The sequence below is a fragment of the Hungatella hathewayi WAL-18680 genome (genome assembly GCF_000235505.1).
Classification (GTDB): domain Bacteria; phylum Bacillota; class Clostridia; order Lachnospirales; family Lachnospiraceae; genus Hungatella_A; species Hungatella_A hathewayi_A.
The window spans coordinates 816,004-931,346 of the sequence record NZ_JH379027.1; the positions used below are offsets into that span (position 1 = coordinate 816,004).

Annotated in this window: 96 protein-coding genes and 1 pseudogene (1 of these 97 running past the window's edge); 84 read left to right on the top strand and 13 right to left on the bottom strand. The window is 47.0% G+C overall.

Annotated elements, in window-relative coordinates:
* From HMPREF9473_RS03745 to HMPREF9473_RS03770, 6 genes are all read right to left on the bottom strand, one after another.
* Positions 1 to 930 (bottom strand): WavE lipopolysaccharide synthesis family protein (locus tag HMPREF9473_RS03745; RefSeq protein WP_006778729.1); only part of this gene is annotated, 930 nt, incomplete at its 3' end.
* Positions 931 to 937: 7 nt separating this feature from the next.
* The gene (locus HMPREF9473_RS03750) at positions 938 to 1,954 is read right to left on the bottom strand and encodes a WavE lipopolysaccharide synthesis family protein (protein WP_006778730.1); all 1,017 of its coding nucleotides are present in this window, start codon (positions 1,952 to 1,954) and stop codon (positions 938 to 940) included.
* A gap of 1 nt (position 1,955) precedes the next feature.
* Positions 1,956 to 2,873, bottom strand: coding sequence for a WavE lipopolysaccharide synthesis family protein (locus tag HMPREF9473_RS03755; RefSeq protein WP_006778731.1), 918 nt, complete (start codon positions 2,871 to 2,873; stop codon positions 1,956 to 1,958).
* Entirely contained in the window at positions 2,857 to 4,134 is a 1,278-nt protein-coding gene (locus tag HMPREF9473_RS03760; protein WP_006778732.1) for an O-antigen ligase family protein, read from the bottom strand. Before HMPREF9473_RS03760 ends, HMPREF9473_RS03755 begins: the two co-directional genes overlap by 17 nt.
* 43 nt (positions 4,135 to 4,177) lie before the next feature.
* Positions 4,178 to 5,341, bottom strand: a complete 1,164-nt coding sequence (locus tag HMPREF9473_RS03765) for a glycosyltransferase family 4 protein (protein ID WP_006778733.1) — start codon at positions 5,339 to 5,341, stop codon at positions 4,178 to 4,180.
* Positions 5,342 to 5,373: 32 nt separating this feature from the next.
* The gene (locus tag HMPREF9473_RS03770) at positions 5,374 to 6,747 is read right to left on the bottom strand and encodes a sugar transferase (protein WP_006778734.1); all 1,374 of its coding nucleotides are present in this window, start codon (positions 6,745 to 6,747) and stop codon (positions 5,374 to 5,376) included.
* A 177-nt stretch (positions 6,748 to 6,924) separates the two neighbouring features.
* Here HMPREF9473_RS03770 and HMPREF9473_RS03775 point away from each other — a divergent pair, with 177 nt between their 5' ends.
* The 17 genes and pseudogenes from HMPREF9473_RS03775 (at position 6,925) to HMPREF9473_RS03850 (ending at position 28,554) form a co-directional block, all read left to right on the top strand.
* Entirely contained in the window at positions 6,925 to 8,313 is a 1,389-nt protein-coding gene (locus HMPREF9473_RS03775; RefSeq protein ID WP_006778735.1) for a hypothetical protein, read from the top strand.
* A gap of 127 nt (positions 8,314 to 8,440) precedes the next feature.
* Positions 8,441 to 9,383, top strand: a pseudogene (locus HMPREF9473_RS03780) (glycosyltransferase family 2 protein).
* A 2-nt stretch (positions 9,384 to 9,385) separates the two neighbouring features.
* Positions 9,386 to 10,657 carry a hypothetical protein gene (locus HMPREF9473_RS03785; RefSeq protein WP_006778737.1) on the top strand — a complete coding sequence of 424 codons (1,272 nt, stop codon included), beginning with the start codon at positions 9,386 to 9,388 and terminating at the stop codon, positions 10,655 to 10,657.
* Between the two features lie 26 nt (positions 10,658 to 10,683).
* Entirely contained in the window at positions 10,684 to 12,399 is a 1,716-nt protein-coding gene (locus HMPREF9473_RS03790; protein ID WP_006778738.1) for a phospho-sugar mutase, read from the top strand.
* A 382-nt stretch (positions 12,400 to 12,781) separates the two neighbouring features.
* Entirely contained in the window at positions 12,782 to 13,513 is a 732-nt protein-coding gene (locus HMPREF9473_RS03795) for a YARHG domain-containing protein (protein ID WP_006778739.1), read from the top strand.
* Positions 13,514 to 13,537: 24 nt separating this feature from the next.
* On the top strand, positions 13,538 to 14,734 hold the full coding sequence (locus HMPREF9473_RS25945; RefSeq protein WP_006778740.1) for an SPFH domain-containing protein: 1,197 nt from the start codon (positions 13,538 to 13,540) through the stop codon (positions 14,732 to 14,734).
* A gap of 27 nt (positions 14,735 to 14,761) precedes the next feature.
* A complete protein-coding gene (locus HMPREF9473_RS03805) occupies positions 14,762 to 15,457 on the top strand; it encodes a hypothetical protein (RefSeq protein ID WP_006778741.1) in 696 nt (231 codons plus the stop codon).
* A 13-nt stretch (positions 15,458 to 15,470) separates the two neighbouring features.
* Positions 15,471 to 17,474 (top strand): hypothetical protein, encoded by a 2,004-nt coding sequence (locus HMPREF9473_RS03810; RefSeq protein WP_006778742.1) that lies wholly within the window; start codon positions 15,471 to 15,473, stop codon positions 17,472 to 17,474.
* A gap of 13 nt (positions 17,475 to 17,487) precedes the next feature.
* Positions 17,488 to 20,193, top strand: a complete 2,706-nt coding sequence (locus HMPREF9473_RS03815; protein ID WP_006778743.1) for an ATP-binding protein — start codon at positions 17,488 to 17,490, stop codon at positions 20,191 to 20,193.
* A gap of 18 nt (positions 20,194 to 20,211) precedes the next feature.
* Positions 20,212 to 20,949: a hypothetical protein gene (locus HMPREF9473_RS03820; RefSeq protein ID WP_006778744.1), complete on the top strand. Its 738-nt coding sequence runs from the start codon at positions 20,212 to 20,214 to the stop codon at positions 20,947 to 20,949.
* Between the two features lie 2 nt (positions 20,950 to 20,951).
* A complete protein-coding gene (locus HMPREF9473_RS03825; protein WP_006778745.1) occupies positions 20,952 to 21,245 on the top strand; it encodes a hypothetical protein in 294 nt (97 codons plus the stop codon).
* A 15-nt stretch (positions 21,246 to 21,260) separates the two neighbouring features.
* Positions 21,261 to 23,015 carry a hypothetical protein gene (locus tag HMPREF9473_RS03830; protein WP_006778746.1) on the top strand — a complete coding sequence of 585 codons (1,755 nt, stop codon included), beginning with the start codon at positions 21,261 to 21,263 and terminating at the stop codon, positions 23,013 to 23,015.
* Positions 23,016 to 23,030: 15 nt separating this feature from the next.
* Complete coding sequence (locus HMPREF9473_RS03835) at positions 23,031 to 24,635, top strand: hypothetical protein (protein WP_006778747.1); 1,605 nt, start codon at positions 23,031 to 23,033, stop codon at positions 24,633 to 24,635.
* 21 nt (positions 24,636 to 24,656) lie between these two features.
* Positions 24,657 to 24,827 carry a hypothetical protein gene (locus HMPREF9473_RS27200; RefSeq protein ID WP_006778748.1) on the top strand — a complete coding sequence of 57 codons (171 nt, stop codon included), beginning with the start codon at positions 24,657 to 24,659 and terminating at the stop codon, positions 24,825 to 24,827.
* Between the two features lies 1 nt (position 24,828).
* The gene (locus HMPREF9473_RS03840) at positions 24,829 to 25,365 is read left to right on the top strand and encodes a hypothetical protein (protein ID WP_006778749.1); all 537 of its coding nucleotides are present in this window, start codon (positions 24,829 to 24,831) and stop codon (positions 25,363 to 25,365) included.
* Positions 25,358 to 26,833, top strand: a complete 1,476-nt coding sequence (locus HMPREF9473_RS03845) for an AAA family ATPase (RefSeq protein WP_207636780.1) — start codon at positions 25,358 to 25,360, stop codon at positions 26,831 to 26,833. Before HMPREF9473_RS03840 ends, HMPREF9473_RS03845 begins: the two co-directional genes overlap by 8 nt.
* Positions 26,830 to 28,554, top strand: coding sequence for a hypothetical protein (locus tag HMPREF9473_RS03850; RefSeq protein ID WP_138669869.1), 1,725 nt, complete (start codon positions 26,830 to 26,832; stop codon positions 28,552 to 28,554). The genes HMPREF9473_RS03845 and HMPREF9473_RS03850 overlap by 4 nt, the downstream gene beginning before the upstream one ends.
* A gap of 79 nt (positions 28,555 to 28,633) precedes the next feature.
* Here HMPREF9473_RS03850 and HMPREF9473_RS25950 read toward each other — a convergent pair whose 3' ends face one another.
* Positions 28,634 to 29,197 carry a hypothetical protein gene (locus tag HMPREF9473_RS25950; protein WP_006778752.1) on the bottom strand — a complete coding sequence of 188 codons (564 nt, stop codon included), beginning with the start codon at positions 29,195 to 29,197 and terminating at the stop codon, positions 28,634 to 28,636.
* Between the two features lie 307 nt (positions 29,198 to 29,504).
* On the opposite strand from HMPREF9473_RS25950, the gene HMPREF9473_RS03860 reads away from it, so the two are divergent.
* From HMPREF9473_RS03860 to HMPREF9473_RS03910, 11 genes are all read left to right on the top strand, one after another.
* Positions 29,505 to 30,359 carry a macro domain-containing protein gene (locus tag HMPREF9473_RS03860; protein ID WP_006778753.1) on the top strand — a complete coding sequence of 285 codons (855 nt, stop codon included), beginning with the start codon at positions 29,505 to 29,507 and terminating at the stop codon, positions 30,357 to 30,359.
* Positions 30,360 to 30,379: 20 nt separating this feature from the next.
* On the top strand, positions 30,380 to 31,312 hold the full coding sequence (locus HMPREF9473_RS03865) for a bacteriophage abortive infection AbiH family protein (RefSeq protein WP_006778754.1): 933 nt from the start codon (positions 30,380 to 30,382) through the stop codon (positions 31,310 to 31,312).
* Positions 31,313 to 31,347: 35 nt separating this feature from the next.
* The gene (locus tag HMPREF9473_RS03870) at positions 31,348 to 32,343 is read left to right on the top strand and encodes a toll/interleukin-1 receptor domain-containing protein (RefSeq protein ID WP_006778755.1); all 996 of its coding nucleotides are present in this window, start codon (positions 31,348 to 31,350) and stop codon (positions 32,341 to 32,343) included.
* Between the two features lie 143 nt (positions 32,344 to 32,486).
* Positions 32,487 to 33,353, top strand: coding sequence for a hypothetical protein (locus HMPREF9473_RS03875; protein ID WP_006778756.1), 867 nt, complete (start codon positions 32,487 to 32,489; stop codon positions 33,351 to 33,353).
* A gap of 99 nt (positions 33,354 to 33,452) precedes the next feature.
* A complete protein-coding gene (locus HMPREF9473_RS03880; protein ID WP_006778757.1) occupies positions 33,453 to 33,998 on the top strand; it encodes an STAS-like domain-containing protein in 546 nt (181 codons plus the stop codon).
* Positions 33,999 to 34,101: 103 nt separating this feature from the next.
* Entirely contained in the window at positions 34,102 to 35,136 is a 1,035-nt protein-coding gene (locus HMPREF9473_RS03885) for a hypothetical protein (RefSeq protein WP_006778758.1), read from the top strand.
* Between the two features lie 14 nt (positions 35,137 to 35,150).
* A complete protein-coding gene (locus HMPREF9473_RS03890) occupies positions 35,151 to 36,155 on the top strand; it encodes a hypothetical protein (protein WP_006778759.1) in 1,005 nt (334 codons plus the stop codon).
* Between the two features lie 253 nt (positions 36,156 to 36,408).
* Positions 36,409 to 36,966: an ImmA/IrrE family metallo-endopeptidase gene (locus tag HMPREF9473_RS03895; RefSeq protein WP_006778760.1), complete on the top strand. Its 558-nt coding sequence runs from the start codon at positions 36,409 to 36,411 to the stop codon at positions 36,964 to 36,966.
* Positions 36,956 to 38,734, top strand: coding sequence for an SIR2 family protein (locus HMPREF9473_RS03900; protein ID WP_006778761.1), 1,779 nt, complete (start codon positions 36,956 to 36,958; stop codon positions 38,732 to 38,734). The genes HMPREF9473_RS03895 and HMPREF9473_RS03900 overlap by 11 nt, the downstream gene beginning before the upstream one ends.
* Positions 38,735 to 38,744: 10 nt before the next feature.
* On the top strand, positions 38,745 to 39,587 hold the full coding sequence (locus HMPREF9473_RS03905) for a macro domain-containing protein (RefSeq protein WP_006778762.1): 843 nt from the start codon (positions 38,745 to 38,747) through the stop codon (positions 39,585 to 39,587).
* A 99-nt stretch (positions 39,588 to 39,686) separates the two neighbouring features.
* Positions 39,687 to 42,005 (top strand): radical SAM protein, encoded by a 2,319-nt coding sequence (locus HMPREF9473_RS03910; RefSeq protein WP_034857917.1) that lies wholly within the window; start codon positions 39,687 to 39,689, stop codon positions 42,003 to 42,005.
* A 13-nt stretch (positions 42,006 to 42,018) separates the two neighbouring features.
* Here the strand turns inward: HMPREF9473_RS03910 and HMPREF9473_RS03915 are convergent, their stop codons facing one another.
* Positions 42,019 to 43,614 (bottom strand): pentapeptide repeat-containing protein, encoded by a 1,596-nt coding sequence (locus HMPREF9473_RS03915; protein WP_006778764.1) that lies wholly within the window; start codon positions 43,612 to 43,614, stop codon positions 42,019 to 42,021.
* A gap of 288 nt (positions 43,615 to 43,902) precedes the next feature.
* Here HMPREF9473_RS03915 and HMPREF9473_RS28360 point away from each other — a divergent pair, with 288 nt between their 5' ends.
* The 33 genes from HMPREF9473_RS28360 (at position 43,903) to HMPREF9473_RS04075 (ending at position 81,729) form a co-directional block, all read left to right on the top strand.
* The gene (locus HMPREF9473_RS28360) at positions 43,903 to 44,028 is read left to right on the top strand and encodes a hypothetical protein (RefSeq protein WP_278245518.1); all 126 of its coding nucleotides are present in this window, start codon (positions 43,903 to 43,905) and stop codon (positions 44,026 to 44,028) included.
* Positions 44,029 to 44,058: 30 nt separating this feature from the next.
* The gene (locus HMPREF9473_RS03920; RefSeq protein ID WP_006778766.1) at positions 44,059 to 44,760 is read left to right on the top strand and encodes a response regulator transcription factor; all 702 of its coding nucleotides are present in this window, start codon (positions 44,059 to 44,061) and stop codon (positions 44,758 to 44,760) included.
* A gap of 124 nt (positions 44,761 to 44,884) precedes the next feature.
* Positions 44,885 to 46,675: a hypothetical protein gene (locus HMPREF9473_RS03925; RefSeq protein WP_006778767.1), complete on the top strand. Its 1,791-nt coding sequence runs from the start codon at positions 44,885 to 44,887 to the stop codon at positions 46,673 to 46,675.
* A gap of 99 nt (positions 46,676 to 46,774) precedes the next feature.
* On the top strand, positions 46,775 to 47,611 hold the full coding sequence (locus HMPREF9473_RS03930; RefSeq protein WP_006778768.1) for a hypothetical protein: 837 nt from the start codon (positions 46,775 to 46,777) through the stop codon (positions 47,609 to 47,611).
* Between the two features lie 13 nt (positions 47,612 to 47,624).
* Entirely contained in the window at positions 47,625 to 49,874 is a 2,250-nt protein-coding gene (locus HMPREF9473_RS03935) for a HAMP domain-containing protein (RefSeq protein WP_006778769.1), read from the top strand.
* Positions 49,837 to 51,075: a hypothetical protein gene (locus HMPREF9473_RS03940; protein WP_138669871.1), complete on the top strand. Its 1,239-nt coding sequence runs from the start codon at positions 49,837 to 49,839 to the stop codon at positions 51,073 to 51,075. The genes HMPREF9473_RS03935 and HMPREF9473_RS03940 overlap by 38 nt, the downstream gene beginning before the upstream one ends.
* Before the next feature lie 17 nt (positions 51,076 to 51,092).
* Positions 51,093 to 53,144: a TolC family protein gene (locus HMPREF9473_RS03945; protein ID WP_006778771.1), complete on the top strand. Its 2,052-nt coding sequence runs from the start codon at positions 51,093 to 51,095 to the stop codon at positions 53,142 to 53,144.
* Positions 53,145 to 53,157: 13 nt separating this feature from the next.
* Complete coding sequence (locus HMPREF9473_RS25955) at positions 53,158 to 56,265, top strand: stalk domain-containing protein (protein ID WP_006778772.1); 3,108 nt, start codon at positions 53,158 to 53,160, stop codon at positions 56,263 to 56,265.
* Between the two features lies 1 nt (position 56,266).
* Positions 56,267 to 56,863 carry a Pvc16 family protein gene (locus tag HMPREF9473_RS03960; RefSeq protein WP_006778773.1) on the top strand — a complete coding sequence of 199 codons (597 nt, stop codon included), beginning with the start codon at positions 56,267 to 56,269 and terminating at the stop codon, positions 56,861 to 56,863.
* Positions 56,863 to 57,621, top strand: coding sequence for a hypothetical protein (locus tag HMPREF9473_RS03965; RefSeq protein WP_006778774.1), 759 nt, complete (start codon positions 56,863 to 56,865; stop codon positions 57,619 to 57,621). The genes HMPREF9473_RS03960 and HMPREF9473_RS03965 overlap by 1 nt, the downstream gene beginning before the upstream one ends.
* Positions 57,622 to 57,649: 28 nt before the next feature.
* Positions 57,650 to 58,033: a DUF4280 domain-containing protein gene (locus HMPREF9473_RS03970; protein WP_006778775.1), complete on the top strand. Its 384-nt coding sequence runs from the start codon at positions 57,650 to 57,652 to the stop codon at positions 58,031 to 58,033.
* 25 nt (positions 58,034 to 58,058) lie between these two features.
* A complete protein-coding gene (locus HMPREF9473_RS03975; RefSeq protein ID WP_006778776.1) occupies positions 58,059 to 59,756 on the top strand; it encodes a phage tail sheath family protein in 1,698 nt (565 codons plus the stop codon).
* Positions 59,757 to 59,855: 99 nt separating this feature from the next.
* Positions 59,856 to 60,368: a phage tail protein gene (locus tag HMPREF9473_RS03980; protein ID WP_006778777.1), complete on the top strand. Its 513-nt coding sequence runs from the start codon at positions 59,856 to 59,858 to the stop codon at positions 60,366 to 60,368.
* An 87-nt stretch (positions 60,369 to 60,455) separates the two neighbouring features.
* Positions 60,456 to 60,818, top strand: a complete 363-nt coding sequence (locus HMPREF9473_RS03985; RefSeq protein ID WP_006778778.1) for a hypothetical protein — start codon at positions 60,456 to 60,458, stop codon at positions 60,816 to 60,818.
* A 32-nt stretch (positions 60,819 to 60,850) separates the two neighbouring features.
* Positions 60,851 to 61,021 carry a DUF6760 family protein gene (locus HMPREF9473_RS27210; RefSeq protein WP_006778779.1) on the top strand — a complete coding sequence of 57 codons (171 nt, stop codon included), beginning with the start codon at positions 60,851 to 60,853 and terminating at the stop codon, positions 61,019 to 61,021.
* Between the two features lie 3 nt (positions 61,022 to 61,024).
* Positions 61,025 to 61,564 (top strand): hypothetical protein, encoded by a 540-nt coding sequence (locus HMPREF9473_RS03990; RefSeq protein ID WP_006778780.1) that lies wholly within the window; start codon positions 61,025 to 61,027, stop codon positions 61,562 to 61,564.
* Positions 61,565 to 61,655: 91 nt separating this feature from the next.
* A complete protein-coding gene (locus HMPREF9473_RS03995; protein WP_006778781.1) occupies positions 61,656 to 65,036 on the top strand; it encodes a hypothetical protein in 3,381 nt (1,126 codons plus the stop codon).
* Positions 65,037 to 65,066: 30 nt separating this feature from the next.
* Positions 65,067 to 65,825 carry a hypothetical protein gene (locus HMPREF9473_RS04000; protein ID WP_006778782.1) on the top strand — a complete coding sequence of 253 codons (759 nt, stop codon included), beginning with the start codon at positions 65,067 to 65,069 and terminating at the stop codon, positions 65,823 to 65,825.
* A 79-nt stretch (positions 65,826 to 65,904) separates the two neighbouring features.
* A complete protein-coding gene (locus HMPREF9473_RS04005) occupies positions 65,905 to 66,612 on the top strand; it encodes a hypothetical protein (RefSeq protein WP_006778783.1) in 708 nt (235 codons plus the stop codon).
* A gap of 20 nt (positions 66,613 to 66,632) precedes the next feature.
* Entirely contained in the window at positions 66,633 to 67,778 is a 1,146-nt protein-coding gene (locus tag HMPREF9473_RS04010) for a phage late control D family protein (protein ID WP_006778784.1), read from the top strand.
* A complete protein-coding gene (locus tag HMPREF9473_RS04015) occupies positions 67,778 to 68,587 on the top strand; it encodes a phage baseplate assembly protein V (RefSeq protein WP_006778785.1) in 810 nt (269 codons plus the stop codon). Before HMPREF9473_RS04010 ends, HMPREF9473_RS04015 begins: the two co-directional genes overlap by 1 nt.
* Before the next feature lie 52 nt (positions 68,588 to 68,639).
* On the top strand, positions 68,640 to 69,068 hold the full coding sequence (locus tag HMPREF9473_RS04020; RefSeq protein ID WP_006778786.1) for a GPW/gp25 family protein: 429 nt from the start codon (positions 68,640 to 68,642) through the stop codon (positions 69,066 to 69,068).
* Positions 69,049 to 71,988: a hypothetical protein gene (locus HMPREF9473_RS04025; protein ID WP_006778787.1), complete on the top strand. Its 2,940-nt coding sequence runs from the start codon at positions 69,049 to 69,051 to the stop codon at positions 71,986 to 71,988. Before HMPREF9473_RS04020 ends, HMPREF9473_RS04025 begins: the two co-directional genes overlap by 20 nt.
* Positions 71,985 to 74,051 (top strand): baseplate J/gp47 family protein, encoded by a 2,067-nt coding sequence (locus HMPREF9473_RS04030; protein WP_006778788.1) that lies wholly within the window; start codon positions 71,985 to 71,987, stop codon positions 74,049 to 74,051. The genes HMPREF9473_RS04025 and HMPREF9473_RS04030 overlap by 4 nt, the downstream gene beginning before the upstream one ends.
* 61 nt (positions 74,052 to 74,112) lie before the next feature.
* Positions 74,113 to 75,165 carry a phage tail protein gene (locus HMPREF9473_RS04035; protein WP_006778789.1) on the top strand — a complete coding sequence of 351 codons (1,053 nt, stop codon included), beginning with the start codon at positions 74,113 to 74,115 and terminating at the stop codon, positions 75,163 to 75,165.
* A gap of 6 nt (positions 75,166 to 75,171) precedes the next feature.
* Positions 75,172 to 75,471, top strand: coding sequence for an STAS domain-containing protein (locus HMPREF9473_RS04040; RefSeq protein WP_006778790.1), 300 nt, complete (start codon positions 75,172 to 75,174; stop codon positions 75,469 to 75,471).
* A gap of 11 nt (positions 75,472 to 75,482) precedes the next feature.
* Positions 75,483 to 75,971: an ATP-binding protein gene (locus HMPREF9473_RS04045; RefSeq protein ID WP_006778791.1), complete on the top strand. Its 489-nt coding sequence runs from the start codon at positions 75,483 to 75,485 to the stop codon at positions 75,969 to 75,971.
* Positions 75,911 to 76,291, top strand: coding sequence for an eCIS core domain-containing protein (locus HMPREF9473_RS04050; RefSeq protein ID WP_138669878.1), 381 nt, complete (start codon positions 75,911 to 75,913; stop codon positions 76,289 to 76,291). The genes HMPREF9473_RS04045 and HMPREF9473_RS04050 overlap by 61 nt, the downstream gene beginning before the upstream one ends.
* Before the next feature lie 75 nt (positions 76,292 to 76,366).
* Positions 76,367 to 78,535, top strand: a complete 2,169-nt coding sequence (locus HMPREF9473_RS25960; protein WP_006778793.1) for a SpoIIE family protein phosphatase — start codon at positions 76,367 to 76,369, stop codon at positions 78,533 to 78,535.
* Positions 78,532 to 79,458, top strand: a complete 927-nt coding sequence (locus HMPREF9473_RS04060) for a DUF2156 domain-containing protein (RefSeq protein WP_006778794.1) — start codon at positions 78,532 to 78,534, stop codon at positions 79,456 to 79,458. Before HMPREF9473_RS25960 ends, HMPREF9473_RS04060 begins: the two co-directional genes overlap by 4 nt.
* The gene (locus tag HMPREF9473_RS04065; protein WP_006778795.1) at positions 79,451 to 80,371 is read left to right on the top strand and encodes a DMT family transporter; all 921 of its coding nucleotides are present in this window, start codon (positions 79,451 to 79,453) and stop codon (positions 80,369 to 80,371) included. Before HMPREF9473_RS04060 ends, HMPREF9473_RS04065 begins: the two co-directional genes overlap by 8 nt.
* On the top strand, positions 80,368 to 81,339 hold the full coding sequence (locus tag HMPREF9473_RS04070; RefSeq protein ID WP_006778796.1) for an ATP-binding protein: 972 nt from the start codon (positions 80,368 to 80,370) through the stop codon (positions 81,337 to 81,339). Before HMPREF9473_RS04065 ends, HMPREF9473_RS04070 begins: the two co-directional genes overlap by 4 nt.
* Before the next feature lie 72 nt (positions 81,340 to 81,411).
* Positions 81,412 to 81,729 (top strand): hypothetical protein, encoded by a 318-nt coding sequence (locus HMPREF9473_RS04075; protein WP_006778797.1) that lies wholly within the window; start codon positions 81,412 to 81,414, stop codon positions 81,727 to 81,729.
* Positions 81,730 to 81,841: 112 nt separating this feature from the next.
* On the opposite strand, the gene HMPREF9473_RS04080 is transcribed toward HMPREF9473_RS04075, so the two are convergent.
* The gene (locus tag HMPREF9473_RS04080) at positions 81,842 to 82,159 is read right to left on the bottom strand and encodes a hypothetical protein (RefSeq protein ID WP_006778798.1); all 318 of its coding nucleotides are present in this window, start codon (positions 82,157 to 82,159) and stop codon (positions 81,842 to 81,844) included.
* A gap of 376 nt (positions 82,160 to 82,535) precedes the next feature.
* Here HMPREF9473_RS04080 and HMPREF9473_RS27215 point away from each other — a divergent pair, with 376 nt between their 5' ends.
* Positions 82,536 to 82,691 (top strand): hypothetical protein, encoded by a 156-nt coding sequence (locus tag HMPREF9473_RS27215; RefSeq protein ID WP_006778799.1) that lies wholly within the window; start codon positions 82,536 to 82,538, stop codon positions 82,689 to 82,691.
* 75 nt (positions 82,692 to 82,766) lie between these two features.
* On the opposite strand, the gene HMPREF9473_RS04085 is transcribed toward HMPREF9473_RS27215, so the two are convergent.
* Entirely contained in the window at positions 82,767 to 83,168 is a 402-nt protein-coding gene (locus tag HMPREF9473_RS04085) for a hypothetical protein (RefSeq protein WP_006778800.1), read from the bottom strand.
* 149 nt (positions 83,169 to 83,317) lie between these two features.
* Entirely contained in the window at positions 83,318 to 84,658 is a 1,341-nt protein-coding gene (locus HMPREF9473_RS04090) for a hypothetical protein (RefSeq protein WP_006778801.1), read from the bottom strand.
* Between the two features lie 197 nt (positions 84,659 to 84,855).
* Here HMPREF9473_RS04090 and HMPREF9473_RS04095 point away from each other — a divergent pair, with 197 nt between their 5' ends.
* The 9 genes from HMPREF9473_RS04095 to clpX all read left to right on the top strand — a co-directional run bounded on the left by HMPREF9473_RS04095 (position 84,856) and on the right by clpX (position 98,900).
* Entirely contained in the window at positions 84,856 to 86,730 is a 1,875-nt protein-coding gene (locus tag HMPREF9473_RS04095) for a thiamine pyrophosphate-binding protein (protein ID WP_006778802.1), read from the top strand.
* Entirely contained in the window at positions 86,731 to 87,768 is a 1,038-nt protein-coding gene (locus tag HMPREF9473_RS04100; protein ID WP_006778803.1) for an NAD-dependent epimerase/dehydratase family protein, read from the top strand.
* Between the two features lie 39 nt (positions 87,769 to 87,807).
* Entirely contained in the window at positions 87,808 to 88,767 is a 960-nt protein-coding gene (locus HMPREF9473_RS04105) for a glycosyltransferase family 2 protein (protein ID WP_006778804.1), read from the top strand.
* Complete coding sequence (locus HMPREF9473_RS04110) at positions 88,757 to 90,988, top strand: glycosyltransferase family 2 protein (protein ID WP_006778805.1); 2,232 nt, start codon at positions 88,757 to 88,759, stop codon at positions 90,986 to 90,988. The genes HMPREF9473_RS04105 and HMPREF9473_RS04110 overlap by 11 nt, the downstream gene beginning before the upstream one ends.
* On the top strand, positions 90,963 to 91,994 hold the full coding sequence (locus tag HMPREF9473_RS04115; protein WP_138669880.1) for a glycosyltransferase family 2 protein: 1,032 nt from the start codon (positions 90,963 to 90,965) through the stop codon (positions 91,992 to 91,994). Before HMPREF9473_RS04110 ends, HMPREF9473_RS04115 begins: the two co-directional genes overlap by 26 nt.
* Positions 91,995 to 92,097: 103 nt before the next feature.
* The gene (locus tag HMPREF9473_RS04120; RefSeq protein ID WP_006778807.1) at positions 92,098 to 93,513 is read left to right on the top strand and encodes an undecaprenyl-phosphate glucose phosphotransferase; all 1,416 of its coding nucleotides are present in this window, start codon (positions 92,098 to 92,100) and stop codon (positions 93,511 to 93,513) included.
* Between the two features lie 15 nt (positions 93,514 to 93,528).
* Positions 93,529 to 95,340: an LCP family protein gene (locus HMPREF9473_RS04125; protein WP_006778808.1), complete on the top strand. Its 1,812-nt coding sequence runs from the start codon at positions 93,529 to 93,531 to the stop codon at positions 95,338 to 95,340.
* Between the two features lie 480 nt (positions 95,341 to 95,820).
* Positions 95,821 to 97,254 (top strand): S1C family serine protease, encoded by a 1,434-nt coding sequence (locus tag HMPREF9473_RS04130; RefSeq protein ID WP_434059288.1) that lies wholly within the window; start codon positions 95,821 to 95,823, stop codon positions 97,252 to 97,254.
* Between the two features lie 185 nt (positions 97,255 to 97,439).
* Positions 97,440 to 98,900, top strand: coding sequence for an ATP-dependent Clp protease ATP-binding subunit ClpX (clpX, locus tag HMPREF9473_RS04135; protein WP_006778810.1), 1,461 nt, complete (start codon positions 97,440 to 97,442; stop codon positions 98,898 to 98,900).
* A gap of 6 nt (positions 98,901 to 98,906) precedes the next feature.
* Here the strand turns inward: clpX and HMPREF9473_RS04140 are convergent, their stop codons facing one another.
* Complete coding sequence (locus tag HMPREF9473_RS04140) at positions 98,907 to 100,640, bottom strand: S8 family peptidase (protein ID WP_006778811.1); 1,734 nt, start codon at positions 100,638 to 100,640, stop codon at positions 98,907 to 98,909.
* A 143-nt stretch (positions 100,641 to 100,783) separates the two neighbouring features.
* Here HMPREF9473_RS04140 and lspA point away from each other — a divergent pair, with 143 nt between their 5' ends.
* The 7 genes from lspA (at position 100,784) to HMPREF9473_RS04175 (ending at position 108,871) form a co-directional block, all read left to right on the top strand.
* Positions 100,784 to 101,251, top strand: a complete 468-nt coding sequence (gene lspA / locus HMPREF9473_RS04145) for a signal peptidase II (protein ID WP_006778812.1) — start codon at positions 100,784 to 100,786, stop codon at positions 101,249 to 101,251.
* A 7-nt stretch (positions 101,252 to 101,258) separates the two neighbouring features.
* Positions 101,259 to 102,239 carry a LacI family DNA-binding transcriptional regulator gene (locus HMPREF9473_RS04150; RefSeq protein ID WP_006778813.1) on the top strand — a complete coding sequence of 327 codons (981 nt, stop codon included), beginning with the start codon at positions 101,259 to 101,261 and terminating at the stop codon, positions 102,237 to 102,239.
* Positions 102,240 to 102,487: 248 nt separating this feature from the next.
* Positions 102,488 to 103,960, top strand: a complete 1,473-nt coding sequence (locus HMPREF9473_RS04155) for an extracellular solute-binding protein (protein ID WP_006778814.1) — start codon at positions 102,488 to 102,490, stop codon at positions 103,958 to 103,960.
* 12 nt (positions 103,961 to 103,972) lie between these two features.
* Positions 103,973 to 104,869, top strand: a complete 897-nt coding sequence (locus HMPREF9473_RS04160; protein WP_006778815.1) for a carbohydrate ABC transporter permease — start codon at positions 103,973 to 103,975, stop codon at positions 104,867 to 104,869.
* Positions 104,870 to 105,706, top strand: coding sequence for a carbohydrate ABC transporter permease (locus HMPREF9473_RS04165; protein WP_006778816.1), 837 nt, complete (start codon positions 104,870 to 104,872; stop codon positions 105,704 to 105,706).
* Between the two features lie 12 nt (positions 105,707 to 105,718).
* The gene (locus tag HMPREF9473_RS04170) at positions 105,719 to 107,389 is read left to right on the top strand and encodes a glycoside hydrolase family 13 protein (RefSeq protein ID WP_006778817.1); all 1,671 of its coding nucleotides are present in this window, start codon (positions 105,719 to 105,721) and stop codon (positions 107,387 to 107,389) included.
* Between the two features lie 198 nt (positions 107,390 to 107,587).
* Positions 107,588 to 108,871, top strand: coding sequence for an HlyC/CorC family transporter (locus HMPREF9473_RS04175; RefSeq protein WP_006778818.1), 1,284 nt, complete (start codon positions 107,588 to 107,590; stop codon positions 108,869 to 108,871).
* 127 nt (positions 108,872 to 108,998) lie between these two features.
* On the opposite strand, the gene HMPREF9473_RS04180 is transcribed toward HMPREF9473_RS04175, so the two are convergent.
* Positions 108,999 to 109,358 carry a TIGR04086 family membrane protein gene (locus HMPREF9473_RS04180; RefSeq protein ID WP_006778819.1) on the bottom strand — a complete coding sequence of 120 codons (360 nt, stop codon included), beginning with the start codon at positions 109,356 to 109,358 and terminating at the stop codon, positions 108,999 to 109,001.
* A 169-nt stretch (positions 109,359 to 109,527) separates the two neighbouring features.
* On the opposite strand from HMPREF9473_RS04180, the gene scfA reads away from it, so the two are divergent.
* The 6 genes from scfA to HMPREF9473_RS04210 all read left to right on the top strand — a co-directional run.
* Positions 109,528 to 109,674 (top strand): six-cysteine ranthipeptide SCIFF, encoded by a 147-nt coding sequence (gene scfA / locus HMPREF9473_RS04185; RefSeq protein WP_006778820.1) that lies wholly within the window; start codon positions 109,528 to 109,530, stop codon positions 109,672 to 109,674.
* 112 nt (positions 109,675 to 109,786) lie between these two features.
* Positions 109,787 to 111,178, top strand: a complete 1,392-nt coding sequence (gene scfB, locus HMPREF9473_RS04190; protein ID WP_006778821.1) for a thioether cross-link-forming SCIFF peptide maturase — start codon at positions 109,787 to 109,789, stop codon at positions 111,176 to 111,178.
* Between the two features lie 17 nt (positions 111,179 to 111,195).
* A complete protein-coding gene (locus HMPREF9473_RS04195) occupies positions 111,196 to 113,340 on the top strand; it encodes a protein translocase subunit SecDF (RefSeq protein WP_006778822.1) in 2,145 nt (714 codons plus the stop codon).
* A gap of 16 nt (positions 113,341 to 113,356) precedes the next feature.
* Positions 113,357 to 114,502, top strand: a complete 1,146-nt coding sequence (gene tgt / locus HMPREF9473_RS04200) for a tRNA guanosine(34) transglycosylase Tgt (RefSeq protein WP_006778823.1) — start codon at positions 113,357 to 113,359, stop codon at positions 114,500 to 114,502.
* A gap of 84 nt (positions 114,503 to 114,586) precedes the next feature.
* On the top strand, positions 114,587 to 114,880 hold the full coding sequence (yajC, locus tag HMPREF9473_RS04205) for a preprotein translocase subunit YajC (protein ID WP_006778824.1): 294 nt from the start codon (positions 114,587 to 114,589) through the stop codon (positions 114,878 to 114,880).
* Positions 114,881 to 115,164: 284 nt separating this feature from the next.
* A protein-coding gene (locus HMPREF9473_RS04210) for a creatininase family protein (protein ID WP_006778825.1) crosses the window boundary here: on the top strand, positions 115,165 to 115,343 show its start. The gene runs 553 nt beyond the window's last position; only the first 179 of its 732 coding nucleotides appear in the window; the start codon lies at positions 115,165 to 115,167; its stop codon lies beyond the right edge, outside the window.

Sequence of the window (115,343 nt, forward strand, 5' to 3'; positions counted from 1 at the left end):
AATTTGATATAAAATATCTTCTACCGGATTATACCTAAAAAAACATTTCCCACCAGCAAACTTATTATAAAGCCGTTTCCATTCACAAAATGTATAAAAGCCTTGGCTTAACCAAGGTTCAGAACAATATCCTGAATATCCCGATTTTAGACTCTTTAGCTGCAATTTTTTTGCGGATAATAATACAACATTATTAGCTAATGCCTGCTCAGAGCGGTGTATTGCATCATTAGCAGTGCTGCTGGCTGTATCTAAAATTGCAGGAAGACCGTTCTTTCTTAGACAAGATGTCCAAATATATTGTTCAGCACCCATATTATCTTGTATAGTGGGATATAAATTGTTACTACGAATTTTTAGATTTTTCACGTCTGCAAGTGGAATATCAAATAGTTTTTTTATATCATTATTTTTTCCTATATATATCCAATCACATATATTATATGGATAGATAATTCGTTTTCTGGGATTGTAAGTTGGCAGACACAGGATACGCTCTGAAAAAATTTTCCAAACATTGTCTTCTGGAGAATTTGAATAATCATTATATTTCCCAATAAATTTTGACAGCCCATTTCCCAGAAATGTCAAATCTGAACGTACTTTTACAACATATTTACGAGTGGCTAATGCAATTCCATTTTTTGTTGTAACAATTTGATGATTTATTGTATGCGGATATACTTTTCCGTCATCTCGGATGATATATGTCATTTCAATAGGCGCGGCATATATGATTTTATCATAATCAACACCAGCAACATCCTCACCTTTCCAAGTGGATAATATAATTTCGGCTTTTGGGAAATACTTACGTATACTATGGCACATAATCTTGGTATATAAATTAGAGCCTAAGGTTGGTCCACATACTGCCCCCTGAACAACAAAACTCATGTCTGATGAATCTGGTTTATTCTTCTTACACATTGTATTGTCACCTCAGTTTATGGTAAATATTTACTATTATATAATAAATGCATGACATTTTCGTTTTTTTGATTCCTCTTATCCAGGTAACCAACATGTAAACAATATTTTCAAAAGGATTTGGTATGATTAACAAATTACCATTTCCATATTTGTTATACAACTTTTTCCATTCATTTGTAGTATACAGTCCTGCATTAGAAAAACATGGTCTAGCCCCATACCCACTTTCTTTTATTTTAAGAGATTTGATTTGTGCTTTTTTTGCAGTAAGAAATATACAACAGTTCGCATAGCTTTTTTCAGATTCTTCTAAAATCTTTTTATTCAAAGTTTTTCCATTTACAATATCAACCTTCATGAACTTATTTAAAAAACCCATCCACAAATATTGCTCGTTTCCAAAATTATCGTCCATATAATATAGACCATCTGCCGGCCTTTGATGAAGGGAAGACTCTTCAATTAATGGGATGTCCCATATGTATTCGATATCATTTTTTTCACCAAAGAAAAACCAATCACAAAGATAAAACGCAAATGGAAAATATCTTTGAGGATTTACAGAACTCAAAGTGACCACCCGCCGTTTTAATATGCTGCTATAAGGTTCTTTTATAGGAGCGTTATATTTACAATATTCTTTAAGAATGTTATCTCCCAAAAGAATTGTATCACTTCTCATTTTGCAAATATATTTTCTGGTAGATTTTTTAATACCATTTAATGTAGATATTATTTGTCTATTAATATTCATTGGATAATGGCTCGAATCATTATCCATTTTTTCTGAAAGTATAAATGTGAAGTTGCCAGGATCTGAACTTTGTACCAAAATATCATAATCAAGCCCTTCTGTTGTTTCTCCTTCCCAAGTAGATAGAATAATTTCTGCACCCGGTAAATGTTTTCTGACGCTTAAACATGCCCTTTTAGTATAGTTTATATTTTGGCAAACATCATTAAACACAGGACCTTGAATTACCACGCTAACATCTGCAGGTTCAATCCTTATTTTATTCATACTAAAAATATCCTTTCATTCTCTTGAGAAAAAGAACAATAGCTCCTAGATAAAATTCTAATTTAGAAAAAAGTTTATGTAAATAATCTTTGTTTCCATAGAAATTGTTATAATTCACTTTCCAATCACTAAAACTCCATACATAATGCTTTAAACAAACAACAGAAAAGCAATTTAATCGAGGATATTTCAAACTGACAATATTACTCTTTCTCGTAGGTATTACTACAAACTCTGAAGCCATGACCTTTTTGTAGAAATTTGCTATAATAGTAAATTTCTTTTCATTCATAAGCATTTTAAAAGAAACATCTTCCAACAATTTTATATAGTTATAAAATAAATATTCTTCTCCTAATAAATCCCGCTCCCATGTTTCAAATCGCTCATATAAAGGAATATCCCATAATGTTAGCATATCTTGTTTTAAACCAAAAAACCAAAAATCACATAAACAAAATTCACCTTTGAAAAAGCCAAAAGGATTTCTAGGTTCCAGGGTTAAGATTCTCTCTTGGACTTTTCCCTCACACGTTTCTTTATTACCATATTTACTAAAATACTTTAGAAATTCATTTCCAGTGACAATACTGTCAGTTCGTAATTTCATAACATACTTTCTGTTGGCTGCTTTTATACCGTTGACCGTTGAAATCAATTGTCTGTTAAAATTGTTAATGGATTTACCACCATTTACACCTTTATAGAAAGCCTCACAACTCCCCGGGTCCTGATTTTGCACTAAAATATCATAGTCTAATTCAGTAGTGCTATTTCCAATCCAAGTAGACAACACAATTTCGGCTTCTGGTAAATACTTTCGAACACTTAAACATGCTTGTTTTGTCCACGTAGTACTATTGCTGATCGGACCTTGAATTACAACACTAATATTTTTTGAATTAAGTATCTCTGACATGTTTACCCCCGCAATTGGCATAAAAACAAAGCATTCCAGCAGCAAACCAAAAAGCAATTGACCAGTTAGCCGCAAAATATAGACCATTCGATAATAACAAAAACATAGCATGTCTAAGAATTCGTGTATCTTCATTTTGGCTTTTAAGAGAGTTTTTAAAGATACCAATGCAGATTATGAGAATAACCAGTCCGACAATAAGGCCACTTTGTGCAATTAATTCTAAATATAGATTGTGTGGGGTAAGATAACTATATTCATAATTCATAGTCTCCAATATTCTTGAGTTTCCCCCTATCCCGACACCAAGCAATAACGATTCTTTTATCACCAAATATACCCCATACCAACATTGAAATCTTGATGAGCTAGAATCTGATAAGGCTTTCCAAGGATTAGCTAATGATTCGATAATACGCCCAGCCCCTGGGATTGTCGAGGTATGTGCAAGCAGGAAACTACTAACTGCTTCAGGAAATGCAAATACAACTAACATGCCCGCAATTAGTACACTAATGCAAATTAGACTTACAATTTTTCGATTAGTATTACCAGTTAAGAACCACTTTAATAAAATCATGGAAAAATATAGAGCTAAACTAACTATCCCCCCTTTGGAACCAGCAGCAAAAATTGAGAATATAAGTATACTAATTGCTAAAAATTTTATTTCTCTTTTTTCTCTTTTTGTAACAAAAAAATATGCAAGTGCGATTAGTGTGATTGGTAGATAGTCATTAGGATTTCCAACAATCCCCGAAAAGCGTAACCCTGCTCCCGATAAATAAAACATTTTTTTGAATAAGCTAATATTAAAAAGTTCAGTAAATACTGATATGCTGGCAACACCAACGGAGGCAAAAGCAATAGATTTAAGAAAAAAATGACTATATTTAATTTTGCTAATATTGTATCCAACAAGAAGACAAAAGAACAAAACCTCGTAGTAAATAAATTCATATGCTATTCTTTTTAGCTTATAATCATATCCAATAATCATTGGGGCTGCTACTAATGCAAAAAACAGCATAGCAGCTATCCATAATTGACACAAACTGTAATATATTGGAATGGCTATTTTACCCGTAAGGTGGTAGCAAACAAATAAGATTAGAATGGTTACCCCCCACATTAAAGTAATACTTATTGGTAAATCAATACTAACAGCAGCAAATACTTTTTGAAGCAGTAGTGCTAATGCAAGTAACAAGATATTAATAATATTGGGTTTAGAAGTTGTAATACTATTGTTTTCTATCATATTTGTATCCTTTGTTTATATATTTCATGTAAAACATATAAAATTATTTTAGTTTTTTAGTATTACTTGGAAGAGAAATATCCAAATATATTTTTCTCATATACTCCGCAACTTTTTCAATAGAAAAACATTGTATTTTTTCTTTATTATAAAAACCTAACTTCTGTACATTATTATTTAGGGTTTTTTTGATTGCCCTTACGAAGCCATTAACATCATTAGGTAATACTGTATATCCTCCCAAATTGTCATCAATTAAATCTATATTTCCCCGTATACATGAGACAATGCAGGGCAGGCCATAGGACATAGCTTCCATAAGAGCAACAGAGAGTCCCTCCCTATATGAAGGAAGTATAAATACATTTGCACATGGGTATATTTCTTCCATATCTGTTCTAAAACCCAATAGCTTAACCCTGTTTTCAATACCCAACTTTTGGGCTAGCTGTTGAAGAGCAGATTTCTCTCCACCTTGTCCACATATGACATAATAGAGGGAATCATGATTTATTCGAGCCATTGCTTTTATAATTATTTGATGATTTTTATTTCTATTTAGTTCACCAACTGACAGCATTAAAAATGCATTCTCAGGTATTCCCAATTCTCGGCGCTTGTTTGCTGATGAAACAGTGCTTTCCTGTGTTAAATGAATTCCAATACCTGGGGTATACGCTACTATTGCAGTTCCGAATTTTCTAGCCCTATTATAATCCTCAGTATTTATTGTTATTATTACATCTGTCCATTTGGATAGCAAATATTCTATTGGGTAGTATAACATCCAGTTATGTAAAGGGGCCCCTTTATAAAAATGAAATCCATGGGCTGTATATATTATTTTGGTACCTGTTTTATGGCTTTTTTTAAAAGCGCTTCTAGCAACAGCAGCACCTATTGGAGAATGACAATGCATAATACTAAAATAAAACTGTTCACTTAATTGTTTTAATATTTTGTATGATAATATTATAGACCGGAATGCCAATGGATTTCTTGGAATAGGTATCTGAACAGTCATTACATTTATATTTTTTAGTTGTTTTTTTAAATCTTTTATTGTATTACTATCAACACTATTACCTGTAGTAAAATTGCATGCTACCATTACCTCATATCCAGATTCTTGCAAAATTTTTATATTATTCATATTAAACTGCAATATCATTGATGCGGTAGACGCAATAATTATTGCTTTCTTCATAGATACTCAACCTTTCTTGAAAGTTGTCTATATTACGTTTTATAATGATTAATAGTCATGGCCATCTCCTCCGAAAACCCTTCAGTACTTTCTTTCATAAATAGAATTTTCACCGTCTTAAAGATAATTTCAATATCCAGCCAGATGGAGTAATTTTGTATGTACATCAAATCTAGTTTTAGCTTATCATAGGCCGTTGTGTTGTACTTCCCATATACTTGGGCATAGCCAGTCAGGCCGCCTTTGACTTTCAGCCGATATTCAAATTCGGGAATCTCTTTTGAATACATTTTCACGTGCTCAATCCGTTCCGGTCTCGGCCCCACGATACTCATGTCACCTTTTAAAATATTAAACAGCTGTGGCAATTCATCAATCCTGGTGGCACGGATAATAGTTCCCACTGGAGTGATGCGGGAATCACCTTTTGTAGCAGGCATGGACTGTCCATTTTTCTCTGCATTTTCAACCATGCTTCGGAATTTACATATTGAAAATATGTTTCCATCTTTTGTACATCGGTCTTGATAGTAAAAAACCGGCCCATGGTCATATAGCTTAATTGCTAACGCGGTAATTATAAAAACAGGCGATAAAAATACCAATGCTATGATAGAAAGTACGATATCCATGCCTCTCTTTATAAATTGTTGTTCAAATGTCAGTCCGCTGTTACGACAAAGCATCAAGGGGGTATCAAACATATGAAAACTCTCGGCACTTTTAATAATGATGTCTGATATTTTGGGAGTTGCATAGACACGGATAGAATTTTTATAACAGTATTTGAGTAAATGGTTTCTTATATGGGAGGGGACATCACAAATTAAAACGCCCTCATATTCACAGATTTTCTTTTTTATTTCTTCTATGTCCAGTGAGATATGCACTACTTCACCAATAATAAAACGGTCATTACGGGTATTTATTTTTCCCATTAGGCTTATGATTGGATGTTCTCCATAAATCAACAGCACCTTTCGTGGAGGATAGATTTTTCGATAAATGCGGTTAAAAAGGTAACTCCACATAGAAATAAAAAGAAATTCTACTGATGTCATAAAAAGCAACGGCAATACATTTTGAAATTGTTTCGTCAGCAATGTAATCTGTAAATAAATCATGATATTGGCACATATGGTTGCCAGCATTTGTGAGCAAATCATACTGGTTGTTTTAAGATAGCCTATCTTCAGGCCACCATACAATTTAGCAAATATCAAAAGAAGCATTCCATATACTACGGCGATAAGCCAATGTCCTGTACGGTTATATGGAACTTCCATCATATTATTATAATAGTGCAACCAGGTATAGAGATAAAAGAACATTTCAATTAAAACCAGGACTGCGCCGGACAGAAAACGAATGATTCGCTTATATTGTTCATAATTTTTTACACCCAAGATATACCCCCTGTTTTAATTTCATTACTTTGTATAATCTTCATTATGAGAAGTTAGTATGAAAACAGAGAATTATAGAAGATTATTAAGATATGAAAATTTTAGTATGTTGTTATCCATTGATTCTTTATTTCCAATATGTTATGATAAAAAAAGCAAAAAACGAGGAGAGAAGTTATGGATAATAATACTACTACATATGAGCAGGAAATTGATTTAAAAGATTTGATGTTTGCTGTGCTTTATAAATGGCGACCAATTATAATAATAGCCATTATATTTGGTGTATTGCTGGGGGGATATAAATTAACGGGAAGTATGGCTCAGCAAAGAGATACTGAATATGTAAAGAAAGCACAAAAACAGTATCAGCAGGATTTTGAAGAGTATGAAGCTTTAAAGGCTAGTTGTGAAAGAGAAATAAAAAACATTGAACGGAATATAGAATCACAGACTGAGTATTTGGAAAAGTCTATTTTGATGAAAATTAGCCCATTTGATAAGTATATATCTTCAGCGGATATTTTTATTAAGTCTGATGATGTAACCCTGGTAAATGGTTTAAATTCCTATACGGCTATATACAATAATGGTTTGGTTAGAACTTATGCTTCTTATATTAATCAAGGTTTTGATTTATCTAAGCTGGCTGCAAAAATGGGGACAGAAGAAGAATATTTAAAAGAGTTAATTACAGTCAAAGTAGATGAATGGGGACAGATGTTGTCAGTTTCGGTTTGTTATTCGGACGAAACTGGTGCAGAGCGGATTCTTAATGCAATTCTTGACGATGTGAAAGCACAATATGATGATTATAGTAACAAATTTGGTGCTCATGAATTGTATATTATGAATCAGGTTAGTAGTACGACTACGGATTTAGAACTTGATAATAAGCAAAAAATGGTTAATGATAATATAACCACATTGCAAACGACGTTAAAAGAGAAAGAGAAAACGTTGGAAGATATGCAGGAACCTGTAGAATCAGCAGTTCTATCTACATCAGCAGCTATCAAATCAGGAATAAAATATGCGGTATTAGGTGGAGTGCTGGGGGCGTTTATTACAATTTTTTGTATATGCGTAGCATTTCTTATGACAAACAAAATAATTTCTGCAAAAGATTTAAAACAGCGTTATGGAGTTAAGATTTTAGCAGTATTTCCAGGCACGGAGAAAAAAAGGTTATTCTCAGGCATAGATAGATGGCTTGAAAAACTTGAAGGTAAGAAGGACCATCTGACGGAAGAAGCAAGATATGAGTTGATGGCTGCTAATTTGAAGAATTATGCAGGGGAAGCAAAAAATATTTTGGTTGTAGGTACGGTGTCTACTGAAATTTTAAAAACTGTCGTGGATAAATTAGGTAAGTTATGCTCAGATATGACTTTGACAATTGGTAACAATCTTAATGAAAGTGCAGAAACTGTAAGTAAATTGCCTGATTGTGAAGCTGTGATTTTGGTAGAGCAGTGTGGCGTGTCGCGTTTGGGAGAGATTGAGAAAGAGATAGAAGCGGTTCGTAATGTCAAGAAAGAAATTGCCGGTGTAGTGGTTTTCTAAATATTTTATATGAAAAAAGGCTATGGTTTAAATACATAGCCTTTTGATATTTTGTGGCATTTATATGTATTATTTAGTGTAAGATGCGGTGGAACATATAATGAAGGTCTGTCGTGGGAGAATGATTATGGATAAAATAGCTGTATTAATTCCTTGTTACAATGAAAGCAAAACAATAGGAAAGGTAGTAGGAGATTGGAAGAGAGTACTTCCAGATGCTGTTGTGTATGTATTTGATAATAATTCGAATGATGGTACAGATAAAATTGCTTTAGGAGCAGGGGCTATTGTGAATTATGAATATCAGCAGGGAAAAGGAAATGTAATCAGGCGAATGTTCCGTGAAATAGATGCGGAATGTTATGTTTTGGTAGATGGAGATGATACTTATCCGGCGGAATTTGGGCAACAGATGGTTAAGCAGATTCTTGAACGAAAGATGGATATGGTGATCGGAGATAGATTGTCATCTACATATGCGATGCAAAATAAAAGAAGATTTCATAATTTTGGAAATAATTTGGTAAAGGGAACAATAAATCGGTTATTTAAATGCGATATTCATGATATAATGACAGGATTTCGCGCGTTTAGCTTTCAATTTGTGAAGAGTTTTCCGGTTCTTTCAAAAGGGTTTGAAATTGAAACAGAGATGACAATACATGCAGTTGACAAAAATATGGCGGTTGAAAATATAATTATTGAGTATCGTGACCGGCCGGAGGGAAGTGTGTCTAAATTAAATACTTATTATGATGGTCTGAAAGTATTAAAAACAATTGGACGCTTGTATAAAAATTATCGGCCTTTTGAATTTTTTGGTCATGATTGCCTTAGGGCTGCTTGTATTAGCCGGTGTTATGTTTTTTCCCGTTTTGTGTATTTATTTTGAAATAGGACTTGTTCCCAAGTTTCCAACGCTGATAGTCAGTGGGTTTGTTGCTTTAGCTGCCATTGTTTCTTTTTTTGCTGGAGTTATACTTAGTACAATTGTTGAGAAGGAGAGGCAAGAATTTGAGTTTCGTTTGAATTTGATACATATGTATTTGAATAGAAAAGAGGAGTTATAGATATGAAGGGAACATCTGCAAATCGGATATTTTTATTAAGAGTATTGTTGATATTGATAGCAGGTATTGTTTTAGGTACACTCTTATTGGTAGGTGCTTTTAGTATTCCGACGGAAAGAATTTATAAAAATGTGAAGGATTCCACATATATATTTGAGGTGGAAGGAACATATCCTTGCATTAGCAAGAAGTATAGTAAAATGCTTGACAATTATACAGATGGATTGATGCTTAGTGAAGCTGTATATAATAAAGAAGGAGTAAGCGCTGTTGAAAAGGCGATGGCGGTGTATCATCCTTCTATTAACAATTACACGCCAGAACATTCATTAAGTGCCTATATGAATAAAAGCAGCAATTATTCAGAAGGTAGTTATAAAAGATATTGGCATGGTTTTTTAGTAGTTTTAAAACCAATGCTGTTATTTTGCAATTATTTGGGAATTAGAACAATTAATCGTCTAGTACAATTTGTATTGTCTACTTCAATTATCTTTTATTTATTAAAAAAGAAGATGGTAAATATGGTAATACCATTTGTGTTATCTTATCTTTTTTTGCGGCCTGATGCAATGGGATTGTCATTACAGTATTCTTCAATTTATTATATTACTACTATTGCTATATTGATAGTTTTGATATGTAAAGAAAAGTTTGAAAAGTTTTATCTATACCCATTTGTTTTTTTAATAATCGGAATGTGTACCAGTTATTTTGATTTTTTAACATACCCACTTGTAACATTGGGGTTACCATTAACTGTTGTTATGATGTTTCAGAATAGAAGAAAGGTAATTGACAGTATTAAAAAAGTAATGGGTTATTCTCTTATGTGGGGAACGGGGTATGTTGGGATGTGGAGTGGAAAATGGCTGGTTGGGAGTATTTTGTTAAAAGAAAATTTGTTCAAGGATGCTATTAATACAATTAAATTTCGCTCCTCTACCCATTATAATGAAGCTAATTTTACCTATTGGGATGTGATCAAAAGAAACATTAATGTGGGATTTGGTGAGATAATGGAATTATCCGTGACTATAGTTCTTGTTCTTTTGGCGGTGATTGTATTAAAAAATTTTAGAGATATCAAACGTATTATGTTAGAAGCATTGCCGTTTGGATTAATTATGGTAATGCCATTTTGCTGGTATGTCGTGTCAGCTAATCATTCATTTATTCATTTTGCTTTTACATATAGAGAGTTAGTTATTTCCGTATTTGCATTCTTGTGTATGGGAAACCGGGAGATTCAAATGAATAAAGGAGTTAGCTAATATTTGTTTAAATAGGTGAAAAGAAAATGAAAAATAATATAACTCAGCAATGTGATAAGTGGCTCTCACAACAATTGGAAGACAGAGACTTAAGGAGAGAATTAGAAGATATTAAAAGTAATGAAGAAGATTTAGAAGACCGCTTCTACAAAGACCTAGAATTCGGCACCGGCGGCCTGCGGGGGATTATTGGTGTTGGAACGAACCGTATGAACATTTATACGGTTTCCAAAGCAACTCAGGGATATGCCAATTATTTGATTAAGAATTTCCCGAACCCATCCGTAGCCATAGCCCATGACAGTAGAATCAAATCTGATACATTTGCTGAGATGGCGGCGGAAGTTTTTGCGGCCAACGGGATTAAGGTTTATACTTACCGGGAATTGATGCCGACGCCGTCGTTATCTTTCGCAGTGCGTCATTTGCAGTGTTCCGGTGGCGTTGTTATCACTGCCAGCCATAACCCGGCGAAATATAATGGGTATAAAGTCTACGGAAGCGATGGATGCCAAATCACGACGAAGGCAGCAAAAGAGATTCAGGAGGAAATCAATCAGGTTGATATCTTCCAGGATGTGAAAAAGATTGAATTCAACCAGGGGTTTGCGTCCGGAATCATTTCCTATATTGGGGAGGATACGATTGATGCATTCATTCATGCGGTTTCAAAGGAATCCCTCTGCCCTCCGGATATTAACAAAGACATTTCCATCGTCTACACTCCGTTAAATGGAGCCGGAAGGTACTGTGTGACCAGGGTGCTTCAGGAAAATGGCTTTACCAACATTTCTGTGGTAAAGGAGCAGGAGCAACCGGATGGGAATTTTACTACCTGCCCGTATCCTAATCCGGAGATTAAGGAAGCACTGGCGCTGGGGCTGGAATATGCAAAACGGCTTGGCAGTGATTTGTTGCTGGCGACAGACCCGGATTGTGACAGAGTCGGAACTGCGGTGAAATCGGAAGATGGATATGTTTTGTTGAGTGGCAATGAGATGGGGATGCTTTTGCTGGATTATATCTGCAAGCGCAGAATTGCCATGGGGAAAATGCCGGAGAAACCGATTGTGGTTAAGACGATAGTGACTATCGATATGGCGAAGCGTATTGCGGCTGATTATGGCGTGGAAGTGATTGATGTATTAACCGGATTTAAATTCATTGGCGAGCAGATTGGGCTTCTTGAGGAAAAAGGGGAGGCGGACAGATATATATTTGGATTTGAAGAGAGCTACGGTTACTTATCTGGCGGCTATGTGCGCGATAAGGATGCCGTGGATGGTTCCCTGTTAATCTGTGAGATGTTTGCCTATTATAAAGCCCAGGGAAAGAGTCTGCTGGAGGTTTTGAATGGTTTGTATGAAAAGTATGGTTATTGTTTAAATACATTGAGGAGCTATACATTTGAAGGTGCAGAGGGCTTTGACAAGATGAAGGGGATTATGTCGGGATTCCGTAACGACACTCCTGTGACGATTGGGGGCAGACGGGTGGAGGGTATGTGTGACTACCTTGAATCAATAGCGTTTGACCGGAATGGAAAGCCGGAGCCGATACATCTGCCGAAGTCTGATGTATTGAAATTTATCCTGGAGGGGAATGCTTCTGTGGTGGTTCGTCCATCGGGAACGGAACCGAAATTGAAAATGTATTTATCCGTCAGTGCAGAGGGGAAAGAGGAAGCAGCCAGATTGGAGGCGCTGATTGCGGAAGAGATAGAAACAACAAGGTTTCTCTAGAAAATATTGTGATTTAAAGAAAGAATTGGTCGTTGAATATGAAATAGTTTTGATTTCGTACAAAAGATAAAACTGCTTTAAGGGAAAGGAAATTGAGCAGGGGGCTGCCGCACTAAGTAATTAGTGCGCAGCTCCTTTTTAGGTTTATATTTCATGGCCAAGTAGAAAGGGCGTTCCTTGTGAGGTGTCATCTGAAGAAATCGGTAAGTAAATCCATGGTAAGAGCCTGATTAATTCTGACAATTGTAGACATAAAAACAAATATTTAGTGGATTATTGACAAAAAATATGATAAAATTCATATAACAGGGCTTAAATGTTTATGAGATAATAAGAAAAAATTTATAAAATTTATAATTATCTAAGAAAAGGTCGGATTTATATGAGTAAGATGCGAATATGTCCAAATTGTGGTCATCAAGAAAATGAATATACTTTCTTCTGCACACAATGTGGCTCAAAAACTGTGCTAAATGAAGAGACAGAGAACGTCAGTGAATATGTAAACCCAAAAGAAGTACATAGTTCCGGCGTGATAGAGGGAACGGTTATATTAAAAAGCAATTCACCTAAAGATAAAGCGAGTAAAAAGATTTTCCCAATAGTATCATTTACAATAGTGATACTAATAGTTATCTTTGCTGGAGGTGTTTATATATCGGCAGGGACGAGTAAGCAGAAAAATGATGAGATTCAAAAACAGAGAGAGGCAGTGTCGATGGAAACTACGACATCTGCGAGTTATGTTGAGACAACTCAAATAGTAGAGCAAACAGATGAAATATTGACACAAGCAGATAATTCTATAAATAATGTGGAATCGATTCCGGATCAGAAATCTGATTATATTCTTCCTGATAGTTCTATTCGTTATTTAACAAATAAGGACCTGGAGGGTTTTACTGCTGAAATGTGCCGGCTGGCAAGAAATGAGCTCTTTGCCCGTCATGGACGTAAGTTTAAAGATGAAATGTTACAAGAGTACTTTAATGCATGCAGCTGGTATGAAGGAACGGTTGAGCCTGATGAGTTTGATGATGACGTTTTTAATAGTTATGAAGTAGCTAATCGTGATTTAATTATACAATATGAAATGGACCGGGGCTATCGTTAGAATAGGCCGGTGGGAGGATAAGAGATGAATATTTCGCAGGTTTTACAGTTTGAAGGCCCTATTGATTCCCTGATTTGGAAAAACCCAATTGAAGATTTTAATACGACATCACAATTGATTGTAGATGAGACACATGAGGCACTGCTGGTAGTTAATGGAAACGCATGTGATTTGTTTGGCCCTGGGCGTCACACCTTGGAGACACCTAATATTCCGCTTGTAAAACGAATCATCAATTTGCCAACGAACGGTCAGACCGCATTCCCGTGTAAAGTATTTTTTATTAACAAAGTGCATCAAATGGATATAACCTGGGGGATCCCTGGGGAAATTACTTTGAATGATCCTGTGTATGATATTTTTTTACATGTTGGTATGTGTGGAAATATGAATTTTCAGGTGATGGACTCAAGAAAATTTATGCTCAAAATAGTGGGATTCCGGGATTCCTTTGATGCGGAGCAAATGATAGCAAAATTCCGGGGGATTATTAAGCAATATGTAAAATCTTACATTTCCAAAATCATGAACATTGGAAAAGTAAGTTATTTTGATATGAATGAGAATTTATTTGAAATCTCAGAAGTAGTAAAAGAACAGCTTAGTCCTTTGTTTGTCGATTATGGAATCGACGTGCTGCAATTTAATATTGAGACGATTACTGTTCCGGATGAAGATTTTGAAGCAGTCAAGAGAGCAAAAGAGGCCAGAGCTTCCCGGGTTATTCAAGGGTATACCTGGCAGGAAGAAAGGCAGATGGATATTGCTCAAACGTTTGCTGGCAATGAGGGAACAATGGGAAATATTGGAGGCGCCGTTGGTGGGTTTATGATGGGGGGAGCATTTGGCGGAAGCGTAGCAGATTTGGCGAGGGATGTACTGAGTCCGGAACGAATACCAACAGAAAACCCGCCTAAGGATTTGAGCGGTGTTGCATCACCTGTTGATAGCAGAAGTTCAAAGCCATTTGATGTGACAGGGTTTATGAGCCATTTTGAAAAACAAGAGGAAGAAGTGGCAGGTGGAAATTCTATGCCAAACGATAAGATGGAACCCAAAGCGGGCGGAGGAAAGTACTGTACGAACTGCGGGAATGCATTGTCGGATGACATGATTTTTTGTCCGAAATGTGGTACAAGGCAGGCTAAAGAATGTCCAAAGTGTCATACGCAGCTGTTGCCCGATGCAGCATTCTGTCATAAATGTGGAACTCCATGCTAAGGTTAAACAAAAATGGGAGGAAGTTTTATGGATACTAAGAAAAAGAATGGTTTAATGGCTGGGTTAGTTTATCTTGTTATATTTGTAGCATATCATTTGGGCGTTTTTTTATTGTTTAAAAATTATAATGCGGTATTCTGGATTAGTTATGGATTTATGATAGCAGCTTTTGCATTACATATTATATGTGTTTATTTTATATTTAAAAATGTTAGTATCGAAACGGTGTTTTTTGGAATCCCGTTAATGTCGCTATCAGTTTACTTTGTTTGTGCGGAATTATTTTGTAGTCTGGTTTTTATGATGTTTCGTGCCATGGCCAATGTAAAGTTGGCGATATTGATTCAGGCGTTACTTCTTTGTGTTTTTATCATTATTGCAATCATCTCTGTCATGACAAGAGATACGGTGCAGAGTGTGGATACCAAAATTAAGGAAAACGTGAACTTTATAAAAGGAATTAATGTTGACATTGAAATGATGATACAAAGGTGCCAGAAACCGGATACCACAGGAGTGCTTAAAAAACTGTCTGAGACAATTAAGTATTCGGATCCAATGTCAAATCGCGAGGTGGAGAGTCATGAACGCATGATTATGCAATATGTGATGGAATTGAGAACGGTATTTGATTCCGGTGACATGGCTAAGACAAAAGAATTGTGTGAAAAGATTGAACTGCTATTCATAGAGCGGAATAAAAAATTAATGATTTCAAAATAAAGGAGCAGTTGGTATGGCGATTAACTTTGTCGCAAGAAAATGTGCATGTGGTGGAAAACTAGAATTTGATCCTTCAAAGAAGATATGGATATGTAAATACTGTGGGACAATCGTTGAGCGGGAGGCGACCTTCGATAAGATTCAGGTTGACGGTATTGAAGGAATTAATGATGTGGTTCGCCAGACATTAATGGATATCGCGAATAAAAGGATGGAGAGCGCCAAAAGGAACTTAGAAGACTGTGAAAGAAAAGATCATAATCATATAGGGACCCTTCTGGCCAATTTGAGTTTTCAAATCATGAGCATTTCAACAGCTAAAAGCCAGGAAGAAGCCAGAGGGGCGTTGGACAAAGTAAAAGTTTATGCCAAACGTCTCAGTACGGAATTTCCAACAGTGGCAGAAAGTGAGATTAATCTTTATGAATCCTTCGGACAGGGAGCTTCGGATATTTATGCTAATTTATTGGCTATATTTGATACATTAAATGATACTGGCCGAATTGAGTATGTAGCTTCTAAGCTTGATGCAGGGGAAGTTTTTTCGGAGTATGCCAACAAAAGTTTGTTGAAAATTGCTATTAAACACGGAAAAGATGAAGTGGTGGAGACAATCATAAATAATAAAAACCATATAGATAAAAAGGCGGCGCTTGAAGAAATTTTGAATAGTTACCCGGATTGTGAGGCGAAAGCGGGCTTAGTTAAGAAATTATTTGATGAGCGGATTGCAGATGAGTTGTCAAAATCATTCTTTGAAAATTATTTTATTAATAGCAAGGATTCTATTGGAACTAAAAATGAATTGTTAGAGCTACTGACTGGAACAGAATTGCATTGTAATGCTGAGATAATTGTAAAAGCTTTATTTCCTCAAATGGATACTTATGATGCGGCTAAAAAAACGTTTCTGGCCATTTATAAAGGGGATGTTAATGATTTAGAGACGGAAGCCATAGTTATTTTTGTATTGATTGTAAATAAGAATTATGACGTATTGATGGCCTTTTTGAATGTTGTGATTGAACAGCAAATTTTTGTGACATTAAGTTCCAGGACGGTTATTTCCTTTTTAGATAGTTCTAGTTTTGCGGCGATTCAAAAGAAGGATATCATAAACAGAATGTTTCATTTAGAAATCGATGGCCGAGCCAGAGATGCCATTTATAATTATTATCTGAACCAAAATTCTGATTCGATAGCAGAACGAGATGTCCTGATTGGTGAATTATTGTCAGGAGAATGTACAATATCAACAAATACTGTGAGAAATTATGTAATCAATACTACGATAGATAAGGAGAAAAAACGAGGAGTTCTGGAACAAATATTTGCCACAGGCTTTAATAAGACGTTTGTAGGCGATTTGTTATCTGAATATTTATTAAAAGGTAAGGATGATAAATTGGTCAGGGACGAGGTTACAGACTATTTGATTTCTTTGGGCTTCAAAGTAGATGCCAATACTTTAACTGAATTTATTGTTTCAGGAAAGGACGAAGTTTCAGTCACTATAGAACGAGTAAAAAAATTATTACAGAATGGCTCACAGATTAAATTGGATTGTTTGGAACGCTATTTATTATCACTAAATAATCCTGATGATTTTTCGGAAGAGATGTTTAACCTTTTGACAGAATCAAATTTTTCAGTAGGAATATCGGCATTTTCAAAATATTTGCTGTCTTGTAAAGATATTGACAAAGAGCGGCATAGCAATCTAATAATCAGTTGTTTGGGAGGAAATTTAGCGGAAGCAAATGTTACAGTTATTCATCTGGGGAATACAGTTGTGTGCAATTTATTTCAGGCTTTTGTTTTATGTGGAAATGAAAAACAGGATGTGGCCGTCTCTGTGACAAATGATTTTAAAGAACGGAAGATTAAACTTAATACGGAGATATTTGTGAATGATAAAGCTATTAAATTTAAAAAGTATGTAGCGGAACACAAGTCAGAGTTATCACCGGAATCATTACAGCTATGTGAAGAAAATAAAATGTTTTCACTCTTTTAACGGAGGGCTGATAGTGGATAATATTGTAACTTTGGGAAATGGGATGTTTGTTGGATGCAGGGTGGCGGAAGTTACGGCAATTCCTTATTTTGAACTAATTAACAAGAATTTGGAGCGTGCCAATGAAGAAAATCAACTTTTCTTTACTCAGGTTTTAAATAGCTTTCATAGAAAAAGCCGGGATGGAATGTCTTCACTGGACTTAATGTTTTCCTCTGTTGAAGTAAATAATCAAACATACAATGCTCAGCTTAAGATGCATTTAATTCTCAGACAGATGGGAACGTCTGTATCAGAGATAGAAATGCAATTGGATGCGCTTGAAAACAGCTTGAAAAACGATTTTACAGATAAGTTCTTTGAAATGGACTTTTTTCATGATAAGGAAGAAATGTTGAATTTTGAAGAACATTTAAAACAAATTAATGTTAGTACGGTGACAAGTATTGCTAAAAAGGAAGATGCTACAGTCAGCATGTTGACGCAGGAAGGATATATTTATCACACGTACATACCGACGCCGGCAGAAAATTGTAATACTTCTGCAATTACTAATGTATTAACTCAATACCCACAGAGTGCAGTCTTACTGCAGATTATACCAACGCGATATAATCAATCTGAAGTGATGGGGATTGAGCAGATTAGTAAGCTGTTGCAATATTATGCTGCCAATATGATGAGACAGATGATGAGGCCGGATCGTATTTCGCAGAATCTTATGCAGGCTTATCAGACTTATTTAGAAGAAGAAAAAGAATCCCTGTTTTATTTTAATTTTTTAGTATGCTCCTCTAAATATTGTGCATTTGATATTTCCAATAAATTAGTGGATGCGTTGGAAGATTCCAGTAAGATTAATGGCAGCAGTTATGAGGCAGTCAGCCTTCCGTTAAATCATATAGACCTTGCCGGGCTTTATCCAGTCTTGCCGTGGCAAATTAGCAATATTTTAATTTTTGGTGAGAGAAATCCTGTTATCTGGAATCTGCCGAGGAAACCTGAAATATTTATCAGATTTAAACAGTTGATTTCTACACGGGAGTTGAGAGCAGTTTTCAAGATTCCAATAGATGATGGTAAAACTATCGGGATTGCAAGTAAAAAGGTTTTGATTAATAGAGATAAGTTAAACGATAGTATTATTGCACCCGATAATTTTAAGGTCGGGATTATTAAAAATGCAGCAAGAAACGGATTTTATGACGGAGCACATGCTGGAATTCCTTTAAATCAATTTACAAAACACGGTCTGATTGTGGGGATGCCCGGGTCAGGTAAAACAAATTTTTCATTGGGACTTCTTTTGCAGTTCTATCAGGATTTTGGTATTCCATTTCTGGCAATTGAACCAACAAAAACGGAATACAGGTCATTGATTGACGCTATTCCGGAAATGCAGATTTTTACTCCAGGTAAAAATGATGTTTCACCGTTTGTGATAAATCCATTCAGACCTCCCAAAGGTGTGACAGTGGAAAGTTATACACCGAGTCTTGCTGCTGCGTTTAAAGCATCATTTTCTATGCCGAATCCGTTGCCAGATATTTTTCTGAGTGCAATTAATGACTGTTATACGGAGTATGGGTGGAAAAAGAATAGTACATTGGATGACCCGGATATTGAATTGTTTGGTATGTACGAGTTTATCAAGGTATTTAAGAAAAATATTGAACATTCAAATTATAAAGGAGAAACAAGAGCAAATATTGAAAGTGCAGGCATTGTACGATTGGTTAGTCTGATTGAACAAAACAGCAATATTTATGATACGGTTCATACGATACCGATTGAAGATTTACTGAGAAATCCTACGGTGGTCGAGTTGAATGCTATTAACAATAAAGAACAGAAGTCCTTGATTATGGCATTGCTTCTTATTTTGTTCTGTGTTTATACGAAAAACAATGTATCTGGAGATGGAAAGTTAAAGAATATATTGTTGATTGATGAAGCTCATGTGCTGTTGGGAAAAGGCAGAGGGATAACTGTAGACGGTGCTGATTCACAGGGGTCAACTGTGGAGACGCTGGAAGATTTGATTAAAGAAATTCGGGCTTATGGTACCGGCATTATCGTTGCAGATCAATCACCTACTTCTGTTGGTAGAGAAATTGTAGCGAATACGGATGTGAAGGTTATATTTAAGCTGATTGAAAAAGATAACAAAGATATTGTAAGTATGGCTACTAATATGAGTGATTTGAATTATGAGCTGCTGGGACGCCTTGGGGTAGGTGAAGCACTGCTTCATTATGGAAAATTGGATAATCACTTGCAGATCAATACTTATAATGTTCATGAGAAAGCAGATATTAGAGATGTAATCCTGGATCAGGAAATTAAAGCTGCGGTTCATTATTGGGATAATCATAAGGAATTGTTGATGGCGCATCGGGAATGTAGTGGAAATTGCTTTTGTGAAAATGAATGTGATTTAACTGTGCGGACGAATGCAGATTTTGTGGCAACAAAATTAATTAATGAGAAGTTATATAAGTTAGATACGAAAGAGGAATTCCTGAAGTTTTTGGTGACAATGAATTCGGATATAAAAAATATTGTTGATCATTTTGGGACGATTACGTTAACAAAAAAGCTTGTAAACTGTACGAAGATTAAATTTTTGAGAAAAGCAATGATTAAAAAGGATTTTGGAGTTTCAAAAGAGGACTATGACAGAATCTTGAGACATCCGAATTTTTTACTACAAAAATAGATGTAGGGGGAAATGAGAATGGAAATGCTGGAAGGGGCTGACGTAGAAGTATTAGAAGATATAGAGATTATAGATGAAAATCCAGAAATATTTGACGAGGATTATGTGGACAATGTAATGGATTCTGTTACCACAGAGACTTTGGAATTTGAGGAGGAATTGGATAATAACGTAGCAGAAGCATCGGAAATTGTGGAAATGCCAGATATTGATTACAATCAAGTCTATGCCGAGATTGAGGAAGAACTTAATCAATTTGACTTTGATGATTTAGATATTTTTAAAAATGAAGAGCATTTAAATGATTTATTGGATGGTTTTGCTCAGTCAAAGTGGGAGCGTATGGACACTTTGGAGCGAAAAGAGGTTATGGATAATTTGGCAGATTATGTTGCTGAGGCGGTGGGGATAGAACATACACCAGATATCTCATTTTATTATAATCCAGAAAATGGTGACTACGGGGAATATAATGAGCTGGATAATAAAATAAAAATTAACGAGTATTGTTTGGATGATTCTAATGAGGCACTGGATACGGTGGTACATGAACTATGGCATTCTTATCAAAGACAGCGTGCCAGTAATCCCCAGACAGCGAAAGATTATCAATATCAGTATAATTTTGATCATTATATTGAACCTCTCAAGGGGCCAGATGGAAACTATGTGAATATAATCAATTATGAGGAGCAATTGGTTGAAGTAGAGGCAAGAGCTTTTGCAGCACATTTTAGGGAAAAGATGAGGACATAACCGTGGAAATAATAAAACAATATCTTGAAAAAGCCGGAGTGACGGGATTTTTATTGGAAAAAAAATTAAAGTCTTTTAAAGAGCATGATGATATTGGAAATGAATTTAGCGATTGGATTCTTAATGGTGAATACGCTGTGGAACGTGAGGTAAGGGTGGAAGGTTATTCCGCTAAAGATTTGGCTGGTATGTCAAAGTATTTAAATGGCGAAGGAGCATTTTCTTTGCTGATTCTCTTGAGAGAGAATCCTCAAAAAGGATTAAGATTGATTAGAGAAGGATTTAAATTAAAGTAAAAGGGGGCGAAGAGGATGACGGAAGAGGAAGCAAAAGCCGAACGCGAGGAAGCGGAACGACTAATCGCGCAGATCAATCACTTGAAGGGACAGATTGAAAGAGCGCTTATTGAGAATAGGAACCTTCAGAATGAACTGGTTACACTGGTAGAGAATGTGTATGAATTGGCTCAAAGAACTGCGGCTATGGATGTCGAAGTGAATCAGTCCATGGCCTATGTGCAAAAAAGAGTGAAAGAAGTGGATATCAGTACTTCGGAGTTGTTTGCATTAATTGATGATTTGACAAATTCTTATTTTGCATTTAAGAATTTAAGTACGGCAACAAAAAATGTAACCCAGTTTACGGATGAATATTTTACTAAATTTAAGTTCTATCATGAACTTCGCCGGATTTCATTGGGATATGTGGTTGGTTTGGATGCACATATATGTTCAGATGAGACGATGCGTAAAAAAGTTGAGAGTATTTATTTACAGAATACGGAATATTGGCTTGCTTATGCGAGTATGGCAGTTATGCTCTGGGCAAATAACGAGGAAGAGGCAGCCAAAAGGGCGATGACCAAAGCACTGTCTAAAGATTATTTTTCAAGTGCATTATATTTTCTGCTGGTTAATTTGCGTTTTACAAGAGTGGATGCGGCTAAAAAATGGTATCTGTGTTATCTTGACCGAGTGGATATGGAGAATCTTGGTGATGAGTGGCAGTATTTACTGCAGGCTTACTTATCAGGCGTGTTTGGGGTTGATAAAGAGTTTCATCACTTGATTCATCAATGTTTCACGGATTTACTAACTCAGATGGAAAGTATGCATCCGCAGTATGGAAATCGGGTTATAGATAAAACAATGGTTTATTCCAATTCCTATATTCATGTAACAGATTATGAATTTGAGACATTGAGACGTCATTGTACAGAGTATGAAGAATTGAAAAACCTTTTATCACAGGCTGAAAAAAATGAGGTGTTGGCAATGCATTTTCGTAAGGTTTGGGAGGATAGAACCAAGCCAGAAAGTGATTTGTTCCAGAGAATAGAGAATATACTTTATAATTTAATTAATGCCTATGATAAAGAAGAATTTAAAGTAATTAAAAATAGAAGATATAATGAGATGATAATCACTGCAAAGGGCGATTTGAACAGAGCACAACAATTTTTTAATATAGAATATCCGGTAGAGAAGATGACAAGGTCTTTGGATAATTTGTTGTTTCAATGGGCTTTTGAGGAAAATGATGACAGGGTAGATATCAGTGTGAAGAAATTTGCTATTTCCTATCTCAAAAAATGGATTATAAAAGGTTTCATGCAATATGGGGAAACGTATCGAAGAGAAGAGAAGGAAAAATATGAAATTTCTATTGATGGATGGCTAGGAGCCTGCGATGAGAATTCTTATGAAGACACGAAGAATGAATTAGAGAACTATTATAATAATAATCGGATTCTTGATACCCTGAAAGACAAATTTGTATTAATTTTTATTGGTATGATATTTTCTGCGCTGGTCGTTTTAGCGATTACGATGTTTCATTTTAATAAAATACCATTGGTAATAGGTATTCTTCTGGGTGTGGTTGGTGGTTTTCTACTGTGGCGAAGAATTGTTGACATGCAGAGTATATTAAGAGCGAAACGGGAAAATGGCTGTTTACTGTTGAAAACAGCATTGGACGAGCTTAAAGAGTGGAGAAAATTATATAAGGCTGAAGATGCTAAAAATTCGGATTTAGTACAAGTATTTGAAAATATAGAAAGTTAATGGAGGCGAAAGAGCATGGCAAATTCATCTTATAGTGCGGTCAATAATTTGAATGAGACGATTGGGTCATTTAAGTCCAAAGTGGATGTGAAGATTGATTCGGTCAATACTTCAACGGCCAGTATTCAGGCGACGACTGACAAGATATATGATAGTATCAGTAAATTTAAGCAGGACATGATTCAAAATGAGCAAAAGCAGCTCGCCCATGAAAATATATTGAGAATTGACCAGGTATTAAAAGAGCAGTTTGGAGATCATGAGGCAATACGAAAAACCGTGATTGGAGTCGTTAAAGATTTTGATATCAATCTGGTTCGAAACAGTACAATTCAGGAGATATCGGAAGAATTGTGGATTACCAGCTCCAGATACTGGTTATCTTATGCATTGATGGCAGTGACGGCATGGATTAATGATTACAAAGAAGTGGGTAACAACGCGCTGGCAGAATGTGTTCGGAGGGATCCGGTTAAGGCATCGTTATTCTTTTGTCTTTTAAATTTAAGATTTGGACGTAATGAAGCCTCCAGTCTATGGTTCTTTGAATACTTGAAGACATTAAATCCGGCTGTTATGCAGCAGGAATCGGCAATACTGCTTCAGGCATATTTAAATGGACTGTTTGGGACTGATAAAGAGCTGGAACATAATGTAAATCATGTAATTAAAAGCTGGATTACAGAATTGAATGCCCATCAGGATATTGCCGGTGAATTGGTACGAGCTTATCAGAAATACATACAATTGCTTCCAGCAGCAAAGGAATGTCATTATCAGACACTGCAAGATTATTGTGATACTTATGAAAATTTGAAACAATCCTATGCGAACGTGTCTAAATATGATAAACTCATTGCCTATATAGACTCTATGAATGTGGAGCTGGAGGAGCAGACAGAGGGAAACTATAAGGGGCGGGTTGATAGTATTTTGCTTAATCTCATATCCAATTATGATTCGGAAGAATTGGAACTGAAAAATCAGCAGGCATATTTTAATTTTATAATTGAAAATGATGGTTTGGTGGATGCAGCAGAGAAGCAATTTGAAGAATATCAGAATGTAAAGAGCGAAAGTTTTGATATTGGGAAACAAATGATTCAGTGGGCGGTGTATGATGATGTTGATCAGACGGATATTCATGTAAAGAAGTTTGGGCTTCAGAATACCAAAGAATGGTTTAAAGAAGCAGTAGAGAATTGGGCAATGATGCTTCAGGAAACTTTGCCACTGGATTTTCCTCTGCATATTGATACATGGTCGGGAGTGTCAAATGGAGAGGACCAGGTTTCTTTGGTGGAGAATATGAGGACCTATTACGACAATAATAAGTTTCAAATAATGTATGTGAATACGGTTAATATTGCGGCGATTATTGTTGTGATATTATCACTGGGGCTGGTTTTTGTGACGCCATACTCCTTGGCAGCGACAGTGATTGCATTGGGACTGCTGGTTTTTAGAATTATAAAAGCAAATAAAGAGTTTCCACAGAGAGTGAATCACTCAGTAGAGTGTTTAAATGCATGTATGATGGAACTGGCAGACTTTAAACAGTTCTATTCAGAGAATAAAGATAAAAAGGCGAAACTGTTAAGTGATGTGGAGTTTTTATAAAAAAACAAAGGAGAAAATGAGATGGAGAATGATAATAACATGGAGTTAGGTGACTTACTGGAACAGAGGATACAAGAGAATTTTGGTTCATCTGAAACAGGAACTTATGATGTTTCTGATGATAGATTGCGGGAAATGAATAAAAAACTGCCGTCATGGAGTTTGGAACCTCCATTCAGTTATTTAAAATAATATGAAGCAAGTTGAAAATATTACATATGAAGAATGGGTGGCTTTGGTTAGACGTGCGGGCTTGGATGGACTGACTGGTGAAGTGTTTGAAGCGCTGCAGGTTTATTATCCTTTGTCTTCCGGTTCTGCTTATGAAAAAATGATTTATAACGAGATGGCTAAATTGGAAATGCAGCTATTGAAAAAGTCTATACATAGATTTCAAAATGCTATAAACTTATGTATGGAGGAAAATGATTTGGAGATTGCAAAGGCAGCCATCAATTCATTTCGGAAAAATATTGCTCAGTGCATGTTTTTTGTTGAGGTGGAGGCATTTCCTAAGGAATTGAGAGAGAAATTATCATCAGATATTTATGCAAATATTCTTCAGTTTCAAAAGGAAGTGGATTGTTTCTCAAAGAAAGCAATGAGTGAAAATTCCGGCAATTTTGTTCAGGACTTATGCTATCTTTTGAAAAAACATAATTTGGCCAAAATAGTGATGGAGCGTAAAAAGAATGCCCAATTATACACAAGTAAAGAGGGAATTGATTAATTACATATATGCAAGGACACCTCTTGTCATAATCAATACCATAGAACGTGAGCGTATTGAAAAGATGCTGTATGATATTGTGGAAGAAACACAAATTGATTTCCAGTATTATACAGATGCCAAACAGGTTAGAGTTCTTGGTTCAAAAGAAGATAGTGTAGATACAGATGAAGACCCGTTAGGCTATTTTATGATTCAATTAAAACGACAGAGAAGTCTGAATATTGTTTTAGGAGACGTGAGACGGATATCGGACGATAATGCGTATTCACGGGATTTGATGAATATATTGTATTTGGCAAGGGAAAATAACGGTGTGGTGATTATTATAACTCCGGACTATGCATGGAACAGGATATCAAATTTTGGTATGGTAATAACATTGGACATGCCTGATACTGCTGAAAGAATCTTACTAATTGAAAAGTTTATTCGTAAATATAGAAGTAGATTCCCGGTAGAATGGACTCAGGAAGATATTTCTCATGCGGCCGCTATTTTAAGGGGGTTTTCAGAGATTCAAATTGATAATATTCTTTCAGCCGAAATTATAGGAAAAGGGGGGCTGAAAAAGGATGAAATTTATCATATCGCTGCCCAAAAACAAAAATTGTATGTAGGTGTCAGTTCGGTTCAATACATACAATTAAATAAAAGATACCGTGTATCGGGGATGGGAAATTTAAAACAGTGGCTGGAGGAGAAAAAGCGAATTTTTTTTCTTCCGGAACAAACTCTGCAGGAGTATGATTTGATGCCGCCGAAGGGAATTCTGCTTGTGGGAGTACCGGGGTGTGGTAAATCTCTTGCTGCGAAAATGGTGGCCCAGGAATGGGAACTACCGTTGTTTCGGTTTGATATCGGAGCTATTTTTGACAAATGGGTCGGTGAAAGTGAAAAAAAGATGAGGGAAGCCTTGCAATTTATAGAAAATGTCTCACCGTGTGTTTTGTGGATTGATGAGATTGAGAAAGTGCTGGCCACATCGGATAATGGAAATGAAACAGGGAAAAGGGTCCTAGGAGAGTTTCTGTTTTGGATTCAGGAGTCAATAAATAAAGTGTTTATGGTGGCTACTGCAAATGATGTAAAAGCATTACCCTATGAATTGTATCGGAAAGGCAGATTTTCAGAGATATTTTATACAGGTTTACCAGATGATGAGGAACGAAGGGAAGCGCTGGTGCTGTATATGAAAACATCTCTAAAAGCGGAAGCTGAGGAAGAACTTTTAAAGGAACTTGTGGAAATTACGAAAGGCTATTCGTACTCGGATATTGAGACGGCAGTAAAAGAGGTAGCGCAGAAGGTGTTACTGAAAGGAAGAGACGCGGTAAGCAAGGCAGAACTAATCCATGCAGTCAATTCCATCATTCCTATTTCCCAAATCAATCCGGAATTAATTTGTGAGATTGACGAATGGGGAAAAGAACGGGCTGTTAATACTTCTGAGCATTATAGGGGGTGAAAGAATTGAGTAACTATGGCTTGAAGTCTCAAGTGAATGAATTGGAGTCACAATTGCGTGATATTGAACGTGAAAATAGTCAGCTGCGTTCAGAGATTAATTCAACGATAAGTAGTGTAAATCAGGCAGAAAGGACTTTGTCAGATTACAATCAGCAAATCCGAAATACACTGGATTATGCAAGAGGGACGATTGATCATTCCATAAATCGGGCGTTAGATGCATATGAACTTCAGGGGCAGATTGACCAACTATATTCGCAGTATAAGTGTGTGGAATTGGCAAATAAAAAAATTCGTGCATTGAATAATAAAAAGTATTATGATTTTAATAATTATAGGACGGTTAGGAAAGTTGTTCAGGGCATGATGGATAACCTTGATATTCATATGATAAGTGATGCCACGATTTATAAGTCAATCGAGAGACAACATTTATTAACGCCGGATTTTTGGCTGACAAGTGCTTTAATTAGCATTATGGCTTGGAAAAATGATGATAAAATGCTGGCTGATCGGGCGATACAGAGTGCATTTAAACTTGACAAGAAAAATAGCAGTATTTTTTATATGATATTTAATCTGCGGATGGAGCGGGATGAGGCGGCTGTCAAATGGTTTTTAGAATATCAAAAGTGTAATTTAAAGGGAAGCGATGAGAATACATTTTTGATGATGTTTTCGCTAATTAGTAAGACGCTTACAGATAGGGTGGATCAGGAGACGGTTATCATGATTCGTGATTTTATTCATCGCCTTATTTTGGACAGCGCAAAAAAGGAAGGATACAGTGAGGAGGATATTATTCAGTTTCTCCAGGATAAAATGCTGGCACTTATGAAAACAGAATCATATGAATTTCCTGTATTGGCTCAATACTGTAAGGATTATGGAAATATGGCCAGGATGCTGAATCTGGCAGGAAATAATTATAATATTTTGGAATTCATTTTAAAAATTGTGAATGTGCCGGTAGCCGAGAAAAATACATATTTGAAAGAGTATTTGAATGAACTGTTAAATAAGCCTAATGCTGTTGAAATAGAAACATATAATGAAATAGAATATAATGAACTGGTTATAAAACTTGGAGGAGATGTTGATACCGCTAAAGCAATGTTTGAGCAGGAACTCTCAAGACGGGAATCGGAACTAAATATTGTATCCAGTATGATTGGATGGATTTATGATTTTAGCAATGAAGATGTGAACGGGCAGATGCGCTTGAACATGTTTACTCTTGTCAGGACATTTCAGGAGAAAGCGGCCGAGGCATACTGGGAATCTTATAGAGCCATGGATCGAGAGTTTCATCCGGTTCAGATATTAGATTATGCGGTGAACATGAATTTTAAAGATGAGACGGGAGAAATTGTAAAAGTAGAGCAGTTCTATGAGGAGCAGAAGAATCAAGAACTGGCTGCCGTAAAAAACATGCCAGCTTATGTGGTCTTGGGGCTTGGTGTTGTATGTGGGGTTGCTGCATTTTTTGTTCATTTAATTTTGCTGGCTGGTTTGGGGATTGGTTTGTGTGCCGGTGTTGGTATACTGGTAGGTAATCGGTTTAAGAAGAAAAATATTGTTTTGAAAGTTCAGAAGCAGAAGGAAGTAGTGGCAGAGAGTGTTAGAAAACTCTTTGGTGAGTATGGTAGATTTAAAGAAGTTTATGAGGAGTTTGATGGTGTGGCAGAGCGGATTGGAGAGGAATTCGCGAAGCTATAATAAGTGTAGAAAAAGTAAAATTTAATAACTCCCCCTAATTCCTCCTCATGAGTGAGCGGAATTAGGGGGAGTTGAAATATTATTCATAATCATCATCATAGTAATCATCATCATAATATTCGTAATCATCTTCATCAGAAGAGTCATTTGAAAGATCATATTTAATACCAGGTTGAAGTGTATGTGGATTTTCTCTTACTGGAGGAACATCAGCATCAACCAGATCTTTTAAATTTTGAAAATATTCGGGAGAACACCAGCATAGGCCATTGTGATATTTCATATTTCCATTGGCGATACCGTCTAAAGTACTATTCAGATTGGCACCACATTGTACCCAGCCTTCTGCGGGCGCACCTACTGGCAGCCCGGTGGTTTGACTAATCGGATTGGCACAACTGCCATCATCCCGAAAACTATACCAGCCATCAGAGAATTGGAGCCAGCCAGTTTTCATATAACCGGTATTATCAAAATAATACCAGTAGTTATTAATTTTAGTCATAATTGCTGCCGGATAGGTTCCATCGTCGTTTTGAAACCACCAGCCAGTAGCGTCCTGTTTCCATTCACCAGCAAATACGTTCATGCTCATAGATATAATCATGGCAGTAGTAGTAATAAATAAACCTAATTTTCTCATATAAATAAACCTCCTTTTTAATCTATATAATTTTTTATACTTATTCATTTATAAATTCCACGGAAACATTGTCTGAAGGTGCATAAAAATATTATGCGTTCGCCAATAGTTATTGGGAATGTTTAATCTAATATAATATAGTATAACACTTTTAAGTTCTAAAATAAATGAGTAAACACGAAATTGTTTCATTTCAGTGTCGAATAATGTCGAACGATAGGGATTCGTTATTTACATTAAATATAGTATAATTATGTTTATACCAATCGAGATAACACCTAAGTTAGGATAAGGAAGAGGAATATCAATGAAACCAAAGATAATTATTAAAACAATCGTAGACTTATTTGCACCGGGCATGGCTGTTATAGGTACAATTTGGTCCGTTATGGAAATTCTAGAAAAGTATTATTCAGATACACCGTTTATAAACTTTTATCAAAATCATATCAGCTGTATGCTGATTCCGGGCATTCTTGCAGTGGTAATAAATGTTGTGTGTCTTTTAAACAATGAGCGGAAAGTATCATTTACAATCAAAGATGCAAAAATAACGATTGAGATTGGTGATATTCTGCGAAAGAGGGATGGAGTAATCGTTGTCGGTATTAATAACCAGTGGAATACGAATGGCGCACAGATTGGCAAATCGAGTATACATAAGGCATTACTGGACAAATATGGGCAGGATAGGCTTGATGCCGCTTTTGCTAAGGGCAAAACAGAAGCGGAACGGTTATTCTTTCAGGAAGAAATAGGCGGCAAAGAATATTTGTTTTTGCGAATGTCTGATCTGAACAATAACAATGCGGCAAGCACAACAATTGATCAAATGCAGAAGGCCTTGGATGAACTGTTTTATCATCAGGATTATTTAAGCATGTATGAGGGGCGTATCTATTTCCCTGTATTGGGAACGGGAGAGGGAGGAATCTGCCTAAACAGAGTAGAGACGATTGAATTTATGGTTAAGCGTTTTTGGAAATTTCAAAAGCAAATTAACAGGAACAGTATTGTAAAAATAAAAGAACTCCATATTGTAATTTATTGGAAGGATTTTAATAGGAAAGAGTGGAATCAAATCAAGCAGTGGGTAGATAAGATAGGACAGTATTGTATGGAATGCCAGATGTTTCAATCTGGTGAGGAAGTAGAGTGTTAATTTATAAAGGAGAAAAAAATATGAAAAGTTTATTTATTATCGGAAATGGGTTTGACCTGGACCATAAAATTGACAGCTCTTATGAGAACTTTAGGCGGTATTTAAAAAGAAGGTATCCAGATGCAAATGAAGATGAACTTATCATGCCTGAAGTTACGATGGGCCATCATGGAGAAGAGATCTACAATGACGATGAGGTTGTCAGTTTTCTTTTGAGAATCATTTCGGAAGCGGAAGGGGATGAATGGAAAGATGTGGAAAAATCCATAGGGTTGTTAGATTTCTCAGAATGCTTTGATTATTCTTTTTATGAGCTTGATGAAGATGGGGATATCGATTCGTGGAAACAGACTTATACAAATGAAGATATTGCGTCGAATCTTTTGCTGCCAGTCAGCAATATTACAAAATATTTTTCGGACTGGATTGACACAATTCAAATCAACGCATCTGTATTGCCCAAAAAAGATTTTAAACGGCTGATAAATCCGGATGAAGATTTGTTTCTTACTTTTAATTATACGGACACATTAGAAAAAATATATAATACGAAAATGGTATGTCATATCCACGGAAAACAAGGGGGAGAAATATTGTTTGGCCATGGGAACGTGGAGGATTATTATGAGAAAAATATGGATAGGTATATAGGTGCGGAAAATGTTTTGGATGAGATCCAGAATAATTTGAGGAAGGATACGGTGGGGGCATTGCAGCAGCACTTGAAATTTTTCAATAAGATAAAAGGGGAGGTTGATAAAGTATTTACATATGGGTTCTCTTTTTCGGAAGTAGATAGGATATATATCAGAGAAATCTGCAAGAGACTGCCAGATAACGCAGTGTGGTATTTAAATGATTATGATGATAGTGATAAGAGAGAACAGTTTGCCTCTATCCTCAGAAGTTTCGGGTTTCTAGGAGAGATTGCTGATTATCATATCCAAAACTAAATTGAGAAGAGTTCACAGTCAATGGAGAAAACAAAATGTATGAGTTGATTCACGGCAGTATATTCGATAAAAAATGCGATGTGATTATCGTACCATGCAATCATCTGGGAGGAATCACCCGCAGTGTAAGCGATGAGTTAAATAAATTTAATATACAAAATATACCCACGGTGAAGGAACCAGGGAGTGTTGTGTTTGAAAATTGTGTTGGGGACTTTGCATTTGCAACGGTTATCGGATTTGCGGCGTCTGTAAATAGTTTTACGGGCATGGGAACTCCTGAGTATCTCCACAGTATTTGCAATGATATCAGGCGGTACTGTAAGGAAAATCTGTTTACTCTCGTCAATATTCCCCTGCTGGGGGCCGGAAACGGTGGGTTAGGCAGAGAAGAGTCGTTTCAAATAATTAAAAAGGAGTTCGAGGACGACAAGACCATCTCCGTAAGAATATTTGTGCCTGCCGACAATGTTTATCAGAAACTTTTAGAGAAAGCAGGAGGCCGGCAGGAGATAAAGAATCCGCGGGTGTTTGTCAGTTATGCGGGCAAGAATCCTGAGAATAAGAAGTGGGTAAGGGAACTGGTCTGTAAATTGAGGAAAAATGGCGTTGATGCGCGAGTGGATATGTTTCATTTAAAGCCGGGACAAAGTCTGCCTCAATGGATGACAAATGAGATCATCATGGCCGACAAGGTGCTGCTGATTTGCGACAGATTTTATGTGGAAAGAGCCAACAGGGGGAGAGGCGGCGTGGGGTGGGAATCCATGATTATACAGGGAGACATGATGGCCGAGATGTATGATTCCCAGTCGGAGACATTGTCGAATAAATATATCTGTATTGTACACGAAAAGGATATGGCAGAAGGGATGCCGGTATATGCGAGAACCCGGCTGTCGATGCATTGGACAGATTGGGAGATTCCGGAGGAAGAATTCATGACGCTTTTGTACTGTTTGTTTGACTGTGAAACAGTGCCTGAATTATGTGAGATACCGTTAGAAATCAGGAAATTGAAAAATAGTTGATGTTGATTGGTTCTTTTGTCGAATCCTGTCGATGGAAATCGATTGTTGGCGTATCTATTTTTTGGTATATTATAATTAAACTGTGATAAGAGTTGGATAAAGAGGTTTCTTAGCAGACATTCAAACCTCCAAGGAGAATCAGTATGTCCAGACGCAGAACAATTACAATCAGTCCTGATATGTCAATTGAAGTCGCGGAAGATTATATTTTGAGGGAAATGCAGTCAATCCGGCTGGAGGATGCGGTTACGCTGGATATGAGCCGGATACGGACTGTGGATATTCAGAATATCCCGTTTTTAATTATTTTATCCTATCTGTCTTTTAAAAAGACCAATCAGTTTATCCGGCTGGTCAATGTCACGAAGGAATTGCAGAATGATTTGCGCAGAATTGGGTTTTGGAATCTGAAATATGTCAGCCATCGTGAATATCTGGACCGGCTGGGGGACAAAGGGAGCGGCGGTGGAAGCACGGTTCTTCCGATTACCGTGGTGGAAAATGATGCTCAGCTAAGCGATTTGTTTATCCGGCTTAGGCAGGAGCAGGCGGGGGATTTGACGCTGGAGCTTCGAGGAAAACTGGGCCGGATTTTGAATATGCTGGGCGAAAATTGTTTGGAGCATAGTGGCATGAAAAGGGAAGAATCTTTTTATGCGTTTATGGAGGAGAGCGAAGAGGAAGTAGTGATGATTGTTCTGGATATGGGGGAAGGATTTTACCACAGTCTGTCGAAAAAGTACAGAACCATTTCCAGTGACAAGGAGGCTGTTTCCAGGGTTCTGGAGGAAAATATCAGCTGCCGGGAGAATGGCGGCGGCAGTGGCTATTTTACGATAAAGCAGATTATCAATCAATACGCCGGGAGAATCATGATACGTTCGGGCGATGCCATCGTCCATTACCGCGCGGGGGCCATCGAGCACACGGAGGAGACGGTGGAGAAGATGATGGGATGCTGTGTGCTGGTGGAATTAAGGAAGGATGGCAAAAGGATGGAACTTTGGTAAAATGTGGTTGACAGTCCGTAACTATTTTTGTATACTGATGATAGGAGTTAACGAAAAACATGTGAAAGCATGCGCGCTCCTTTAGAAAGAGAGCAGATTATGGAGATAAGAATTAATCTGTATGAGCAGACCGGGAAGCTGGATGTGCTGACTGGGCGGGAAAAAGCGGAAATGCTTGTCAGTGCTTACAGGAACCGCATGAATTATGTGAAAAGCGGGGACAAAATTGTTTGTGATTTTGAAAATATAGTCACAGCGACGACATCATTTTTAAACCAGTTATTTTCAGATTTAAGGAAAATGACAGACGGGCCTCTGTTTGTGGAGCATATTGACAGTGCGGAGCTTCGGGAGGATTTGGAGGCGGCGCTTTTGTTCAGCAAGGCGGTCAAAGGAGATGTCTATTATCTGGTTTACCAGGATGGCCGGGACCTGGAGATTTTGGGTGAGGCGGACGCGGCCAGCGCTCATACGTTTGAACTGCTGAAGAAGCAAGAATTGTCGGCGCGGCAGCTGGCAGATATGGAAGATAAGAAGCTGACGGCGGCGAGTACGCAGTTGGCCCGCACCTATAAAGCTGGACTGGCTTTTCGCCGGGAGATTGTCAGCTGCGAAGGTAAGATGTACGTATATTATATTAAATAGTTGTGTGCTGTCGGTTGACAGCGCATAATTTTGGAACAGGAGTTCACGAAAAAAATGTGAAAACATGGGCGATAAAGTACGCGGGTAACAGGAGGCAATCATCGTGGGAAGAAAGGTATGCAAGCCACCGTTGGCGGAGTGTTGGCGGGGAGAAGGAAAACTGGAGAGAGAAATCATCCTGCTTTTTTCAAGCGACGACAGGAAGGACTTAAAGCAGGTGACGGGGATCAGTATGTGTCTGCAAGGGATTAACCGGAAGCTGGAGCAGCGCATCAATGAAATTAATACGGTCTGTAAACTAAATATGCCTTATGTTCATGCAAAGGTTTGCACAAAGGACAATTTTAATAAGCAGGATTTAAATCTGACGGATATTGAGGATGTGAATGCACCCAGAGTGATTGTGACGGTTAACCGGGAGGATTCTCTGACGGTGACGCCGGAGGAATTTGAACAGGGCGATATTTCCCATCTGCTTCAGATTGTCTTAAAAGGTGTGGAGGCGAAGAATGGGTGTACGTTTATCAACCATACCTATCTGGTCCGGCCGGAGGAACTGGAATGTATGATTCTGGATATTCTGGTTGATATTGCGGCGTTTCATTCCTGGGATATCATGGAGTGCGGGATGCGGGAACTGCCATACCGGAGGGGCATATCTGTAAAAAAGACAGAGTATGCTATTAGGGAGGGCTTGAGAAGCAGGTATACCAGGCTGGATGCCTCCGACCGGTATTTCTCTTTTGCATTTGCTTCTTATGATGAGCACGGAAAGTTTGATGGGAAGCGGTTTAATGAGATATGGGAAAGTTTTATGAATGGGGAACTGATGGGCGGTTTTAAAGAAAATTGTGAAGTCCCATCTTTATTAGAACAGCTTCAGTATTATTCCAAGAAAGGCAACATTTCCATAAAAAAGCTGCAGGCACAATTCGAGGAACTGCCTCCGGGAAGTTATCTCATAACGAAAATTGAGTCAGAACCGAAGAAGAATCCCCGGTTCCGCAAACAGATGATAACCTATTACGGCCTGTATGGCAGCTGGAAAAATGGAAAGATTAAGATTATTCCACTGGAGAACTACCATGAAGTAGTCCGCTGGTATCCGTATATATCGTTCTGGAAAGTCATAAAGTAATGGGAGGAAGCATTATGGCATATATAGCATTTATGGATTTACTCGGGACTAAAAATCTTATGTTGGATGACACGGAGGAGTACGGGAGAAATGTGAGGGATTTTAACAGAATTCTCCGTACCAGGGGCGGCAGAAATAGCAGGATTTATGCCTTCAGTGACTGTGCCTATCTGGAAAATGAAAATCTGATGGCCCTGCTTGACACTATGGACCAAATCAGGGACGGCCTCATGGTACTGGGACGTTTCTTCACTGCCGCGGTGTCGGAGGGAAGTCTGGAAGCGTCTGTTTTGAATCCGGAGGACAATGGGGAGGTCCATGGCTTTTCCTTCAGCGCGGGAGGAATCAGCAAGGTGTATGTGATGCAGAGTTCGATGAAAGGAATCGGTATCCAGATTGACAGGGATATCTATAAGAAACTGTGCAGGGAGAATGCGGAGCTGTCAAGACGCATTGTCTGCAACTATTATATCAGCAATCTGGAGCAGCTGCCGTCGGCGCCGCCGAAGCTGGAAGCATTTTACGATTTGCTGATGCTGCCGTCGGATGCGATTGAGAGCAATATGACCATCAATCTATATTTTTCCTATATTATTGGGAATTATATGAGAGCAAATATCCGCTCCCCCAGGTACGGCAGGTATTACCTTTCACCGGTGATTAACCTGTTGAATGCATTTACCTTCACGGAGGATGATTTCGAGCTTTCCTGTGACGGCAGTATTACATGTAAATATGATGCGGTGAATTACTTTTTCAGCGCTGATAAGAAAATCGGATATTTGTTGAAGCAGGCCATTGGGTTTGAGTACATCCCACTGGTATTGCTCAATCGAATTATCGATGATTTTGGTGGGAAAACGAATCAGATTATTTTTCATATCATTAAAAACATGATGGAGAATCCGATTATAAACAACTATATTTCAAATACTTCAAAAATTCCTGAAAATTTGTGCAGTAAGAAAAACAATATGCTGATTCAGGAGGAGTACTATAAGGTTTTGGTTGCGGACTAAAGTTGAGACCCTTTATCTTCGATGACGAGGATGTGAGGGCGTTTTTTGTATAGATTGTTGGAACAGGGCGTGTGGATGCCAGCGTTTGATAGGGCTGTCCGGGCGCCCTGTAGGTTGCGTGCAGGGATTGCGTGTCGAATTATGTCGATGGGAAGAGGTCGATTTTTGTGTAAATAAATAGTATAATTGAATTATATAGAGAAAATTTTTGGAGAATTTAAAAATAATTCGAACAATATCAGGAAGGAATAGGATGAAGGGTTATATCAAAATACATAAAATGCTGGAAACCCAGAATGTTCATGCGTTTGCCAGGGAGAAGCTGGCGGCATATGGGATGATGGGAGAGGTGATTGGAACACGGATATTTGATATTGTGGAGAAAGAGCGGAACGGGGAAATGGTTGTCGGGCTGAACCAGTCGCTGCCCTTGGAGAAACGGGTTATGGCGGCGGCTTATGGGCTGTTTTATTTATGGGCGGAGAGAGCTGGACATGACGCGCTTTTGGAGACGGCGGAGGATTCGAGTGAGAACAGGGAAGGGAGAACGGTGGCGGCTAAATTTGCTTCCGCCTTTCTGATAGATGAGAGCGTCCTGTTTCAGGAGATGAAAAGTCTGGGGATTGGGAAAAAACGGCTCGATGTGAAGGAGGTTATCCGGCTCGCCGATGCATTTGTCGTGCCGTATCGGGTTATGGTAAGGCGGTTATATGAGGTGCGTGGCTGCTCGCTGAGGGAGTACGAGAAATTGATGAAGTACAAGGATGAGCAGGTGGAAACACTGAGGAGACGGGTGAGCTATGGAAGGTAGATTGCTGACATTTCATCCTGAAAAAACGATAATTCTGGCGGGAGCGGGAATTTCCATGAAGGAGCCGGCCTTACTGCCTGGCGGGAGGGATTTGACGGAGTTCTGTCTGAAGATGGCAGTCGGGGAGGATGCGGCAAAGCGGATACAGGAGATTTGGAGTGAGGTCTCGAAGAGGGTGGCGGAAGACAGCGGATTTGTCTATCCGTTTATGAGGTTGGAGATTATTCTGGATAATGTGAACAAAATGGAGTGGATGATTGAGGGACCGAGACTGCTGGATGGGTTTATCCGGTTTTCAGAGCGGCCCGAAAATGTGAATCACAGGCTTCTTTACCGGCTGGCACAGAAAAAGAGTATTGTGCTGACTACGAATTTTGATACCTGTATTGAGAATTCGGGTGGGACGGAGAAGCGGCTGGAGTATCGGCATGGATGCAGCTTCGTGGCGGCGGAGGATGGAACAGGGGTATATCATCTGCACGGTGTTGCTGCACGGACGGAGGACCTGCACTACACACTGGGGGCAACGCTGGAAAATATCAAGGATGGGATAGACCCATTGCTGAGAAGGTATCTTCTGGACAAGCTGGAGCAGTCTTACGATGTGATATTTGTCGGTTACAGTGGAAGTGATTTTTTTGATATATTGCCGTTTTTTGAGAGTTTGAATTTGGAAAGTGAATCGAGAGCCGTTTTCTTTTTGCATGGAACATCGGATGAGAGAGAACGGGAGCGAGTGAAGCGGTATATCAGGGGATTTAAGCATCGATACATACTTTGTGGAGATACAACGGAGTTTTTGGCTGGGATTTGTCCGGATGGTGAGTGGGATGAGAGCGAGGAATGTGGGGGAATAGAGAAAGCAGGAGGCAGCGAGAGGGATGACTGGAAGAAAGCATTTCAAAGAATAATAGATTCCAGAAATGCGCAGCAACAGGCAGTTATCCGGGGACAGCATCTGATACGTTTGACGAACCAGATTGGAATTCGGCTGGATATGGTTGATGATTCATGGCTGGATACGCTGCAATGTGTAACGGGATTTTTGAAGACTCAGAATCTGGAACAGCTATTTGGCAGCAGGCCGGATATGTCGGCTACGATTCTGGCGGACCTGGAAAGTACGGTTGAAGTCATGGAAGCGCTGTATCCGAAGGAAATGTCTGTCATCGGGCGTGAGGCCAATGGGCTTTGGGATGAGGTTATGAGGATAAGAAAAAATATGATAAGTCCTAGTGTGGCCGCGGGTTCCATGACGATTGAGAGATTATTTCAGATTGTCGAGATGGGGGAGGCCTCGCCCTATAATTTTAACAGTGCTACGGTTTATGCGATGAATCGTTTTGCAAAGGCCAGTATAAGACAGTGGTTATATGATGAAAATGACGTCGAGAATAATCAAAGACTGGACAGGCTGGAGAGAGGACTGCGGATTATGCTGGGAATGCCTTATCACAAATATATGTATATGAGTTATTATGTCACTCTTTTGAAGCTGGACAGTCTGATATTGGCAATTCGGAGGCCGGATGAGGATAATTTTGAAAATGAGCGCCGGATGTTTGAACTTGTTTTGGAAATCAGTAATATTGGGGAGTTACTTAAGGTGTATTTAAACTGTTTTAGAAAAAACAGATTGCTGTATCAAATCAAGGGTGAAGAGCGATATTTTTTGCAGGCGGAGGCATTTTACGGAATATCTGAGGGGATAGCGCAGATAGCAGGGATGAAAATCGATTCCAGAGAAAATATTATGGGGATAGATTAGAGGAGCGGTTATGAGTGGGAAGAAAGTACGGAAGATACTGGGAGCGTTATGGAAGGCGGGCGGAACCACGATTGGTACGATTTGGTCGATCATGGAGATTGTGAGCTGGTATTTTCCGAAATGGAAAGTAGTGGAGTTTTATCAGAATCATGTCGGTACCATAATTTTTCCGGCCGTTGCCGTGATGCTTTGCAGAGGCTGGCTGCTATGGAAGGAAGAGCATGTGATTACATTTTCAATAAAGGGAGGGAAGGTTAGGATTCGGACGGGCGATATTCTGCGGATGAAACATGGATTGACCGTAGTTGGGATTAACCGCCAGTTAAATACGGCCCAGGAGCAGATCGGAGAGCGGAGTATCCACCGGGCAGTGCTTGATAAATATGGGCAGAAGGCGCTTGATTTGGCCTTTGAGAATGGGAGAAGGCAGATTGAGGCAGGACGGCAGTTTTTTCAGGAGAAATTGGACGGGCGGGAGTTTTTGTTTCTGTGCATGTCTGATTTGAATGAAAATGCGGCGGCCAGCACAACGATGGATTTGATGAGGAATGCGTTGGATGATTTGTTTTTCCACCAAAATGTGCTGAGAGTACCGGAAGGACGCATCTATATCCCGATACTGGGGACAGGGGAAGGTGGGTTTTGCTTAAATAAGCTGGATACGATTAAATTTATCGTGGAGCGGTTTGGAAGTTTTCAGAGGCAGGTAGATGAAAACAGTACGGTGAAGATTAAGGAACTGTGTGTGGTGATTTACCGGAAGGATAATCATGAGATAGATTGGGGGAATTTGAGAGAGTGGGCTGGACAGATGGGGCAGTATTGTATGGAGTGTCCGAAGTTTGGGGAGTGAGATGGCAGGAGAGTGGCTGAGATTTGAAGGATAATTAATAGTTATCCTGTAGTAGAAAGAACGAACAAGAAAAAATAAAAACTAAGGGGAAACATGAAGATGGATAAATTTATATGGATAGGCCATAGAGAAGGCGAATTATTTAAAACAAATGATTTTTTTGAATATTCCATTACAACATGGGGAAGCAATGAGGGAACGAATATTTCCTACTGCGAAAAATATAAAGAAAGAGATTTGGGCAATGGGTTAAAACACTCATTTATTATTGAGGAACTCTCCAATCTTTTGAAAGATGAAGAGCGAAAGGTAATGTTTTACAGTCCGGCATTGGCATATACACTTATGAACTCACTGCCACAATATCAAAATCAAATGATATGCTTAAATTCAAGCAGTGTATTAAATTTATTAAATAATAAAACCACAACACGATTGTGGTTATCGAATCATATGCCAGTATTGGATTTTATTCTTTTATCGGGCTCAGATTGTCAGTTTGAGCAGCTACAGCAGTATTTTCCTCAGCACGATGAATTTGTAATTCAGGAAGCTGATTCCGCCGGAGGTTTAGGAACTTACCTATTGAACTCAGAAAATTGCCATAGAGTAAATAATACTATAAAAAAAGAGGACCTGTACTTAGCCTCTTACTATGCGAGTCCGTCCTATTCATTAAACACACATATTTTAATTTCCGAAGATAATGTTGTTGTATTTCCTGCTTCCGTGCAGATTATTGAGGATTATAATATGAATTTGATTTACTCCGGAGCCGATTTTGTCAGCTATACTTATTTGGAAGAATCTATAAAGGAAAAGGTTTATGATTATTCCAAAAAAATTGCCAGCCTATTGCAGAACATTGGATATCTTGGAATTTGTGGAGTGGATTTTTTGGTTTACAATCAGGAAGTTTATTTTATAGAACTTAATCCACGTTTTCAGGCTTCCACAGTTTTATTGAATCTAGCTCTTAATGAAGCGGGACTGCCAAGTGCACAGGAACTGAATTACTGCTCTTTTTATGGCAAACCATTGCCAGCAATAGAAGATATGGAACATCTGGAAATTCATTACAGCTTATATAAATACAAAAAAGAAGGCCATGATACGTCGAAACAGTACCTTGACAAACTATCTCTTTTGGAAGAAAGTTCAGAGACAAACTATATTTTATATGATGGTTTTACCGATTGTAATTACAGTGACAGGGCATATCTATTCCAGGTAATTTGGGACCGGCATATTTCCTCATGCGGAAAAGACGGCAAATTACATCTGCATCCCAATGTTCCATTTCACCATTTTATGGAGCAGGCGCTGCCTTTGACACACACCATAGAATCAATTATCCGCTTAAAAATTGCGTTATTAAATCAGGGTGTTCGGATTTTGTCAGAAGCAGAAACGGAAATTCTGGCCTGTGGCGGTTACAATGAGTCAGTATTTAACTCGCTGGATTTAATCATTTTTGACGATATCCGGATAAATGCACCTGTAAATATAAATTTATCATCACTATCTCCCTTCTCACTTGGGTACCGGGAGAATACATTTAAACTATTTTATTATCGTAAAACCATATGCGACGTTTCTTTGGAATTTTCCAAAAGCATTAAAAATTTGAAAACGTTGAATGGTGCTTCCTATAAATCAATCGCTTTTATAAGCGGCGACCGTTTAAGAATCAAACCGGAGTCACAATGTTATTTTAAACAGCACGGGATTGGGTGCATGTTCTGTCCTGGAAACGGAACCGGTAATGCCAGTTCCTGTCATATTTATACCCTGGACGACATTCGGGAGGTAATTGATTATTGTATTGACCATGAACAATTCCGGCATATCTTAATTGGCGGTGGTTCGGCAGACCCTTCCTCCGACGATAACCGAATTATTCCGGTCATCAGATATATCCGCTCTAAAACAGATAAACCTATATATTTAATGAGCCTACCGCCAAACGATATTGACTATATTGACAAATATGTGGAAGCCGGAGCGGATGAATTTGCATTTAATATCGAACTCTTTGATAGAAAACTGGCCCTGGAATATATGCCCGGCAAAGGAAAAATCTCATTAACTGAATACATATCAAAACTGGAACGCGCCGCCCAGTTAACCAAACATCCGGGAGACGCTCGGACGATGCTTATGGCCGGATTGGAACATGTGGAAAATACCTTATCAGCCGTAAAATGTCTGGCATCAAAGGGAATTCAGCCAATGATTTCCATATTCCGGCCGGCGCCCAATTGCAGGTTATCTCATATCATACAGCCATCAAACGAAGAAATATATGCCCTCTTCATGGAGGCCCGTAGAATCTGTGCGGAATACGGACTGGCTCTCGGGCCATCATGTCCCAGTTGTCAAAATAACACATTAGCAATTACACTGGCGCAGGATTAATCCTGTGCCAGTGTTACTGGTTATAATGAATCAATTCATGAAACGGAGCATTTTTTAAATTTTTAGAGTTATGTTGAACAGAGATTTCTATCCCGTTATCCATCAAAATTTTTCTATACTTGCCGGCCTGTTTTTCCATTTCTTCCACTTCGAGAGTCAATTTTCGTAATTCTGCTAGTGATTTTTCGTAGTCTATACTCTCCATCGTTTTTTTATAATTCTGCTCCTGCTTTAAAATCTCAATTTCAATCTTCTTCTTTTCCAGTTCTAATTCATTTAGTTTGTGCTGGTCATAACTGGAAACTGCTGTCTGACCCGTTTCCACAAGTTTCTGAATCCCCTTAGCAATTAAGGTAACGCCCGCCAGAGAACCATATATCATAATTAAAACCTGTGAAAACTGGGGAATATTTTCGCATATAATTGTCAAAAAATCAACGTATGCTGAATTATGCCGCATCTCGATAGAAGTCGATGGAACGTTACACGATGTCAAAATTCCATCAATTGTCGTCAATAAGACCACCTGTTTTTGAGGTTCATCCGGCTCAATATTCGTCTCCAAATAAAAATATAATGTTGGCTTATGACTGTCATTATTTAACAGCATTTCCCGAATATGACCTGCAAAGAGCTGATAATTATGATATTCAGGCAGCGATAAATTTTCATTTGAGACCCACTTCATTATGTTTTCAAAAAGATTACGCCGCTGACGGACGGTAAAAATATCGCTTAAATAAACTAATTTACAAAAATGGCGCAGCGTCCGGAAATCTTTTGTTTTAATTGCCTTCATGATTCCGGCCCGTATTGCCTCATATCCCTCCATAACCATGTCCTGGGAGATATAGAGATTGGCCAACGCGTAGTACTTTTCCTTTTTTGCATAGTAACATTCAAAGTCTCTTAAAAGCGCATAATACTCCGAAATAGACAGTTTATGCGTCTCATTAGCGGCTGTGTAAACTGCATTGCTGTTGTCAGACAAAGATAATTGCTGCAAAAGTCCATAAGCAGAAGGGATTGTGATGAAAGGGAATATCGTCTGTATCGCATGGATATTGTCAAATTCCGTATATTCCAGATTTAGTGTCGACATATCAGTATCGATAAAATAGCAATTTTGAAACTGTGCATTTTCCAGCGAGCACAGTCTTATGGTGCAATTGATAAATGTCGTGTTGTAAAATACCACATCGGTAAATCCGCAAGAAAAGATATATAAATTTTGAAATGTACATTCTGTAAATGTTCCCTTATGAAAACCTGCATTAACCATGGGATGGCGCTCTTCTCCGTCGCCAAGAAAGGTGACATTGTTAAAATCGCAGGAGTGCAAATTTCCACCATCCAAGTCGCAGTTTCGAAAAACCGTATCAATAAACTTTGAACCTGAAAAACCGATACTTTTACAGACAGTTGAATCAAACACACAGTCTTTATAGTAGGACTGCCGATACATTTTTTTACTTAAATCTTCTGTAATGGTTATACCTAAACCGATATTAGGCTCTTTTAAAGAAAATACTTCTTTTCCATTCACATGTTTCTTTAATTCATTGACTGCAAGTGCGCATTCTTCGTTCGTATATACTGGTAAGTTCATTTGTCTTTCTCCCTCTTTGGAATTTCATACGATAACTATTAATTATCCTTCGTTCATAATTTAACAAACCAATACTCCCTGGAAGGATTTTGGGATGGGGGTGGGGGACTTTTCTAAAGATTTGTTAAAGATTACGCAATTGCCCGCCGAACTTATTGAAATGGAGTTAGAATTAGCTTAAGATAGTTTTATTGTTTGCAAAAATGTGACATATTTGAAAACGAAGCGTCTTAAATATGGAATGAGTGTAAAGGAGGAAGCGAACAATTGCGGGAAAACGAAGGAGTGATGGTATCATGGTTGTGGGCGTTTCGGGAGTGGGAGATATCATCGCAGATGAGAGTGGGAGAGGGAGATGCGCGAGGGCGCAGGCTGGGGAATTCATGTTTTTATGATGTGGGTGCGTCTGGGTGATAAATTGGAAAATGAATCAAGGAGGAAGCTATGGCGCATATTTTGATTGTAGAAGATAATGAGGAAGTGGCCGGTCATATGAAGGCGTTTCTGGAGCAATCGGGTTATGAGGCAGTTTGTGTGCGTGATGGAGAGGATACTCTGAAGCATCTGGGCGAACGGGAGGTGGATTTGATTCTTTTGGATATGGTTCTGCCGGACGTGACGGGAATGGAACTGTGTTTGGAAATACGGAAGAAGAGCGACTGCCCGATTATCTATGTGAGCTGTGTGTCGGATACGGAAACGATTGTGAAAGCCCTGGAGAATGGAGGGGATGATTATCTGGTGAAACCGGTGGATTATGACCAGCTTCTTGCCAGAATTCATGCCAAGCTGCGCAGGCGGGGAAATGCTCCCGGCGAGAAAAAGAACACCGGGCCGGAGGTGATACGGTTTAAGCAGTTTACACTGGATAAAAACCGGCATAAGGTGCTGCATCGGGAGGGGGAGGATATGAAGGAAATTCTGCTGTCGCCGATTGAATATGACATTTTGGTTTATATGGCGGAGAATCCAAACCGGCTGCTGGCGTATGCGGAGCTGTATGAGCATGTCTGGGATTGTGCCAGCCTTGGCGATGTGAGAACCGTGATGGTTCATGTGTCGAATCTGCGCAAAAAAATTGATTTGTGGCAGAATGGAATGATTACAACTGTCCGGCGGGCAGGCTACATATTCAGTGATGTCTAGGCGTCATAATCTTTAACAAACCTTTAAATTCAAACCGCGGTATCTGTGCTAAGATAGCAATAAGACAGATACCGCGGTTTTTCTGCAAAATCCGACGGGATTTGATGAGAGAGGGGGCGTCGGAATGGAGAATAGACAGAGTCAGCTGCTGCCGTTTGAGAGGAATCGTTACTACGCGGGGAAGCTGCTGACTTCCATGGATTTTGAGGCGGAACAGGATTATATGATTAACCAGCGCAGATTCACCAACAGTCTGGTGCTGGGGCAGGGGATTCTCTGCGGGCTGAGTGTGTTTAATCTGGATGACTTTTCTATCATGATTGAGAGCGGGGCTGCGGTGGATGGCCGGGGCCGGGAAATTGTGATTGAGAAATCTCTGGTAAAAAAATTGTCGGCAATTGACGGATTTGAGGGATTGACCGGCAGCAGGGCGCTTCTCTGCCTTGCGTACAGCGAGGAGGAGGTGCATCCGGTTTACGCGGTGAACCGGCAGGAGCGGAATCAGGAGTATGAGTGCAACCGCATCAGCGAAGGGTACCGGCTGTTCCTGGTGGACGCGCCGGCGGCGGTGGCGGACTACCGGATGGAGACGGAATTTTATTCCACGGCTCTTTTGTACGGGGATGAGGACTACACGGTGGTGCTTACGGTTCCCAGTATTGTCAGCAGCGGCCGGAAGGTGAAATTCAGTCTGAGGATTGGAAAACTGCGGGAGAGCAGCGCGGATATCCAGGTGGACGCGGTGCTGGCGGCGCCTGCATTTACAGCGGTGGACGGAGGTCATGAACTGAAGATTCAGACGGGAAATGTTCATCTGGATGCGGGGGAATCGCGGACCTTTGAATATTGGCTGACGGCGGAGAACCGGGAGTATGAGAGCACCAGTGTCATTGCCGGCGAGCAGGATATCCGGGTAAGCGGGGATGGCCGGCTGGCGGTGAGAGGCAGCGCGGTGAATCTGCGGACCTCCATACAGAATATTACACCGGAAAATCTGGTGACCAGGGAGATTGGAAAGCTGAACCTGGAGATGCGGCTCCTGGGGCAGAAGGCGGATTTTGTGCCGCTGGCGGAATTTTCCCTGATGAGAACGGATAATGCCTATATCATCGACGGGGTTCAGGAAAATGGAGTGAAGCGGTATATCCCGGTACCGGCCCAGGAGAGTCTGAGGACGGAGTTTCAGTCCTGTTTTGGCGAGGTTCAGGAGGAAAAAGGCCAGGAAGAACAGAAGCCGGAGCGGGAGGAAATGCAGCCGGCATCAAGAGGCAGGGAGCCTGTCTGGGTGTCGGGGACGTGTGAGATTCCGCTGGGAATGCGGGCGAAGAAGGGCAGCATCAAGTACTCGGGGGAGATTGTTCACGGCCTTGGAAAAGGTGAGGTGCTGGTGCAGCTTGGCGTCTATTATCTGAAGGAGGATGCGGCCCTTGGCAAAGAGGGCGGGCATACGGTTTTTGGAGTTTCGGAGCTGTTTACCGGGCGCGACAAGGCGGGAGTGCCGCGGGTGGAGACGGCGGTGAGAGTCGCCAACGATAAGGGGAGTTTTACCGTGGCGGTGAGACTTCTGGAGGACAGCCAGGCGGCGGTGCTTCACTTGAAATGGATGGCGGTGCGCTGTTCCCCGGAGGAAGAGACAGCCGGGGAGGCGTCCGGGAGCGGCATTGTGGCGGAGACCCCTACGGTGATTATGGAGCCGGGAAGCAGCCATTACTTCGGCGTCCGGTTTCAGAATATGGAGCCGTGCAGCTTAGCGTATGAGCTGACGGAGGAGAACAGTGGAGAAATCTCGAAGGACGGCATCTATACGGCGCCGGCCAGAGAGGGGATTTATGAGATATACATCCGTTGTGAGAGGTATCCGGCCATAGGGACCTACGCCTATGCGGCGGTGAGAAAGCCAGGCGGGATAGAGTGAAAGCGGCCGTGGATAGGAATCACAGACAGCGGCAAGGCTAGGGACCGCAATGGGAGAGTTATCAGCAAACAATGACAGGAAGAAAGGAAGACCAGGACCATGGTATATCAGATTGGAAATCGACGGCTATCTGTAATTTCATCTCTGTTTTGTGGACGGGTCAACGATGTTCATGTCTGCTGTGAGGAAGGACAGGGCAGTGAAAGCTATGTGACGCTTCTGGTAATTAAGGACAGGCAGACCGCCAGAGCGGTAGTGGAACTGGCCGCCGGGAAGGACAGCCGGATGCCCTGGCTGGAAGCATTTCCATGGAGAGACGAGTATTGCCTCCTCTTTGAGTACCGAAGCCCACGTCCCATCCGGGAATTCTTTTTGATCAATGAGTATCCGGGGATGGACAGATGGGAGAGGCTGGGACTGGGGATGGTGGTCCGCTGTATGGAGGAGAGCACCCGCTCCCAAGCATTTTTGTACCTGCTGTTAAGGCAGGAGCAGTTTCATATCGGCACGGATGGCGAGATTTATGTTAACTATTTTCTGGATTTGGACATGCTGGATACCGGTGTGGAGGAGGGAGCATGCACCTGTGCCTGCGCGGAGCTTCTGGCGGGATGGATGGGGGAACTGGGATGTCCCAAAAGTCCGGAACTGCTGCTTCGAAAAGTGGACAGGGCGGCCTACCGGAGTTTCCGGGAACTGTATCAGGATGTAAAGCTGATCGTTTCCCCGGAGAAAAAGCGGGGCGTCATTCCCAGGATAATCGCGTGGGGATATGAGCGGAGGAATCTGGGATTCCGGCTGCTGGTACTTTTCAGCTTTCTGCTGGCGGCTGTGGCGCTGGTCACGCTGGTGTCCCAGATTGTCAGCGGCGACGTGGGATGGTTTCGGCTTCTGTTTCATACATTTGAGAAAATCGGGACAGAAACACTGAGTTAGACGAGGTGGAGATATGAAAAAACGATTGGCGGCCGTCATCACGGCGCTGGCATTTTTGGGAGCGCTTCTCATCCAGGAAGGGCTGGCGGTTCCGGAAATAGAAAACCTATCGGATGCCGTCTGTGTGGGAGCCGGAGAAATGATTTATGTGGCCGGTTACGGACCAACCAGCGAGGGAGTCTATGGGATAGGTGATGGCGGAGAAATCCTGGAATATAGAGCATACGGACCATCGGAATGGGGCGGGAAGCGCCAGGTGATAGAGTTGTGTGCCGATGAAAACGGATTATACCAGGTGATGGAAATAAGAAATGCGGGAAACCGCCAGTTACAGGGGTACCGCCTTCTTGGAACAGACCTGGAGAGCGGGGAAATGTTCCTGCAGGTGGAGATTGGGCCGGAGGTATTTTCTGCGGTGACCGACTTGGCGGTGGAGGACGGAAAACCGATTGTTAGTGGAATTACAGGCGACGGACAGCACCTGGCCGGATATCTGGCCGGAGAAGATGAGGGGGAGGAACTGACACTTCTCTATCTTCAGCCGGTCCTTGCAGGAGACAAAGCTGCGGACAGTCTTTATTTCGGAAAGACCATATTTCTCAGAACGGAAACCGGCAGAATCGGTAAATATACGGACTACGGTTATGTGGATATCAGGCAGGAGGAGCGGCCGGCGGAGGGGAATTTTCTAATCCGTGGGGAACAGGGCGTCCTGTCCTATGAAAAGGACTTGGGAAGGGCACTGCCAGTCAGCCGCGGTGCAGCGGCTGGGTTTGGAATTCCCGATAATGTGACGGCGAGGGCCGGATATCTGGAAGCGGACGGGCGGTTTTTGTTTCTGGGAACCCGCAGGGACGGGGCCAGAGTATTCTGCTATCAGATGGGGGATTCCTGTCTGGAGTATCAGTCGCTTGTGCCGTCTCTGGGACTTCGGTTTCGGTTTTCCATCCCGTATCTGCCCCGGACCATCGGCGGGACGGCGGTGGTGTGGCTGGTGCTGCTTGGCGTGTGGTGGATATATGGAAAGAGCGGGAAAATCTCTTTGAAGTTGTCTTTCACCTGCTTTGCGGCGGCATTTTTCCTGATGATGTGGTGGCTGTGGCTGCTGAAATCCGGCGGACATTCGAAAGCCCAGCTGCGGCTGCTGTTTGCCACCGGTGGAATCACCAGTGGACTTCTGGCGGCGCTGCTCTTTGTGTGGGTGGAATATATCACCATGCCGCTGCGGAATCTGAAGCGGTATATGGACAGAATTTCGTCCGGAAATTACCAGATTCAGAAAAAGGTCCGCTCCAACGACGAGGTGTCGGCGGTGTGGTTCTCGGTGACGGGACTGTGCCAGAGTCTGGAGGAGCAGCGTTACCGGGGGAGACAGCTGATAAAATCCTACTATCGTTTCGTGCCCAGGGATATTAACCGGGTGTTTGAGAAGGACAGCATTGTGGAACTGGAGGCCGGGGAAGTGCGGAAGGTGGAGGGAATGGTTGGCCTGATATCGGTGTTGAACCGGGAGGAAATCCGGGAGAATCTGCGGGATGAGGAATATATGGAGATGATAAAGTCCCTCTTTCAGCTTATCACGGAGACGGTTGAGAACCATGGAGGGATTCTGGCTTCCGGTGAGTTTGATTTGTCCGGTATCAAGGTACTGTTTCTGGGAGAGACGGACGAGGCCATCGCGTTTGGGCTGGATTTGCTGGCCCGGTGCCGGGAACGGAGCCGGAATGGCTGCGAGAACCCGGAGCTGTTCTTCCTGATACACCGGACGGGGTATCTCTACGGCCTGGCAGGGGATGGGGAGCAGTCACTTCCCTTCTTCGTATCGGGTGAGATGGAGGTTCTCTCCGCCAAAGCCAGGGAGTTTCACGGGACCGGAGCCGGAATGGTGATGACGGGGGAGGCGCTGGAAGGTGCATCCGAAAAACCGGAGAACCGTTATATCGGTTATTTTCAACTGCCGGATGGCGGGACCAGGTGTGAACTTTACGAGGTGTTTGGTGCCTGCCCGGAGCCGGTCCGTGTGGCGAAACGGCAGCTGGCGGAGAAATGGAAGGAAGGTCTGGAGCTCTACTATAAAAATGACTTTTACCTGGCCAGGAATATATTTCTGGCGGTTGTCAAGGAATGTCCCCAGGATGGGATAGCGAAATGGTATCTCTTTGCCAGCGAGCACTATTTCAACAGCGGCGTGGAAGATGGAGTGGATTACAGCCTGTTCAAAGTGTTTGAGGAGACGGGAGGCGGCCATGGATTCCCTGTTTAAGACGGCCTTCACGGTCGTAAGGACAAAAATCAGTTCCCTGCTTGCCAAGGTCAGACAGTGGACGGAGCCGGAATTTATCCGATCGGTGATACTGGCGAAGCTCCAGGAGTTTTTCCAGTCCCTGTTTGATGTAAAGCCCAGGGACAAGGACGATTATTACGTGTTTTTCTCCTGGATGATTGGGCGGAAGCTGGCATTTTCCCTGGTGCTGCTGCTGGGGCTGGGAAGTCTGTTTCTCATCACCATGTTTCATCCGTTTCAGGGAATGGGGAGTGGAACGGTGCGGACGTACCGGTATGACTCCCTGCCGCTGAAATTCCACAAGGGTGAGGTAAGAATTCTTGCGAAAGACGGTCATACCGCCTATGTGGGAAATGTGGAGAAGGGAAATGCCGCCGGCACGGGAAAGCTGTATGGCAAAAGCGGAGAACTCATCTATGAGGGGGCCTTTGAAAACAGCCTGTACAATGGGGAAGGAAAACTTTATTACGGAAGCGGGGCTCTTAAGTATTCCGGTGAATTTAAAGACAATGTGTACCAGGGAATGGGAAACGGATACTGGAGCAACGGCTCGAAGGAATACTCCGGCGGCTATGAGCAGGGGAAGAAATCCGGGGAAGGACAGCTCTATGATTCCGGAGGAAATCTGATTTTGACGGGGCTGTTCAGTGCGGATTTGCCGGTATATGCCCAGTTCCTTGGGAAATCCACGGAGGAAGCCGGACAGATTTATTCCGGGAAACTGTCTGTCTATGACAGCGGTGATGAGTTTTGTGTGAATATGCCGCAGATTAACGCCATCTATACGGCGCGGGATGGAGGAGATTCCCTGGAGGATGCCTACACGGTGAACCGGGTGTATGTGCTGTCGGACAACATCACGCTGGCAGGGGAAACGTATGACGAGATTTCCGCCCTGGAAGAGGTGATGGGTGAGGCAGGTTACCAGGGGTATTCCAATATGGAGCTGGCCGAGGCGGTTGGCATTACCACACTGAGAAAGCGGGGGAATCCGGATTTTGCGGACCCGCAGCTGGAGGGAAGCCGGGCGTTTCAGGAAGTGATGGAAGTGAACGGGTATCGGGCGAATTACGATTTGTACCTGTATGCGTTTACTTATGAGGATTTGGTGTACAGTTTTTACAGTGATAAGAAAAACGGGCGTTTTGCCATGTATTCGATTGAACATGCAGCTGGATAGAAATGAGGTGACGAAGGATGAGAGAGCGGCGGATATGGAGGAGTTTGGGATGTCTGTGCCTGTGCGCCGCCCTGTCGATATCGTCGTTTGGCGGAACCGGGATGACGGCCTACGGAGCGTCAAAGAGGACCTTTCTGGTGGCTCAGGCGAAATCTATGGCCCTGGCGGGAAGCTCAGATTATAAAAAGAAGTACAATGAAATTCTCCTAAAGCAGATAAAGTACCGGGACGCGGTGCGCAGCGCAAAGGAGAAGAAACGGAATCTGACTACCTTCCGCTGGACGCCGCTGCTCAAATTTCATTTTCCGGAAAAGCTGAATCTGGCGGAGGAGATGGAGTTTGTGTTTAAACCGGCCCAGATACAGATGGAAATCACCAACTTGAAGCATGAGCTGGCGGATATGAAATACGGGATACTGGAGAAGGTGGAGAAATCTTATTCGGACTGTTATGTGGACCAGGAAAAGATACGATTCACGGAGGAGTCCATCTCGTCGGGGGAGGAGGAGTTAAAGAAAAACCGGTACCGCCTTTCGCTGGGGCAGGCGGCTCAGAGTGATATTGACAAGATGGAAAAATCCATCAAAACCCAGTCTTCCAAGCTGTCCCTCCTGAAACGGACATTTGAGACGGATAAGTCGAAGCTGTCGGATTTGGTGGGAATGGATGTGACCAGCGGGTATACGTTTAAAAATCCGTTTCAGACGGCGGATATTCCCAGGGATAAGCTGGAGGAGATTACCCGGTATACGCTTTCCATGGACCAGAGCTATTTTGAGGCGAAGGCCCAGGCGACGCTGGCGAGAGATAATCTGGAGACGGCGGAGCGGCTGATGCGCTCCCAGTACGGCGGCAAGATGAATGGGATTTCCCCGTATGTGACCCTGGCAAAACAGGGGAAAGAGGTGGACACGGCGGCATTTCAGATGGCTTACGATGATATGCTGGATTTGGTGGACAGGCCATGGCAGGGGAAAAAGAGGATTCTGTTTATCAAGATTCCCAGAGAGTGGTTTAAGGGGCAGATAAGCGGCATCCGGTATGTGGAGGATGAGCCTTACGCGCTGTTTAATGCCTGTCTGGACTATATTACCGCCTACAAGGAGTGTTCGGATATTGAGAAGGAGATACGCTCGGAGGTGGCCGGCAGCTTTGAGGCGATTGTGACGGCCAAGACGGCTTACGAGGATTTGGTGGAAAACGGGCAGGAGCAGAGAGCGGCTCTGGATAAGCTGCTGGTGCTGAATAAGCAGGGCAGGGCGGAGTTTGATGCGGTCTCGGACAAGCGGAGTGATTATCAGGATACGCAGATGGATATGCTGGGAGCGCTGAAGGATTACAATGATTTGCTGTATGCCTATGACCGGCTGACCTGCGGGGCGATTACCAGCTATTTGAAAGGACAGGATTTGAGTATGGACGCCTCGGGGGCGGGAGACAGTCTGGTGGCGGTGGACGAGGAGGATTATCCCTACTATTATATTAAATTCCGCATCCAGGATATGAAGTTTGTGTTCGGCGTCCATATTCCGGAGGATTTTGAACCGGAGATTACGGATTATGAGTTGTGGTATGGGGACCTGCAGATTGGTGGGAGGACCCCGGTGGAAAAGCAAATCAGCCATCTGGCTGTGGCGGCGAAGAGTGAGGAGAGCCGTTTTACCGTCTGGCTGTTCCGGGATGGAACTTTTGTGGAGCAGTGTGAGATAGACCCGGAGGTACTGCGGGACAGGCTGAACATGAAGACTGCCGTGGAGAAGAAAAAAGAGACGGAAAAGGTGGCAGGCAGCTACCAGGTTGTCCTGAATTCGGAGCTGGGGCTGGCGACGATTACCCTGTACTTGAACCAGGGGGAGGGACTTCGCTATTACGGACTGATGGACCAGAATGGGAACCCGCTGTACTCGGAGGAGCCGGTGGAGAGCGGGGAAGGATTTACGTACCTTTCTGTGCTTGCCCAGGATTTGAAGAAGGTGCGGCTGGTATTTTATGACGAGGGAAAAGAAAAAGCCGGTGAGGGATATTTGAACACGGCGAAGAAGCAGGTAATGATGGAAATCAAAGAGTAGGGAGGGATATTTCTTGAGAGGAAGACGAGCCAAAAAAATCATGACGGTGGCGGCCGTGACGGGAATATCCCTCTGCCTGTTTTTGTCGGGGGCCGCGGCAGCGTTTTGGAGTCCGGAGCAGGCGGTTCACGTGAATGGAAATGAGATTGAAAATTCGACTTTGATTATCGGCACCCACTTGATTCATATGAGTGCCCTGACGGAGGAATTATATAGTATTGCGCAGAAATCCGCGGAGGATTCCATGCAGAATCAGATGTATTACAAGTCGGAGCTGGCTGGAGGCACCTGGTTTGATATCACTTCGGCGTCGGGGCTGGAGGACATTTCCACGTCGGGAACTCCGGTGGCGGTGGAGGAGATTAACGGGCTGTATCTGGAATATCACACGAAATCGGACGGCGTGACTTACGATCTGCGGACGAAGGAGCCGGTGAATATTTTTAATATCCGGGACCCTTATGATCTGGAAGCCATGGAGGAATTGCAGCCGGCAAAGCTGCAGTACGATATGCTGGAGGAGAAAGACGAACTGGAGGAGGATGAGGAGTGGTGCAGGGATAAGCTGACGGATTTCTTTAAGACGGATACCTCCAAGGAATCGGTGACGGTGACAGATGAGGAGACGGGGAGCAGTGATGTTTACTCAGGGGAGGATACGGAGGAACTGGATCAGGCGCTTGAAAAGCTGCAGAATTATCTGAATGTGCTGAACCAGTACCAGGCGGGGGGCAGTGAGAAGGAAGAAGTGAGCGCGGTGATGGCCAGTGTGGATGCCTCACGGAGACTGATTGTCTATCAGATTGTGTATGATTTGACCTATCAGCTGATGGAGACCTATACGGGGACCAACGGGAAACTGCCGGAGGGATACCAGGTGGAGGCGGAGCTGACGGATGCGGTCAATGAATCCCTTGGGAATCTGAATGACGCCATCATTGAGACGGAGGGAAAGGTGAGAGCGGAGGGCGACACGGTGCTTTCCATGGAGATTTACCGGTGGAGCAATCAGCTGGTTGAGGATGCCAAGGCGGATAATATGGCGGCCTGCGATGGAGATGTGGAGAAGCTGCTGGCGCTTAAAAATATCACGGACGGGACCATAGAGAAGCAGCAGGCGGAGCTTAATCTTCTGGAAGAGAGTCTGCTTTCGTCGGCGGCTTTCAGGTACCAGGGCGGACTGGGCGGAGGCGAGAATTCAGAATATCTGACGGCGAAGGCGGGAAATGCGGCCAGTGTGATGCTGAGTTCGATTGCCGGGAATTATGGGAACAAAGTCAACACGTTTCGAAATGAACTGGAATTTCTGGTGGACGCCAAATGTATGAGAGTTGATAATGCGGCGGCTCAGGAATATATAAGGAACTGTATTGAGGAGGCCTCCGGCTATTACGGCGGGATACCTGCGGATGGATTTTACGGGGACTGCAAGACGTCGCTGGACGGGTATCTGAAATGGCTGAATGATAAGCTGGCAAGCCTGGTTCAGGGCGGAGGCGGGACGGAGACAGACGCTCTGAACGCGGAGAAGGAGGATTTACAGGCCCAGTATATGGCGGCGCTTGACAAGAATAACCTGGAGAAAGCCCTGGAACTGGAGAAGAAGATTGCGGCGGCGGATGATAAAATCAAGGCCCTTGATTCGGCCCAGGCGGCAGAGTATGCGGGACTGGAGGCGGAGATTGAGGCGCTGAAGGAAGAGATGGAAGCCGCGGCGGCAAATGGCGGCCAGGGGCAGGAGGCGCTGGCAAAGCAGCTGGCCGGGAAGCAGGCCCAGGCGGCGGAGATTAAGAGCAAAATGTCGGGAGAGAGCGCCGGAACCCAGGCGGTGAAAATCAGGCAGGATGCCATGAGTGCGGTGACTAAAAATCCTGGGGAAGCGGAGCTGGACCAGATTGGCAATGCGATTGACGCCCTGGGAGGGATGCTGGATTCGGATTATAAATCGGTGTTTCCACAGCTGACCCAGCTGTACAGCCAGATGACCCGTGAGAGAGATTTGAACGGGAGCGGCGATTATGATGAGTTAATCGGGAAGACAGAAGAGATGATTCTCAATAATAAGGCGGCTTATGACGCGGCTATGGCCGATCATATCACGGGCGATGAGATGGCCGCTGCCGCCACGGATTTCTTCGGGGCGGAAGAGGACAGCTGGACGGAGGAGCAGAGCGCCGTGTTCCTGGCGGCGGGAGAGATGTATCTGGAGAACGCGCTGGGAATGGGCGGAGGCAGTGGAAGCGGCGGCCAGGATGGCGCGGGAGCAGGCGGCCAGGGCGGCGCGGGAACCGGAAATGATGGACAGAGTGGAAGCGGTGGCCAGGGCGGAACCGGGGATGGCAGCCAGAGTGGAACCGGGGATGGCAGCGGGAATGATGGAGAAGGTAGTAAAACTGGAGACCAGAGTGGCACAGGAGACGGTACCGGTGGCCAGAGCGATGGGACCGGAACCGGAGACGGGACTGGAACAGGAGGAAAAAGCGAAGGCGAGACAGGCGGCGGTACCGGTGACGGAACTGGCGGTGAAGCTAGCGGCGAAAGCGGAACCGGCGGCCAGGATGAAACCGGCGCGGGAAGCGGCAGTGACAGTCAGGGAGGCACCGCAGACAGTGGCAGCGGTTCAGGCAGCAGCGGCGGTTCCGATACCGGCAATATTGGCATTGGCAATGGCACACTGACCAGTGAACTGAAAGAAATTGCATCCGCGCTTGACGCCCGTGCGACCAACGATTATCTGGGCGGAAATCCGTTTGTATTTTTAAAACTGCCGGACCCGTCCACCCGGTATCTTCCCGTTCCGGTGCTCGGAAATTATCTGAAGATGCGCTATATCTGGAATGCGCCGAAGAATCAGGCGACGCTGGCTTCAGGAAGCCGATACTATGAATTCACCCTGTTTTCCAACCGGGTGAAGACGGGCAGGAGCGAGGCGGAGGAGATTACCATCGTCCATGCGCCTAAAATCAAGTCGGTGCTGTATGTGCCTGAGGATTTTACCTCCGGGGAGTTTGGCTGTGGCGCCGTATATCTGGCGGACAGCGATTACGCGGTCCTATGTCCGGATGAGCTGAGGGCGCAGGCGGAGGAGTTGTTTGGAATTCTTGTGGAAGGGGGCGGTTGAGATGGCGGATTATACAATTATAGCGGATATCAGTTCCTATATTCTTCAACGTCTGAGAGAGGAAATGTGCCCTTCCCTCATCACATCCCCCAGTGGTCTGGAGATTACCTCCCCGGTGGAGCAGAACCGGGACTGTGTTCTCGGACTGTACCTCTATGACATCCAGGAGGAGGGGGAAATTGCATCCCCGCCTATGAGGCGGTCCGGGCAGACGATGATGAGACGTATCTCAAAACCCTATACCCTGCACTACATGATTTTCGTCAACGGCTCCTCCCAGTCGGGGATGAAAAACCAGGATATGCTGAAGGTGGTGGGGCGGGCGGCCCAGGTGGTCAACGATATGGAATCGGTGCTGCCGAACACGCTGCAGCCCTGGCTGGAGCAGGGGGAGCCACCGGTCACACTGTTTCCGGCCAGATTGAAACTGGAGGATAAAGTCCGTGTCTGGCAGGCGGTGGACAAGCCCTACGGGCTGAGTCTCTTTTATAGAGCGTCCCCGGTCTTTCTGTCCAGCAAAATCGCTTTGGAGGTGCCGAGAGTGCGGGAGGCCAGCTTTACGCTTCTTCCTCCGGAGGAAGGGGGGCGTGGTTCATAATGGATGAGTGTAGAATTTATCACAGACTGGACCTGGTCATCTATCTGGTGGACACGGTGACGGGAGCATTTATCACGACCCGTCAGGTGGAATTTTACCGTGACGGGGAGATACTGCCGGCAGTCTGCAAAGAATCCGGTATCTATGCGTTTCTCAACCTGGAGGAAGGCGATTTCACATTGACGGTGAAGGTGGAGGGATACCGGGAGCGTGAGGTGAAGGTTGTGCGGGAAGCATTATCCCGGACGGCCCCGATCTTGTGGGTATCCATGGTTCCGGGAGATGATTATCCACAGAAAATGCTGATACACACGATTGCAGGCACCATGAAGGGGATTGAGGATATCTGTGCGGTGGCGTGCGGGGGATGGCAGATGCGGATACGGGAATTTGAGAAAAAGACCAATACGGTCAAACTGTTTAATCCCCACGGATGTCTGTTGTATCCGGTGAGATACGGAATTATCAATCAGGAAAAGAAGACCTTTGAAATGGTGACGGTCAAAGAACAGATAAGCGGGGAAGAAATCAGGATATCCGGCCCGTATATTGCCGATAGGGACAATAACTATCCTTTAGGGCGTATTGTGGACGGATATGTAAAGGACGGGAGATATATTCTGTGCCTGAGACGGGATGTGGAGTCCTATCTGGTCCGGTGGACGGTGCGGAGTCATGTATCTTATAGAGAATGGAACATGCGGGGGGATGCCTGGAAAGCCCTGGATGGGAAGGGAGGTATCCTATGGGATAAATGATACCATATCATTAGAAAGGAGAGAAGAGATGGGATTGATGGCAGTGTCCGGCGCCATGATACTGTGCACCATGGGGATGGCTCCGGGAACGCTGATGGCGGCGGTACAGTCTACCTGCCTGGCAGGCGGGAAACCGGTGGCGGTTATCAATGATATTGCGCCCATGACCAGTGTGGGCGCCTGCGGGATGTGTACTTCCATGATGAACCCGGCAGTGTCCGCGGCAACGGCCGCCGCACTTGGCGTATTGACCCCGCAGCCCTGTGTTCCGGTTCCCATGGGACCGTGGAAGCCGGGAGGGGCGGTGATCATTGGAGGGGCGCCCTGTTTGAGTTCGGATTCCATGCTGAACTGTGCTTACGGGGGAGTCGTCTCGATTGCGAACCCTGGGCAGACGCAGGTGATGATTTGAAAAATGAGAGAGGAGATTTTAGGAAATGGCAGAATATTTATCACCAGGAGTATATGTGGAGGAGTATGATAATTCTCCGAGAACAATTGAGAGTGCGGGAACCAGCACGGCGGGATTTGTAGGAATGGCGGTGAAAGGGCCTGCCATCGGAGCCCCCAGCCTGGTTACGGGATTTTCCAGCTTTCAGAAGCAGTTTGGCGGATATTTAAGTGAGTATACCCACGAGGAATACCGGTATCTCGCCTACTCGGTGGAGCAGTTTTTCGTCAACGGCGGAACCCGTTGTTTTGTGGCGAGAGTGGTGCCGGAGGATGCGGCGGCCGCGGAGAAGACCCTTGGGATTCTGGATGTAAAAGCGGCGGATGAGGGCCGATGGGGCAACAAGGTTCAACTGAGTTTTTCCACCAACAACCGGAAAAAGATACAGATTCTTGAGAAGGCTGGGGAGCAGATTTACCGCGCCAAGGCCATAGCCGGTTTCCGGGAGGGAGACTTGGTGGAATTTGCAGGACAGTACAACCGGATTGAGTCCATTCAGGAGATGGAGATTACCTTTGGGGAGGAATTCCTGGAAAATCCGGTGGACACGGATTTGGTTCCCACGCGTGTGATTACCTGCGCGGAGATTGATATGTCGGTGCGCTACGAGGATACCGTGGAAAATTATGTGGGAATGACCCTGAACCAGACGTCTCCCAATTACATAGAGAAACGGCTGGCCGGCAGCGAACTGATTCGGGTGATTGTGAGAGCGGCGAAGCAGCTGGAGGGGCCGGTGGAGTCCATTCTCGGCGAGGGAATCCGGGAAGGAACGGTGCTCTTAGAGGGCGGAGATGACGGAAGCATCAGCAAAGTCACGGCAGGGACCTTTATCGGAAATGACGGTGGTCCGGGAAAACGGACCGGTATCCAGGCATTTATGGAAAATAATCTCGTCAGCATGATGGCGGTGCCTGGCATCACGATACCGGAGGTGGAGGTTTCTCTGGTGTCCCACTGTGAGAATATGAAGGACCGGGTGGCGGTTCTGGATATGCCAAAGGAGATGAGCAAGGTGAAAGACCTGGTTGATTTCAGAAGCATGTTTGACAGCACCTATGCGGCGATGTATCACCCGTGGATTCAGGTGTTTGACAAGGCGGCCAGAAAGCCGGGTATCATCCCTCCGTCCGGGGCCGTGATGGGTGTTTATTCCAGAACGGACATCAACCGGGGCGTTCACAAGGCGCCGGCCAATGAGACCATCAGCTGTACGGGGCTGGCGGTGAACTATACCACGGCGGAGCAGGATTTGTTAAATCCGGAGGGTGTGAACTTAATCCGGGCGCTTCCGGGGCAGGGAATCCGAATCTGGGGGGCCAGGACGGCCAGCAGTAACAGTTCCTTTAAATATATTAACGTGCGGCGTCTGTTTATCTTCGTGGAGCAGAGTATCAAGGCCAGTACCAACTGGGTGGTATTTGAGCCAAATGACGCCAATCTGTGGGGACGTGTCAGGATGACGATTGCCGCGTTTCTGGAGAATCTGTGGAGGAGCGGAATGCTGACAGGCGGGTCACCGGCGGAAGCATTTTTCGTGGATATCGGAACTTCGACGATGACTAACGATGATATTATGGCGGGGCGGTTGATCTGCAATATCGGTATTGCGCCGTCGAGACCGGCAGAGTTTGTGATCTTCCGTATCACACAGCACACGGCAGAGGCCGGGGGCGGCGAGTAAAGCGTAGTGACCTCACTGCGTGCGGGGCCGCACTGCGTTGGGTCAGACTCTTCGGGTTTCACCTAGTATAAAAATAAATGGAAAAGGAGCAGATAAATTATGGCAGCAGGAGCAGGAGATGCGTATAAGAATGGTCAGGAGAGCGCATATCCGTTGACAAAAATGAATTTCTTTGTCAGCGTAACGGGCGTGGATGGAACCGCGGCGTTCACCGAGGTGACAGGTGTGGAGGCCAGTGTGGATGTGATTGAATTCCGTCAGGGGAATTCCGGAAGTCTGTCCCCGGTGAAGATTCCGGGGCTGGTGAAGCATGGCAATGTGACATTGAAAATGGGATATACAAAGGACGAGAAGTTCAAGGAGTGGGTGCTGGAGTGCGTCAGCGAGCGGAGAAAAACCATTCCCAGACAGACGGTCAATATTGAGATGATTGACATCAACGAGGGGGCGCCAAGCGCCATTCAGAAAGCCACCATGGGCACCAACCGCATCTGGCAGCTGACCAACGCGTGGGTGACAAAATACACGGCGCCTGATTTGAATTCCACCCAGAGTGAGGTGGCGATTGAGTCTGTGGAGCTGGCGTATGAAGAATTGATTATTCCAAACTAAACGTAACAGTTCAGACGGCGGGGAAGACAAGCCGTCTGAACACTTGCGAATAAGCAGGCTGGCGGGTAACGCGAAAGGGGACATGATATGACAACCGTCTATGATTTTGAATTGCCAAAGGGATATGTTGACAGCGCGGGGGAGATACACAGGCGGGGGAAGATGCGCCTGGCCACCGCGGGAGATGAAATCAGCGCCACAAAGGACCCCAGGGTGCTGGGAAATCCGTCGTATCTGACGGTGGTCATTCTCTCCAGAGTCATCGTGGAGCTGGAGGGAATGGATGTGATTGCACCGACCACCGTGGAACAGCTGTTTACGGCAGACTTGGCGTTTCTGCAGGATATGTACCAGAGAATTAATGATGTGGAGCCGCCGGTGATGCAGGTGGTGTGTCCGTCCTGCGGCTGTGTGCATGAGGTTCCCATAAATTTTACAAGAGAGGGATAAGACTTTACCCGAAAGAGGAGCTTTACCGGGAGATGTCCTTTATCAGCTACTATTTCCACTGGAGTGAGTCAGAGGTAACAGGTCTGGAACACGTCCAGCGGCGCAGGTGGTGTGAGGAAATCTCCCGGATTAACAAAGACTTAAATCCCTCGGATACGAAGAAAGAAAAGAGCATTTTTGAGATGAAGGGGAGGAGAGGATAGGAGATGGCTGCAATTGAGGGGAATTCACTTGTGATGAATTCAGGGATGAACCCGCTTGAGGGGTTCCATTTCATGCTCCGGGTGGAGGCGGTCTTTGACCTCCCCTGTAAGAGTGTTAAAGGTTTCACAAAGGAAAATGAATACGAATATATCCAGGAAGGCGGTCTCAACGACTACGTCCACATGCGCCGGAAACCGGTGTCAAAGCCGTTCACCTTTGAGGTGGAGCGGTATGTTTCCATCGACTACATAGACCCTCTGCCAAACGGGGCGGAGCTGATTCTTCCGGTGATTTTGCTGGTCAGCCATGAGGGAGGCAATTTCTTAAGCGGGGTGTCCCGGACTTATACCTTTACGGGCTGCACGGTGACGGGGAAGCAGTATGGCTCTCTGGAATCGGAGTCCAGCGGGCTTTTGACGGAGACGACAACCATCGCCTACCGACAGCTCCTTGTGGTGGATGTGCCGCGCAACCGGAGCGAGCCGGTGGGATTTGGGGAGAAATATAAGATGCCTGGCAATGCGAGAAAATTGCAGGTATAGATTTGGAAATTGCAGAAACAGGTGCACGAAATAGATTAGAAGAAGTGTAGAAACAAATTTGAAAAATATGTGGAAGGAGGGGACATTCTTTATGTTGACGATGAGAGAGCCGTTGGAGCTTAAGACAGCCAGAACCGTAGCGTTTTTGTCCCCTGCCTTTCAGGAGAAGATAGAGGCAAATTATGATACGGCGGCCAATTCGGTAAACAGGGAGGAACTGCTGCATGTTATGATGCAGGCGCCCCAGATTCAGATACAGGAGGGCGGCAGATTCCAGATAACACAGTCCCAGACGGACAATCGGAGGAGTGTGACAATCTGGACGGTAAATCAGATTTTAAACAGGCTTCTGTTGTGGAATGAAAATCATTTCACCTATCAGGACCAGGTTTATATAGAGAGACAGTTGAGGCGGATGGGCATCCGGGAGGTGTCCTCGTTCTTAAAACAGGTGCGGGAAGTCTGTGGTGACTGCCAGGAGATACACCGGCTGACAAATCAATATGAGAGTATTGGCAGGGTCTTCCGGGAAGCCGGGGTAAGCCTTGGAAAACTGCGGACGGTGACGGCGCAGGGGGAGAAGGAGACGGGAGCGGATGAGCAGACGGTTCCGCTGTACCGCGAAATCTACCGCCGGCTGGATACCCGGAGGATTTATAGGGAACTTCGCTGTTTTCATCAAAACCAGTTCGGCGGAAGCCAGGTGGATGAGACCTGCCGGTTTGCGGAATATGAGAGGACAGAGCTGGAACTGGCATGTTCAGAAGCGGGAACTGCGGCAATGGAGCGGTTGCAGGGAATCCCGGAGCGTGTCAATCCCTACGAACTGTCGGAGCAAACGGCTGGCGGCGGAACCGGTGGAAATGCTGTGGAGCAGATGAAGAGCCGGATGGTCAGCGCTGTGTTTCTGAATCTGGCGGAGCAGACCTACGCACAGCGGCTGGAAATGCAGGCGGATATCCGGCGTGAGTGGACCGACTTTCGGTTTGCGTTCCGGGAGACGGTGGCAAACACGTTGAAACGGTTTGAGAACTATCACCGGGAAGGACGGCGTCTGGTAGAGCGGGTGAAGAGTTATCAGCGGGAGATACGGGCGCTGCGGCGGGAGGAGGAGATGTTTCTTACCCGGCTGGAGAGTCTGGTGGACAGCAGTAAACGTTCTGAAGACGGAACAGAGAATGTTCGGGAGACACTTCTGAAATCCATGGAGCTTTTGCTGGATGTGAGAGCTGGCGGGGAATCCGGTGCTGGGATAAGCGGGAAGGAACCGGCAAATCATCAGGAGAGCGGGACGGAGTTTCCTGCGTTGGTTGAAAGGCGTCTTGTGGACGAGGTGTCTGCTGGCGTGCATGAGCCGGCGGCAGTCCGGGAGACGCCAGAGAGCGGAATCTGGGAAAATGGAGCGGTTATCAAAGAATTGACTGCGGCGCAAGGGCAGGAGGAAAAAATGGCATCGGAGAGTCCGGTGGAACTGACGTTTCTCCGGGAGGAGAAGGGCGTTGAGGACCATTGGGAGGCAGCCGGGATACCGGCGGAGCCGGGCGCCGATTCTTCGGTACAGGCTGCGCGAATAGAAGAATCACCGGTAGAATTGCCGGGGCAGATTGCGGCAGTGATAGAGCGGGTGGAGCGGATTGCCAGAAGATGGAAAAACATGACGGTTTTTCGCCCTATTTGGGAAGCCGGGATGGATGGAGATATAAAAGAAGTGCGGACGCAGGCATGGAGAGAGAATCCACCATCAGGAAATCAATTCCTGCAGGCGAAGGCAAAAGAAGAGTCTTCGGAATCAACCCCTATCCCGGCTGTGGATATGAAACTGCTGGAGGATAATCCGAGACTGGTTGGAGAGAAATCCGCCGCTGAAACTCCGGAGCAGGAGCAGGCGCACCAAACATTGGAATCACAGATGGCGCAGCTGGCCCGTGAGGTGATGGACAGGAAGGAACAGCAAAAGATTCTGCTGGAACGGCAGAAGGAGAAACAGCCTTCCGGGATCTCCATGGCTTTGCGGACCGGAGAGACAAAAAATGCTGGGGAAGTATTCGGAACCCGTCATGGAGAGACGCTCTTCCAGGGGGAAGATGGAAGAAACCGGGAAAACGCAGACCGGACGCAGCCGGAGGCATTGGCGGAGCCAGGAAAGATGGTCACTCCTCTGGAACTGGAACTGGCCAAAGCTGCGGCACAGAACGAAGACATGTTCCCACAGGAGATGTGGGAGAGGGATGGGAAAGCCCGTGAAATAGAAAAATATATCCGGAAAATCATGGGACCGGCAGTGCCGGAACCCCTGGGATATTCTCAAAAGCAGCTGTTAAAAACAGTAGAAACCGCAGGAGCAGCAGGAACAGTAAAGATAGTGGGATTGGCCGGGGATACGTTAAAGCGGCCGGACCACTTGGAACATCAGAGTCCTCCGGTGGGCGGCATTCCGGAGAAAATCCAGGCTACATTCGATAAAATCGGAGCGCAGACAGCGTTGGGATATCAGGAAGTGACGGAAAAACAGCTGTTAAAAACGGTGGAATCCCAAACGGAGCGGATAGACCTGAAGCTTGCCCGGGATGGAGCGGGGAGTGTGGACATTTCCAACCAGGAGCCATCACGGACGATAGAGCATGAGCAGGAAATCAAGCAGTATTTAGATAAAATCAATGAGCAGAATGTGAGAAGATACCGGGAACTATCGGAAAAGTCGATAAAAAGACCCACTGGGCCGGTGAAAAAGATGCCGGATATGGAGCGGATGCGCAGGGAGGCCAAGCTGGCCCTGACGGATCCGGAAAAAATGATATCGGGGTTCTATCTGTCCCAGTCATCCAGGGAGGAGCCTGGGGATGAGAAGGATAGGGAACGGCAGCGTCTGGAAGTGATTTTGAGGCAGGCGGATGATACCACCAGATATATTTATGAGCAGATATGGAATTACGGGGAAGGAAACGGCGCGGGCCAGGCGGCGTCCTCCGTAAGGCCGGTGACGCCGATTCAGCTGGTCACGGATATCAACAGAGTGATGGAGGAGAAACAGAGCCGGATGCTTCTCACCAACCGGGAATATGGGGAGGAGCCGGAGGCTTCGGCCTTTGTAATGGGGGCTGTGGCAGACAGGGCTGCGATGATGCAGCTGCCTGGGAACACGGCAAAGGGCGGGGAGACATTGGAGGTCCCGGCGGCTTCCATGATTTACAAACAGACGCCCCCGCCAGTGAATGAAGAATTGTTAGAACAGCTGGTCCAAAAGCAGGAAGTCCAGGTGAAGAAAGAAGTTACGACCTCCGTCAGTGAGTCGGTCATCCGGCAGCAGGCGGAGGTGGTAAAGCAGGCGGAAACCATGAAAAACCACTCGGCCCAGGAGCTTCAGGAGCTGATAGAGAAAGGGATAACCAGGCAGATGGGGACCATTTCCGAGAAGGTGTATCACAGGCTGGAGAAACGGCTGGAACATGAGAGAGCCAGGCGCGGCCGGTAAATTTCGGAGAATGAGAAGGAGGGAGCAGCTATGAGTGTCGGAAATGATTTGCTCAACAGCGTGATTGGCAGCACGGAATCAGCAGTCATCAAGATTCATGATTACCGGAACGCGGCGGCGGTTCCAACGGTTCCGAACCGGAATGCCCTTGGCTTAAACGACATCAATTCTATCCTGGAGTCGGGAAATCCGGTGCCATCCACGGCGCTTGCGGAGGAGGCGAAGCTGTTTACCGTGCAGTTTAATCCATCGGAGATGACTTTGTCCGCCAAGGGCGAACAGGTGAAAAAACAGTCATCCGAGCAGAAGGCGGGAGAGCCTGTGACGGCGGTGAGTTACACGGTGGAGCCGCCGACGGTGACGTTCTCTGTGAAACTGATATTTGACCATGTGATGAACCAGGATGCATTTCTGGCGGATAAGATTATTCCGACGGCCGCCATGGCTGCCGGAAATGTGATGAAATTGACGCCGAAGGTTTATTCGGTGCGGCCGGAAATTGAAGGGCTGCTGGCGGTTTTACAGAACCGTTATACCAGACTTATCACCTTTCAATGGGGGGACTTTTCATTTACCGGTTCGCTGGAAAACGTGGATGCGGAGTATACCATGTTCTCCATATCCGGGCGGCCAATTCGTGGAACGGTGTCGCTGGATATCTCCCAGAGCTGTGCCTATGAGACCATGGTCCGCTGGCAGAATGATTATAAAAAGGCATTTGGAAGCGGAGTGGCAGACTTGACGACTACCTCCCAGAAGCTGGGCAGCATTTTGAATCTGCCGGTGTGACGGGGCTGAAGAAAGCTGACCAAGTGAAAACCGGTCAGGTGAGAGGCAGATTAGATGAAAGACAAAAGGAGGAGCAGTTATGGCGATGGAAATACCGGCGAAAGCGCTGCTGGTAATCAAGGGGACGCCCAGCCGGGCCACGGTGCCCGGGGCGAAAAATATACAGGCGATGCAGAAGGTTCTGTCGGGACTTCCGGTGACGGTGGACTGTGCGCAGAGTGAAATCATGCGCGTCCAGTATAATCCATCTTCCCTGTCCATCCGGGCCCATGCCCAGAGTATCAAGGTCAATTCCATGCAGAAACCGGGGGAAACCGCAGGAGTGAGGCAGGAGGAGGAGCCTCCATCCATTGAGCTTTCGGTCAAGCTGGTGTTCACCGCGGTGAATTCCAAAGACGCTTTTATGGCAGATAAATTCCGGCTTTCAGCAGGTGACGCGGTGTCGGATGGCGTTGCCATTGCCAAGGCCGTCAATGGCGGTTACACGGTTCGCCCACAGATTGACGGACTGATGGGAGTGATTATGGATATGGATACGAGAGGGGTGGCATTTGTCTGGCAGGACATGGTGTTTGAAGGCCAGGTGAGCAGTCTTAGAAGTTCTTATAATATGTTCAATATGTCAGGGAATCCCATCAGTGGTTCCATTGATATGAGTATTACCCAGAATATCAGCGAGGCGTCCGTCACCGCCTGGGACAAGGCGCTGGATAAGTGCTTTACCTCAGGGATGGCAGGGAAGAATCCACTGGAGAAGGCCGGCAATCTGATAAATCTTAATCTCTGACGGCAGAAAGGATGGGCGGCATGACATCGGGAATTTCATACAAAAGTCTGGCTCAGAAATACGGTGATTTCGGTTTCCCGGTTGCGGAGTTTACGATAAAGGGAAAGACATTTTCAAAAAATAAAGAAGGGTTTCTCATCGAGAATCTGGAGATTGAGCTGGTCTGCGGCTTTGAGGCATCCGTGGCGGAATTTTATATTTATCACTGTTTTGACCAGGCTGCGGGTCAGTTTCTGGCGGACAAACTCTCCAATTACGTGGAGCTGGGAGCGGAGATTTTCATCAGTATCGGTTATCTGAGGGAGCTGACGGAGGTGTTTCGCGGAGCTGTGGTGGGAATGGAGTATGGCTATGAGAACGGAGACCTTCCGTTCGTCAAGGTGACAGCCATGGATATCAAAGGAGTCATGATGGCAAACTGCTATTCCATGCAGTTGAAATCCAGGTCCTACGGGGAGGCGGTGCGGGAGATTTTGAGCAAGCCGGCCTACACGAAGCTGGCCTCGGATTTAAAGGTGAGTGATACTCCGGATAAAAAGCAAAAGGACGACAAAGCGTCCTCCTACACGGTGGAAATGACGGCGGAGAGCGATTATGAATTTGTGGTGAAGGCGGCCAAGCGGTTTCACTATGAATTTTATGTGGAGCGGGGGACGGTCTATTTCCGGAAGGCAAAAAGCAGAACGGAAATTCTGACGGAGCTTGGAATTGGTCAGGGATTGGTTTCCTTCCACATTGGTTACAGTCTGACCGGGCTGGTGGAGACGGTGGAGGCCCGCTCTGTGGATGTAGGCACCGGGAAAATGATGAGCGCTTCGGGGAAACGGGATGGAAAACTCTCCCCCGGAAACCAGGCGGTCAAGCTGCTGAAAAAGAGCCGGATGGTATATCTGGACGCTTCCGCGGTTTCCCAGGAGCAGCTGAATGCGAGAAGTGAATATCTGCTGGAAACGATGGGGTATCGGTTTGGGGAGCTTCAGTGTGAGTGTGTGGGAATTCCGGATTTAATGCCTGGGCGTTTTATCCGGGTGACCGGGCTTGGCGAGGTAGTGTCGAATCGGTTTTATATTACGAAGGTGGTTCACCGGTTTGGGGAGCAGGGGTACGGCACGACGCTGACCGGCTCCATCGACCGGCTGGAAGAATCACTGCCAGGAGGATTTTGATGAGTTTATATGACGTGATGGATGGAATGACAGAGAGAAACGTTACAAAGAGTGTTACCGGGGATAACCGTATGTTTGGAGTGGCTGTGGGACGTGTGACAAAAAATTATAACAAGGATGCTCCGGGCCGGGTCTGTGTGGAGATTTTGGACAGGGACCATGAGGCCAATGAGCTTTTGTGGGTCAGGGTAGCGATGCCCTACGCTGGAAAAAAATCGGGAAGCTATTCCATGCCGGAAGTGGGAGACCTGGTGATAGTTATATTTTTAGATGGAAATTTTGATTCTCCAATTGTGTATGCCGCTGTTTTTCCTGATGGAAGCTCCACGGTAAGCCGCTATGCAGATGAGGACAACCAGTATAAGGCGCTGATTGATTCCTGTCATGGAAATAGAATCGTCGTTGAGGACAACAAAGAGGGGGACGGGGACAAGGATAAGGTTACTATTGAGACAGCCAAAAAGAAGCACCTGTTTCTTATGGACAACGAAAATATGAAAGTGGTCATGCAGGACCAGAATGGGAAAAACCGGTATGAAATGCGGACAGAAGACGGGCGGACAGAAATTGTGGCGGAGAAAGAACTGGTGATACTGGTAGGGGATGACATTTCCATGAAGATGGGAAATGGACGGATTACGGTGAAGGCGAAGGAAGTTGTGTTTGAGACTAGCGGCCAGATGAAGTTACAGTCAAATGGAACGCTGTCGGGAAAAGGCGCCCAGGTGATGATGGAAGGGGATTCCATGGTGAAGCTGGAGAGCAGCGGGATACTTAAGATTGCCGGGACACCGGTGAAGGTAGGTTAGGAAGTGACAGGCTGGGAAGAGAAGGACTGGAAGGCCGGACAGGAGGAGAACAATGGCGGACAGGAATTATCTGGGGACGGGGATACGGTTTCCCGTCCAAGCGGATGCGGGTACCGGGCGGTTTGCTATGGCATCCGCGGAGGAGAGTGTGAGGGAATCGGTTTATATCATCTTGATGACGGCCAGAGGAGAGCGGTGGATGGAGCCGGGATTTGGCAGCAATATGAATTCCTACACCTTTATGGATACGTCGGCTACCATGCTCAACCTGATGAGGAGTGATTTGATGACGCAGATTCTCAAGCAGGAGCCGCGGATATCGGATGTGGAGATTACCTTTGACCAGTCAGGGCAGGAAGGATGTCTGCTGGTCAATGTGGAGTATACCATCAGCGCCCATCACACCAGAGACAGTCTGGTCTTTCCATTTTATTTGCAGGCAGTGAGGGAGGGGACGGCAGATGGACCTGTTGAGGACTGAGGAAGAATTGAAGCAGCAGATAGGAGAGCTGGCGAGAGTCTACACCCCGGAGTGGGAGTTCTCCGAGGAGAATCCGGATGCCGGTTCCGTGATTGCCCTGATTTTTGCCGAACAGATGGGAAAACGGCTGGAAGTGATGGATGGGGTTTTGGAGCGGTACCGGTTCAGCCTGGCGAATATGCTGGGACTGACGCTGCGGCCGGCGGTACCGGCGGAGGGCGTGATTGCCATGGAGGTGGTCCGCGGTGTGGATGACAGCGTGCCCGTCCCGGCGGGGTCCAAATTCCTGGCCAGTGGAAATGATGAGCGGCTGATTGTCTTTGAAACGAAGGAAGCTCTCAGCGTTTCCCCGGCCAGCCTCACAGAGATTGTGGGGATTGAGAAGGCTTCGGGAAAGGTGATTCCCTGGAGAGGGGATTGGAAACCGGTGGATATTCTGGGCGTCAGCCCGGATATGGGAGATGCCAGACAGGAGGGAATCTGGTTTCAGGGGCTGCTGCTCTGTTTTCAGAATTTTAGTAACCGGCCGGGGGAGACGCTGCACCTGAAAACCGGTATCAAAGAACTTGCCGGGGATATGGAATCCTATGAGTTTCAATTTTATACGGACGGCGGTTTTTTGAAATGCGTCCCTTCCGGTGTGTGCGGTGACACCGTGGAATTTCAGCAGGAGATTCCGTGGAGGGAGCTGGAGTATGAGGGAAAGGTGTATCGGGTCATTCTGATAAGACGGCTGTGTCCTGCTGACCGGGCGGTCATTGCACAGGGAATCGGCCTTGCCGCCGCCGGGACAGTGGAGCCGGCGGAGTTTAGAAGCTGTGGGGAAGAGGAACTGACGGGGGAGCGTTTCTATCCATTTGGAGAGCGCATCAACCTGTATGAGGAATTTTATATTGGAAGCAGCAGCCAGTTTGGGCGTGCCGGCGCCAGAATCACGGTCAGTTTCCGGCTGTCCTATGAGGAGCGTGATTATTCCTACGGCGGTGTGGAGGAGAATTTTGAGTTAAAACCTATAAGAAAGAAACCGAGGGGGGAATGGAAGCAGACCCAGTACCGGTGCGCTGTGGATGCGGTGGCGCTGGAATATTACAACGGAATCGGATGGAAAAGTCTGTCCTGCGGCTGTGATATCAGGAATCTGTTTAACGGGACAGCCCAGGGGGAGCTGTGCTTCACCTTTCTCTGCCCGGAGGACTGGGAGGATACGTCGGCCGGCGGGTACGAGGGAAAGCTCCTGCGTTTTAAAATCACGCGGGCAGGAGACTGCTATATGCTTCCCTGCCGCCACAAACTTCCGGTGGTATCAGGACTGAATATCAGAAGCTCCTATGAGGGAATCTGGCGGGAGCCGGACAGAGTCTTTGTCTACGGAGGGGCCGGGAGTCCGGCGGCGGAAGGGACGGCGGTCCTTGATTCTACAGGGCGGCTGGAAGCATTTTCCCCGCTGCCCTGGAAGGGGGACTGCCTGTATCTGGGGTTTGACAAAAAATTCACGGATGGGCCTGTCAGCTTCTTTTTAAAGCTCCGTGAGGATAGTGGGGGGACGGGACTGGAGCCGGTCTACTCCTACTCCACAAGAAATGGTTTTAAGCAGCTGGAGTTCATTGACAATACGGAGCGCCTGACTTCGTCGGGCACGGTACTGTTCATGCCGCCTGACGATATGGCGGCGGTGGAGGTGGCCGGGAAGACGGCGTTCTGGCTGAGAATTGAGGATGGAAAAGAGCGGTACCCGGCGGGCGGTTTGTACCCCTTTGTGATAGAAGATATGATCTGGAACGCGGTGGCGGTCCGGAATATAGAGACCCGGACGGAGGAGGATTATTATCTCGACACGCCGGGAGCGGATATGGAATTTGCCCTGGGAAACGGCTCCATTCTGCGGGCGGAGGTCTTTGTGAATGAGAGGGACGTTCTGTCGCCCGCTTCCATGAAGAGACTGCTTGACGACTGTCCGGAGGATGTCCGGGTGGAGTATGACTCTCTGGGGGAAATCCGGGAGTTTTTTGTCAGGTGGAAGGAGATTGACGATTTCTGCCACTCCAAAGCGGAGGACCGCCATTACGTGATAGACCGGGTGAACCATCTTCTGAAGTTTGGAAATGGGATTCATGGGAAGATACCGGGGGTGAAAAACGGAACGGCATTTACCGTGTCCGTCCTTGGATGTGACGGCGAGGAGGGCAATGTTCCTGCCGGAGCGGTTACATCGTCGTCCAATTTGATGTTTCTGGAAGACATCCGGAATCCGGTGGGAATGCGGGGCGGCAGTAATATGGAAGATTTGGAGCATGCCTGCAAGCGGGGGACGGCGGTCTTAAACGGCAGAGGCCGCCTGGTGAGCCGGCAGGATTATATCCGGGAGGTATTGGGATATTCCAATCATATCGACAAGGCGGCGTGCATCATAGAGAGCGGGCCTGTCAGCCGTATCAGCATTGTACTGCTTATGAAGGATTACAGGCAGGGCTCCGGTTCTTTTTATCAGCTGCAGCGGGAATTGAAGCGCTGGTTACAGGGGCGCTGTGAAATCGGGGCGGCAGAGGACAGTCTGGTGATTCGGGAACCCATATTTGTAAAAATTAACACGGAAATATGGGTGGAGCTGTGGCGCGCGGAGTCTGCTTTTGAGATACAGGAGCGGATACAGGCCGCGGTGGAGCAGTTTTTAGAGCCGGCGGCTTCCGGAACCCGAAGCGGGTGGGAGATAGGCGTTCTGCCCCAGGAAGGACAAATCCTCCGCATGCTGCAATCCCTGCATTTTGACGGGAAGCTGCTTCATCTGCTGGCCAGCGCCCAGTATCCGGGAGAAGGGGAGAAGGAGCTGTCGGCTGTCCGGGAAAATCCCTTTGTGATTGGTATCAACGGAACACACCGGATTCATGTATCACTTCCGGGTGGGAAGGGAGGTAGACGATGATAGGAAGACCCAGTGAGGAGGTTACCTCCTACGAGGAAGTTATAGAGGCGGCCATGGCCAAAATTCCCCTGCTCAGCCAGGAGTGGACCAATTATAATGTCTCGGACCCGGGCGTCACTATTCTCCAGAATTTTTCCGCTTTCCATGTGATTCAGGAGAACAGTATCCGGGAAATCACGGAGATGGTGCGGCGGAATCTGTTAAAGCTGATGGGATTCACCACCGGTGTCAACAGACCGGGCCATGTGTTTCTGATTCCGGCTCCCGGAACCCAGCCCTGTTATCTGCCCATGCATCAGCGGCTGGCGGCCGGCGGGACCTGTTTTGAGACAGTGAGGGAAGAATCCGCGGGACAGGGAGGTCTGGCCAGCGTATGGCTGGAGGAGAATGGACATAAAAAAGAGGTGACCTATCTTCTCAAATCGGAGGCGATTGGCTCGGTCCGGGCTTTTGGCTCCGAAAACGGCGGGGATGCGGCTGTGGGAAATGGAATCTGGCTGGTATTTGAGTATCTGCCGGAGCCGGGGGAGCAGCTGGCTCTGTATTTTCATGTGGAAGAGGGGAAACGAAATCCTTTTGACCGGGAGCACATCCCGGAATTTGCCAGATTGTCCTGGCAGTGCTTTAACGGGGATGGCTGGATGCCTGTGGAGACGGTGGATGAGACGGCCTGTTTCCTGACGGGCGGCCGTGTGATCATCACCGTTCCAAGAGGGGCAAGACGGTTTCGTGATGGAGCGGTGGACGGTTATGTGGTTCGTTGCCGTCTTCTGAAAAGCAGCTATGACTGCCCACCGGTGATTCGCGCGGTCTATGACGGAGTGATGGAGGTGGAGCAGAGAAAGACACTTGCTGCCATGTTCCGATTTACAGGAGACCGGGCTGTGATTCCCAGCGCGATAGCGGCGGACGGAGCCATGGAGGTCTTCGTGCAGGATGCGGAGCATGGAAGCTACCGACGTTATGAGCGGGGGGAAGACGGAACATGTGGCCGTTTTTACCGGATAACGTCTGACGGGCGGGGAAATCCGGTGATCATCATTGACCGGATATCGGCCCAGGACGGGCAGTCCGTGGTGGTGGTCTGCTGGGCGAAGGATGCGGTGAATGACCGGAATCTGGGGACTGTATACGGATATGATGACCAGATTATGGAGATCGAGAACACGGAGCAGGTTATCCCGGAGGGTTTTTGTGTCATGGCAAGGATGAGGAACCGGGACGGGACGGAGGAATACCGGTTCGCTGCTCCGGGTCTTCAGGGGGAGGAGGAGCTGGGATATGAACTCCTCTCCAGAGAGGGAAGAATCCGCATCTATCATCCGGGATACCGCCGGGAATGCCAGTTGTATCTGGCTTCCTGCGCGGTAACGGGTGGCGGCGGAGCCGAAAATGCCTTAAGGCCCGGAAGCTGTCTTCGTGGGGCGGGACTTGAATTTGTCAGCGTTTCCCCGGAGCGGGGCGGCGCGTCCTGCGAGTCGGTGGAGGAATTGGAGAAGCGTTTTACGGAAGATTTAAGCCGGCATGAGACAGGCGTGACGGCCGACGACTACGAGGCGCTGGTGCGGCAGACGCCGGGGCTGTGTATCGAGCAGGTAAAAGCGTGGATGAATGACAGGGAGAACCGGGTAGAAATTGCCGTCAAACCGGCGGGAAGCCGGAGATTTCCCGGTCTTTCGGATATCTATAAGAAGACGATCCGGAATTATCTGGAGCCCAGGCGCATGGCGGCCACGGAGATTGCCATTCTGGGACCCGAATATGTGCCGATTGCGGTGAGTGGGCGGATTCGGGGAAAGAAGAGATTTGGAGACTGCCAGGGAATCGTGAAACGGTTTCTGGAACAGCGTTTTGAGGAGCTTTCGTCGAAGGCCGGCTTTGGGGGCTCGATTGCCTTTCATGTGCTTTACCGGGAACTGGAGGAGCTGGACTGTGTGGCGGAGGTCTGTGATTTGGATGCCAGCCCCCAGAGAGAGGGAGCCGTTATCTACGGCGGGGAAATCCGGCTGGATAACCACTGTCTGGGGTACCTGGGAAATGTAAAACTGGAGATGATTTTCTGATGCAGCTCTGGTCTGGCGGACAGGATAGGGCGATTAAATAATCAAAAAGGGAGGTGGGTGCATGGCAATTCCGATAAAAAAATACGGACTTCGAAAATCCAGGCTGGCGGAAGGGATAGAGACCGGATTTACGGCCGGGGAGGACGGTGTGTATCTGACGGCCGGGGAGCAGGTTCATGTGCTGCGGCCGGAGCGGCTGGACAGCGCCATGGAAGCCTGTGCCTGGGGACGGCTGGTGATTGACGGAAATCTTCCGGCGGACAGCGTGATGACCGTCTGCGTCTACGCCTCGGATGAGGAGCGGCTGGTGCCGGAGCAATGCACCAGGACGGTGGATGCCAGGGACCTGCTGCTATACGAGCAGCGGGGGCGGTATCTGTGGCTGTGGCTGGAGATTGTGGGAGCGGGGGAGGGCGTTATCCGGGAAATACAGGTCTATACGCCCGGAGATATTTTCCTCAATACCTTTCCGGAGATTTACCGGGAGCAGGGAAGCTTTTTTCACCGGTATCTGTCCATCTTTTCCTCCCTCTATCTGGATTTCCAGCAGAAGATCGACGCCCTGCATACCCGGATTGATCTGGAGCTGGCGCCGCCTTCGGTTCTGCCCGTCCTGGTGGACTGGCTGGGCATTGAGGTGGAGGATTCCCTGCTGGGAAGTGAAGATTTGAGGAACCTGTTGAGGGAAGCTCCCTATCTCATCCGGTATAAGGGAACAAAAGGGGCGATAGAACGCCTTTCTGGCCTGCTTCTGGATGCGGAAGTGATTGTGGTGGAGCGGGGAAAGGAGCATGATTCGGACAGCCGGTTCCGGGAGGCTGCTAACCGGTTGTATGGAACCGGGGCTTTTGATATCACCATCCTGGCGATGAGGGAGTATGACGAGTCTTTGAAGAACCGCCTGCTCTGCTTGCTGGACCAGTTCAAACCGGTGCGCAGCCAGGTGAATCTGGTATTTATGAGGAGAAACAGCATTCTGGGCGGCTATTGCTATCTGGACATCAATGCCACGCTTCATGAGAGCGCGGCGGGGGTGCTGGATGGCGGCTGTGCGCTGGATGACGGAGATTTTATGAAACAGGTGAATTACAAAAAACTAGAACGAGAGGAGTGACGTGGCATGAATATTGTAACGGAAAAGGGAGACGGAGTCATCACATTGAAGGTGGAGGGACGGGTGGATACCATCACAAGCCCGATTCTCCAGGAGGCCATCTTAAACGCATTTATGAAGACAGGGAGCCTGGTGCTGGACTTTGCCCAGGTGGAATACATCAGCAGCGCGGGTCTGCGTGCCCTGCTGATTGGGGAGAAGACGGCCAAGGGAAAGGGAGGCTCCATGAAATTAATCCATGTGGCAGCGTCGGTGATGAGTGTATTTGAGGTAACCGGATTTTCAGGGATTCTACATATTGAGTGAGGAAAACGCCTATGAAGGAATTGTTGATTCAAGCGGATATGAACAACTTGGAGAAGATTGACGCGATGATAGACAGGGAGCTGGAGGGGATGGATTTGAGCCAGGAGGACCAGATAGCCCTTCACATCGCGGTGGAGGAGATTTACAGCAATATTGCGTTTTACGCCTACCCGGTGCCGCCGGGAACGGTGAAGGTGCGCCTGGAATTCGATGCCCCAAAGCGGGAGATGAAGATTCAGTTTCTGGACCGGGGAATTCCCTATGACCCGTTAAAAAAGGCGGACCCGGATATTACGCTTCCAGCGGAAGAGCGGGAGATTGGCGGCCTGGGAATTTATATGGTGAAGAACAGTATGGACCAGGTGGATTACCGGTACGAGGACGGCTGGAATGTATTTACCATGAAAAAAATGCATGGGGAAAGGCGGGGACAAGCAGGATGTATGAGATGGAGAACCGGGGCAAAAAGGCAGAGCCGAAGAAAAAAAGCCCCACCATAAAAGCGGTGCAGAAAAAGTCAGCTCCAAACATGACCGGGATACCGGATGATATGAAGACCCGTTATGAAACCATATCCGGCCTCTCCATGGATGATGTGAAGGTTCACTACAATTCCAGCAAACCGGCCACGGTCCAGGCGCTGGCCTACACCCAGGGAACCAATATCTATATGGGCGCCGGCCAGGAGCGGCATCTGGGCCACGAGCTGTGGCATGTAGTCCAGCAGAAGCAGGGCAGAGTGCAGCCCACCGGAAGCGTAAGCGGAATGCCGTTAAACGACAGCGCCTCGCTGGAGCGGGAAGCGGACTTAATGGGGTAGACAGGACGAGAGTATGTTAGACAGAAGAGAAAGATGCTTTGGAAAAGCAGCTGGAAAATATAGGGGATGATATTCATGAAAAAAGTAGTAAGACATTCCATCCGCTACAAGATAACCGCCATGGCTCTGGGCGTTTCCGTGCTGGCGGTGGTCCTTTGCGGCGCCGTGGCGGTTTTTGGCATGCGGAATATGATAAGGGAGGCGGCCACGGCCAGCCAGTCCCTGGGAGAGACGGCGGCTTATGACAGCAGGACGGCGTTGGTTGGCCAGGCGCAGGATGGACTGAAAGAACAGGTCAAACAGAAAGCGGAGTTGACGGAAGAGCGGCTGTTAAATATTGCCGGGCAGGTGGAGACGACGGCGGGATATATGAGCGGGGTTTACCAAAATCCCCAACGGTATCTTCCCAGGCCGGTGGAGAAACCTGCGATGAAAAATGCCGGGAAATGGGCGCTGCAATACAGTCTGGTGGAAGATGTGGATTATGAGGCGGTACAGGAGGAGATTGACCTGGCAGGCAATTTATACCACATGGTAGCGCCTCTGTGTGAGGGTAATGATACGGTGAGTTCCATCTATTTCTCCTCCGCCAACGGATTTATGATTTCTTATGACAAGAATTCCGACAACATGTTTGAAGGAAAAACGGCAGGCCAGCCGGCGGAGCTTTTTGTGGACCACTATGACCCCCGTGACAGGGACTGGTATCAGGAAGCGGTGGAGACAGGAAAATCGGTGTTCACGGAGACCTATCTGGACACCTTTGGACGGCTTTTAATATCCTGTGCCGCCCCGGTCTACGGCAGGGGAACCAAACCGGTGGGAGTACTGGCGATGGATATTCTGATTGAGGATATCAACCATTCGGTGGTCTCGGCCCGGGTGGGAAACCGTGGATATGTATTTCTCATGAACCATGATGGGTATGTGGTCTCCGCCCCGGATTTGGCGGTGGTAGACGGAACCTATGAATCCGTCAACCTGATGGAGCAGGAGGAAATGAAAACGCTGGCAGAGCGGATGGCGTCCGGCCAGAGCGGTCTCATATCCTTTGTAAAGGACGGGGAGGACGTGTTTGCCGCCTTCGAACCCATTGCGCCTACCGGATGGAGCATGGCCATGGTGCTTCCCCAGGAGGAAGTCATCGCCCCGGCGGTTGTGAGTTATGAAAATATTCTTGAAAATACCAGCCGGGCCAACGCGCAGATGGAGGGAATCGTCCACTCCGCTATGGTGGGAGTGTTGGCCCTCTCCGCGTTGATTCTGCTGGGGGTACTGTTCTTTGCAGAAATCCGTTCACGTAAAATCACGGAGCCAATCACTAGACTGACGAAAGAGGTGGCCGTGATTGGGCAGGGGAACTTAGACCATACGGTGGAGATGCACACCGGGGATGAGCTGGAGACGTTGGGAAATGCGTTCAACCAGATGACCAAGTCCCTGGGCGAGTACATGGAAAATCTGGCGGAGGTGACGGCGGACAGGGAGAGAATTGCCACGGAGTTAAATGTGGCGTCCACCATCCAGTCCAGCATGCTGCCCTGCATTTTCCCGGCATTTCCGGACCAGAAGGATTTTGATATCTATGCGGATATGCACCCGGCGAAAGCGGTTGGCGGAGATTTCTATGACTTTTTCAAGACGGATGAGAACCACCTGTGGGTGGTGATTGCCGACGTGTCAGGGAAGGGAGTTCCGGCGGCGCTGTTTATGGTGATTGCCAAGACGATGTTAAAAAACTATGCCGGGTTCGGCGCTTCGCCGGCGGAGGTGCTGGCGATTGTCAATGACAGGCTCTGCGAGAACAACGAGGCGGATATGTTTGTGACCGTGTTCATCGGTGTGTTTGAGATATCCAGCGGCATCTTTACCTTCAGCAATGCCGGCCACAATTATCCGCTGCTGTACCGGAAGGGCGGGGCGTTTGACTGGTTAAAGAGCAGTCCGGACTTTGTGATAGCCGGTATGGAAGGAATGAAGTTCCGGGATAACCGGGTGGCCATCAATCCGGGTGACCGTCTGTTCCTCTACACGGACGGCGTGACGGAAGCATTAAATAGGAAGGAAGAGCTCTATGGGGACGACAGACTGATTGAGACGCTCAATCGCCCTGAAACCAGGGAAATGTCCATTGACGAGCTGGTAACCTATATGAAAGCAGATTTGGCCTCCTATGCGGACGGAGCGGAGCAGGCGGATGACATCACCATGCTGGTGCTGGAAATCCGGGAGGGGGAGAAATGACGGAGCTGGTGTTTCGGGACATTTCCCTGGATGACCGCGGGGCGGTGGAGGAGATATTGAAAGAGATGGACAGCAGCTCCTGCCAGCACAGCTTCCCCAATCTCTGGTGCCTGCGGGAAAAGTACGGCACGCAGCTGTGCATCCGGGACGGGATTCTCTATATCCGTCAGACACGGCGGAGAGAGTATGGAAGGATGGCTTATTTTGCCCCTCTGGGAGCAAAGGCCGGTTATGATTCCATCAAGGCGGTGGAGCGCTGCGCCAAGGAGGAAGACACGCCATTTTACTTATTTGGAATCACGGAGGCCAGCAAAGGCCTGGTGAAGCTCTGTCTGGATGCCGGGTATCATGTGGAAGCGGACAGGGACTGGTGTGAGTATCTCTATGAGGCGGAGCGGCTGCGGCGTCTCTCCGGCAGCAGCTTGTCCCATCGGAGAAGGGATGTGTGCGCGTTCTGGCGACAGTATGAGGGCCGGGCTTTCGTGGAGGCGGTGGACGGAAACAATCTGGAGGAAGTGGTGGAGTTTCAGCACCGCTGGCAGCAGGAAAACGTGCTGCGAAACCAGGAGCCGGAACAGCTGGAGGGGGAGCACCGCTCAATTTTAAATGGGCTGGAGCATTTTGAGGAACTTGGACTGCGCGGCGTGGCGATTCGCATTGACGGTGCGATTGCGGGGTACGGCTATGGGACCTACCTGGGGCGGAATACCTTTGATATCATCGCCCAGAAGGCGGATTACCGGTACCGCAATGGGAATCAGGCTCTGTTTCAGGAGCTGGCGGTCTGCGCGCCGGAAGCTGATTATATTAATTATGAAGAAGATATCGGTCTTGCAGGTCTCAGGCATGCCAAGCTCTCCTATAAACCGGAGCGTTTGCTGCCGAAATTTTCTGCTGTGCCGGCAGGAGGTGTGTATGAATAAACTGGAAGCCAGCTTTGTGCTGCTCTCGGTCACATTTTTCTGGGGAATCCAGTATATGTTTCTGGGAAATATACCGGAAGGCATCTCCACATTTGCCTTTCTGACACTGACAAACGCCATCGGATTTATCCTGGTGGCGTCTGTTTTTTACAAAGAATTTATGCGAATCACGAGGAAGCTGGTGTGGAAGAGTTTTCTCACGGCGGTTTTACTGTTTGGATTTAATGTGCTGCTGACCATGGGTTCCCGCTCCATGGAGACTTCAACGGCTTCCTTTCTGGCGGCGGCCTATATTATCTTTATCCCGGCAGTGATGGTAGTGCTTCGGAAAAAGATATACCGGAGAAATGTGGCCGGTGTGCTGATGGCGCTCGTTGGGATATTTCTGGCAACCGGTATCGGGTTTGGAGCCGGGGGCGGAGGGATGACGGGGCTTTCCGGCGGCATCTTTTATCTGCTGGGGGCGGATATCTTTTTTGCGGTCTATATTGTGGTGCTGGAAGAACTGGCCGGCGATTTGAGCCCGGTGCTGCTGTCCATGGGACAGATGTTTTTCGGCTCGCTGTTTGGACTTTGCGGCTGGCTGGTGGTTCAGCCGGAGACCATTGTAAACCTGCCCATGGAGACCCAGTTCTGGGCCAGCGTGCTGGTGATTGCCGTGTTTATCCGTGGATTTACCACGGTGATGCAGGTCTATGCCCAGCGTTATGTGTCGGCACTGAACGCTTCTCTGATTTTTTCCATGGAGATTATCTTCACGCTGGTTTCCATGCAGTTTCTGCCGCTGCTTCTCGGGGAGGAGCGGGAGCCGCTGACGGCAGCTAAAGTCTGCGGCTGTCTCTGCATCATCGTGGGAGCGCTGGTGTCGGAGGGGGTAATCCGTATTCCATCAAGCAGGAGGAGACAGGGATGAAAGGGAAGAGAAGTAATTACATAACAAAAGAGCGGCTGGGCTGTTTTGTGGCCTGTGCCGTGGTTTATCTGTTTCTGGATATTCCGTTCCGGGCCATGGGATTTTTGAATCTGCTTCCACTTGCCGGGCCGAAAAACGCGCTTCCCATGGTGGCGGGACTTGTCTTTGGACCGGCGGGTATTTTGGGAACGGCTGTGGGAGCGCTGGTGTCCGGATGGGTGAGTGGAGCCTCGTTTCGGGCGGTGGCCAGTGAGGCGGTTTCGGTGGCGGCGGCTTCCACATTTTTCTACCGGTTCTGGTATTTAATACGGAGAGATGGAAAAACGGATTTGAAGTCAGCCGGGCATATGGTTCAATTTTTTCTGACCGGGGTGGTGGCCGGATTTTTGATGGGCGGATTGGAGGGGATTTTGCTGGCGGACAGCTATGATTCCGGTTTCCTGACGCTGTGTCTGGAGGTGGGGCTCAGTTCCTCGGCCTGGCTGCTTCTCATTGGAATGCCGGTATTTATCCTTCTGACCTCCGTCTTTGCCATCCGTCCCTGGGTTCCCGTGCATCTGTTTGCGGCCGGAGACAGGGAGGAAGCGGGAGAGCTGGTTATGGACATCGGCTCCGATGTGCAGGAACTGGCCGGCGTGGGAGATGCCGTGGCTCTCTACAACGAGCAGAAGGGAATCCCGGCCCAGCGCGGCTACGCGATTATGTCCTGCGTGGAGGAACTGAGCGTTCTCATCCAGCAGCGTCTGCCGGAGACTGGCAAAATCCATATCTGCATCCGCTCCGGCAGCAACGTGGTGGTCCGTCTGCAATACCCTGGGGAACGCTACAACCCCTTCGCCGTCCGGGTAGCCCCCGGAGGCCCCGGCGCCAATCTGGATATCCTGGGAATCCTCATGGTGCGTGAGATGGCGGTCCACGTGGGCTACCGGAGAAGGCAGGAGGAAAATGAGCTGACGATGATAGTTTAACCTTGTAATCCCTAAAAAAGTTTGTTAAGATAAGAATAGATGGAATAATATGGATGCAAAGGAGGGGAACGCATGAAAAAGAAACGGATTCTGGCGGCGGGCATAAGTGTGCTTCTGTCAATCATGTCAGTAACTCCTGTGCTTGGAGGAGAGTGGGCGGCTGAGGGGTCTAACTGGAAGTATTATTCTGATAATGGGAATATGGTGACCGGCTGGCTCGAGGACAACGGGGAATGGTATTTCCTTCAGGCATCAGGTAATATGGCAACCGGCTGGATTAAGGATGAAGGCAGCTGGTATTTTCTCTATGACAATGGTGCGATGGCACATGATACCTGGATTGACAATTATTACGTAAATTCTACCGGGAAATGGGTGAAGACCCGCTGACCTGCAAAATGCGGTAATGCAGCAATGAAACAGTAATCAAAAAGAGAGATTCCGAAGGCGCGTGCGGTTACGCCATACCGGAATCTCTCTTTTTTGCTTTTCATTGTCACTGTTATCTGGTCTTGATCCATTTACCCTCGGAATCGACATAGTAATTATCGACCCACTTATCCATTGCCAGGACGCCGTCCTCCTCGAAGTAGTACCAGCTGCCCTTGGTCTTGTACCATCCGGTCTTTCTGGTGCCGTCCTCGTTGAGGTAATATCTGTCTCCGTCGTCATCTATCCATCCGGTGATGCTCTCCCCGTTCTCGTCAAGATAAGTCCAGGTACTGTCATCCCCTGCAACCCAGGTGCCGGCGAACGCCGGTACTGCGGATAAAAGCATTAATGTAAAGGAAAGGGCTAATGTTGCTATATGTTTTCTCATACATCGGGCCTCCTTATTGTTTTTTACGTGTTAATTATAGCATAGGGAACCAGCGTTTTCCAGTTACAAACATGTTTCAAATCTTACGATTTTAGAACAAGATTCTTACCAAATTAGTCGTTTTGGAAGCAGATTTTTTTTGATATTTTTTCGACAAATGGTTTTTTCATAAATCTTCCACCAATTCCACAAATAGTACCTGGAAATCGGCCAAAACACACATCTTGTGGCCCATTACAGGTGAAAAAAATTATCATGAAAAACAGATTCAAGGTTTTCGACAAAATTGTCGAATTTTGCGATAAATAGTCCTTCACAAAAGATAGAAAAGAGGTTATATTGATGGAAGTTCAAAAAAGAAGGAGGTTCTCCCGACATGGAATTAGAACAGAGACTAGCTGATGCCGAACGTGAAAATGCCAGGCTGAAAGCGGACAATGAGATGCTTCTGGATGTCATCGCACAGATGAAAATCACATTGAACCGTCTGATTGACCGCTATATGACGGATGATAATCCGAAAAGTGCATGAGAAACGAAAGGGATGTTTGGAAGAGACAAATAAGAACGAACATGGGTTAAGAGACGGGGAGTGTTTTCACTCCTTTTAGTCCTTAACGGATTTCAAATCCTGTACTTCTCGCTCTAATTCCTTGATTTTGTTTAACTGCTCCCAGATTGTGGCGTGCATCCACTCCACCGTCTCATTCAGCTTCTGGTTGTCAGCCTCCAGTTCCTCGACTTTGCTGGTCAGCAGTCCGACCAGTTCTTTTTGATTGTACAGCTTGTCGGGACTGGTGATTCTCTTGATAAAGGTGGGACTGTTTTTGATGATTTCCCTGGAAATCAGGCGGTCGCGTTCCTCATGACCCAAATCCATAAAATCGTGGTAGGAAATATGCAGCTGTGTCATGGAAATGTTACAGGCCGGACATACCGCGTTTTTCGGAAGCTGGTAGTACGCGTAGCGTCCGCATTTGCGGCAAAAATAAACAGATAGTTCTCTCATGGCAAAAGCCTCCTGATGTATGGTATAAAAAGTTACATTTTACAAATATTATAACGCCAATAGTGGTAATTTGTAACCACAAAATAGAAAAAGCTGCCAAAATGTTACTTTTGACAGCTTTTTTGAACGGATTTTATTTATAATTTCAGTTATTTTATGATGCCGTTGACATCAACGACCCATACTTTTCCATTAGCATCTTTTACATCTTTATGTCCTGCACCCAGTTCCGGTTTCTCGGAAGACTTCGCGGAGGAAGTGGCTTTCTGGATGATGCCGGAGGTATTCACCAGGTACTGGTTGTCCTGGAAGCTTACTGGTGCAAAACGAACGTCTGCGTCCGCGTCCTTTCTCAGACCGTACTCATAGATGGCGTTGTCGCGGAAGCCGTGGAATCCCTGGCCTTTTCTGCTGCCGTCCGTGTAGAAGAACCATGTCTGGTTCTGGTCTAAGTCCTCGTTGTATACCGTCTGCTTGCCGGTTTTCATCACGCCGTCGGTGTGGAACAGGAAGTGGGCGGTCTCGCCGTTTTCCAGAGTCACAACCTTTAAGCCGGTCTGCATTTCACCTTTTGTATTGAAACCGTATTTGTTAGAGGAAATGGTAAATACCTGGATTCCTGTCTCTGCGTGGAATGGCTTGCCATTCTTAAAGTAGAAGTTGTAGGTCTCATCCGGAGTGCTGATGCCAGGGGCTCCCTCAATGGTCATCCAGCCGTCCGCGCGTCTTCCGGTTTCCTTGTCGTAGAACTGGAAGCCTTTTACGGAAGCGGTCTGTGTGCTCTCAGCGTCGGAAGCGGTAGCTGTTGCCGGCTCCGCATCGGGAAGTTTGTACCAACCGGTCTGCATTTTGCCGTCCACAAAGGTATAGTAGCTGCCGTCAATCTTCTTGTCCACCTGGTTCTCTACCATCTTGCCGTTGCGGTCAAAGTAGTACCAGGCAATGCTCTCGTCCGGGTCATCGGTGTTGTCCTCTAACTGTACCCAGCCGGTCTTCATCACGCCGTCGGTGGAATCACCAAGGTAGTAAGTAGAACCGTCGATTTCCACTTTACCGGTAGCCATGTGGCTGTCGCTGTCGAAGTAGTACCACTTATCCTCGATCACCTGCCATCTGGAAGTAACTGCCTTGCCGTCTTTTCCGTAGTAGAACCAGTAATTCTCCGGTGCATCCGGGGTATCCCAGTCTGACTCGTTGGCAACGCTTACCCACTGGTTTGTCACACGTTTTCCGTCGGAACCAACGTAGTATTCGTCAATCTGTGAATCAAAGGCCAGATAGCCTTCTTCATCTAAGTAGAACCATTCGCCTCCCTGCTTCTTCCAGGTATCGGTTAAGTAGTAACCGTCAGCGTCGTAGTATTTCCATGTTCCGTCTTCTTCTGTCCATCCTGCTGTCTGTGCCATAACCGGCGCAGTGAATGCAGGGGTTACCGCTGCCATCATAACCGCGGTGGATAATACAGCCATCCATTTCGTCTGTTTTTTCATAATAAAAGTCTCTCCTTCATATGTCGGGAATATGTCCCGTAGATGTGTTGGCCGAAAATCCGTTGTTGCATTACTCCACGATTATATCCTATCCGGGAGGGGTGCGAAAGTGTAGGTTGCTGGTAAATTTGGTAGGAATTTTAATATAGATATGATATACTATTAAATAAAAATTACAGGAGAAGGAGTCTGGCCATATGAAAATGAAAGTTTCCAATTATATAGCAGAGCAGCTGGTGGCTCACGGGTTATCCCAGGTGTTTACCGTGACCGGCGGCGGCGCCATGCATTTGAATGATGCACTGGGACATGAAGAGGGGCTTCACTGTCTCTATCAGCACCATGAGCAGGCCTGTGCCATGGCGGCCGAGAGCTACGCGAGAATTCACAATCAGCCGGCGGTGCTCTGTGTCACAACCGGTCCCGGCGGGACCAACGCGATTACCGGCGTCGTGGGCGGATGGCTGGATTCCATCCCCATGCTGGTGTTGTCCGGCCAGGTGCGCTATGACACCACCGCCAGGTGGTCCGGTGTTGGTATCCGGGCTATGGGCGACCAGGAATTCGATATCGTGAAAGCCATCGGCTGCATGACGAAGTACAGCGAGATGGTGACAGACCCTATGAGAATCCGGTACTGTCTGGAGAAGGCCATCTATCTTGCCACCTCCGGCCGTCCCGGTCCCGCGTGGCTGGATATTCCGTTGGATGTGCAGGGCGCCTTTATCGAGATGGAGGAGCTGGAAGGGTTCGACAGCGCGGCTTTTGAGGCGGGGGAGGAGAGCCAGGGGCTTCCCGCACCGGTGACCGAGGAGACGGCGAGAGCCATTATTGAGAAGATTCGGGGCGCGAAGCGCCCGGTTATCAACGCTGGAAACGGTATCCGCATTGCCGGAGCTTACCCGGTGTTTGCAAGAGTGGTGAAGATGCTTGGCGTTCCGGTGGCCACAGGGTGGAACAGCCAGGACTGCATGTGCAGCGAGGATGAGCTGTATGTAGGACGAGCCGGCAACATGGGCGACAGGCCGGGAAACTTCGCCATTCAAAACAGCGATTTGGTATTCTCCGTGGGAAGCCGATTGAGTATCCGCCAGGTGGGGTATAATTATAAGACATGGGCGAGAGCGGCTTACACCATTGTCAATGACATAGATATAGAAGAATTGAAAAAGCCAAGTGTCCATGTGGACATGATGGTCCATGCCGACGCCAGGGATTTGCTGGAGGCGCTGGAGCGGGTGCTTTTGCAGGAGCAGAAGGCGGATGGAGACGCTCTGCCGGCATTTAAAGGCGGCGAGGGCCTGCCGGGGATGAGCTGGCTGGAGACCTGCCAGATGTGGAAGAAGAAATATCCGGTGGTGCTTCCCAGACATATGGAAGTGGGGGACGACAAACCGGCCAACGTGTACGCGCTGGTGCAGGAATTGAGTTCCCGGCTGGAGGAAGGCCAGATAACGGTGGTTGGCAACGGCTCCGCCTGTGTGGCGGGCGGCCACGGCTGGATCATCAAACCGGGACAGCGGTTTATCTCCAACTCGGCCATTGCCTCCATGGGCTACGATCTGCCGGCGGCCATCGGGGCCTGCATGGCGGACAGCAGCCAGGATATCGTGCTGTTGACCGGGGACGGAAGCATTCAGATGAATATTCAGGAATTGCAGACCATCATTCATCACCGGATGCCAATCAAGATTTTCCTGATTAATAATGGCGGCTATCATTCCATCCGCCAGACCCAGAAGAACTATTTTGGGGAGCCCCTGGTGGGCATTGGCGTGGACAGCCACGATTTGAGCTTCCCGGATATGGAGAAGCTGGCGGGGGCTTACGGCTACCCCTATGTGAGGGCCTGCCATAACAGTGAGCTGGCGGAGGCGGTGGAGATGACCCTTGCCATGGATGGACCGGTTATCTGCGAGGTGCTGGTGTCCATGGAACAGAATTTTGAGCCGAAGTCCGCGGCGAAACGTCTGCCTGACGGAACCATGGTGTCACCGCCGCTGGAAGACTTATCGCCATTCCTTCCGGAGGAAGAGATGGACATGAATATGATTATTCCGAGGATTAAATAAATGTCAAAGATTGTTGTAACAGGCGCAACCAGTTTTCTGGGAACGTCGATTGTGAGAAAACTGCTTTCCGGGAATCATCAGGTATTTGCCGTGGTGCGCCCGGGTTCGAAGAACCGGGGGGCGCTGCGGGAAGTGGAAGAGGAATATGGGGCCAGAGCAGAAGCTGCGGACGAAGGGAAAGCGGCGGATGCCGGGCCGGAAGGCGAAAAAGCGTCCCTCCATGTGATAGAGGAGGAATTAAGCCAGCTGGACAGGATACATCAGCAGGTCAAGGTACCCTGTGAGATATGGATTCACCTGGGCTGGGACGGGGCCGGCAGTGAGAACCGGACGAAGCCGGAGCTTCAGAGGAAAAACATTCCCGACACGTTGAAGGCGCTTGAGGGGGCCAGACAGCTTGGCTGCAAGCGGTTTTTATACAGCGGCTCCCAGGCGGAGTACGGCGTGTGCCAGAGCCTGATGTCTGAGGACATCGTCTGCCATCCGGTTTCCGAGTACGGAAAAGCCAAGGTGGAAGCGGGCGTTCGCGCGGCCAAGCTTTGTGAGCGGTGGCGGGCCGGGGGGATATGGGACATGGAGTTTATCCATGTGAGAATCTTCAGCATTTACGGAACGGGGGACCATCCCTGGTCGCTGGTGAACACCTGTCTGGATACGTTTCTGCGGGGCGGACATATGGAACTGGGGGCGTGTACCCAGCAGTGGAATTTCTTATATATTGACGACCTGGTGGATGGAGTGTTATCATTAGTATTCTGTGAGCATCTAAAAGAGACAGAGGATGCGGGACGTGGGATTTACAATATTGCGGGGGACGTGGAAGCGACCATGCCTCTTCGGAATTATGTGGAGACCATGTATGAACTGTGCGGGAGACGCGGGGATTTCACCTACGGAGTGCTTCCTGTCAACGCGGAGGGGCCGGCGAATCTGATCCCGGATGTCCGCAAGCTGAAAGAAGTGACGGGATGGCGGCCGAAGGTTTCCTTTGAGGAGGGAATCCGGCGTATGATTGCAGAGAAGCAGAAGAACCTGTAAGTGATAAGAGAACCGAAAGTGGTTGGGAGAGAGATACACATGAAGACAATCAGTGTGGTAGTACCCTGTTATAATGAGGAAGAAAATGTAGAAGCCATGGCGCTGGCTGTGAAGGAGATATTTGTCCGGGATTTGCCGGACTATGATTATGAGCTGATTTTTATCGACAATGATTCCAAGGACAGCACCAGGGAGATTATCCGGCGTCTGTGCGGGGAAGACAGACGGGTGAAGGGGATATTCAACGCGAAGAATTTTGGACAGTTCAATTCCCCTTACTACGGCATGCTCCAGAGTACGGGGGACTGTACGGTGCTGGTGGCCTGTGATTTCCAGGACCCGGTGGAGATGATTCCCCAGTTTGTGAAGGAGTGGGAGAACGGCTATAAGATTGTCATCGGAATCAAGAACTCCAGCCAGGAAAACAGGATTATGTACTGGCTCCGCGGGTGTTACTACAAGATGATTAAGAAGCTGTCGGATGTGGAACAGATAGAGCAGTTTACAGGCTTCGGTCTATATGACGTCCGGTTCGTGGACGTGCTTCGCCAGTTAGACGACCCGACGCCGTTTCTTCGCGGAATCGTGGCGGAGCTGGGATTTCGGAGAAAAGAGATTAATTATGAGCAGCCAAAGCGGAGAGCGGGAAAGACCAGCAACAACTTCTACCGCCTTTACGACGCGGCTATGTTAAGCATCACTTCCTATACAAAGGTGGGACTGCGCATGGCGACTATCTTTGGAAGCTTCTGCTCGGCGGTCAGCATGGTGGTGGCCATCGTGTATCTGGTGATGAAGCTGATGTACTGGGACCGTTTCCTTGCAGGTATGGCTCCTCTGCTTATCGGCATGTGCTTTCTGGGCTCGATTCAGATATTCTTTATCGGTCTGGTGGGAGAGTATATTCTCTCCATCAACTCCAGGGTGATGAAGCGGCCGCTTGTGGTGGAGGAAGAGCGGATTAACTTTGACAATGAGGATAAAGAAGATGAAATATAATGTGGATGTGGTCAGAATCCGGGAGAATTCCATCCAGTTAAACGGCTGGGTTGTGGGAAAGACGCCGGATTCCAAACCGGAATTTTCGGTTGAGGATGAGGCGCACCGGCCGCTGGAGCACAAGTATGTGTCCACCAGACGGGACGACGTGAGCCAGATTTACTACAATCAAATCTATGACAGGGACTTCGGATTCGATATCCAGTTTCCCTATGAGAGAGGGAAGGATTACTATCTGGTTATCCGCTGTGACGGCAGAAAAGTTTCGGTGAAGTATAACGAGGAGCTGATTGCCAAACGCTCCAGCGTGGCCCACAAACGCCTTCAGAAGATAAAGGATTTGATGAACATGGAGACCGTGCATGTGGCCATGGAATTTGGGAAAAAGCACGGGCTCAAGGCGCTGGTTCTCAAATCAAAACATAAATTACAGGGTCTGGATAATGATTACGATTACGCGGAGTGGTATAAATTGACGGAACCGACGGAGGAAGAACTGGCGGCCCAGCGGAAACAGGAGTTTTCGTACCGGCCAAAGTTCTCTATTGTGGTGCCCGTCTTTAAGACGCCGGAGAAATATTTAAAGGAGCTGCTGGATTCCATTCTGGCACAGACCTATGACAACTGGGAACTGTGCATCGCGGACGGCAGCCCGGCCGGGGAGGATGTGTCCCGGATTTTGAAGCGGTACGCGCAGAAGGATGACAGAATCCGGTATCAGGTCCTGGGAGAGAATCGGAAGATTGCGGGAAACACCAACGCCGCTATGGAGATGGTGACCGGCGATTACATCGTGCTGGCGGACCACGACGATGTGGTGACGCCGAACGCATTATATGAGTGTGTGAAGGCGCTGAATGAGGACGACTGTGTGGATGTCCTTTATTCAGACGAGGACAAGCTGGATATGGACGGCGGGGCGCTGTTTGACCCGCATTTCAAGCCGGACTTCAACCCGGATCTGCTGACAAGCGTCAATTACATCTGTCATCTGTTTGTGGTGAAACGAAGCCTGGTGGAGCAGGTGGGCGGATTCCGGGAGGAGTTTGACGGGGCCCAGGATTATGATTTCATCTTCCGTTGCACGGAGGGGGCCAGAAAGATTCACCATATCCCCAAGGTGCTGTATCACTGGAGATGCCATCAGGAGTCCACAGCCAGCAATCCGGAGAGCAAGCTCTATGCCTTTGAGGCCGGTTCCCGGGCGATAATGGCTCACTATGAGAGAATGGGGATTCAGGCGGAGAAGGTGGAGAAGGGTGTGGACTATGGAATTTATCACACCACCTTCAAGATTCAGGGAGAGCCGCTGGTATCGGTGATTATCCCCAACAAGGACCACCACCAGGACCTGGATTTGTGTATCCGCTCCATCATCGAGAAAGGCACCTATTCTCATGTGGAGTTTGTGGTGGTTGAAAATAACAGCAGCCAGCCGGAGACATTTTCCTATTATGAGAAGATTCAGAAGGAATTTCCCCAAGTACAGGTGGTGACGTGGGAGCGGGAGTTTAACTACTCGGCCATCAACAATTTTGGCGAGACCTACGCCAACGGGGAGTATCTGTTGTTTTTAAATAATGATGTGGAGTTGATTGCCACTGATTTTATCGAGGAAATGCTTGGCTTTGTGCAGCGGGACGACGTGGGAATCGCAGGCGCCAGACTGCTGTATCAGGATGACACGATTCAGCACGCGGGCGTGGTGGTAGGCTTTGGCGGTATCGCCGGCCACACGTTTATCGGCCTCCACAAGGCGGAGAACAGCTATTTCCACCGGGCCATGTGCGCCCAGGATTACAGCGCGGTGACAGCGGCCTGCATGATGACGAAGAAATCTCTGTTTGATCAGGTGGGCGGTTTTACGGAAGAACTGGCCGTGGCGTTTAATGATATCGATTATTGTATGAAAATCCGTGCATTAGGTAAATTAGTAGTATACGCACCTTACGCGGTGCTGCATCACTATGAGTCCAAATCCAGAGGGCTGGAGGACACGCCGGAGAAGGTGGCCAGGTTTAACCGGGAAGTGGCTGTGTTTGCGAAAAAGTGGCCGGAAATTTTGAGAGACGGTGACCCGTATTATAACCCGAATCTGACTCTCCGCAAGTCGAATTTTGCGCTGAGGGATTTGAAGAAAGAAGGGATTGGCGAGCCGTACCGGCTGGACGACGCCATCCTGGCGCTGATGGAGGATGGGGACAACGGGCAGCAAAAGTAAAGGCAGGATTCAGATGAGAGATAAGAAGGTAACAGTGATTATCCCCAATTACAATGGGCTTAAGTTCATGGAGCCGTGTTTTGCGGCGCTGGAGCGGCAGACCTGTGACGAGTTTCGGATACTGGTGGTGGACAATGGCTCGGAGGATGGCAGTGTGGAATGGCTGAAGGAGCATGAGATACCTACCATCTATCTGGAGACGAACACGGGATTTTCCGGGGCGGTCAATGTGGGCATCCGGGCGGCGGACACGCCCTATGTGCTGCTGCTCAACAATGACACCGAGGTGGAGCCGGAGTTTGTCGGGGAGATGGTGAAGGCCATCAGCCGCTCGCAAAAGATTTTTGCCGTCAGCAGCAGGATGATACAGATGTATCACCGGGAGCTCTTAGATGACGCCGGGGATATGTATACAATCCTTGGCTGGGCCTACCAGCGGGGCGTGGGACAGAGCGCCAGCCGGTACTTGAGGGAGAGGGAAGTGTTCTCGGCCTGCGCGGGGGCGTCCATCTACCGCAGGGCCGTGTTTGAGGAGATTGGATATTTTGATGAGATGCATTTTGCTTATCTGGAGGATATCGATGTGTCTTACCGGGCGAAGATTCACGGCTATCACGTGCGGTACTGCCCGACAGCCGTGGTGTATCACGTGGGCAGCGGAACCAGCGGTTCCAAGTACAATCCGTTCAAGGTGAAGCTGGCGGCCAGAAACAATATTTATCTGAATTATAAAAATATGCCGGCGCCCCAGTTGCTGCTAAACGGACTTCCCATCGCGGCCGGCATCGGCGTCAAGTATCTGTTTTTTAAAAAACTGGGATTTGAGAAGGACTATGTGGCAGGGATTCTGGAAGGTTTGAGAACGTATAAAACCTGTAAGAAGGTGCCGTACAGGCCGGAGCATTTCCGGAATTATCTGTCTATCCAGTGGGAGCTTTCAAGCGGGACCGCGGTGTATGTTTATGAATTTTTGAGACGGCAGTTCAGAAAAATCACAATAAATTAAGATTTTTTTAATGTCATACTTTCGAAATTCATGTATAATAAGTGAGATATGATGCGGGTCTCGTGTGTTGAGATACACGGATGGAGAACTAAGGTGAAAGATTATGATTAAAGATAATCAGAAAAGTATAAACCAGTTTCATGTAGTGCTGGACGGTCTTGTCATTGTGGTATCTTATGTGCTGGCCTGGTTTATTATGATAGGCAGCGGCTGGTTTGCATCGAAATCCGAAGTGCTGCCACCGGGGATATATATGGCGGCGCTGCTCCTGATTGTGCCGATCTACCTGATGTTGTATTCCATCTTCCGACTTTTTACACCGAAGCGTGTACAAGGGCGCCGGGTGGAATTTGCCAATATATGCAAGGCTAATATTCTGGGAACGCTGGTATTCATGACACTGCTGTTTCTTGGCAGTAAGAATCCCTATATCTACAACTTCTCCAGAAAGATGGTGCTGTTATTTGCACTGATTAACATTATCCTGGAGACGGTTGAGAGGAATTTTATACGGACCACGCTTCACTCGATCCGTTCCAAGGGATATAACCAGAAGCACATTCTGCTGGTTGGTTACAGCCGGGCGGCGGAAGGATTTATTGACCGGGTGCAGCAGAATTCTGAATGGGGATACCAGGTTCGGGGTATTTTAGATGATAACAGGGAGCGGGGCAGTGAGTACAAGGGAGTCCGGGTAATCGGGACGATTCCCAATCTGGATATGATTCTGGAGCAGAATACCCTGGATGAGATTGCCATCACGCTGAGCATCGACGAGTATATGAAGCTGGAAGGGATTGTTTCCTCCTGTGAGAAGTCGGGGGTTCACACCAAGTTTATACCGGATTACAACAATATCATTCCCACAAGGCCCTATATTGAGGATTTGCAGGGACTTCCGGTGATTAACATCCGCCATGTTCCGCTCAATGATGTGCTGAATGCCACAATCAAGAGGCTGGTGGATATCTTTGGCTCTCTGGTTGGAATTATCGTGTTCTCACCGGTGATGCTGTTGACGGCGGTTATCATTAAATGCACGTCTCCCGGTCCGATTATCTATAAGCAGGAGCGGGTGGGACTTCATAACCGGGCGTTTAAGATGTACAAATTCCGCTCCATGGAGGTACAGCACCCGGCGGCGGAGAAGAGTGAATGGACGAAGCCTCATGACCCGAGGGTGACCCCCATTGGCAAGTTTATCAGAAAGACCAGCATTGACGAGACACCTCAGTTTTTTAATGTGCTGTTTGGGAATATGAGTTTGGTAGGACCACGGCCGGAACGCCCGTTTTTTGTGGAGCGTTTCAAGGAGGAGATTCCGAGATACATGATTAAGCACCAGGTCCGCCCGGGTATGACGGGCTGGGCACAGGTGAACGGACTGCGCGGGGATACCTCTATCACCAAGCGGATAGAACACGATTTATATTATATAGAGAACTGGACGCTTGGATTCGATTTTAAGATACTGTTTTTGACGGTATTTAAGGGATTCATTAATAAAAACGCGTACTAGAATGAGGTTAGACGGATGAGTTTTGATTACGATGACGAGTTAGAGCATATTGAAGTCGACGAGGGGGCCTGGGAGAAGGCGTTTGAGGAAGAGAAATCGGGGACCAGAGCCAGTAAGCGGATGGTTGACGAGGATGCGGAACGGAAAGCCCGGGCCAATGCCAGAAGCATGGCAAGACAGCAGAAGATTGCCAGGAATAAGCGCAGGAGACGGATTATCACCGCTATCGTGGCGGAGGTTCTGACCCTTGTGTTTATCTTTGGATATGCCTATGTGTACAAGATTTATTCCAGACCGCAGCGGCTGGAATTCAAGGAAGACAATATTAAGAATACGGAACTGAGCGTGGATGACATCAAGAAGATGAAGGGCTACTGGATGATAGCCATCTTCGGCGTGGACAGCCGCGGCACCAACGTGGGCAAGGGAACCAATGCCGACGTGAATATGATTGCCTGTATCAATCAGGATACGGGGGATATCAAGCTGGTGAGTGTGTACCGTGACTCTTATTTAAACATTGATGACAAGGGGTCTTACAATAAGATAAACCAGGCTTATGCGATAGGAGGACCGGAGCAGGCGGTTAAGGCATTAAACAAGAACCTGGATTTGAATATCACGGATTATATCACGTTTAACTGGAAGGGGGTGGCGGATGCCATCAACATCCTGGGCGGCGTGGACGTGGAGATAACCAAGTCGGAGTTTAAATATATTAACTCCTTTATCACGGAGACGGTGAAGACAACCGGGATTGGCTCCCACCAGCTGAAAAGCTCCGGGATGAACCATTTGGATGGCGTCCAGGCGGTGGCTTACGGGCGTCTGCGTCTGATGGACACGGACTTTGCCCGGACGGAGCGCCAGAGAAAGATTATCCAGCTGGCGTTTGAGAAGGCCAAGGTGGCGGATTATTCGGTGCTTAATAATATCCTGGTGGTGGTGCTGCCCCAGGTGGCAACCAGCTTGAGCTTCAGCGATTTAACCAATGTGGCTTTGAATATCACCAAGTATAAGCTTGGCGAGACCGGAGGTTTCCCAACTGCCAAGGGCGATGCCAATATGGGTAAGAAGGGTCTCTGCGTTATTCCGCAGACACTGGAAAGCAATGTGGTGGAACTGCACAAGTTTTTGTTTGGCGACGAGGCATATACTACGACCGATACGGTGAAGAAGATCAGCGCGAAGATATCTTCGGATACGGGCATGTATTCCCAGGGCAAATCCCAGACAGGAAGCCAGATTCCGAAGGATAAGGATGAGCCGGAGACTTCCGCGACGAGAGAAACTACCACGGAGGAGGAGACTTCCTGGGAGGTGGAGACGGATGAGTATGGCAATCCGGTTATCTCAGGACCGTTCGAGACCGATGAGGATGGCAATGTAATTCCGAATTTTACAACAGGAAACGGAGAGAGTTCCTCCGGTGAATCGGAATCGGAGTCCGGAGATAATGAGAGCAGTTCGGCGGATGCCAACCGGCCAACTGGCTCCACCATGCCGGGACAGACCAGGCCGACAGGACCGGCCGATCTGCCTACCAGTCCGACCAGCGCTACGAAACCAAAAGAGACCACGACGCCGGAGACAACCTCCGGAGGTCCGGGACATAATAACGAACCGACGGCACCAGTGCCAAGTACATCGTTTGGGCCGGTAGCGACGGAGCCGGAGACTACGACATCCGCAAGTCCGGGTGGAAGTCCGGGAGGCAGCTCAGGTGGGAACACGGGAGGCAGTCCAGGTGGAACACCGGGAACAACATCACCGGTATCGCCGGGAGGTACACCGGGAGAGGTGATTGGCAACGACGGACCGGGCTGATCAGTGACCGGAAGAGACGGAAATAGAGAGGGATGCAGGGCGCATCCCTCTTTCAACATCATTCAATCGACATAAAATTCCATTTCACAAAATCATTATACTTCCGTCACAATTTGGACACAAACCCTTGATATAGTATGGGCATAAAGATAAAAGAAGCAAGAAAGTATGAGAAAGGGGATTATGATTATGTACGATGAAAAAAATAACAATCAGGAATTCAGTAGCAACGGGAATCCGGATGAACATAAAGCAGAAGAGATAACCACCAACTTTGTGATGAAGGATTCCGCACAGGAGGAGAGCAGCACTCAGGAGAACCAGGGACAGCAGATGACGGGAGGCGAGAGCCATGCCGGACAGAGCCAGACGGTTACCGGTGAGGTGAGTCAGACGGCATCCTATGGGCAGAGCGGTTATGGACAGAGCCAGAGTCAGAGCGGTCAGACACTGGGCGGTCAGACACAGAGCAGCCAGAGCATGTATGGGCAGAACAGCCAGAACGGCCAGCAGAACCAGAATGCGCAGGGCCAGGGCCTGAACCAGTACCATCCGGGACAGCAGGGATACAGCCAGTACGGCCAGAACCGGTACAGCCAGAGCCAGTACGGTGAGAACCGGACTTCCGGCAGCTATCAGAATTCCTACATTCCACCGGAGCCTGCAAAGAAGGAGAAGAAGAAACATGGCATGGCCAGCAAGATTGCCGGAATCACGGCGGCGGCCCTGCTGTTTGGCACCGTGTCAGGCGGAACCATGGTGGGTATCAACATGATATCCGATTCCTTCCGGAAGGCGGAGTACCCGCAGGTCAGCCAGTCTGAGACGCTGGCAGATAACGGTGGGGTAAACCAGGCGGAGGATTCCACGGAAGCGTCCGGAAATGCCCAGGCAAGCGTGGCGCTGGCAACCGATGTCTCCAGTATCGTGGAGAAGGCCATGCCGTCGGTGGTAGCCATCAACAATACCATGTTATACCAGGGAAGCACCTGGTTTGGACAGACACAGACCTATGAGGTGCCGAGCAGCGGTTCAGGCATTATCGTGGGACAGAACGATGAGGAGCTTCTCATCGTGACCAACAACCATGTGGTGGCCGATTCCAGCACGCTGTCAGTGACTTTTATCGATGACACGGCTGTGAACGCGGCGATCAAGGGAACGGATGCCGAGTCCGATTTGGCGGTGATTGCAGTGCCGCTTAAGGATATTCCGGAGGGCACTTTGAGCCAGATCACCATCGCGACGCTGGGCGACTCCGATGATTTGAAGGTGGGCCAGGGCGTTATCGCCATCGGCAATGCCTTGGGTTACGGACAGTCGGTAACCGTAGGTTATGTCAGCGCTCTCAATCGTGAGGTGAGGACGGAAAATGATGTGACAAGAAACCTGCTTCAGACAGATGCGGCAATCAACCCTGGCAACAGCGGCGGCGCTCTGCTGAACATGAAAGGCGAGGTCATCGGCATCAACGCAGCCAAGTATTCATCCACCGAGGTGGAAGGCATGGGCTACGCGATCCCGATTTCCAAAGCGCAGGATATCATCAATAACCTGATGACAAAGAAGACCAGAAATGAAGTGGCTTCCGAGAAGGCCGGCTACCTGGGAATTCAGGGTCAGAACATTGATGAAGAGATGGCGAAAATGTTTGATATGCCAACCGGTATCTTTGTATATAAGATAATCGAGGGCGGCGCGGCTTCCAAGACAGATTTGCGTGAGAAGGACATCATTGTGAAATTCGATGACCAGACCGTGAAGACCATGGCGAACCTTCAGGATATGCTGAAGTACTATGAGGAGGGTGAGACCGTAGATTTGACCGTCAAATCCCTGGAGAACGGAACCTATGTGGAGCGTACCGTAACGGTTACCCTGGGCTCCAAGGCCAGCATTCAGACAAATGAATAAATGATGTTTCGGGGGCTTCCGCAAATGTGGAAGCCCTTATTTTGTTTTCTAAACATATTGAGAAACTTTCTTAAAAGTGTCTAAAGTATGGGACATCGGGGTTGTGGGTTTGGCGGAAATCCGATATAATCACCCTATAAGAATTAACAGGAACATTAACCGAAACCTCATGAAGGAGATGCAAAGTGGAAGATTTCGAGCAGTTTGATGATAAAGAGAAAGATAAAGAGAGCGGGAAAGAAGCTCTGAAGGAGACGGCGGCCGCGGAGACGGACGACAGCTCCGATGATGATTATGAGAAAATCTGTTATGTGTGCCGCCGGCCGGAGAGCAAGGCGGGGGCTATGATAGAGATGCCAGGGGGGATGTGCCTGTGCCATGACTGCATGCAGAAGGCATTTGACTCGGTGACAAAGAGCGGGATGGATTTCTCCCAGATTCAGAATATGCCTTATATGAATCTGAACTTCAGTGATTTCAGCAATTTGAACACGCCGGAGATGGCCATTCCGAAGAAACAGAAGGTGAAGAAGAAATCGGCGGAGGATAAGAATCCGGCCTTTGATATCAGGGATATCCCGGCCCCCCACAAGATTAAGGCACAGTTAGATGAGTATGTGATTGGGCAGGAACAGGCCAAGAAGGTCATCTCCGTGGCGGTTTACAATCATTATAAACGGGTATTCTCCCTGATGAATGAGAAGAAGCAGGAGGATGACGACGACGTCCGGATTGAGAAGTCCAATATTCTGATGATTGGTCCGACAGGAAGCGGCAAGACCTTCCTGGTGAAGACCCTGGCAAGACTTCTGGATGTGCCGCTGGCGATTGCGGACGCCACGTCCCTGACGGAGGCCGGCTATATCGGCGATGATATCGAGAGCGTGGTATCCAAACTTCTGGCCGCGGCGGACAATGATGTGGAGAAGGCGGAGCGTGGTATCATCTTTATTGACGAGATTGACAAGATAGCCAAGAAGAAGGACACCAACACCCGGGATGTCAGCGGGGAGTCGGTGCAGCAGGAACTTTTAAAACTTTTGGAGGGCAGCCAGGTGGAGGTGCCGGTGGGCTCCAACCAGAAGAACGCCCTGACACCTATGACCACCGTCAACACGGACAATATCCTGTTTATCTGCGGCGGCGCCTTCCCGGATTTGGAGAAGATTATCAAGGAGCGCCTGCTCAAAAAATCCTCCATCGGATTTAACGCGGATTTGAAAGACAGGTATGAGGAGGAATCCGATATCCTTACTTATGTGACAAACCAGGATTTGCGGACCTTTGGCATGATTCCCGAGTTCCTGGGACGTCTGCCCATCACCGTCACCTTCCGGAAACTGACCCAGGAGTTGATGGTGGAGATATTAAAGAAACCGAAGAACGCCATCTTAAAGCAGTATATCAAGCTGCTGGCCTTGGATGAGGTGAAGCTGGTGTTTGAGGATGACGCCCTGGACTGGATAGCCGGTGAGGCGCTGAAGCGTGAGACGGGAGCCAGAGCGCTGCGGGCTATCATTGAGGATTTCATGCTGGATATCATGTATGAGATACCGAAGGATTCCTGCATCGGTACCGTCATCATCACCAGAGCTTATCTGGAGAAGAGCGGCGGGCCGTTAATCGAGATGAGAGGGGGAGCGTAAGCTCCCCTATTCCCGCATAGCCAGAAAGGTCTGATATAAATCCAGTGTACCGTACCCCCACTCCCGGTTGGGGTATGTGTAGGCTGGATTTCTGTTTGCCCCGCGGATTAAGGCGGACTTGATGTTCCGGTAGTTCAGTACCGTGTCATCGCCCTGATTCATGCCCCAGGACATTAAGTTGGCCACGGCGCCCGCCACATGGGCGGCGGCCACGGAGGAGCCGGTCATGCGGACCATAGGGGCCGGAGCGGTTCCGGTGGAGATACCCGGTCCGTACACATCCACTCCCGGGGCGGCAAGGTCCGGTTTCAGAAGCCCGTTTCTGGTGTTGCCCCGGCTGGAGTGAATAAAGAGACTGCCATTCATGTGGTTGTAGGTGCTGACCGTGATGGGGAAGGCGGCATTTCCCGGACCGGTGATGGTGGTGTAGGGGTCCGCCTGCAAAAAGACCGTGTCATCGGAGGTAAATCCATGGATGGGCAGCCAGATGTGGTAGATGCCATTCAGGAAAATGGTGTTGTAGACCCGGATGCGCCAGATGCCGGGAGTCGGCGCCTGAAAGCGCATGAAGATCAGCTGGTTGCCGGATACTCCCACCTGGGCCCGGTAGTTGACGGTGATGACGGTCTGCTCCAGGCGGAAGGTGACCAGGGTCTCATTGCCAAGAATCTGGGGAATCCGCTGGATGATCTCTCCTGTGGGGGAGACGAAGCCCACGGTATAGAGCTCCGGGGCGGTAGCCCAGAGTTCCAGGGTGAAGCCGGCTTCCCCGGGGGCCGCCCGAAGCTCCACCTCCTCGTATTCCATGGATGGATTGAAATGTCCCATAAAATGATTTCGGTACCCCACCTCATTGCCGGCGGCGCAGACGGCCGCCACGCCCAGGTTCCGGCCCAAATCGGACAGGCGCAGTGACAGCGGGTCCGTGCCGTCATGACTGCCCTGGTTGGTTCCCAGACCGATGCAGATGGTGAGAGGAAGCTGGTACTGGGTGGCTACCAGGGTCAGGTAGGTGATGGCGGTCATGATGTCATTTTCCTGATAGGCGATGGCGTCCTCCCGAATCAGGAAGAAGTCACGGAGATACTGTTTGGCCGGTTTTAATTTGACCACGGCAAGGCTGCATTCAGGGGAAGCGCCGATGAAATCCTGGTTGGCGGTGGGACCGCCACCGGCAATGCCGGCCAGGAAGGTTCCGTGGCCGTTGGTGTCGGTGGAGGGAACGATGGACAGTGGGTCCGGAGAGCGGAGGGCTTCGTTAATCTGGTCGGCCGTGTAGGCGGTTCCGGTGAGAAACTGAAAATCGCTGCGCAGACCGGGCAGGGAAAAGGGCTGTCCCGGGATATTCTGGTCCCAGATACCCAGAATCCTTGTGGTCCCATCCGCTTTTCGAAAGATGGGATTCTGATAATCGATTCCCGTGTCAATCAGGCCAATCATGGCGCCCTGGCCTCTTAAGTTCAGGGTGGGCTGTTCGAACACAGGCAGAATTCCGGAAGCCGACATGCTGGTGGTGTCAAGCAGTGCGAAAAGCTTGGGAATGGCATCATAAGTATCGCGCTCAATGCTGATGGGCTGGGCGGTTTGAAGAGGGATATGGATGATGGCGTATTCCGTGTTTACATATTCAATACAGGATGTGCCAAATTGTTCCATAAGTTGTTCCATAGACAGATTATTGTGCCGATGGATAAAGTCGGCGTAATCTTCGCCGGCGACATTGGATGTACAGGTGGCCATAGGCATTCTCACTTGATTGCATTTGTACTAATATATGCGGAAAGTGAATAATATCCCACTAGACGGAAGAGGATAACTATTGTAAAATAAACTAAACGATTGAATGGGCGGGAAGACGCCCCACCAGCGAGGAGGCGGGTTTTATGTTATATATAGGAATTGTTCTGATCATCTTGATACTGGATCTGGGAATCAAGGACACCATTGAGGAAACTGACAGCACATCATTCCCCAAGGACCTTGAGGGAACAAACGGGAAAATTGTGCTTCACAAAAGCCACAACGACGGTTTTGCCATGGGCCTGTTCCGGAGCAAACCGGAGATGGTGAAGATGGTGCCTCTCATGGTCGTATCCGCGGTGGGCGGCATTTTCGCCTGGCTTTACCCAAAGAAGGGTCAGCATGTTGACAAACTGGCCATCGCCATGGTCCTGGGCGGCGCCCTCAGCAACGTCTATGACAGACTCTACCGCGGTTATGTGGTAGATTATTTCTCCATCCAGTGGAAGAAGTTAAAAAAAGTGGTGTTTAACCTGGGAGACATCTTCATTTTCCTGGGAGCCGGTCTTTTGCTGGTGGCGGAGATTGTGCGGGATTTCAGAGAAAGGTGAATGTAGTATGGCAAGTATCAGAGAAGTCGCAAAGCGGGCCGGTGTGGCCGCCTGCACGGTTTCCCGCGTTTTAAACGGGACGGTTGCCGTGAGCCCGGAAACCAGGCAGAAGATTGAAAAGGCGATGGAGGAGCTGGACTATATTCCCAATGAGCTGGCCAGGGGGATGTTTCGCCGGAAGGCCGGGATTATTGCCATGCTGGTGCCAAGCATCAAGCATCCTTTTTTTGCATCCCTTGCCGACTGTATTGAGCGGAAACTGTACGAGCAGGGATACAAGCTCATGCTGTGCAGTACCTCCGACGATGTGGAGCGGGAGCGGGAATATCTGAAATTCTTAAAATCCAATATTGTGGACGGGGTCATTATGGCGGTGAGCAATCTGGATAAGGAGGATTATGAAGTCTTCCAGAAACCCATGATTATGCTGGATTACGATGCTGCCGAGAAGATTCCTGTGGTGGTCTCGGACCATCGCATGGGAGGCCGCCTGGCTGCTGAAGAGTTTATAAAAAATCACTGTAAGTACGTGATTCATCTGTGCAATGATGAGCCGGCCAGCCGTGTCATCTCCTATGAGGCGCATCTGGAGCTGGAAGCTGTTTTGAAAGAGCAGGGAATTGACAGCCGAAAAGTGGAGATCAGGTGGAACAGCTTTGATTTCGACGGTTATTTTGAACTTGCCAGACTGATCTTGGAGAATTATCCGGAGATTGACGGAGTGATGGCCGCTGATATGCCTGCCATGGCATTTTTAAATGCGGCGCAGGCCCTGGGGAGGAAGATACCGGAGGAGTTTCGGGTCGTGGCCTATGACGGTACCTATGTGGTCAATATGAATCCGCAGAAAATGACGACGATTGTCCAGCCCATCGAGACGATCTCAGAGAAGGTAGTGGAGGTTATGATGAAGCTGGTGGATAAGGAGCCCATTGAGGTGCGGGATGTGAGAATCCCGGTAAGCATCCGGCAGGGAAAGACAACTTAAAAAAGATGCCGGATGGCCAGGGACAGGGACTTCCTATATGATGAGACATTATTCACATGAAAATCAGAGAAAAAAACAGGAAAACATATTGACTTTGTAAAACCTAGAGCGTATAATGCAAATATAAGACATGAAACATGTTTCAAACAACAGACCCCATACCGGGGTCAAAAAAATAACTGAAATGAAACACGTTTCATTTGCGACAGGGAACTAAGGGGAGCAAACAGGAAGGAGTAAGAACCGGGATGAGGGTAAAACAGGCAGTACTGATGTTAGCGGCTGGCATCATGACGGTGGGGCTTGCAGGGTGTGGACAGAAAACAAAGGACTATGACGTCTATTTCTTTAACAGCAAATCCGAGATTGCAGAGAGTTTGGATGAGCTGGCAATGGAGTACGAGGCGGAGACCGGTAAACGGGTGAAGACCTTTACCGTGGGAACGACGGAGAGCGCGGAGACGATGCGCTCGGAATTAAAATCCAGGGATTATCCGACCGTCTTTACCTCCAATGCGGTGGCATTTGAGGAGTGGAAGTCGGCGGGATTCGCGGTAGGTGTGGATGGAATCATGAACCCGGAATTAAAGGCACTTTACGAGGAGTTGCCGGATACCATCAAGCTGCAGTTTGATGGGGAAGGCAACTATGGAATTCCGTACAATATTGAGGGCTATGGCCTGATCGCTGACAGGCGGATGATTATGGACATTCTGGGGCTGGATGATATCCAGACATTCCAGGAGGATTATGCCGAAGCCGGATATGAGGAGTTTCAGAATATGGTCGTGGCTATGGATGCATTTATCAAGGGGAAACCGGGCCAGACCTTTACCCTGAATGGGAAGCCCTATGCCGCCGCCGGCGGGGAGAGCGGGATTGCGAAGAATTTAAACGGCGTATTCTCCATCGCGGGCGCGGAGAAATGGACATATGGCAACCATTTTGGAAATTACCCCATCAGCGCTGTCTACAAGGATATCTACGACGTGCGGGGAGCGGACGCTTCCAAGGCGGACCAGATGCTGGAGCCGTTGGTGAAGTCCTTACAGGAACTTGATTTTCTCACCCGCTATGCGGCCGGCGCTGACGGGCCGGTAGAGCGGGGACCCCGGTTTATCAACTCCACGGTCACCGGTTACGACCAGGCGGTGCAGACCTTCGCGGAGGGGAAAGCGGTCTTTATCAAGAACGGAAACTGGATATACAGCAACGTGGCCAAGATATCCGAGGACGTGGCGGAGAACTTGATGATGCTTCCCATGAAGCTGAACTTTGATGACAGCGACATCACGGTGGAGGGATTGGATATTAAGCAGATGAACCGCTCAATTCCGGAATTTGTATCACAGTACTATGTCATCAATGCCAAGGCCACCGAGCAGGAGCGTAAGGATGCCGAGGATTTTGTGCTGTGGCTCAACACATCCGAGACCGGAACAGATTTTATTATAAACCGGTTTGCATTTGTGCCCTTCAATGCGGACGAACACACAAAGCTGGATAACCCGTTGTCAAACGAGTTGATTAATTATAAGCTGAAAGGCAATCTGCTGGCCAACCCATTTGACGCGGCTCCTGCCGCATGGGGGACCGAGATGTATGGAAAATATCTGATGGAGCAGTTGTTTATCAATCCGGAAGACTGGTCGGAGGAGACGTTAAGAGACATCGCCCAGGAGTGTATCGATTATTGGAAATCCGGCATGGATGAGTGGTAAAGGGGAGAGAAAATGGAGAGATATTATAATAAGTGGTTTAAAATTCTGGTAATCCCGGCGATCCTGTTGTTTACCGTGGTCATTCTGATTCCGTTTGGCATGGGGCTTGCCTATTCGTTTACGGCATGGAGAGGGTCTTATTTCAAGGGCTCCGAGCACTGGTGGGGCGCTCTTGTCGGATTTAAGAATTACATAAAAGTATTTCACTCACAGAAATTCATGACGGCCCTCATCTACACGCTGAAATTTACGGTGGTGGCGGTGATATTTAAAAATGTCACCAGCCTTTGTCTGGCGATGATGGTCAAGAAGATTGGAAAAGGGAAGGGAGTGTTCCGGACAATCTATTTCTTCCCCAACCTTTTGGGCGGCCTGGCTATGGGCTTTGTGTGGAGTTTCATTTTCCAGAACGTGTTTTCCCTGATTCTGTTTGGCGGGGATTCACCGCTTCAGATTCCATTTTTGAGCAATATGCTTCAGGACCCGAAAAAGGCGGTGATTGCCATGGCAATGATGGCGACATGGCAGACCGCCGGCTACATGATGCTGATTTATCTTAATGGTTTAAACAATATACCTGAAGACTTATATGAGGCGGCTTCCATCGACGGGGCTTCCGCCTGGCAGAAATTCAAGAGCATTACGGTTCCCATGCTGATGCCGGCGTTTACGGTGGTGTTCTTCCTCACACTGTCCGGCAGCTTTAAGATGCTGGATGAGAACCTGGCCCTGACGGAAGGCAACTTTGGCACCAGGATGCTGTCCTTGCAGATTCTTCTCTCTACCAGGGAGAATACACCGCCTAACTACGGTATGGCCCAGGCGCAGGCAGTCATCTTCTTCCTGCTGATTGCGGTTATTTCGATTGTGCAGGTTATCATCACCAAACGAAAGGAGATTGAGGCATAGATGAACGGCAAGAAAAATGCAGTAAAATTCGGTTTATACGCGGTGCTGACTCTGATAGCCGTATACACGCTGTTTCCCATATATTTTCTGTTTGTGAATTCCTTTAAGAGCCAGAAGGAAATTGTGGCGGCGCCTATGTCGTTGCCGGCAGCCTGGAATTTTGATTATCTGAAAAATGCGGCGGCCCAGATTCATCTGCTGGAGTCGGCGGCAAATACCATCTTCATCACGGTTGTGGCCGTCACGCTGATTGTCCTGGTGGCCTCGGTCACCGCCTGGATGATGGTGAGAAGCAAGAGCAAGGCCAGCAATGTGCTGTTTCTGGTATTTACGGCGGCCATGCTGATTCCCTTCCAGTCCGTGATGTATCCGCTGGTCAGTCTGATGGAACGTCTGGGACTCAAGAATACCTTTGGCCTGATTTTGATGTACGGCGGATTTGGACTGAGCATGACGGTCTTTATGTACCACGGATTTTTTAAGAGCGTTCCGCTGTCACTGGAGGAAGCGGCCGTGATTGACGGGGCCAATATCTTTCAGCTGTTTTTCCACATCGTCTTCCCGTTAGTGAAGCCGATTACGGCCACGGTCATCATCACCAACGCCATGTGGATATGGAATGATTATCTGCTTCCATTTTTAATTATTGGAAACAACAAGAGCAAGACGCTGACACTCAGCCTGTATTACGCAAAGAGTCTTTCGGGCCAGTATGGCAATCCGTGGGAGTTGATATTTCCGGCAGTGCTGATTTGTGTGATTCCAATCCTGGTGATATTTATCTTTTTGCAGAAAAACATTATAGAGGGAATTGCGGCCGGAGCAGTCAAAGGATAGGAGGTAGCAGTGATGAAACAGGAATGGTGGAAAGAAGTTGTTGTGTATCAGATTTACCCTAAAAGTTTTCAGGATACGGATGGGGATGGGGTAGGAGATATCCCGGGAATTATCAGCCGTCTGGATTATCTTCAGTGGCTGGGAGTGGATGTGCTGTGGATATCACCGGTGTACTGCTCTCCGATGGCGGATAACGGTTATGACATTTCCGATTATTATCATATTGACCCCACATTCGGGACGGATGAGGATATGGGCCGGCTGATTGAGGAGGCAGGGAAGCGTGGCATGAAGATTCTGATGGATTTGGTGGTGAACCATACCTCAGATGAGCATCCATGGTTCCGGGCCGCAATCGCGGACATGGACAGTGAGTACGCGTCCTATTATGTCTTTAAGGATGGAAAAGAGGGCTGTCCGCCTGACAATCTTAGGTCCTATTTTGGCGGTTCCGCCTGGGAGCGGGTGGGAGATACGGACCGGTATTATTTCCATGCGTTTGGAAAGAAGCAGCCGGATTTAAACTGGGATAATCCAAAGCTGAGGGATGAAATCTATCAGATGATGAACTACTGGCTGGACAAAGGCGTGTGCGGGTTCCGGGTGGATGCCATCGGGAATATCAAGAAGAATCTGGTTTTAGACCGTTACCCGGCGGATGGACCTGACGGCCTGTGTTACGCGGGAACCTGGATTCAGAATCAGCCCGGTATTGAGGACTTTCTGACGGAGATGAAGGAGCGGACCTTAAAGCCCCACAACAGCATGACGGTGGCGGAAGTCGGGGTGCCGGAGGAACGGCTGGAGGAGTTTGTGGGGAAGGACGGATTTTTCTCCATGGTCTTTGATTTCAGCTATACGGACATTGACGTGCCGGATTCGGCGGAATGGTTTGTTCCCACCGGCTGGACGGTGAAGGATATCCGGGATAATTTATTCCATTCCCAGACAGCCACTCAGGCGATTGGGTGGGGGGCCGTATATCTGGAAAACCATGACCAGCCCCGCTCTATCAATAAATATATTCCGGAAGCCGATATCAACCGGTACAGTAAAACAATGCTGGGAACTCTTTTTATGATGCTTCGCGGGACGCCGTTTATCTACCAGGGACAGGAGATTGGAATGACCAATATTCATATGGACACCCTGGACGACTATGATGATCTGGCCACCCACGACCAGTACCACAGGGCGATGGAAGCCGGTGTGGGAGAGAAGGCGGCGTGGGAAGCCATTTACCGGAGAAGCCGGGACAACAGCAGGACGCCCATGCAGTGGGAGGATGACAGCCAGGCTGGTTTTTCCGCCGCAGAGCAGACGTGGCTGAAGGTCAATCCCAATTATAAAGAGATTAATGTGGAGAAAGAGAGAGCGGATGAGAAATCGGTTCTCCACTATTACCGGAAGCTGATTGAGCTGAGAAAGCGGGAAGAATACCGGGATGTGGTAATCTTCGGAACCTTTGAACCATACGACACGGATGCAGAGCAGGTGATTGCCTATGAGAGAATATGGGATGAAAAGCGGCTGCTGGTCCTGAACAATTTTGGAAAGCAGGAGCAGGAGGTGCGGCTGCCGGAGGGAATCGGAGAAACGGTACTCTGTAATTATGACGGGGAACAGGACCTGGTGGATGGAGTTTACAGGCTCAGACCTTATGAGAGCGTGATTTTAAGTTAAAACCGAAAACCGGCTGTGATGGCGGGAAAAAACATGCCCTGCGTGCGTTATGCATGCGGGGCATTTGGATGATGCCCAAAAGAGGGAAGGAACTGGAATCGGGCCGGCCCGGATGTCTTTATTGACAATTAGCGGGAATTCATGTACAATCACTACTAAAATCAATAGAAAACCAAGTAGAAAGAAGGAGTGATATAGTTGGACTCAAGTGACGCCATACAGTTGCTTACATTAGTTATTTTAATTTTTTTATCTGCATTTTTTTCTTCATCGGAGACAGCTCTTACAACGGTGAACCGGATTCGTATCAGAAACCTGGCGGAAGCGGGGGATGCGAGGGCCATTATTTTGACAAAGGTGATTGAGGACCAGGGTAAGATGCTGAGCGCAATTCTAATCGGAAACAACGTCGTGAATCTGTACGCATCTTCACTAGCCACAACGCTGGCGATCAGTGTGTGGGGGAGCAAGATGATAGGCGTGGCAACCGGTATTCTGACTCTTGTGATTCTGGTGTTTGGTGAGATTACACCGAAGACACTGGCTACGCTTTCTGCGGAAACACTGTCCCTTCGCTGTGCCAAGATTATTTACGGTATGATGGTGGTGCTGACACCGGTTATTTTTGTGGTGAACCAGTTATCCATGGGCGTGCTGTTCCTGCTTCGGATTGACCCCAACAAAAAGAGGGAGGCCATCACCGAGGATGAGCTCCGTACCATCGTGGAGGTCAGCCATGAGGAGGGCGTCATCGAGTCGGAAGAGAGAAAAATGATTAACAATGTATTCGACTTTGGTGAATCGCTGGCGAAAGATATCATGGTGCCGAGAATTGACATGACTTTTGTCAATGTGGACGCCTCCTATCAGGAGCTGATTGATATCTTCCGGGAGGAGAAATATACCCGGATTCCGGTCTACGAGGATACCACGGATAATGTCATCGGCATTATCAATATGAAGGACTTGCTGCTGCTGGACGACCGTGAAAATTTTAACATAAGAAATTTCCTGCGCCAGCCGCTGTATACTTATGAGTTTAAGAAGACGTCGGAGCTGATGATTGAGATGCGGCAGACGTTTAACAATATTGTGATTGTTCTGGATGAGTACGGCTCCACGGCGGGACTTATCACGTTGGAGGATATGCTGGAGGAAATCGTCGGGGAAATCCGCGACGAGTACGACGAGGAAGAGGAGGAAAGCCTGGTGGAGGTAAACCCCGGAGAATATCTGGTGGAGGGCTCGATCAAGCTGGACGACTTAAACGACTGGCTGGGACTGTCCCTGGAGTCTGAAGATTATGATTCCATCGGTGGCCTGGTGATTGGTCTTTTGGACCACCTGCCGGACGAGGGCGAGGAAGTGACCTGCGAGGGCATCCGCCTGGTGGTGGAGAAGGTGGACAAAAACAGGATTGAGAGTATCCGGATGTTCCTGCCGCAGAGTGAGGCGGAAGAGGCGGAGACGGAAGAAGCATAGAAGAAATAAACGAATCACAGAAGGGCCGGAACCGGCCGTTTGAAGACATGGCCCCCGGAGAAGTGGAAAAGAAGTTCCCTTCCCCGGGGGTCTTGTCTGTGATATGGGAGTGACGCGTCCCCCGCTGTCAGCTCAGGACACCTCCCACAACGCCGCTGGCTACGCACATGCCCATGACGGTAAACAGCTGTGTCGGCGTGGCGGCGATTCCCCGCTTTAAGCACAGCGAGACTAAAAACAGCACGGCGAAATACAGGATTCCGGCCAGGAACCCGCAGAAAAACCGTTTCTGGCGGAAGCCTTTTCCCATGAGGAACCCGCCCGCCAGGCAGGAAAAAATGTAGACCGCATTGACGGCCATCTGTACCTGGCTTTCTTTCCAGCGCAGTTTATAGAGGGCAAAGGATATGACCACCAGTAAAATACCGGAAAGAATGTAGGAAAAGAGAAGCGAGCGCACAATGACTTTCAGTTTGGATGATTCCATAAAACCTCTTAAATGGTTGTTTTGCTTTAATATATTCAGAAGGCAGGCAGGATATGTCCATGTTCTAAAAAACTTGCACATGAAGGCAGACTATGATATAATCCTTAGGAAAACTGACATAATGGGCGGAAAAAGCACGTATGTTACATATAATCAGGAGGGTGATATCATGAAGAAAGTAAAAACACTGAATACCAACACATTAAAGGATTCCATGAAGAAGGGCGGCTGCGGCGAGTGCCAGACATCCTGCCAGTCAGCCTGCAAGACATCCTGCACGGTTGGCAACCAGACTTGTGAAAACAGCAACCGATAATCAGTTCCTAAAGATTGCGAGGCAGGCAGTAAATACCCCTACGGTCCCCCGGGTTGTAGGGGTACTTATATTGTCTGCCTTATGTGTGTAAAAAGATAAGGAGAAACAACAGGTGATTCATCAGTATAAGAATAATGGCTACAACATCGTTATGGATGTGAACAGCGGCTCGGTCCATGTGGTGGAGGACGTGGTGTATGACGCCATTGAGCTGCTGGACGCAGAACTTCCCGAGATGGAGGAGCCGGCGAAACTGCCGGAGGATTTAGCCGGTCAGGTGAAAGAACGTCTGACGGCCACATACGGCGGGACGGATGTGCAGGAGGCGCTGGAGGATATCCAGGAGCTGATTGACGCGGGACAGCTGTTTACGAAAGACGTTTATCAGAATTATATCACGGACTTTAAGAACCGGGAGACGGTGGTGAAGGCGCTGTGCCTCCACATCGCTCACGACTGCAACTTGGCCTGCCAGTACTGCTTTGCGGAAGAGGGAGAGTACCACGGACGCCGGGCCCTTATGAGTTTTGAGGTTGGAAAGAAGGCCTTAGATTTCCTGGTGGCCAATTCCGGGAACCGCCGGAATCTGGAAGTGGATTTCTTTGGCGGGGAGCCGCTCATGAACTGGGAAGTGGTGAAGCAGCTGGTGGAATATGGCCGCTCGCTGGAGGAGCCGAACAACAAGAAGTTCCGGTTTACACTGACCACCAACGGCATTTTGCTGAATGACGAGGTGGAGGAGTTCTGTAACCGGGAGATGAGCAACGTGGTGCTGAGTCTGGACGGACGCCGGGAGGTGAACGACAAGATGCGGCCATCCCGCAACGGGAAGAGCAGCTACGACGTGATTGTACCCAAGTTCCAGAAGCTGGCCGAGAGCCGGAACCAGATGAACTACTACGTGAGAGGAACATTTACCAGAAACAATCTGGATTTCTCGGAGGACGCCCTGCATTTTGCGGATTTGGGATTCAAGCAGATGTCCATCGAGCCGGTGGTGTCGCTTCCGGAGGAGCCGTATTCCATCCGGGAGGAAGACTTGCCGAAGATTATGGAAGAGTACGACAAGCTGGCGGTGGAGTATATCAAGCGCAAGAAAGAGGGAAGAGGATTTAACTTTTTCCACTTTATGATAGATTTGCAGCAGGGGCCGTGTGTGGCCAAGCGCCTGTCGGGCTGTGGTTCGGGGACGGAATATCTGGCTGTGACCCCATGGGGAGACTTATATCCCTGCCATCAGTTTGTTGGCGAGGAAGAGTTCCTGCTGGGAAATGTTGACACGGGGGTAACCAACACCGAGATCCGCGATGAGTTCAAGCTCTGCAACGTATATGCCAAGGATAAATGCCGGGACTGCTTTGCAAGATTCTATTGCAGCGGCGGCTGTGCCGCCAATTCCCACAAGTTCCATGGCTCCATCACCGATGCCTATGACATCGGCTGTGAGATGCAGAAGAAGCGGATTGAGTGTGCGATTATGATAAAAGCGGCTTTGGCCGAGTAAAAAGGAGATTACAAATCATGAAGAGTAGTAAAGGAAAAGGGCTTTTAGGCCTGCTTGCCATTCTCCTGTGTGTAGGGGTGTTTGGCTATTTGGGCTACGATACCGTGGATGACATCAAGCTGGGTCTTGACTTAGCCGGCGGTGTCAGCATCACGTATCAGGCAGTGGATGAGAACCCGACGGACGAGCAGATGTCAGATACAATCTACAAGCTGCAGCAGAGAGTCCAGAATTACAGCACCGAGGCAGAGGTGTACCGCGAGGGCGGCAACCGGATTAACATTGATATTCCAGGTGTATCCGATGCCAATGCCATTCTGGAAGAACTGGGGAAACCAGGCTCCCTGATTTTCATGGACGAAGAGGGCAACACGATTCTGACCGGCGACCAGGTGTCTTCCGCCAAGGCCGGTATCATCGAGGGCAAGACAGGCGCCAAAGAGTACATTGTCTCCCTGACGTTTACGGATGAGGGCTCCAAGGCATTTGCGGATGCGACGGCGGCCAATATCGGCAAGAGAATTGCCATCATCTATGACAATATGATTTATTCCAACCCGACGGTGCAGCAGGCGATTACCGGCGGCCAGGCGCAGATTACCGGCATGGAGTCCTACGAGACGGCGGAGCAGCTGGCTTCTACCATCCGTATCGGTTCCCTGTCTTTAGAGCTTCAGGAACTGCGTTCCAACGTGGTTGGCGCGAAGCTGGGCCAGGAAGCGATTTCCACCAGCCTGAAAGCGGCGGCTATTGGATTTGCCATCGTTGCGGTATTTATGATTGCGGTTTACTTAATTCCGGGTCTTGCATCCGTGATTGCGCTGTGCCTGTATGTGGGTCTGGTATTGATACTGTTAAAGGCATTTGAGGTGACGCTGACTCTGCCTGGTATCGCAGGTATCATCCTGTCCATTGGTATGGCGGTGGATGCCAATGTCATTATCTTTACCCGTATCAAAGAGGAGATTGGTCTTGGCAAGACGGTGAAATCCGCTATCAAGACCGGTTTTGCGAAAGCGTTGTCCGCCATCATCGACGGTAACGTGACCACCCTGATTGCGGCAGTGGTACTGTTCTGGAGAGGTTCCGGTACGGTGAAGGGATTTGCCTCCACACTGGCGATCGGTATCGTGCTTTCCATGTTTACCGCATTATTTGTGACAAAAGGCGCATTATATGCATTGTATGCCCTGGGACTCCAGGATGCGAAGCTGTACGGCACCAAGAAGGACAAGGCTCCTATCAATTTCCTGGGGAAAAAGAATATCTGCTTTATCATCTCCTGCGTGGTTATCGTAGCCGGCTGGGCGATGATGGGTGTCAATTCTTCTTCTACCGGAAGCATTTTGAATTACAGTATGGAATTTAAGGGTGGTACTTCCACCAATGTGACCTTTAACGAGGATATGAGTCTGGAGGATATCTCCAGCAAGGTAGTTCCGGTGGTTGCGGAAGTGACCGGCGACCCGGAGGTTCAGACACAGAAGGTGTCCGGAAGCAATGAGGTTATCATCAAGACCAAGACGCTGTCCGTAGAGCAGAGAAAAGCTCTTGATGACGCTATGGTTGAGAAGTTTGGCGTGGAAGCCGAGAAGATTACGGCGGAGAGTATCTCCGGTGCGGTCAGCAAGGAAATGAAGCAGGATGCCATGGTAGCCGTTGTGATTGCGACAATCTGTATGCTGATTTACATCTGGTTCCGGTTTAAAGATATTAAGTTCGCGGCAAGTGCGGTTATCGCCCTGCTTCACGACGTGCTGGTGGTACTGACCTTCTACGCGGTGGCGAAGTGGTCTGTTGGCTCCACCTTTATCGCATGTATGCTGACGATTGTAGGTTACTCCATCAATGCGACCATCGTTATCTTTGACCGTATCCGTGAGAACCTGAAGTTAAAGACCGGCAAGCAGTCTCTGGAAGAGGTTGTGAACTTAAGTATTACACAGACATTTACCAGAAGTATCAACACCTCCCTGACGACCTTCGTCATGGTATTCGTGCTGTTCCTGCTGGGTGTATCCTCCATCCGTGAGTTTGCACTTCCGCTGATGGTTGGTATCGTGTGTGGTACCTATTCTTCCGTATGTATCACCGGCGCGCTGTGGTATGTGCTGACGACCTGGAAGAATAAGAAGAAAGCAGCTGAAAAGGCAGCGAAGTAATGATAAAGGATATGGCATGAAATATACGTTGATAACAAAGGACGGCCGTGCAAAGAGAGCTGAAGTTCAGACGGTGCACGGCACGGTCCAGACGCCGCTGTTCATGAATGTGGGAACGGTGGCGGCAATTAAAGGGGCGGTTTCCACCGATGATTTAAAAGAAATCAGAACCCAGGTGGAGTTGTCCAACACCTACCATCTTCATGTGAGGACCGGGGACAAGCTGATTAAGGAGTTTGGCGGCCTGCACAAGTTCATGAACTGGGACAGACCGATCCTGACGGACTCCGGCGGCTTTCAGGTGTTTTCCCTGACGGGACTTCGAAAGATTAAGGAGGAGGGAGTGTACTTTAACTCCCACATTGACGGCAGAAAGATATTCATGGGGCCGGAGGAGAGCATGCAGATTCAGTCGAATCTGGCTTCCACCATTGCCATGGCCTTTGACGAGTGCCCGCCTCATCCTGCCACGAGAGAGTATATGCAGGCTTCCGTGGACAGAACCACCAGATGGCTGGAGCGGTGCCGGGCGGAGATGGCAAGACTCAACTCCCTGCCGGACACCATCAACAAGAACCAGCTGCTGTTTGGCATCAACCAGGGCGGTACGTTCGAGGATATCCGGATTGCCCACGCGAAGACCATCTCGGCCATGGATTTGGACGGGTATGCCCTTGGCGGTCTGGCGGTTGGCGAGAGCCACGAGGAGATGTACCGGATTCTGGATGAGACGGTGCCGTATCTGCCGGAAAACAAGCCTACGTACCTGATGGGCGTGGGAACGCCGGCCAATATTCTGGAGGCGGTGGACAGAGGCGTGGACTTCTTTGACTGCGTGTATCCGTCCAGAAACGGCCGTCACGGCCACGTGTACACCAACCAGGGGAAACGCAACCTGTTCAATGCAAAATATGAGCTGGATGCGAGACCTATCGAGGAAGGATGCCAGTGTCCGGCCTGCCGTTCGTACAGCAGAGCCTACATCCGCCATCTGCTGAAGGCGAAAGAGATGCTGGGGATGCGATTATGTGTCTTGCATAATTTGTATTTTTATAATACAATGATGGAAGAGATTCGCGACGCAATCGAGGAGCACCGTTATGCGGAGTACAAAGCGCAGAAGCTGGCAGGCATGACGGAGACAAAAAATGGTAATGATTAGAGAACGTGCGGCGAGGCGGCAGTTCTGAATGACGGAAAGTCCCCCTTACAGATGTTCAGGGGAAAATGAAGGAGGAAGTTTTAAATGGTTACAGCGAGTATTATGAACGGCCCGGGATTCTGGATTATGTATGCGGTACTGTTGGTTGGATTGATGTATTTTATGGCAATCCGTCCGCAGAGCAAAGAGAAGAAGAGAATGGCGGAATTGATGTCCAGTATTGCGGTGGGAGACAGCATTCTGACTTCCAGCGGATTCTATGGCGTAGTGATTGATATGACAGATGATACGGTTATCGTGGAGTTTGGAAGCAACAAGAACTGCCGGATTCCGATGCAGAAGACAGCGATTGTCCAGGTTGAGAAACCGGAAGTATAAAATATCTGAATAGAATCAAAAGTTGCGAGGGCCATCCTGGCGCCGTTGAGGCGCTGGGGTGGTCCTTTTTGTGTTACCTGTTTCTATTGTTTTCACAAACCGGAATGTTCAAAAATGATACAAAATGATCTTTAGTGTTTAATAAACTTCTTTTTAATCCTAGAAAAGAAAATAAAAGCAAATTAAAAAGAAAAAAATATTGACAAAAAAGCAAATAAAGAATATACTCAAAGTACAAGATAACAGTATTTCCAACGGGAAGAGTGAGAAAGGAGGGGAAAAAGATGGAATATGTTAATTTGAAAGAAATGACCTGGAAAGAAGCGGATGTGAGAATGAAGGAGGCACGGGCGGTTATCCTTCCGCTGGGGTCTACGGAGCAGCACGGATACCATATGACGATTGACACCGACAACATTGTGGCGGGTCATGTGGCCGGACTGCTGGCAAAGGCGACGGACTG

Coding starts and splice junctions, on each gene's coding strand:
- HMPREF9473_RS03750 (WP_006778730.1), bottom strand. CDS start 1,954: ATGAATAAAATAAGGATTGAACCTGCAGATGTTAGCGTGGTAATTCAA.
- HMPREF9473_RS03755 (WP_006778731.1), bottom strand. CDS start 2,873: ATGTCAGAGATACTTAATTCAAAAAATATTAGTGTTGTAATTCAAGGT.
- HMPREF9473_RS03760 (WP_006778732.1), bottom strand. CDS start 4,134: ATGATAGAAAACAATAGTATTACAACTTCTAAACCCAATATTATTAAT.
- HMPREF9473_RS03765 (WP_006778733.1), bottom strand. CDS start 5,341: ATGAAGAAAGCAATAATTATTGCGTCTACCGCATCAATGATATTGCAG.
- HMPREF9473_RS03775 (WP_006778735.1), top strand. CDS start 6,925: ATGGATAATAATACTACTACATATGAGCAGGAAATTGATTTAAAAGAT.
- HMPREF9473_RS03785 (WP_006778737.1), top strand. CDS start 9,386: ATGAAGGGAACATCTGCAAATCGGATATTTTTATTAAGAGTATTGTTG.
- HMPREF9473_RS03790 (WP_006778738.1), top strand. CDS start 10,684: ATGAAAAATAATATAACTCAGCAATGTGATAAGTGGCTCTCACAACAA.
- HMPREF9473_RS03795 (WP_006778739.1), top strand. CDS start 12,782: ATGAGTAAGATGCGAATATGTCCAAATTGTGGTCATCAAGAAAATGAA.
- HMPREF9473_RS25945 (WP_006778740.1), top strand. CDS start 13,538: ATGAATATTTCGCAGGTTTTACAGTTTGAAGGCCCTATTGATTCCCTG.
- HMPREF9473_RS03805 (WP_006778741.1), top strand. CDS start 14,762: ATGGATACTAAGAAAAAGAATGGTTTAATGGCTGGGTTAGTTTATCTT.
- HMPREF9473_RS03810 (WP_006778742.1), top strand. CDS start 15,471: ATGGCGATTAACTTTGTCGCAAGAAAATGTGCATGTGGTGGAAAACTA.
- HMPREF9473_RS03820 (WP_006778744.1), top strand. CDS start 20,212: ATGGAAATGCTGGAAGGGGCTGACGTAGAAGTATTAGAAGATATAGAG.
- HMPREF9473_RS03830 (WP_006778746.1), top strand. CDS start 21,261: ATGACGGAAGAGGAAGCAAAAGCCGAACGCGAGGAAGCGGAACGACTA.
- HMPREF9473_RS03835 (WP_006778747.1), top strand. CDS start 23,031: ATGGCAAATTCATCTTATAGTGCGGTCAATAATTTGAATGAGACGATT.
- HMPREF9473_RS27200 (WP_006778748.1), top strand. CDS start 24,657: ATGGAGAATGATAATAACATGGAGTTAGGTGACTTACTGGAACAGAGG.
- HMPREF9473_RS03840 (WP_006778749.1), top strand. CDS start 24,829: ATGAAGCAAGTTGAAAATATTACATATGAAGAATGGGTGGCTTTGGTT.
- HMPREF9473_RS25950 (WP_006778752.1), bottom strand. CDS start 29,197: ATGAGAAAATTAGGTTTATTTATTACTACTACTGCCATGATTATATCT.
- HMPREF9473_RS03860 (WP_006778753.1), top strand. CDS start 29,505: ATGAAACCAAAGATAATTATTAAAACAATCGTAGACTTATTTGCACCG.
- HMPREF9473_RS03865 (WP_006778754.1), top strand. CDS start 30,380: ATGAAAAGTTTATTTATTATCGGAAATGGGTTTGACCTGGACCATAAA.
- HMPREF9473_RS03870 (WP_006778755.1), top strand. CDS start 31,348: ATGTATGAGTTGATTCACGGCAGTATATTCGATAAAAAATGCGATGTG.
- HMPREF9473_RS03875 (WP_006778756.1), top strand. CDS start 32,487: ATGTCCAGACGCAGAACAATTACAATCAGTCCTGATATGTCAATTGAA.
- HMPREF9473_RS03880 (WP_006778757.1), top strand. CDS start 33,453: ATGGAGATAAGAATTAATCTGTATGAGCAGACCGGGAAGCTGGATGTG.
- HMPREF9473_RS03890 (WP_006778759.1), top strand. CDS start 35,151: ATGGCATATATAGCATTTATGGATTTACTCGGGACTAAAAATCTTATG.
- HMPREF9473_RS03895 (WP_006778760.1), top strand. CDS start 36,409: ATGAAGGGTTATATCAAAATACATAAAATGCTGGAAACCCAGAATGTT.
- HMPREF9473_RS03900 (WP_006778761.1), top strand. CDS start 36,956: ATGGAAGGTAGATTGCTGACATTTCATCCTGAAAAAACGATAATTCTG.
- HMPREF9473_RS03905 (WP_006778762.1), top strand. CDS start 38,745: ATGAGTGGGAAGAAAGTACGGAAGATACTGGGAGCGTTATGGAAGGCG.
- HMPREF9473_RS03910 (WP_034857917.1), top strand. CDS start 39,687: ATGGATAAATTTATATGGATAGGCCATAGAGAAGGCGAATTATTTAAA.
- HMPREF9473_RS03915 (WP_006778764.1), bottom strand. CDS start 43,614: ATGAACTTACCAGTATATACGAACGAAGAATGCGCACTTGCAGTCAAT.
- HMPREF9473_RS28360 (WP_278245518.1), top strand. CDS start 43,903: ATGGTATCATGGTTGTGGGCGTTTCGGGAGTGGGAGATATCATCGCAG.
- HMPREF9473_RS03920 (WP_006778766.1), top strand. CDS start 44,059: ATGGCGCATATTTTGATTGTAGAAGATAATGAGGAAGTGGCCGGTCAT.
- HMPREF9473_RS03925 (WP_006778767.1), top strand. CDS start 44,885: ATGGAGAATAGACAGAGTCAGCTGCTGCCGTTTGAGAGGAATCGTTAC.
- HMPREF9473_RS03930 (WP_006778768.1), top strand. CDS start 46,775: ATGGTATATCAGATTGGAAATCGACGGCTATCTGTAATTTCATCTCTG.
- HMPREF9473_RS03935 (WP_006778769.1), top strand. CDS start 47,625: ATGAAAAAACGATTGGCGGCCGTCATCACGGCGCTGGCATTTTTGGGA.
- HMPREF9473_RS03945 (WP_006778771.1), top strand. CDS start 51,093: ATGAGAGAGCGGCGGATATGGAGGAGTTTGGGATGTCTGTGCCTGTGC.
- HMPREF9473_RS03960 (WP_006778773.1), top strand. CDS start 56,267: ATGGCGGATTATACAATTATAGCGGATATCAGTTCCTATATTCTTCAA.
- HMPREF9473_RS03965 (WP_006778774.1), top strand. CDS start 56,863: ATGGATGAGTGTAGAATTTATCACAGACTGGACCTGGTCATCTATCTG.
- HMPREF9473_RS03970 (WP_006778775.1), top strand. CDS start 57,650: ATGGGATTGATGGCAGTGTCCGGCGCCATGATACTGTGCACCATGGGG.
- HMPREF9473_RS03975 (WP_006778776.1), top strand. CDS start 58,059: ATGGCAGAATATTTATCACCAGGAGTATATGTGGAGGAGTATGATAAT.
- HMPREF9473_RS03980 (WP_006778777.1), top strand. CDS start 59,856: ATGGCAGCAGGAGCAGGAGATGCGTATAAGAATGGTCAGGAGAGCGCA.
- HMPREF9473_RS03985 (WP_006778778.1), top strand. CDS start 60,456: ATGACAACCGTCTATGATTTTGAATTGCCAAAGGGATATGTTGACAGC.
- HMPREF9473_RS27210 (WP_006778779.1), top strand. CDS start 60,851: ATGTCCTTTATCAGCTACTATTTCCACTGGAGTGAGTCAGAGGTAACA.
- HMPREF9473_RS03990 (WP_006778780.1), top strand. CDS start 61,025: ATGGCTGCAATTGAGGGGAATTCACTTGTGATGAATTCAGGGATGAAC.
- HMPREF9473_RS03995 (WP_006778781.1), top strand. CDS start 61,656: ATGTTGACGATGAGAGAGCCGTTGGAGCTTAAGACAGCCAGAACCGTA.
- HMPREF9473_RS04000 (WP_006778782.1), top strand. CDS start 65,067: ATGAGTGTCGGAAATGATTTGCTCAACAGCGTGATTGGCAGCACGGAA.
- HMPREF9473_RS04005 (WP_006778783.1), top strand. CDS start 65,905: ATGGCGATGGAAATACCGGCGAAAGCGCTGCTGGTAATCAAGGGGACG.
- HMPREF9473_RS04010 (WP_006778784.1), top strand. CDS start 66,633: ATGACATCGGGAATTTCATACAAAAGTCTGGCTCAGAAATACGGTGAT.
- HMPREF9473_RS04015 (WP_006778785.1), top strand. CDS start 67,778: ATGAGTTTATATGACGTGATGGATGGAATGACAGAGAGAAACGTTACA.
- HMPREF9473_RS04020 (WP_006778786.1), top strand. CDS start 68,640: ATGGCGGACAGGAATTATCTGGGGACGGGGATACGGTTTCCCGTCCAA.
- HMPREF9473_RS04025 (WP_006778787.1), top strand. CDS start 69,049: ATGGACCTGTTGAGGACTGAGGAAGAATTGAAGCAGCAGATAGGAGAG.
- HMPREF9473_RS04030 (WP_006778788.1), top strand. CDS start 71,985: ATGATAGGAAGACCCAGTGAGGAGGTTACCTCCTACGAGGAAGTTATA.
- HMPREF9473_RS04035 (WP_006778789.1), top strand. CDS start 74,113: ATGGCAATTCCGATAAAAAAATACGGACTTCGAAAATCCAGGCTGGCG.
- HMPREF9473_RS04040 (WP_006778790.1), top strand. CDS start 75,172: ATGAATATTGTAACGGAAAAGGGAGACGGAGTCATCACATTGAAGGTG.
- HMPREF9473_RS04045 (WP_006778791.1), top strand. CDS start 75,483: ATGAAGGAATTGTTGATTCAAGCGGATATGAACAACTTGGAGAAGATT.
- HMPREF9473_RS04050 (WP_138669878.1), top strand. CDS start 75,911: ATGTATGAGATGGAGAACCGGGGCAAAAAGGCAGAGCCGAAGAAAAAA.
- HMPREF9473_RS25960 (WP_006778793.1), top strand. CDS start 76,367: ATGAAAAAAGTAGTAAGACATTCCATCCGCTACAAGATAACCGCCATG.
- HMPREF9473_RS04060 (WP_006778794.1), top strand. CDS start 78,532: ATGACGGAGCTGGTGTTTCGGGACATTTCCCTGGATGACCGCGGGGCG.
- HMPREF9473_RS04065 (WP_006778795.1), top strand. CDS start 79,451: ATGAATAAACTGGAAGCCAGCTTTGTGCTGCTCTCGGTCACATTTTTC.
- HMPREF9473_RS04070 (WP_006778796.1), top strand. CDS start 80,368: ATGAAAGGGAAGAGAAGTAATTACATAACAAAAGAGCGGCTGGGCTGT.
- HMPREF9473_RS04075 (WP_006778797.1), top strand. CDS start 81,412: ATGAAAAAGAAACGGATTCTGGCGGCGGGCATAAGTGTGCTTCTGTCA.
- HMPREF9473_RS04080 (WP_006778798.1), bottom strand. CDS start 82,159: ATGAGAAAACATATAGCAACATTAGCCCTTTCCTTTACATTAATGCTT.
- HMPREF9473_RS27215 (WP_006778799.1), top strand. CDS start 82,536: ATGGAATTAGAACAGAGACTAGCTGATGCCGAACGTGAAAATGCCAGG.
- HMPREF9473_RS04085 (WP_006778800.1), bottom strand. CDS start 83,168: ATGAGAGAACTATCTGTTTATTTTTGCCGCAAATGCGGACGCTACGCG.
- HMPREF9473_RS04090 (WP_006778801.1), bottom strand. CDS start 84,658: ATGAAAAAACAGACGAAATGGATGGCTGTATTATCCACCGCGGTTATG.
- HMPREF9473_RS04095 (WP_006778802.1), top strand. CDS start 84,856: ATGAAAATGAAAGTTTCCAATTATATAGCAGAGCAGCTGGTGGCTCAC.
- HMPREF9473_RS04100 (WP_006778803.1), top strand. CDS start 86,731: ATGTCAAAGATTGTTGTAACAGGCGCAACCAGTTTTCTGGGAACGTCG.
- HMPREF9473_RS04105 (WP_006778804.1), top strand. CDS start 87,808: ATGAAGACAATCAGTGTGGTAGTACCCTGTTATAATGAGGAAGAAAAT.
- HMPREF9473_RS04110 (WP_006778805.1), top strand. CDS start 88,757: ATGAAATATAATGTGGATGTGGTCAGAATCCGGGAGAATTCCATCCAG.
- HMPREF9473_RS04115 (WP_138669880.1), top strand. CDS start 90,963: ATGGGGACAACGGGCAGCAAAAGTAAAGGCAGGATTCAGATGAGAGAT.
- HMPREF9473_RS04120 (WP_006778807.1), top strand. CDS start 92,098: ATGATTAAAGATAATCAGAAAAGTATAAACCAGTTTCATGTAGTGCTG.
- HMPREF9473_RS04125 (WP_006778808.1), top strand. CDS start 93,529: ATGAGTTTTGATTACGATGACGAGTTAGAGCATATTGAAGTCGACGAG.
- HMPREF9473_RS04130 (WP_434059288.1), top strand. CDS start 95,821: ATGTATGGGCAGAACAGCCAGAACGGCCAGCAGAACCAGAATGCGCAG.
- HMPREF9473_RS04140 (WP_006778811.1), bottom strand. CDS start 100,640: ATGGCCACCTGTACATCCAATGTCGCCGGCGAAGATTACGCCGACTTT.
- lspA (WP_006778812.1), top strand. CDS start 100,784: ATGTTATATATAGGAATTGTTCTGATCATCTTGATACTGGATCTGGGA.
- HMPREF9473_RS04150 (WP_006778813.1), top strand. CDS start 101,259: ATGGCAAGTATCAGAGAAGTCGCAAAGCGGGCCGGTGTGGCCGCCTGC.
- HMPREF9473_RS04155 (WP_006778814.1), top strand. CDS start 102,488: ATGAGGGTAAAACAGGCAGTACTGATGTTAGCGGCTGGCATCATGACG.
- HMPREF9473_RS04160 (WP_006778815.1), top strand. CDS start 103,973: ATGGAGAGATATTATAATAAGTGGTTTAAAATTCTGGTAATCCCGGCG.
- HMPREF9473_RS04165 (WP_006778816.1), top strand. CDS start 104,870: ATGAACGGCAAGAAAAATGCAGTAAAATTCGGTTTATACGCGGTGCTG.
- HMPREF9473_RS04170 (WP_006778817.1), top strand. CDS start 105,719: ATGAAACAGGAATGGTGGAAAGAAGTTGTTGTGTATCAGATTTACCCT.
- HMPREF9473_RS04180 (WP_006778819.1), bottom strand. CDS start 109,358: ATGGAATCATCCAAACTGAAAGTCATTGTGCGCTCGCTTCTCTTTTCC.
- scfA (WP_006778820.1), top strand. CDS start 109,528: ATGAAGAAAGTAAAAACACTGAATACCAACACATTAAAGGATTCCATG.
- HMPREF9473_RS04195 (WP_006778822.1), top strand. CDS start 111,196: ATGAAGAGTAGTAAAGGAAAAGGGCTTTTAGGCCTGCTTGCCATTCTC.
- tgt (WP_006778823.1), top strand. CDS start 113,357: ATGAAATATACGTTGATAACAAAGGACGGCCGTGCAAAGAGAGCTGAA.
- yajC (WP_006778824.1), top strand. CDS start 114,587: ATGGTTACAGCGAGTATTATGAACGGCCCGGGATTCTGGATTATGTAT.